This window comes from Neisseria sp. HMSC075C10 (assembly GCF_001815615.1).
Lineage (GTDB): Bacteria > Pseudomonadota > Gammaproteobacteria > Burkholderiales > Neisseriaceae > Neisseria > Neisseria subflava_A.
This window is the reverse complement of record NZ_KV821278.1, coordinates 1-104,409: the sequence shown is the minus strand read 5'-3', so window position 1 is coordinate 104,409 and position 104,409 is coordinate 1. Positions and strand designations below refer to the sequence as shown.

General features: G+C 48.4%; 96 protein-coding genes and 1 pseudogene. 35 read left to right on the top strand and 62 right to left on the bottom strand.

What is annotated here, in order from left to right; all coding sequences use genetic code 11:
- Positions 1–54: 54 nt before the first annotated feature.
- Together glyA and HMPREF3047_RS10505 are read right to left on the bottom strand one after the other, a co-directional pair.
- Positions 55–1,305 (bottom strand): serine hydroxymethyltransferase, encoded by a 1,251-nt coding sequence (glyA, locus tag HMPREF3047_RS10510; RefSeq protein WP_070714100.1) that lies wholly within the window; start codon positions 1,303–1,305, stop codon positions 55–57.
- 133 nt (positions 1,306–1,438) lie between these two features.
- On the bottom strand, positions 1,439–1,813 hold the full coding sequence (locus HMPREF3047_RS10505; RefSeq protein WP_070714097.1) for a hypothetical protein: 375 nt from the start codon (positions 1,811–1,813) through the stop codon (positions 1,439–1,441).
- Between the two features lie 222 nt (positions 1,814–2,035).
- Between HMPREF3047_RS10505 and HMPREF3047_RS10500 the strand changes: the two genes are divergently transcribed.
- Both HMPREF3047_RS10500 and HMPREF3047_RS10495 read left to right on the top strand, forming a co-directional pair.
- Entirely contained in the window at positions 2,036–2,254 is a 219-nt protein-coding gene (locus HMPREF3047_RS10500; RefSeq protein ID WP_003685475.1) for an HP1242/YdcH family protein, read from the top strand.
- Positions 2,255–2,484: 230 nt separating this feature from the next.
- The gene (locus tag HMPREF3047_RS10495; RefSeq protein ID WP_070714094.1) at positions 2,485–4,716 is read left to right on the top strand and encodes a FepA family TonB-dependent siderophore receptor; all 2,232 of its coding nucleotides are present in this window, start codon (positions 2,485–2,487) and stop codon (positions 4,714–4,716) included.
- 180 nt (positions 4,717–4,896) lie between these two features.
- On the opposite strand, the gene HMPREF3047_RS10490 is transcribed toward HMPREF3047_RS10495, so the two are convergent.
- From HMPREF3047_RS10490 to HMPREF3047_RS11455, 4 genes are all read right to left on the bottom strand, one after another.
- Positions 4,897–5,559, bottom strand: coding sequence for an NAD(P)H-dependent oxidoreductase (locus HMPREF3047_RS10490; RefSeq protein WP_070714091.1), 663 nt, complete (start codon positions 5,557–5,559; stop codon positions 4,897–4,899).
- Between the two features lie 245 nt (positions 5,560–5,804).
- Entirely contained in the window at positions 5,805–7,202 is a 1,398-nt protein-coding gene (aspA, locus tag HMPREF3047_RS10485) for an aspartate ammonia-lyase (protein WP_070646134.1), read from the bottom strand.
- Positions 7,203–7,291: 89 nt separating this feature from the next.
- Positions 7,292–7,492, bottom strand: coding sequence for a hypothetical protein (locus tag HMPREF3047_RS10480; RefSeq protein ID WP_070714088.1), 201 nt, complete (start codon positions 7,490–7,492; stop codon positions 7,292–7,294).
- A 192-nt stretch (positions 7,493–7,684) separates the two neighbouring features.
- Positions 7,685–7,831, bottom strand: coding sequence for a hypothetical protein (locus HMPREF3047_RS11455; protein ID WP_168163629.1), 147 nt, complete (start codon positions 7,829–7,831; stop codon positions 7,685–7,687).
- A 298-nt stretch (positions 7,832–8,129) separates the two neighbouring features.
- Here HMPREF3047_RS11455 and HMPREF3047_RS10475 point away from each other — a divergent pair, with 298 nt between their 5' ends.
- From HMPREF3047_RS10475 to HMPREF3047_RS10460, 4 genes are all read left to right on the top strand, one after another.
- Entirely contained in the window at positions 8,130–8,822 is a 693-nt protein-coding gene (locus HMPREF3047_RS10475; RefSeq protein WP_070714080.1) for a VIT1/CCC1 transporter family protein, read from the top strand.
- Between the two features lie 132 nt (positions 8,823–8,954).
- Positions 8,955–12,359 (top strand): transcription-repair coupling factor, encoded by a 3,405-nt coding sequence (gene mfd, locus HMPREF3047_RS10470; protein WP_070714224.1) that lies wholly within the window; start codon positions 8,955–8,957, stop codon positions 12,357–12,359.
- A gap of 130 nt (positions 12,360–12,489) precedes the next feature.
- Positions 12,490–13,470, top strand: coding sequence for a hypothetical protein (locus tag HMPREF3047_RS11640; protein ID WP_249967798.1), 981 nt, complete (start codon positions 12,490–12,492; stop codon positions 13,468–13,470).
- A 218-nt stretch (positions 13,471–13,688) separates the two neighbouring features.
- Positions 13,689–14,030: a hypothetical protein gene (locus HMPREF3047_RS10460; RefSeq protein ID WP_070714076.1), complete on the top strand. Its 342-nt coding sequence runs from the start codon at positions 13,689–13,691 to the stop codon at positions 14,028–14,030.
- A 90-nt stretch (positions 14,031–14,120) separates the two neighbouring features.
- On the opposite strand, the gene HMPREF3047_RS10455 is transcribed toward HMPREF3047_RS10460, so the two are convergent.
- The 6 genes from HMPREF3047_RS10455 to HMPREF3047_RS11685 all read right to left on the bottom strand — a co-directional run bounded on the left by HMPREF3047_RS10455 (position 14,121) and on the right by HMPREF3047_RS11685 (position 20,020).
- Positions 14,121–14,423: an ArsR/SmtB family transcription factor gene (locus HMPREF3047_RS10455; RefSeq protein ID WP_070714072.1), complete on the bottom strand. Its 303-nt coding sequence runs from the start codon at positions 14,421–14,423 to the stop codon at positions 14,121–14,123.
- Between the two features lie 79 nt (positions 14,424–14,502).
- Complete coding sequence (locus HMPREF3047_RS10450) at positions 14,503–15,024, bottom strand: rhodanese-like domain-containing protein (RefSeq protein ID WP_070714070.1); 522 nt, start codon at positions 15,022–15,024, stop codon at positions 14,503–14,505.
- A 12-nt stretch (positions 15,025–15,036) separates the two neighbouring features.
- On the bottom strand, positions 15,037–15,231 hold the full coding sequence (locus tag HMPREF3047_RS10445; protein WP_003685761.1) for a YgaP family membrane protein: 195 nt from the start codon (positions 15,229–15,231) through the stop codon (positions 15,037–15,039).
- 464 nt (positions 15,232–15,695) lie between these two features.
- A complete protein-coding gene (locus HMPREF3047_RS10440) occupies positions 15,696–17,792 on the bottom strand; it encodes a TonB-dependent receptor plug domain-containing protein (RefSeq protein WP_070714065.1) in 2,097 nt (698 codons plus the stop codon).
- 317 nt (positions 17,793–18,109) lie between these two features.
- Positions 18,110–19,603, bottom strand: coding sequence for a cardiolipin synthase (gene cls, locus HMPREF3047_RS10435; protein ID WP_070714063.1), 1,494 nt, complete (start codon positions 19,601–19,603; stop codon positions 18,110–18,112).
- Positions 19,604–19,870: 267 nt separating this feature from the next.
- The gene (locus HMPREF3047_RS11685; protein WP_349267146.1) at positions 19,871–20,020 is read right to left on the bottom strand and encodes a hypothetical protein; all 150 of its coding nucleotides are present in this window, start codon (positions 20,018–20,020) and stop codon (positions 19,871–19,873) included.
- 69 nt (positions 20,021–20,089) lie between these two features.
- Here HMPREF3047_RS11685 and HMPREF3047_RS10430 point away from each other — a divergent pair, with 69 nt between their 5' ends.
- Both HMPREF3047_RS10430 and HMPREF3047_RS10425 read left to right on the top strand, forming a co-directional pair.
- Positions 20,090–20,584, top strand: coding sequence for a hypothetical protein (locus HMPREF3047_RS10430; RefSeq protein WP_070714059.1), 495 nt, complete (start codon positions 20,090–20,092; stop codon positions 20,582–20,584).
- 397 nt (positions 20,585–20,981) lie between these two features.
- A complete protein-coding gene (locus HMPREF3047_RS10425) occupies positions 20,982–21,500 on the top strand; it encodes a hypothetical protein (RefSeq protein WP_070714052.1) in 519 nt (172 codons plus the stop codon).
- 272 nt (positions 21,501–21,772) lie between these two features.
- Here the strand turns inward: HMPREF3047_RS10425 and hemE are convergent, their stop codons facing one another.
- The 8 genes and pseudogenes from hemE to HMPREF3047_RS10390 all read right to left on the bottom strand — a co-directional run bounded on the left by hemE (position 21,773) and on the right by HMPREF3047_RS10390 (position 31,173).
- A complete protein-coding gene (hemE, locus tag HMPREF3047_RS10420; protein WP_070585626.1) occupies positions 21,773–22,834 on the bottom strand; it encodes a uroporphyrinogen decarboxylase in 1,062 nt (353 codons plus the stop codon).
- Between the two features lie 135 nt (positions 22,835–22,969).
- Positions 22,970–24,193, bottom strand: a complete 1,224-nt coding sequence (locus HMPREF3047_RS10415) for a heme biosynthesis protein HemY (protein WP_070714050.1) — start codon at positions 24,191–24,193, stop codon at positions 22,970–22,972.
- A complete protein-coding gene (locus tag HMPREF3047_RS11635; RefSeq protein WP_283127048.1) occupies positions 24,190–25,461 on the bottom strand; it encodes a uroporphyrinogen-III C-methyltransferase in 1,272 nt (423 codons plus the stop codon). Before HMPREF3047_RS11635 ends, HMPREF3047_RS10415 begins: the two co-directional genes overlap by 4 nt.
- Positions 25,462–25,611: 150 nt before the next feature.
- Positions 25,612–26,313, bottom strand: a pseudogene (locus tag HMPREF3047_RS11630) (uroporphyrinogen-III synthase); the annotation flags it as partial.
- A 71-nt stretch (positions 26,314–26,384) separates the two neighbouring features.
- Positions 26,385–27,161 (bottom strand): ferredoxin--NADP reductase, encoded by a 777-nt coding sequence (locus HMPREF3047_RS10405; protein WP_070714043.1) that lies wholly within the window; start codon positions 27,159–27,161, stop codon positions 26,385–26,387.
- An 85-nt stretch (positions 27,162–27,246) separates the two neighbouring features.
- The gene (gene msbA / locus HMPREF3047_RS10400) at positions 27,247–29,013 is read right to left on the bottom strand and encodes a lipid A export permease/ATP-binding protein MsbA (protein ID WP_070714041.1); all 1,767 of its coding nucleotides are present in this window, start codon (positions 29,011–29,013) and stop codon (positions 27,247–27,249) included.
- A 229-nt stretch (positions 29,014–29,242) separates the two neighbouring features.
- Positions 29,243–30,652 carry a threonine synthase gene (gene thrC, locus HMPREF3047_RS10395; RefSeq protein ID WP_070585634.1) on the bottom strand — a complete coding sequence of 470 codons (1,410 nt, stop codon included), beginning with the start codon at positions 30,650–30,652 and terminating at the stop codon, positions 29,243–29,245.
- Between the two features lie 143 nt (positions 30,653–30,795).
- Positions 30,796–31,173, bottom strand: coding sequence for a hypothetical protein (locus tag HMPREF3047_RS10390; protein WP_070585636.1), 378 nt, complete (start codon positions 31,171–31,173; stop codon positions 30,796–30,798).
- A gap of 141 nt (positions 31,174–31,314) precedes the next feature.
- Between HMPREF3047_RS10390 and HMPREF3047_RS10385 the strand changes: the two genes are divergently transcribed.
- The 8 genes from HMPREF3047_RS10385 to HMPREF3047_RS10355 all read left to right on the top strand — a co-directional run bounded on the left by HMPREF3047_RS10385 (position 31,315) and on the right by HMPREF3047_RS10355 (position 38,517).
- On the top strand, positions 31,315–32,670 hold the full coding sequence (locus tag HMPREF3047_RS10385; RefSeq protein WP_070714036.1) for a hypothetical protein: 1,356 nt from the start codon (positions 31,315–31,317) through the stop codon (positions 32,668–32,670).
- A gap of 14 nt (positions 32,671–32,684) precedes the next feature.
- Positions 32,685–32,858, top strand: a complete 174-nt coding sequence (locus tag HMPREF3047_RS11450; protein WP_168165910.1) for a hypothetical protein — start codon at positions 32,685–32,687, stop codon at positions 32,856–32,858.
- Between the two features lie 38 nt (positions 32,859–32,896).
- Positions 32,897–34,204: a replication-associated recombination protein A gene (locus HMPREF3047_RS10380; protein ID WP_070714033.1), complete on the top strand. Its 1,308-nt coding sequence runs from the start codon at positions 32,897–32,899 to the stop codon at positions 34,202–34,204.
- A gap of 187 nt (positions 34,205–34,391) precedes the next feature.
- Positions 34,392–34,607 carry a hypothetical protein gene (locus HMPREF3047_RS10375; protein WP_003679777.1) on the top strand — a complete coding sequence of 72 codons (216 nt, stop codon included), beginning with the start codon at positions 34,392–34,394 and terminating at the stop codon, positions 34,605–34,607.
- Entirely contained in the window at positions 34,588–35,004 is a 417-nt protein-coding gene (locus HMPREF3047_RS10370) for a low molecular weight protein tyrosine phosphatase family protein (protein WP_283127046.1), read from the top strand. Before HMPREF3047_RS10375 ends, HMPREF3047_RS10370 begins: the two co-directional genes overlap by 20 nt.
- A 182-nt stretch (positions 35,005–35,186) precedes the next feature.
- The gene (locus HMPREF3047_RS10365) at positions 35,187–36,488 is read left to right on the top strand and encodes a polyamine export protein PaeA (protein WP_070646004.1); all 1,302 of its coding nucleotides are present in this window, start codon (positions 35,187–35,189) and stop codon (positions 36,486–36,488) included.
- A 59-nt stretch (positions 36,489–36,547) separates the two neighbouring features.
- On the top strand, positions 36,548–37,351 hold the full coding sequence (locus tag HMPREF3047_RS10360) for an RNA ligase family protein (RefSeq protein ID WP_070714031.1): 804 nt from the start codon (positions 36,548–36,550) through the stop codon (positions 37,349–37,351).
- 113 nt (positions 37,352–37,464) lie between these two features.
- A complete protein-coding gene (locus tag HMPREF3047_RS10355; RefSeq protein ID WP_283122331.1) occupies positions 37,465–38,517 on the top strand; it encodes an AAA family ATPase in 1,053 nt (350 codons plus the stop codon).
- A gap of 100 nt (positions 38,518–38,617) precedes the next feature.
- Here the strand turns inward: HMPREF3047_RS10355 and HMPREF3047_RS10350 are convergent, their stop codons facing one another.
- The 13 genes from HMPREF3047_RS10350 to HMPREF3047_RS10290 form a co-directional block, all read right to left on the bottom strand.
- Positions 38,618–41,062 (bottom strand): TonB-dependent receptor, encoded by a 2,445-nt coding sequence (locus tag HMPREF3047_RS10350; RefSeq protein ID WP_070714220.1) that lies wholly within the window; start codon positions 41,060–41,062, stop codon positions 38,618–38,620.
- Positions 41,063–41,346: 284 nt separating this feature from the next.
- Positions 41,347–41,652, bottom strand: a complete 306-nt coding sequence (locus tag HMPREF3047_RS10345) for a hypothetical protein (protein WP_036491162.1) — start codon at positions 41,650–41,652, stop codon at positions 41,347–41,349.
- A 26-nt stretch (positions 41,653–41,678) separates the two neighbouring features.
- Positions 41,679–42,569 (bottom strand): NAD(+) kinase, encoded by an 891-nt coding sequence (locus HMPREF3047_RS10340; RefSeq protein ID WP_003746351.1) that lies wholly within the window; start codon positions 42,567–42,569, stop codon positions 41,679–41,681.
- Positions 42,570–42,596: 27 nt separating this feature from the next.
- The gene (locus HMPREF3047_RS10335; protein ID WP_004519967.1) at positions 42,597–43,169 is read right to left on the bottom strand and encodes a ubiquinone biosynthesis accessory factor UbiJ; all 573 of its coding nucleotides are present in this window, start codon (positions 43,167–43,169) and stop codon (positions 42,597–42,599) included.
- Between the two features lie 50 nt (positions 43,170–43,219).
- Positions 43,220–43,993, bottom strand: a complete 774-nt coding sequence (locus HMPREF3047_RS10330; protein WP_070714024.1) for a Rossmann-fold NAD(P)-binding domain-containing protein — start codon at positions 43,991–43,993, stop codon at positions 43,220–43,222.
- 89 nt (positions 43,994–44,082) lie between these two features.
- Positions 44,083–44,724, bottom strand: a complete 642-nt coding sequence (locus HMPREF3047_RS10325) for a TetR/AcrR family transcriptional regulator (protein WP_004519965.1) — start codon at positions 44,722–44,724, stop codon at positions 44,083–44,085.
- Positions 44,725–44,742: 18 nt separating this feature from the next.
- Positions 44,743–45,783 carry a UDP-N-acetylmuramate dehydrogenase gene (gene murB, locus HMPREF3047_RS10320; protein WP_070714021.1) on the bottom strand — a complete coding sequence of 347 codons (1,041 nt, stop codon included), beginning with the start codon at positions 45,781–45,783 and terminating at the stop codon, positions 44,743–44,745.
- Between the two features lie 46 nt (positions 45,784–45,829).
- Entirely contained in the window at positions 45,830–46,603 is a 774-nt protein-coding gene (locus HMPREF3047_RS10315) for an LEM-3-like GIY-YIG domain-containing protein (protein ID WP_070714017.1), read from the bottom strand.
- 63 nt (positions 46,604–46,666) lie between these two features.
- On the bottom strand, positions 46,667–48,046 hold the full coding sequence (locus tag HMPREF3047_RS10310; protein ID WP_070714014.1) for an MATE family efflux transporter: 1,380 nt from the start codon (positions 48,044–48,046) through the stop codon (positions 46,667–46,669).
- A gap of 103 nt (positions 48,047–48,149) precedes the next feature.
- Complete coding sequence (locus HMPREF3047_RS10305; RefSeq protein WP_004519960.1) at positions 48,150–48,587, bottom strand: acyl-CoA thioesterase; 438 nt, start codon at positions 48,585–48,587, stop codon at positions 48,150–48,152.
- Positions 48,588–48,613: 26 nt separating this feature from the next.
- Positions 48,614–49,543 (bottom strand): LpxL/LpxP family acyltransferase, encoded by a 930-nt coding sequence (locus HMPREF3047_RS10300; RefSeq protein WP_070714012.1) that lies wholly within the window; start codon positions 49,541–49,543, stop codon positions 48,614–48,616.
- A gap of 4 nt (positions 49,544–49,547) precedes the next feature.
- Positions 49,548–50,273: a glycosyltransferase family 2 protein gene (locus HMPREF3047_RS10295; protein ID WP_070714009.1), complete on the bottom strand. Its 726-nt coding sequence runs from the start codon at positions 50,271–50,273 to the stop codon at positions 49,548–49,550.
- A gap of 146 nt (positions 50,274–50,419) precedes the next feature.
- Positions 50,420–52,186, bottom strand: a complete 1,767-nt coding sequence (locus tag HMPREF3047_RS10290; protein ID WP_070714004.1) for an ABC transporter ATP-binding protein/permease — start codon at positions 52,184–52,186, stop codon at positions 50,420–50,422.
- 233 nt (positions 52,187–52,419) lie between these two features.
- Here HMPREF3047_RS10290 and HMPREF3047_RS10285 point away from each other — a divergent pair, with 233 nt between their 5' ends.
- From HMPREF3047_RS10285 to HMPREF3047_RS10275, 3 genes are all read left to right on the top strand, one after another.
- Positions 52,420–54,678, top strand: a complete 2,259-nt coding sequence (locus HMPREF3047_RS10285) for a TonB-dependent siderophore receptor (RefSeq protein ID WP_070714001.1) — start codon at positions 52,420–52,422, stop codon at positions 54,676–54,678.
- Positions 54,679–54,876: 198 nt separating this feature from the next.
- On the top strand, positions 54,877–55,440 hold the full coding sequence (locus HMPREF3047_RS10280; protein ID WP_004519955.1) for a peptidylprolyl isomerase: 564 nt from the start codon (positions 54,877–54,879) through the stop codon (positions 55,438–55,440).
- A 122-nt stretch (positions 55,441–55,562) separates the two neighbouring features.
- Positions 55,563–56,420: a CAF17-like 4Fe-4S cluster assembly/insertion protein YgfZ gene (locus tag HMPREF3047_RS10275; protein ID WP_070713998.1), complete on the top strand. Its 858-nt coding sequence runs from the start codon at positions 55,563–55,565 to the stop codon at positions 56,418–56,420.
- A gap of 240 nt (positions 56,421–56,660) precedes the next feature.
- Here the strand turns inward: HMPREF3047_RS10275 and HMPREF3047_RS10270 are convergent, their stop codons facing one another.
- Entirely contained in the window at positions 56,661–58,127 is a 1,467-nt protein-coding gene (locus tag HMPREF3047_RS10270) for a PIN-like domain-containing protein (protein WP_070713995.1), read from the bottom strand.
- 120 nt (positions 58,128–58,247) lie between these two features.
- On the bottom strand, positions 58,248–61,142 hold the full coding sequence (gene alaS / locus HMPREF3047_RS10265) for an alanine--tRNA ligase (protein WP_070713992.1): 2,895 nt from the start codon (positions 61,140–61,142) through the stop codon (positions 58,248–58,250).
- Between the two features lie 251 nt (positions 61,143–61,393).
- On the opposite strand from alaS, the gene HMPREF3047_RS10260 reads away from it, so the two are divergent.
- A complete protein-coding gene (locus tag HMPREF3047_RS10260) occupies positions 61,394–62,524 on the top strand; it encodes a polyamine ABC transporter substrate-binding protein (RefSeq protein ID WP_049322171.1) in 1,131 nt (376 codons plus the stop codon).
- Between the two features lie 170 nt (positions 62,525–62,694).
- Here HMPREF3047_RS10260 and ubiE read toward each other — a convergent pair whose 3' ends face one another.
- The 7 genes from ubiE to ilvD form a co-directional block, all read right to left on the bottom strand.
- Positions 62,695–63,432 carry a bifunctional demethylmenaquinone methyltransferase/2-methoxy-6-polyprenyl-1,4-benzoquinol methylase UbiE gene (gene ubiE, locus HMPREF3047_RS10255; protein ID WP_003746386.1) on the bottom strand — a complete coding sequence of 246 codons (738 nt, stop codon included), beginning with the start codon at positions 63,430–63,432 and terminating at the stop codon, positions 62,695–62,697.
- Positions 63,433–63,461: 29 nt separating this feature from the next.
- Positions 63,462–63,725 (bottom strand): MBL fold metallo-hydrolase, encoded by a 264-nt coding sequence (locus tag HMPREF3047_RS10250; RefSeq protein ID WP_234395979.1) that lies wholly within the window; start codon positions 63,723–63,725, stop codon positions 63,462–63,464.
- 117 nt (positions 63,726–63,842) lie between these two features.
- On the bottom strand, positions 63,843–64,274 hold the full coding sequence (locus HMPREF3047_RS10245) for a gamma-butyrobetaine hydroxylase family protein (protein WP_070615267.1): 432 nt from the start codon (positions 64,272–64,274) through the stop codon (positions 63,843–63,845).
- A 1-nt stretch (position 64,275) separates the two neighbouring features.
- Positions 64,276–64,509, bottom strand: a complete 234-nt coding sequence (locus HMPREF3047_RS10240; RefSeq protein WP_003746394.1) for a hypothetical protein — start codon at positions 64,507–64,509, stop codon at positions 64,276–64,278.
- Between the two features lie 76 nt (positions 64,510–64,585).
- Positions 64,586–65,875, bottom strand: coding sequence for a CAP domain-containing protein (locus HMPREF3047_RS10235; protein WP_070713987.1), 1,290 nt, complete (start codon positions 65,873–65,875; stop codon positions 64,586–64,588).
- 67 nt (positions 65,876–65,942) lie between these two features.
- The gene (locus HMPREF3047_RS11625; protein ID WP_256388404.1) at positions 65,943–66,074 is read right to left on the bottom strand and encodes a hypothetical protein; all 132 of its coding nucleotides are present in this window, start codon (positions 66,072–66,074) and stop codon (positions 65,943–65,945) included.
- Positions 66,075–66,142: 68 nt separating this feature from the next.
- On the bottom strand, positions 66,143–68,002 hold the full coding sequence (gene ilvD / locus HMPREF3047_RS10230) for a dihydroxy-acid dehydratase (protein WP_070713985.1): 1,860 nt from the start codon (positions 68,000–68,002) through the stop codon (positions 66,143–66,145).
- A 278-nt stretch (positions 68,003–68,280) separates the two neighbouring features.
- On the opposite strand from ilvD, the gene HMPREF3047_RS10225 reads away from it, so the two are divergent.
- Entirely contained in the window at positions 68,281–68,844 is a 564-nt protein-coding gene (locus HMPREF3047_RS10225; RefSeq protein WP_070713981.1) for a YceI family protein, read from the top strand.
- Positions 68,845–68,941: 97 nt separating this feature from the next.
- Here HMPREF3047_RS10225 and HMPREF3047_RS10220 read toward each other — a convergent pair whose 3' ends face one another.
- The gene (locus HMPREF3047_RS10220; RefSeq protein ID WP_070713977.1) at positions 68,942–69,889 is read right to left on the bottom strand and encodes a bile acid:sodium symporter family protein; all 948 of its coding nucleotides are present in this window, start codon (positions 69,887–69,889) and stop codon (positions 68,942–68,944) included.
- Positions 69,890–70,038: 149 nt separating this feature from the next.
- The gene (locus tag HMPREF3047_RS10215) at positions 70,039–70,920 is read right to left on the bottom strand and encodes an NAD(P)H-hydrate dehydratase (protein WP_070713974.1); all 882 of its coding nucleotides are present in this window, start codon (positions 70,918–70,920) and stop codon (positions 70,039–70,041) included.
- A gap of 53 nt (positions 70,921–70,973) precedes the next feature.
- Here HMPREF3047_RS10215 and HMPREF3047_RS10210 point away from each other — a divergent pair, with 53 nt between their 5' ends.
- Positions 70,974–71,630, top strand: a complete 657-nt coding sequence (locus HMPREF3047_RS10210) for a cytochrome b/b6 domain-containing protein (RefSeq protein WP_070713971.1) — start codon at positions 70,974–70,976, stop codon at positions 71,628–71,630.
- Between the two features lie 90 nt (positions 71,631–71,720).
- Here the strand turns inward: HMPREF3047_RS10210 and HMPREF3047_RS10205 are convergent, their stop codons facing one another.
- The 8 genes from HMPREF3047_RS10205 to HMPREF3047_RS10170 form a co-directional block, all read right to left on the bottom strand.
- On the bottom strand, positions 71,721–72,809 hold the full coding sequence (locus HMPREF3047_RS10205) for a FlxJ family methyltransferase (protein ID WP_070713970.1): 1,089 nt from the start codon (positions 72,807–72,809) through the stop codon (positions 71,721–71,723).
- 36 nt (positions 72,810–72,845) lie between these two features.
- The gene (locus HMPREF3047_RS10200; RefSeq protein ID WP_070713967.1) at positions 72,846–74,549 is read right to left on the bottom strand and encodes an ApeI family dehydratase; all 1,704 of its coding nucleotides are present in this window, start codon (positions 74,547–74,549) and stop codon (positions 72,846–72,848) included.
- Positions 74,506–75,243, bottom strand: coding sequence for an SLATT domain-containing protein (locus HMPREF3047_RS11135; RefSeq protein WP_083315971.1), 738 nt, complete (start codon positions 75,241–75,243; stop codon positions 74,506–74,508). The genes HMPREF3047_RS10200 and HMPREF3047_RS11135 overlap by 44 nt, the downstream gene beginning before the upstream one ends.
- 254 nt (positions 75,244–75,497) lie before the next feature.
- The gene (locus HMPREF3047_RS10190; RefSeq protein ID WP_070713958.1) at positions 75,498–76,037 is read right to left on the bottom strand and encodes a COG4648 family protein; all 540 of its coding nucleotides are present in this window, start codon (positions 76,035–76,037) and stop codon (positions 75,498–75,500) included.
- Positions 76,038–76,108: 71 nt separating this feature from the next.
- Positions 76,109–76,357, bottom strand: coding sequence for an acyl carrier protein (locus HMPREF3047_RS10185; RefSeq protein ID WP_003680823.1), 249 nt, complete (start codon positions 76,355–76,357; stop codon positions 76,109–76,111).
- Between the two features lie 12 nt (positions 76,358–76,369).
- The gene (locus HMPREF3047_RS10180) at positions 76,370–76,630 is read right to left on the bottom strand and encodes a phosphopantetheine-binding protein (RefSeq protein WP_003680822.1); all 261 of its coding nucleotides are present in this window, start codon (positions 76,628–76,630) and stop codon (positions 76,370–76,372) included.
- The gene (locus HMPREF3047_RS10175) at positions 76,627–77,385 is read right to left on the bottom strand and encodes a lysophospholipid acyltransferase family protein (protein WP_049344240.1); all 759 of its coding nucleotides are present in this window, start codon (positions 77,383–77,385) and stop codon (positions 76,627–76,629) included. The genes HMPREF3047_RS10180 and HMPREF3047_RS10175 overlap by 4 nt, the downstream gene beginning before the upstream one ends.
- Complete coding sequence (locus tag HMPREF3047_RS10170) at positions 77,382–78,143, bottom strand: beta-ketoacyl synthase chain length factor (RefSeq protein WP_070713955.1); 762 nt, start codon at positions 78,141–78,143, stop codon at positions 77,382–77,384. Before HMPREF3047_RS10170 ends, HMPREF3047_RS10175 begins: the two co-directional genes overlap by 4 nt.
- 110 nt (positions 78,144–78,253) lie before the next feature.
- Here HMPREF3047_RS10170 and HMPREF3047_RS10165 point away from each other — a divergent pair, with 110 nt between their 5' ends.
- From HMPREF3047_RS10165 to HMPREF3047_RS10155, 3 genes are all read left to right on the top strand, one after another.
- A complete protein-coding gene (locus HMPREF3047_RS10165) occupies positions 78,254–78,742 on the top strand; it encodes a hotdog family protein (protein WP_049348188.1) in 489 nt (162 codons plus the stop codon).
- Between the two features lie 65 nt (positions 78,743–78,807).
- Positions 78,808–79,536, top strand: coding sequence for a 3-oxoacyl-ACP reductase FabG (fabG, locus tag HMPREF3047_RS10160; RefSeq protein ID WP_070713952.1), 729 nt, complete (start codon positions 78,808–78,810; stop codon positions 79,534–79,536).
- Entirely contained in the window at positions 79,530–80,765 is a 1,236-nt protein-coding gene (locus HMPREF3047_RS10155) for a beta-ketoacyl-ACP synthase (RefSeq protein ID WP_070713947.1), read from the top strand. Before fabG ends, HMPREF3047_RS10155 begins: the two co-directional genes overlap by 7 nt.
- A 94-nt stretch (positions 80,766–80,859) precedes the next feature.
- Here the strand turns inward: HMPREF3047_RS10155 and HMPREF3047_RS10150 are convergent, their stop codons facing one another.
- From HMPREF3047_RS10150 to rluD, 6 genes are all read right to left on the bottom strand, one after another.
- On the bottom strand, positions 80,860–81,384 hold the full coding sequence (locus HMPREF3047_RS10150) for an RDD family protein (protein ID WP_070713944.1): 525 nt from the start codon (positions 81,382–81,384) through the stop codon (positions 80,860–80,862).
- Between the two features lie 91 nt (positions 81,385–81,475).
- Positions 81,476–81,895: a hypothetical protein gene (locus HMPREF3047_RS10145; protein WP_070585693.1), complete on the bottom strand. Its 420-nt coding sequence runs from the start codon at positions 81,893–81,895 to the stop codon at positions 81,476–81,478.
- Between the two features lie 146 nt (positions 81,896–82,041).
- Complete coding sequence (holA, locus tag HMPREF3047_RS10140) at positions 82,042–83,043, bottom strand: DNA polymerase III subunit delta (protein WP_070585694.1); 1,002 nt, start codon at positions 83,041–83,043, stop codon at positions 82,042–82,044.
- Positions 83,043–83,522, bottom strand: coding sequence for an LPS-assembly lipoprotein LptE (gene lptE, locus HMPREF3047_RS10135; protein WP_003680809.1), 480 nt, complete (start codon positions 83,520–83,522; stop codon positions 83,043–83,045). Before lptE ends, holA begins: the two co-directional genes overlap by 1 nt.
- Before the next feature lie 120 nt (positions 83,523–83,642).
- Positions 83,643–84,413: a peptidoglycan editing factor PgeF gene (pgeF, locus tag HMPREF3047_RS10130; RefSeq protein WP_070713941.1), complete on the bottom strand. Its 771-nt coding sequence runs from the start codon at positions 84,411–84,413 to the stop codon at positions 83,643–83,645.
- 80 nt (positions 84,414–84,493) lie between these two features.
- Positions 84,494–85,618 (bottom strand): 23S rRNA pseudouridine(1911/1915/1917) synthase RluD, encoded by a 1,125-nt coding sequence (gene rluD / locus HMPREF3047_RS10125; RefSeq protein WP_070713938.1) that lies wholly within the window; start codon positions 85,616–85,618, stop codon positions 84,494–84,496.
- Between rluD and HMPREF3047_RS10120 the strand changes: the two genes are divergently transcribed.
- From HMPREF3047_RS10120 to pflA, 5 genes are all read left to right on the top strand, one after another.
- Positions 85,617–86,420: an outer membrane protein assembly factor BamD gene (locus HMPREF3047_RS10120; protein ID WP_004519923.1), complete on the top strand. Its 804-nt coding sequence runs from the start codon at positions 85,617–85,619 to the stop codon at positions 86,418–86,420. The two genes, rluD and HMPREF3047_RS10120, sit on opposite strands and share 2 nt — an antisense overlap.
- Positions 86,421–86,741: 321 nt before the next feature.
- Complete coding sequence (locus HMPREF3047_RS10115) at positions 86,742–87,899, top strand: ATP phosphoribosyltransferase regulatory subunit (protein WP_070713935.1); 1,158 nt, start codon at positions 86,742–86,744, stop codon at positions 87,897–87,899.
- Between the two features lie 43 nt (positions 87,900–87,942).
- Positions 87,943–89,241 carry an adenylosuccinate synthase gene (locus tag HMPREF3047_RS10110; RefSeq protein WP_070585699.1) on the top strand — a complete coding sequence of 433 codons (1,299 nt, stop codon included), beginning with the start codon at positions 87,943–87,945 and terminating at the stop codon, positions 89,239–89,241.
- A gap of 303 nt (positions 89,242–89,544) precedes the next feature.
- Positions 89,545–91,830: a formate C-acetyltransferase gene (gene pflB, locus HMPREF3047_RS10105; protein ID WP_070713929.1), complete on the top strand. Its 2,286-nt coding sequence runs from the start codon at positions 89,545–89,547 to the stop codon at positions 91,828–91,830.
- Positions 91,831–91,969: 139 nt separating this feature from the next.
- Positions 91,970–92,776, top strand: a complete 807-nt coding sequence (pflA, locus tag HMPREF3047_RS10100) for a pyruvate formate lyase 1-activating protein (protein ID WP_070713925.1) — start codon at positions 91,970–91,972, stop codon at positions 92,774–92,776.
- Positions 92,777–92,842: 66 nt separating this feature from the next.
- Here pflA and HMPREF3047_RS10095 read toward each other — a convergent pair whose 3' ends face one another.
- A complete protein-coding gene (locus tag HMPREF3047_RS10095; RefSeq protein ID WP_070714217.1) occupies positions 92,843–94,555 on the bottom strand; it encodes a proline--tRNA ligase in 1,713 nt (570 codons plus the stop codon).
- 496 nt (positions 94,556–95,051) lie between these two features.
- Between HMPREF3047_RS10095 and fghA the strand changes: the two genes are divergently transcribed.
- Positions 95,052–95,900: an S-formylglutathione hydrolase gene (gene fghA, locus HMPREF3047_RS10090; protein ID WP_070585700.1), complete on the top strand. Its 849-nt coding sequence runs from the start codon at positions 95,052–95,054 to the stop codon at positions 95,898–95,900.
- 96 nt (positions 95,901–95,996) lie between these two features.
- Here fghA and recA read toward each other — a convergent pair whose 3' ends face one another.
- Together recA and aroA are read right to left on the bottom strand one after the other, a co-directional pair.
- Positions 95,997–97,043 carry a recombinase RecA gene (gene recA, locus HMPREF3047_RS10085; RefSeq protein WP_070713923.1) on the bottom strand — a complete coding sequence of 349 codons (1,047 nt, stop codon included), beginning with the start codon at positions 97,041–97,043 and terminating at the stop codon, positions 95,997–95,999.
- A gap of 147 nt (positions 97,044–97,190) precedes the next feature.
- Positions 97,191–98,483 carry a 3-phosphoshikimate 1-carboxyvinyltransferase gene (aroA, locus tag HMPREF3047_RS10080; protein ID WP_070713920.1) on the bottom strand — a complete coding sequence of 431 codons (1,293 nt, stop codon included), beginning with the start codon at positions 98,481–98,483 and terminating at the stop codon, positions 97,191–97,193.
- A 300-nt stretch (positions 98,484–98,783) separates the two neighbouring features.
- On the opposite strand from aroA, the gene cysG reads away from it, so the two are divergent.
- Entirely contained in the window at positions 98,784–100,181 is a 1,398-nt protein-coding gene (cysG, locus tag HMPREF3047_RS10075) for a siroheme synthase CysG (RefSeq protein WP_070713917.1), read from the top strand.
- Between the two features lie 74 nt (positions 100,182–100,255).
- Here cysG and HMPREF3047_RS10070 read toward each other — a convergent pair whose 3' ends face one another.
- Positions 100,256–100,840: a CoA pyrophosphatase gene (locus HMPREF3047_RS10070; RefSeq protein ID WP_070713915.1), complete on the bottom strand. Its 585-nt coding sequence runs from the start codon at positions 100,838–100,840 to the stop codon at positions 100,256–100,258.
- A 175-nt stretch (positions 100,841–101,015) separates the two neighbouring features.
- Between HMPREF3047_RS10070 and HMPREF3047_RS10065 the strand changes: the two genes are divergently transcribed.
- From HMPREF3047_RS10065 to ispE, 3 genes are read left to right on the top strand one after another with little or no spacing between them, the layout of a single operon-like run.
- Positions 101,016–102,878: a tetratricopeptide repeat protein gene (locus HMPREF3047_RS10065; RefSeq protein ID WP_070713911.1), complete on the top strand. Its 1,863-nt coding sequence runs from the start codon at positions 101,016–101,018 to the stop codon at positions 102,876–102,878.
- A gap of 56 nt (positions 102,879–102,934) precedes the next feature.
- Complete coding sequence (locus HMPREF3047_RS10060; RefSeq protein ID WP_070713910.1) at positions 102,935–103,519, top strand: outer membrane lipoprotein LolB; 585 nt, start codon at positions 102,935–102,937, stop codon at positions 103,517–103,519.
- An 8-nt stretch (positions 103,520–103,527) separates the two neighbouring features.
- A complete protein-coding gene (ispE, locus tag HMPREF3047_RS10055) occupies positions 103,528–104,376 on the top strand; it encodes a 4-(cytidine 5'-diphospho)-2-C-methyl-D-erythritol kinase (protein ID WP_070585735.1) in 849 nt (282 codons plus the stop codon).
- The last annotated feature ends 33 nt before the right edge of the window (positions 104,377–104,409 follow it).

Here is a 104,409-nt window from a genome sequence, read left to right as displayed (position 1 = left end):
AAAAAGGCCGTCTGAAGTTTCAGACGGCCTGTTATTTTATCCAAGGTGAAATGCTTATGCGCCGTAAACAGGATATTTATTGCACAAAGCAGTCACTTGTTCGCGGACTTTGGCGAGGTTGGCTTCGTCTTCAGGATTGGCTAATACGTCGGCAACCAAGTTTGCCAATACGCGCGCGTCGGCTTCGTTAAAGCCGCGTGTAGTCATGGCAGCGGAGCCGATGCGGATGCCGGAGGTAACGAATGGTTTTTCCGGATCATTCGGGATGGCATTTTTGTTGACGGTGATGTGAGCTTTGCCCAAAGCGGCTTCGGCGGCTTTACCGGTGATTTTCATCGGTTGCAGGTCAACGAGGAAAACGTGGCTTTCAGTACGGCCGGAAACGATACGCAAACCGCGTTTAACCAACTCTTCTGCCATAGCGGCAGCATTGATTTTCACTTGTTTTGCGTATTGTTTGAACTCAGGTTGCAGCGCTTCTTTAAACGCTACGGCTTTGGCAGCAATAACGTGCATCAACGGGCCGCCTTGCAGGCTTGGGAAGATGGCGGAATTCAGCGCTTTTTCGTGGGTATTGTCACGGCACAAAATCACACCGCCGCGAGGGCCGCGCAGGGTTTTGTGGGTAGTGGTGGTTACGAAGTCGCAGAATGGCACCGGGTTAGGATATTCGCCGCCGGCAATCAGGCCGGCATAGTGCGCCATATCGACAAAGAGGTATGCGCCGACTTTATCGGCGATTTCGCGGAATTTTGCCCAGTCGATTTGCAACGCGTAGGCAGATGCACCGGCCACAATCATTTTAGGTTTGTGTTCAAGAGCCAAGCGTTCTACTTCGGCATAATCGAGAACTTCGTTTTCATCCAAACCATAAGTAATGGCGTTGTAGAGTTTGCCGGAGATGTTAACGCTTGCGCCGTGGGTCAAGTGGCCGCCGTGTGCCAGAGACATGCCCAAAATGGTGTCGCCCGGTTTCAAAACAGAAGCGTACACGGCTTGGTTGGCTTGGGAGCCGGAGTGTGGTTGGACGTTGACATATTCTGCGCCAAACAATTCTTTAGCGCGGTCAATCGCCAATTGTTCGACAATATCAACATATTCACAGCCGCCGTAGTAGCGTTTGCCCGGATAGCCTTCGGCGTATTTGTTGGTCAATTGCGAACCTTGAGCTTCCATTACGGCGCAGCTGACGTAGTTTTCAGAGGCGATCAGCTCGACGTGGTCTTGCTGGCGCTTGTCTTCTTGGGCGATGGCTGCTGCCAAATCGGGGTCATATTGTGCGAGGGTAACGCTTTTTGAAAACATGTTCTCGATTCCTTTGTGATGGGCTGAAAATATAGGATGGAGTGCTGCGAATTGGTTCAAGATGAACTATTTTTCTTGCATTGTCAACAATTGTGTCGGGTGTTTGGTTTCAGACGGCCTGAGATTGAAGGGTTTATTTGAAAATATCATCTTGTTTTAAATGAAAATCCATTTTTCCCAGAAGCGCGGCTAAATCGGCTTCGGCTTGGGCGGCTTTAAGATTTTTTGCCAGTTCTACTAAGGCTACTGCATTTAATCGTTCTTTCTCCAGCCGTAGAGCTTCTTCGCTGAAGATTTTGATATTGTCTGCCGATTCGGCGGTATTTATTTTTTCAAATGGATAAAACGATTCTTCGTGTACGGCCAAACCGTCGGGCAGGGGTGCGGCATGGTTGAAATCGGCATCATTGACTGGCATCCATGAAGGATGGTTCTCAAGCAGGATAAATTGTCCGTCCATGCCGTTGATATGACGGAATAGGGTGGTTCGGCCATTGTGTAAACGCATAAGCCCGATTGTATGCCCAAGTCGGCAAGCCGTCTATAAAGCCGTTTCTTTCTATTTTTAGCGCTAACTTATGTTGATATTATTAATTTTGATGTAAAACAGTTTCGACTTAAAAAAGACTGGATAAAACGCCCGTGTTTGTTATAATTAAGCTAAAGATTGATTCGTCCTAGTTTTTGACAGCAGTACTTTTTTATTTAATTAACAAGAGAGGAAAACAAAATGTTTCCAGAATATCGCGATTTGATTTCTAAACTGAAACAAGAAGATGCACACTTTGCCCGTTTGTTTGACGAGCACAATGAGCTGGACGATAAAATCACCGGTTTGGTTAACAACCCTGTTACCAGCGGTGCCGAAGAGATTGAAGAGCTGAAAAAAGCCAAACTCAAACTCAAAGACGAATTGTATGCTCTTCTGCAAAAAGCAGCAGGCAAATAATTAAAAATTGAATAAGGCCGTCTGAACGGTATGATAGAAATCTTGGATTTCGTTTCATGCCGGTTCAGACGGCCTTTTTAGTTGTTTGGTATTTGTTATTTTTATTAGCACAATTTAACTTTTAATTGTAAATCACTCTTAATTGCGTTGAAAACTCTGTTAAGGTTATTTAAAATCTCGAATAATTTTTATTTTGATTTTAAACAAACAAAACCAAGAGAAACAATGCAATGAAAACATTCACACTCGCTATTTTGCCTTTGGCGTTAATTAGTGCATTCTCACACGCAGCTGAAGAGAAAGCAGTTGAGCAGGCTGAAGTCGATACCGTTTACGTTACTGCCGAGAAGCAGTTGCAACAGTCGCTCGGTGTATCGCGTATTTCTAAAGACGACATCGACAAACGCCCTGCAGCCAATGATATTTCCGAATTTGTCCGCACTATGCCAGGCGTTAACCTGACCGGCAATACGGCGACGGGTCAGCGTGGCAACAAACGCCAAATCGACTTGCGCGGTATGGGCCCTGAAAATACATTGATTTTGATTGACGGCAAGCCGGTTAATTCGCGCCAATCCGAGCGTATTAGTATGCGTGGTGAACGCAATACGCGTGGCGACAGTAACTGGGTGCCGGTTGAAGAAATCGAATCGATTACTGTTTTGCGCGGTCCGGCGGCGACCCGTTACGGCTCTGGCGCGATGGGTGGCGTGGTCAATATTGTTACCAAAAAAGTGTCTAAAGAATTTAAAGGCCAAGTCAATCTGTATGCCAATCAGCCGCAAGACAGCAATGAGGGCGCAACCCGCCGTATCGGCTTTAATTTGAGCGGCCCGATTATCCAAGATACTTTGGGCTTCCGCGTTTACGGCAATTTGAATAAAACGGATACAGATGCTGCCGATATTAATGCCGGACACGGCAATGACAGCGCGGCCGGTGTCGAAGGCGTACGCAATAAAGACATTGCAGGCCGTCTGCAATGGAAAATCAGCCCAGCGCAAACGCTGATTTTGGACAGCAGTTACAGCCGTCAGGGCAATATCTACAACGGCGATACGCAAAACAGCAATCCGCGTTCTGCTTTGGTTAATTCTTTGGCCGACAGCAAAGCCGAAACTGCCCGCTTATACCGTTCCGCTTATTCTTTAACGCATGATGGCGCATGGGAATGGGGCGATACCAAAAACGTGATCAGTTATGAGCGTACAATCAACAGTCACTTGCCTGAAGGTTTGGCCGGTGGTCCGGAAGGCAGCTATACAGGCTTGGATTTTGTTCAAAGCCGTCTGAAAAACCTGCGCTTCAGCAGCGAAGCAAATATTCCATTCAAACTTGGTGTTGAGAATGTATTGACGGTTGGTGCAGAATTTACTGACAGCAAATTGGATGATCCTACATCTAACTCGCAAAGTCTGACAGATACTATTCCCGGTGGCCCTGGGCGGCCACCACGCAAGGTTGTGAACATCTTCTCGGGCGTGTCGGAACATCGTAGCGGTAAAACTTCACAACGCAACTGGGCGGCCTACGTTGAAGACAATATTTCGTTGACCGACAAAACCCATCTGATTCCGGCCATCCGCTTCGACCATAACAGTGCCAGTGGCAGCAACTGGAGTCCGGCTTTGAACTTCTCGCATCAAATCGGCGAAAACTGGTTGGTTAAAGGTGGTGTTGCCCGCGCGTACAAAGCGCCAAATCTGTATCAAGCTAGTTCTGACTTTATCCTGTACACACGCGGTCAGGGCTGTCCGCTCAATGCGCCGGGTAGTGTCAGCTGTTTCTACATGGGCAATGGCAATTTGAAACCTGAAACCAGCATCAATAAAGAGATTGGCCTTGAGTTCAACAAAAACGGCTGGCAGGCTTCGGCGACTTATTTCCATAATGCGTACCGCAATAAAATCGTGATCGGCGACCAGCTTATTGCCACCAGCAATATCCGCAACTGGCTCCTGCAATGGGAAAATACGCCAAAAGCGACGATTTCTGGTATCGAAGGCAACTTGGTAATTCCGTTGCATGACACACTCAAGTGGAGCAACAATTTCACTTACATGCACAAATCCGAAGATTATCAAGGCAATCCATTGTCTTTGGTGCCGAAATACACCATCAACAGTACACTGTCTTGGACGCCGAACGAACGCTTTGATGCCAATCTGACCTTTACCCACTACGGCCGTACTAAACCGCGCGGTGTGGCAGTCAACCGTTTGGAACAAAACGGCAATCCTCGTGCAGGCGTAGCAGCGTTGTCTTCCGAACGCAACCAAACCCAAGTCGGCTCTTATGGCATTTGGGGCATCAATGCAGGCTACAACTGGAACAAACGCGTGGCCGTCCGTGGCGGTATCAGTAATCTGTTTGACAAAAAACTGTACCGCACAACTGCCGGCGCACAAACTTACAACGAGCATGGCCGTGCCTTCTACGGCAGTTTGAAAGTATCGTTTTAAGTAGAAGCGTATTAAATCAGGCCGTCTGAAACGGTGTGAAATGAAATCTAAGATTTCTGACACATGGTTTCAGACGGCCTTTTGATTTTTAAATTTAGAAGCATTTGTTGTTACGGAATTTACTTCACTATTTTAAAAAAGTAAAAGGGCGACATTCGCCGCCCTGAGAATGCAAACTGCTTATTCGACCCAAGTCATCATTTCATCAATCGGTTTGCGTGATTTTTTAGTGATTTCTTTGGCGCGATAGCCGAATGTTGCCGCTACGGATACGCCCCATTCGTTGGCATCAAACAGGCCTTCTGCCGCTAATACTTCGTTCATTTTATCGTAGTTGAAGCCTTCGATTGGGCAGGAATCAATGCCGATGGCCGCTGCGCCTGTGAGCATATTGGCCAAAGCAATATAGGTCTGCTTGCCGCTCCAGTCGAAGAGTGCGCGTTGGTCGTCGGCAATTTTAATGTCGGTTTCTTGGAAGCTTTTGTATCTTGCCAACGCTTTTTCCAGCTGCTCTCCTTGCAGGCCCCTGCGTTCGGCAACACTGCGGAAGAACGGGGTATCGTAACGGGCATTTTTCTTGGCAAGGATAATCACTAGATGGCTGCAGTCGTCCAGTTGCGATTGCATACCCCAGCTGAAAGGTTTGAGCTTTTCTCTCAAGGCTTTGTTTTGGATAACTAAAAATTTCCATGGCTCGGAGCCGACAGAGCTGGGCGAGAGGCGGGCAAATTCTAAAATCGCTGCAAAATCTTCTTGGCTGATTTTTTTGTCGGGATCGTAATAACGGGTGGAGCAGCGATTTTCGAATACTTGCAGCATTTGTTCGCGTGTAATTTGATTCATCTGGTTTTCCTAATAAATGAAGATGTTATTCCAATATCCGGTTCCTTTTGAGGTATCATTACCGGCATAACCTTAAGGAAGAAACAGGCTGGGGCAACACCATGTTAAATCAAACCTAACGGCTAGGCTATCTTTTAATTCTGAATTTCGCAAAAAAATTCGATAAAAATCAATATAAATACGAAAAGGCCGTCTGAAACTTTAAACGTTTAAAGTTTCAGACGGCCTTTGATTTCAAATCTTAATTACAGATGAGGATTAATCAGGTTTTCCGGGGAGAGGATACGGTTGAGCTCTTCTTCGCTCAACAGACCGTGCTCCAGTACGACTTCGCGCACGCCTTTGCCGGTTTGGGCGCAGATTTTGCCGACCAAGTCGCCATTGCGGTGGCCGATGTATGGGTTCAGATAAGTGACCAAACCGATGGAGTTGAAGACGTAGTGTTCGCAGATTTCGCGGTTGACCGTAATGCCTTTGACGCATTTGTCGGACAGGTTGACCGCGGCGTTGCCTAAGAGGGAAATGGTTTCAAACATACATTGGGCGATGACCGGCTCCATAACGTTCAGCTGCAACTGACCTGCTTCGGCTGCAAAAGTGATGGTCGTGTCGTTGCCGATGACTTTGAAGCAGACTTGGTTGACGACTTCGGGAATCACGGGATTGACTTTGGCAGGCATGATGGAAGAACCGGCTTGCAATTCAGGCAGATTGATTTCTTTCAAACCGGCGCGCGGACCAGAAGAGAGCAGGCGCAAGTCGTTACAGATTTTGGACAGTTTGACGGCTGTGCGTTTCAATGCGCCGTGTACCATCACATATGCGCCGCAGTCGGAGGTCGCTTCGATCAGGTTTTCAGTCAGTTTGCAAGGCAGGCCGCTGACTTCGGAAAGTTTCTCAACGACTAAAGCCGCATAGCCTTTAGGTGTATTCACACCTGTACCGATGGCGGTAGCACCGAGGTTGACTTCAAGCAGTAGGGAGCGGGTACGGTCGAGGTTGAGGATTTCTTCTTCCAGCAACACTTGGAAAGATTGAAACTCTTGGCCGGCAGTCATCGGCACGGCATCTTGAAGCTGGGTGCGGCCCATTTTCAAAACGTCTTTAAATTCTTCGGCTTTGGCGGCAAAGGCATTTTTCAGGATGGCCAGTTTGTCGAGCAATTCGCCGATGCTGTAATACACGGCAAGGCGGAAGCCGGTAGGGTAGGCGTCGTTGGTGGATTGGCTGGCGTTGACATGGTCCATCGGATTGACGATGTCGTAGTGGCCTTTTTCGTGACCCAAGACTTCCAATGCGAGGTTGGCAATGACTTCGTTGGTATTCATGTTGACCGAAGTACCGGCGCCGCCTTGATAAACGTCGGATGGGAATTGGTCGAGGCAGCGGCCTTTGACCAATACTTCATCGCAGGCTTTTTCGATGGCGGCCGCGATTTCCGGCTTGATGGCACCCAATGCGCCGTTGGCTTGCGCGGTGGCTTTTTTAACCATGACCATGCTGCGGACAAATTGCGGTACGTCGGAAATTTTTTGTGTGGAAATTTTAAAGTTTTCAATGGCGCGCAAAGTATGGATGCCCCAATATACTTCAGCAGGGATCTCGCGGTCGCCCAATAAATCGTGTTCGATTCGTACAGTCATTTCTCTTACCTTCTCGTATAGTTGTGTTGGTGTGCATTATGCGTTTGGAACATTAGCCCAGTTCGGCAAGATTGTCCAGTTAATAAGGCTTAATCGTCAGGATGAAAGCGCGTTGCTTCACGCTCTTTTGCGGCTGTCTCTTTATCTTTCAATTTCGCACCCAAGCCCAACATTTTTTCATATTCGGATTGCGGCGTGCCATCCTCTTCCATGCCGAATGCGCTGGCATTGACCCAAAGGGAAAGCAGGGAAACGATGAAGGCGAAAAAACCAACGATATACCAAAACATTTTTTTCTTCCTTGTGTGTCTGCGTGTGCAGATTGTTGTGGTTTGTAAAGATGTGAATGTAGCACAAACGCGGTTGGGTTTAAATTCTTCTCCCACATCCTTTCATTGATTTACCTGTAAGTGTTTAGAAAAGAAAAGGCCGTCTGAAAAGTAAGACTTTTCAGACGGCCTCGGAGGCTTTGTCGGGAAGATTTAGCCGCCGCATGCGCCGCAGCAACCGCCTTCGCCATGACCGCCGCGTTTTTCTTCGTTGTTGATAACGGGCAGTTCAGTTTCTTCGGTTTGCTCTTTTTTCTCTTCAGGCAAATCGTTTACTTTGATTTTGTTTTCTTCGGACATGATACATCCTTTCAATGGATTGAGGAGTGGAAAGATTCATAAAGATAGCATCTTTAAGCCAATAAACCAAGCAGCACAAAACTGTCTTGTGATAATGCCATGACTTGGAACAATAAATTTGCTTATAAAAGCGTTAAGGCCGTCTGAAAAAATCCAAAGAGGAGTGTTGGTTTTTATAGGTTGAAATGGCAGTAGAAAGATTTAAGAATGCTTGATTTGAAGGGATAAACTGACATTGATTTCAAAAAACAATACAATGTTATCATCATCTGGAAACAGCCAATTTATCGGAGCATATATGTATTCACACCACAGCGAACGCCATTTCAGCGACCGCAACAACTGGCTTCGGGCAAGCGTATTGGGTGCCAATGACGGCCTGATTTCTACTGCCTCGCTGTTGACGGGCGTAGCCGCTGCCGCGCCAGATTTCCAAACCCTGCTTTTGACGGGCGTTTCGGCGCTTATCGGGGGTGCGGTGTCAATGGCGGCGGGGGAGTATGTTTCCGTGTCCAGCCAATCGGATACGGAAAAAGCCGATTTGCACAAAGAACGCTACGAATTGGCAAATAATCCTGATGCCGAACTTGAAGAGCTGATGGAAATTTACCGCCGCCGCGGTTTGTCCGATGCGCTTGCCGCAGAGGTGGCCAAAGCCTTGATGGAACACGATGCACTCGCCGCCCACGCGCGCGACGAAATCGGCATTACCGAAACCTCTTCCGCCCAACCCATGCAGGCTGCGCTGGCTTCTGCTGCTTCATTTTGTGCCGGCGCGATTTTGCCTTTACTGGTCGCATTGACAGCTTCTACCGCCATTGTTCCGGCCTTGGCAGTTTCCACTTTGTGCGGACTGGCAGGACTGGGCTATGCCTCCGCCAAACTCGGAGGGGCACCTGTCGTGCCTGCTGTTTTGCGCGTGTGCCTGTGGGGCGTTGCGGCATTGGTGATAACCGGATTTATTGGAAAACTGGCGGGTGTGGCCGTCTGATTGTAAGACCTTATATTCTTTTAAACCTGTATCCAGTAAAATTGAAAATTGATTTGATCGCTAAAGGCCGTCTGAAAATTTTTCAGACGGCCTATGGTGCTTGTATTTACTTATTACAAACTGTTTTTTGTCATGACCTATCCGATTCCCAAACCCCATGAAAAATCCCGTTGGCTCAATCTGTCTCAAGGCTCGCTGCCCTTGGCTTTGGCGCGTTATCTGCCGCATAAGCAGCTTAAGGTTGTCTTGACCCAAGATGCGGAACAGGCACTACGCCTTCAGACGGCCTGGCTGTTTTTCCGTCCGCACGATACGGCGGTGTTCCTGCCGGACTGGGAAACGCTGCCTTACGAGCGTTTTTCACCGCATCAGGATTTGGTATCGGAGCGCTTGTCGGCGTTGTGGCAGATTAAGAGCGGCGCGGCGGACGTGTTGTTCGTGCCGGTTGCGACGGCGATGCAGAAGTTGCCGCCTGTGCCGTTTCTGGCAGGGCGCACGTTTTGGCTGAAAACAGGGCAGACTTTGGATATAGGCCGTCTGAAAAGTGATTTGGTGGATGCAGGTTATAACCATGTTTCCCACGTTGTTGCGGCAGGCGAGTTTGCCGTGCGCGGCGGTATTGTCGATTTGTTCCCGATGGGCAGCGAAATGCCGTACCGCATCGATTTGTTCGACGATGAAATCGACAGTATTAAAACCTTTGACACCGAAACGCAGCGCACCATCTCCCCCGTTTCCGAAATCCGCCTGCTACCGGCGCACGAGTTCCCCACCGACAGCGAGGCGCAAAAGATTTTCCGCATCCGCTTCCGCGAGGAAGTTGATGGCAATCCGAACGATGCGGCTGTGTACAAAGCCGTCAGCAACGGCCATTTCGGCGCGGGTGTGGAATATTACCTGCCGCTGTTTTTTGAAAACGAGTTGGAAACGCTGTTTGACTATATCGGCGAAGACGCGCTGTTTGTCTCTTTGGGCGACGTTCACGCCGAGGCAAACCGTTTTTGGAGTGACGTTAAATCGCGTTACGCCATGGCGCAGGGCGACGAAACCTATCCGCCTTTGCTTCCACAGCATTTGTATCTCTCTGCAGATGTTTTTGCAGGCCGTCTGAAAAATTATGGTCAGGTATTGCCGGATATTTTTGGTGATGAACATACGTTGCCAAACGTGGCCGTCAACCGCCAAGCAGATGAACCGTTGCAGGCACTGAAGGATTTTCAGACGGCCTTTGACGGACGGATTTTGTTGTGCGCCGAAAGTTTGGGACGGCGCGAAACCATGCTCGGTTTCTTGCAGCAAAACGGCTTAAAAGCCAAAAGCGTGTCCGACTGGCAGGGCTTTTTGTCGGCGCATGAGCCGCTGATGATTACAGTGGCGCCGTTGGCTTACGGGTTTAAATTAGAAGATCAAAACATCGCGGTCATTACCGAATCCGATCTTTATCAATATGTTGCCCGCTCGCGCAAACATCATCGTAAGAAACACGCCGCCGTTTCAGATGGCCTGTTGCGCGACCTTGCAGAAATCAATATCGGCGACCCTGTCGTGCATGAAGAACACGGTATCGGCCGATATATGGGCTTGGTCGCAATGGACTTAGGCGATGAAACCAACGAAATGATGTTGCTCGAATACGCGGGCGAAGCGCAGCTTTATGTGCCTGTTTCGCAACTGCATTTAATCAGCCGCTACTCCGGCCAGGCGCATGAAAACGTAGCTTTGCACAAGCTCGGTAGCGGCGCGTGGAACAAGGCAAAACGCAAAGCCGCCGAAAAGGCGCGCGATACCGCCGCCGAGTTGCTCAACCTCTACGCCCAACGCGCCGCTCAATCGGGACACAAGTTTGAAATCAACGAGATGGACTATCAGTCGTTTGCCGATGGTTTCGGCTATGAAGAAACCGAAGACCAAGCCGCCGCCATCGCCGCTGTGATTAAAGATTTGACGCAGGCGAAGCCAATGGATCGCCTCGTGTGCGGCGATGTCGGCTTCGGCAAAACCGAAGTCGCCCTGCGCGCCGCGTTTGTGGCGGTGATGGGTGGCAAGCAAGTTGCCGTACTCGCACCGACCACGCTTCTGGTCGAGCAGCACGCACAAAATTTCGCCGATCGCTTTGCCGATTTCCCCGTGAAAGTCGCCAGCCTTTCGCGTTTCAACAACAGTAAAGCCACCAAAGCCGCTCTGGAAGGCATGGCAGACGGCACGGTCGATATTGTTATCGGTACGCACAAACTGGTTCAGGACGACATCAAATTCAAAAACTTAGGTTTAGTCATTATCGACGAAGAACATCGCTTCGGTGTGCGTCAGAAAGAGCAGCTCAAACGCCTGCGCGCCAATGTTGACATCCTCACCATGACCGCCACACCGATTCCGCGTACCCTCAGCATGGCGCTCGAAGGCCTGCGCGACTTCTCACTGATTACCACAGCCCCCAGCCGCCGCCTCGCCGTCAAAACCTTTGTCAAACCCTTCAGCGAAGGCAGCGTGCGCGAAGCCGTGTTGCGCGAACTCAAACGCGGCGGACAAGTGTTTTTCCTGCACAATGAAGTGGATACGATTGAGAATATGCGTGAGCGGTTGGAAACCCTGCTGCCCGAAGCCCGCATCGGTGTGGCGCACGGACAACTGCGCGAGCGCGAGCTGGAACAAGTCATGCGCGACTTTTTGCAGCAAAGATTTAACGTGTTGCTCTGTTCCACCATCATCGAAACCGGCATCGACATTCCCAACGCCAACACCATCATCATCAACCGTGCCGACAAATTCGGGCTGGCTCAGCTTCATCAGTTGCGTGGGCGCGTCGGACGCAGCCACCATCAAGCCTACGCCTACCTGCTCACGCCCGAATACATCACCAAAGACGCAGAAAAACGCCTCGACGCTATTGCAGCAGCGGACGAACTCGGCGCAGGTTTCACCCTCGCCATGCAGGATTTGGAAATCCGCGGCGCAGGCGAAATCCTCGGCGAAGGTCAGTCCGGCGAAATGATACAGGTCGGCTTCACGCTTTATACCGAAATGCTCAAACAAGCCGTGCGCGACCTCAAAAAAGGCCGCCAACCCGACCTCGACGCACCATTGGGCATTACCACCGAAATCAAACTGCACAGCCCGGCATTACTGCCTGAAGACTACTGCCCCGACATTCACGAGCGCCTCGTCCTCTACAAACGCCTTGCTGTCTGCGAAACCGTGCAGCAAATCAACGCCATACACGAAGAACTCGTCGACCGCTTCGGCCTGCCCGAACAACCTGTCAAAACCCTCATCGAAAGCCACCACTTACGGCTTGCGGCAAAAGAATTGGGTATAGACGCCATCGATGCGACCAGCGAAGCGGTAACGGTAACCTTTGGCAAAAACAACAATGTCGATCCAACCGAAATCATCCTGCTGATTCAGAACGACAAAAAATATCGCCTTGCTGGAGCAGATAAGTTGAGGTTTACAGCCGAGATGGAAAATATTGAAGTGCGGATTAATACGGTGAAGAACGTATTGAAGACTTTGAAAGAAAGGGTGATGGCTAAGTAAGGATGGAGGAAAAAAGGCCGTCTGAAAAAGGTGCAGGCTGCTTTTTAAGGTGTTGAAACAGCAAAAAAGTAGTCTGCACAAGGCTATATTATTAATTATTTTATTATAATTTATGCATATGGGGCGTAACATGGATAATTTGCTACTGAATTTATTATTTTCTTTTTTATTATTCTTTATATCAAATTGGTTTGGTAAGAGATCAATAAAATTTGGATATCACCAATTGTCATTTGACAGTAGTGAAGAACAACCTATATTTAATATATTATATCGATCTTTTACTCCTGTTGTTTTCATATTAGTAGTATCAGTTTTTTTAGATAAAATAAATCTTTTTTATTTGACAAAAAATATTTATATAACAACAATATTTTATTTCTTAATCAGATTTATTTTTATCTTAATCATAGGCAGATTAAAAATTACAAACTGGGTAAAATATATTCTAACAGCTTTTATTTCTATATTTATCTCATACATTGTTTATAAAAATTTTATTGAAAAAAGATACTTCCCTTTGCCAACGGAACAAGAAATTACAACAGCATTGTGGTTTGCGATTATTGGTTATATATATAAAGTTATTAAAGATATTTCAATATCATCTTTGGATAATAATAGGAAATTAAATTATGTAAAGCATAAGCACGATCGTTTTTCTCATAAATATGGTTCTATTATTGAAGAAGCAATTGGGACTGATATAGATAATAGCATTATTGAAAAACAAAAAGCATTAATATATTCGATTTTAATTTATGAAGACTTTAATAGACATATATTATGTAGGTTTATGGAAAGATTACTTTTTGGGACTGGTAGAATTAAAACATCTGGCATTATGCAGGTAACTTCAGACGTATATTTATCTAATCAAGATAGCGTAAAAAAAGGGGCATGTATCTTAATTGAAAAATATAACGAAGTGTACAAAGATAAATATAATGATACTCAAGATAAAAATCACAGCCTATATGCAGCCAGAAGAGAGAGTATTAAACATTATAATTCTGATATATCATATATTAATGAGGTTGAGTCGATTTATAATTTATTAGAAGTTATATATCCGAAATCTTCAGATATATATGAATGTGATGGTGAGTAATTAGTAAGTCATATAATGTAAATTAATTACTTCAGTAGCGTCAAACAAAGAATGCGGTAGCATGCATAAAACCTTTAGGTAGTGTGTGTACGGTATGCACGCATGTGGATTTTAAGTGAAAATACAGAAACAGTATGAAATAAAGGCCGTCTGAAAATACTGAAACTATCAGTTTTGAAAATCAAACCTAAGGTTACTAAATCGATCAGGGAATTATTATGAAAATGAGGGCAATGATGCTGGGTGTGACAGGCTTGATATTATCCGGTTGCTTTTTCTCTAATGATGAAATTAAGTTGGAAGATATTTGGAATTTCAAAGTTGCTGTCAATGAAGCTAAGGGGAATAGGCAGGTGCATTTGACAGGCTTATTAGGCAATAGTGCAATGGGTATTTCAGATATCAAAACAACTAGTCGCAACGATGAGCTGAATATTACTTTATTTCAAAAATTAGCAGGTTCGGAATACTCAGGAACATTAGATAAAGAAATTGCTCTTGAAAACAATATCAAGAAGATTACTTATGGTTCTAAACACGAGATTATATGGCAAGACTAAAAATACAATAAAGGCCGTCTGAAAAAGATTCGGACGGCCTTTAAAATTATAAATGGATAGATTTTTTGGCTATCCTATTTCGATAATATTTCAAGATTTTTTTGCGCAGAAAAAGGAATACAGCAACTGTATCATCTCGGTTACCCTCGGATCGGCAATGTAATATTGCCGTTCCCGATGGTTCACTTCAAACGATACTAAACCGGCTTCACGTAATAGGGCTAATTGGCTGGACATTGCCGCTTGCGGCAGTCCGGATGATTCAGCCAACTCGGTTACATTGTGCGGCTTTTCATGTAGTTTGCACAATACGGCGAGACGGTTGGGATTTGCCAGAAGTTTGAGAAAAGCGCTGGCTTCTTCGTAGGGCGGTTGATTGTCGGCAGTGGTCATTTTTCACGCTTGTCGGCAAATGAGGAGGTCGAATTATCAGTCATAATGGCCTCAGCAGCAACTTTCAGACGGCCTTTGCTTAATGGTTCCATGGCATTTTGGCCAGTAGGCGTGCCATGCCGCAGAATCCGGTTAGTCCGGCCGTTAATAGGCCTGCGCCGACCATCACGTCTATCAGATAAAACCAAGGCGATACCAGCCAACCTGCCAGCACACCCAACAGAATCAAACTGCCCGCTATGGTTTGCACCTGCCGCATGATATCCGGTGCGGCACGGTCGGCAACAATTGAAAGCCCTGCAGCTTTCCATGCCTGTAAGCCGCCTTCTAGAATATAGCATTCTCGACCTTGGCCAAGCGCTGGCAATATTGTTTCTGCCCGTGTTGTACGTTTACCGCTCAGGCAATAAAAAATCAGGCATGGGGCTGCATCATCGGGCAGTTTGTCTCGCTGCTGTTCAGGCGGAAGGGATAATGCACCGACAATATGCCCGCCCTGATATTCGGCTTGGCTTCGGATGTCCACTGCCAACGCGCCCTCACAGATTTTTGCCATTGCTTCGGAAGGCGTGATTCGCGGGAGTTGACCGACCGTGCTCATGTTTTGCCTTCGTTATTTTTTGTTGATGCGGCAGGTGTTGATGCCCAATAAGCTGTACAGCGCGCAGTTGCCAATCAGTGCTGTACCCAGGGGGATGATGCCCAGCCAACCCCACCAGCCAATTTGTCCGGTAGCGGCTGCAGCAATCAGCGCAACACCGATAACAATACGGATTACGCGATCTAAAGTACCCAAGTTTCGTTTCATTTTATTGCTCCTTGTTTCAGAATGGATTGTCTATAAATAAACATATATAACAAAAATCATATATGAGAAATATTATAGCTTTAAAGATGACTTTGTCAAATGGTTTACAGTAAAAGTGTAATGAATATTTGCATTGTATTTTTTAAACGCACAAATAGAATCAATCTCCAACGGCATGGTTAAATGTAAAAATACAGCCTGATATTTTCAGACGGCACTGGAGATGATCTATATAATATTTTATTTATATTGGAAGAATTGGTAGTCAGTTTTCAGAAGGAATCAAATCATGGCCGATTCGGAAAAGAAGTCCAATGGAGACGATTTGAAGACTGGATAATCCGTTGTGTAACTAGCAAGGGAGAGGAAATACTTTTAAATCAAATTGTCTACGAATTATAAAAGGCCGTCTGAAAATTGAATTTCAGATGGCCTTTGGTTTCTTTATAACGTCGTTCGTATCATCAGAAACGATAGTTCACGCCCAAGGCAAACTCGCGGCCGCGTTCGTAGAAGGGCACGCGTCCGTTGCCGTCGGGGAAGCGTTGGCTGTGCGAACGGTATTGCTTGTTGCCGATGTTGTTGACGGCGAAGTTGACGTTCAGGTTGTCTTTTTTCAGCGGCTGCCAGTTGGCGTAGATGTCGTGTACGCCGTAACCGGCTTTCTTGCCGTGTATCGTGCCTTGTCCGCGGGCGACGTCGGTGTATTTCACGCTTTGGGCGTAGCGGCCGCGCCAGCCGATTTCGAGTTTGGGATTTTCAAACTGGTAAGACAGTCCGGTCAGCCATTGGCGGCCGGTGTTCCAGAAGGTGAACGAGCTTTCGTGGTCTTCTGCTTGAATCGGGCTTTCGCCGTAGTACATTTCGCCGTTCAGACGGGGTTTGACGTAGGACACGCCGGCGCGCGCGGTCAGGCCGCCCCAGCGATAGGATGCGTCAAGTTCGTAGCCGTAGGTTTTGAGCGTGCCGCCGTTGTAAATCTTGCCGCGTTCGGTGATGGAGGCGGTGTTGTTGTTGATTTTTGCCCAACGATAGACGATGAGGTCTTTGATGCGTTGGTGGAACACGCTGCCGCTGACGTTGAAGTTGTCGTTGCGCCATTTGAAGCCCAATTCGGCACGGCGGGCGGTTTCAGCTTTGAGGTTGCTGTCCAAATCGGCGGCAGCGCCTGCACGTTCGTTAGCCAACAGGGCTTCGTTCAGGCGGGGCGCACGGCTTGCCTGATTGAGGTTTGCCAAGAGGGAGAAATTGTCGTTGATGTCCCAAATCGCGCTGATACTGGGGTTGAGCTGACCGTGCGACGCGCTTTGTTTGCTGGCGGCGTTGTATTTGAAATGGTCGTAACGCAGGCCGGTGGTCAGGGTAACGGGGTGCAGGTTCCAAATGCCTTCCGCGTACACGCCATATTCAGCCTTTTTCTCTTTGTCGCGGTCATACAGGCCGAGAATTTTCAGCCATGCTCCTTTGTCAGAAGGCTCGGAGGTTTCGTGGCGGTAGTTGACGCCGTATTTCACCATGTGTCCGTCGCCGAAGGAGCTGGCGAGGTTCAGATTCGCGCCGGTCGCTTTGATTTTGCTTAGTTCAAGCTGACCGATGGGAACGCCGCCTTGCGCCGTGCCGGAAGCTTGGGCTTTTGGAGAAGGAGCGCCTTTAGGCGGTTTGGTGTCGTCGGTATTGATTTGGAAGACGTTGGCGTCGATTTTGTCGATAAAGCCGACGTTGCGGCCACGGTATTCCAGATTGTAGGTCTGCTCTTTTTGATAAGTGCCGTCCACGCCGATGTAGCTGTCAACGTTTTGGAATTCGGCTTTGTCGGTGCGGTTCCCTTTTTGGTATTCCTGACGGTAGGTCAGGCGGATGCCGTGGTCGTCGTTGAAGTCGTAGCCGAGTTTGGCGAGGTAGCTGTGCTGTTTCAGACGACTGCCGAGGTTGACATTGCCGTTGCCGTCCTTGTAGTCACGGTTGTTGAGGAAGTTGCCTGCAAACAGGGCATCGAAGCCGTTTTGATAGCCGTAAACCGCTGCGCTGCCGGTTGAGTCTTTATTGCTGCTCAAGCCCGCGCCGAGTTTGAAACCGAAAGGTTTGCCGTCTGTCAGCAGGTCTTTTGCGTCAACCGTTATTACGCGGATGGTACCGCCGACCGCACCCAAACCCGCGCTCGCCGCGCCTGTGCCTTTTTCGACGTTAATGCTTTTCACCAAAGCAGGATCAAGCTGGAAGCGGCTTTGGTGGTGGAAGATTTTTGTGGATTGGCTGGTGTTGTCGACTTCTAGGTTAATTTTGTCTTCACCAACGCCGCGGATGCTGTAAAACTGTGCTACGCCGTTGCCGCCACCGACATCCATACCGATTTGGTCTTTCATGACTTGTTTTAAATCGGTCGAAATTTCACGGTCGAGCTGGTTGCGGGTTACACGAGTCGGTACGGCAGTACCGGTGACCTTAATTTCATTCAGCTCGGCAGTTTCTGCGGGTTGCAAATTTTCGGCATGAGCGAAGCTTGTTGATAATGCGAGTGTAATGATACTAAGGCGGAATACAGGAGAGGAGACCTTATTCATGATTTTTCCTAAGTAAAAAATTGACTGTTTATTCTAATTGTTATAATAATGATTATCAAATTCTTAATAGATATTAATAAATATATTCTGTTTTATTCCAGTCTCAAATTAATAGGATTTTTATAGAAATCAATTAGTTTATATTTTAGTTAAATTTAGTAAAGATTCTTTGGTTGGGAAATGGGTTGAGTCTTACTTTTTCCGAGAGGGAGAGAAGGGATAGCTTGAATATCTGTCAATAAAGAATTTTATCTATCAGTGTTTTATTTAAAAGGCCGTCTGAAAAGTACTTTTCAGACGGCCTAAATATTTATTTTTTACAGCAAAGGGCTCATTAGACGGACGGCATTTTCCACGAAGCCGCGGAGTTTGGAGCGTTGTTGCCATGATTTGATGGCAATGTAGCTGCTGTTTTTAAGGTAGCTGCGCTGTAGGTGGCAGATTTGTTTAGTGGTATCGCGATCGTAGATAGCAAGGCTGATTTCTAGGTTGAGGAAGAAGCTGCGCATGTCCATATTGACCGTGCCGAAGAGGGAGTAGTCTTCGTCAATGGTCATGGTTTTGGCATGCAGAAGACCGCCTTCAAACATGGCGATTTTGACACCGGCTTCCAGCAACATAGGGTAGTAGGCGCGTGAGGCATAGCGCACCATCAGTGAATCGACTTTGGCAGGCAGTATCAGGGTCACTTTGACGCCGCGTTTGGCGGCAACGGTTAACGCCATGAGAAGCGGCTCGTCAGGGACAAAGTAGGGGGTGGTAATCGTGATTTGTTTGGTGGCGGCATAGATGGCGCTGATGATGGTTTCGTAAATAACGAAGCTGCCTTGCTCGGGGGCGGATGGAATGATTTGGGCAACAATATCGCCTTGTTGCATTTTTTCAGGAAGGATTTGGGGCAGCAGACTCTGGGCTTGATTGAGGTATGTTTGTACGTTTTGGAGGTTTTCATCGGTTTCGACGGCGAGGTCTGCGAAGAAGACGGCAGATAGTTCCAAAACCATAGGCCCTGTACAGCGCATCATGACATCTACCCATTCTCCGACGCCGGAGTTTTGTTTGAAATAGCGGGGGTCGACAAGGTTGAAGCTGCCTGTGTAACCGATTTTGCTGTCGATAACGAGGATTTTGCGGTGGTTGCGCAGATCGGTGCGCGTGAATAGTGTACGCCAGATGCCGACAGGTAATGAGGTATGTACTTCAACGCCTGCTTGGCGCAGTATCTCTACCCAGTCACTTTCAAAAAAGCTCCTGCTGCCGACGGCATCGGCCAGAATGGCACAGTCAACGCCTCGATCTGCGGCAGCAAGAATTTCATTTAAAATTTCTTCGATGCGGCCTTTGGGTTCGATAATGTAAAAAGCCAGCAGGCAGGAATGGGTTGCGGCGCGTATGTCTGCAAGTATGCTGTCGATGATGGCATCTGTGGTAGAGAGCAGGCTCATGGCGTTGCCTTTGGTTGCACCCAGCCCCGTTCCTTTTTCGGCAACTTTACTGATGCCGTGGTATCGTGATTTGACTTGGTCGGCAATGTCGAGATAGATATCGGCTAGATGGGTGGCGGCAAAGTTGCGGTAGAAGCGGTTCATTTCGCCGGTACGTTTGGCGCGGGCCGTGCCGAGACGAGGCTCGCCGATAAGGATGTAGGCGATGGTTCCGAATACGGGGAAAAGGAATAGGATAATCAGCCAGGCAAAGGTTGAGCCGATGTTTTTTTGTTTGTACAACACGCGCAGCATACAGACGAGTGCGGCGCAGGTGTGGGCGAAGATGAAAATTTCGGTCCAGGTGATGTCTTTTAAAAAATTCATATTCGGTAGTAGGAGTGGATGTGTTTTTAAGTTTGAAGGTGTCAGCTGATAAGCTTCAGATATTAAGTATATAGAAAAACCGTCTGAAAACAAATTTACACGATTATCGTGTTTTTGTTTTCAGACGGCCTTTAGGTCTTGTTTTTCGTCGGTTTTGGGGTGTTAAACCACTAAACAATACAGTCAATGCTGCACCTGTGGGCAGGTCGATCAGTACGAGGGGAAAGAATGCTGTAGAGTCCAAAGTTGTCAGCTCGTGCAACACGGTTAACATAGCAACGGAAACGTGTATACTGAATAAGCAGTTGCTGCCTTGGTCAACTGCCAATCAATGACCTGCTCTAATTTCAATAGTGGGAAACGGTCGATGTGTTTGGCAATCATGGCCTGTGCGATTTGTTGGAAGAAGGTACTCATGAGAAATCCCCTAAATGTCTTGGGTCGGAATTTAGGGGATTTTTGGGAATTTTGTAAAGGTCTCAAATAATGAAATTAACGAAATATCCTTATAATTCCATAAGAGAGTTAGAGGACTATTTACTAAATACTTATCAAAAATATATTATTCTAAGAGAGGAAGGAAAGGAAATTTATCGATGTTTTATTCTTTCTTTTCATAAAGAATTCAATATAGGTATTGGGTTGGCTATTTCCTGTATAAGCATTCTCCCAAAAGTATTAATATTTGGTGATAAAAATATTTTTATTGGATTTGATTCAGTTGTTTTTTGTATTTCTATACAAAATTTAAGAGTTAATATGCTAAATATAGATGGCATATTTTTTGATATTTATTTATTAGAGAATCAAAAAATTTGTATTATTCATGAGTTGGGTGCAATTATTACAGATAAAAAATTAACAAGAGAAAATTCAGTATCTACCGATATAATATCAGATTGGGAAATAGATAAAGTTAATAAGTTAATTATATTAACAGAGTTAGACTCTGAAAAAATAATTTCTCTAAATTATGATTGAGGATACTTGGTTATTTAAGATATTCTCCTCATTATGCAATGTAGGTTGGCTGAAAACTAGAAAATTGTTTCAGACAACCTTTACTTATCGGCTTGAGCGGCGGCGACACTACCTATGCTAACTCTAATAGACGGCCATTTTATAGGTCAGTTGAAAATAGCCGTTCTATTTTTTCAATAACTCCAAATGAATTAAAAGTTATTTTACAAAGTAGAAATACGATATCCTCTCCAGTAACAGCCATCCCTGGCGGTCAGTTTGTCCGCGTAGTCGATACTGGTAAGAATATTGGTATAACTAGTTTGAAGGAAGGAGGAACACCAACTAGATATATTAAGATATTTACTGACGAAATGGGAAATTTAATCACAACATATCCAGTGAAAGGGCAGTAATTATGCAAAAAAAAATAATACTTTCTTTAAAAGAAAAAATAGAGGGTATAGGTAATAATGTAGATCATATCTTACTCGCAACTTTAATTCTTAAATGGTTACATGATTATCCTAGTTTAGAGAAAGAATTTTTAGATCACCGTTCAAATATTTCTAAATTTATGAATATAGAAATTTTAGATATCCCTAATTATCCAATAAAAAAATCACTAATTAGTTTTTACGATTTAAAAGCTCTTAAACGGCAAATAGATATTTCCATGCAAAGAAATAAATCATATATTTATCAATCGCTACAAAATTTTTTAGAGAATTTATTTATTATTCAAGAACCAGATATGGAATGTAATATTTGCCATGGCACTTATGGTTTTGATTTATGGAAGGAAATAGAGACTAATAGATTAGTTTATTGCTGCAAAACATGTGCATTCTCAGAATATGTTAATGGGGAATTTAGAAATAATGAAAATCACCTTACCATTCCAACAAATGATGATTTGAGTTTATTGAATACATAATTAATAGAATAAGTTATAGAAAACCATGTTTACATTTTTCATCATGAGAAGCTTATGACTGAATTAAATCTTGTTTTAGATAACCTCAACTTGTTGCAAACTAGAAAAGGAGAATAACCATGAATCATGAGCAAGCCGTAGCCCATATGAAATCTAAACTCAACAAGTAGGATGTGTGCGGAACGCACGCATGCGGTTCTCAAGGTTTGAGCTAAGAGGCCGTCTGAAACAATAACTACGGTTTCAGACGGCCTTTTACGTTACGCGCTCAATCAAGCGTGATACTGACGGGACAATTCGTGTACGGTATCGACCAAGATTTTGGCGTGTTCCGGATTGGCGTGTTGGTTGATGCCGTGTCCGAGGTTGAATACATGGCCGCTGCCGTTGCCGTAGTCGGCAAGGATGCGTGCGACTTCGGTGCGGATAGATTCCGGTGTGCCAAAGAGGGCGAACGGATCAAAATTGCCTTGCAGGGCAACTTGTTCGCCGACGCGACGGCGGGCTTCGCCGATGTTACAGGTCCAGTCCAAGCCTAATGCGTCTGCGCCGATTTCTGCCATGCTTTCCAGCCATAAGCCGCCGCCTTTCGCAAATACGATAACAGGCACGCGGCGGCCTTCGCTTTCGCGTTTGAGTCCGGCAACGATTTGTCGGATGTACTTCAGGCTGAACTCTTTAAACGCTGCATCGCTCAACACGCCGCCCCAAGTGTCGAAAATTTGTACGGCTTGTGCGCCGGCATCGATTTGGGCGTTGAGATAAGCGGTAACGGCTTGAGCATTGGTGTCGAGGATTTTATGCAGCAAATCAGGGCGCGAATACATCATGGTTTTGATGGTGCGGAATTCTTTGCTGCTGCCGCCTTCAACCATGTAGCAGGCGAGTGTGAACGGGCTGCCGGAGAAGCCGATCAGCGGAACTCGGCCGTCCAGTGCTTTACGGATGGAAGTCACGGCATCAAAGACGTATTGCAGTTTTTCCATGTCGGGAACTTGCAGTTTTGCAATGTCGGCTTCGTGTTGCAAAGCGCGTTCAAATTTTGGGCCTTCACCTTCGGCAAAATACAGGCCTAAACCCATGGCATCTGGAACGGTCAGAATATCGGAAAACAGAATTGCCGCATCCAGATCAAAACGTTCTAAAGGCTGGATGGTGACTTCGGTCGCCAGCTCGGTGTTTTTGCACAAATCGAGAAAGCTACCTGCGCGTGCGCGCGTGGCTTTGTATTCAGGCAGATAGCGTCCGGCTTGGCGCATCATCCAGATAGGTGTGTATTCGACAGGCTGTTTAAGCAGGGCGCGGAGGAAAGTGTCGTTTTTCAGAGCAGTCATGATAAATAGGCTTTCTGATTTGGTGTGTTGGACAAAGTTCAGACGGCCTTAGATATGTATTGAGGCCGTCTGAAATGATTAAATGGTTGGTTCTGTTGTAGATTTCATACTGTCGCTTAATACAAAATCAGCACATCAATTTGGTTGAGGAAGGGCTGCCGGATGTTCTTCTTCGGCCACGCTTTCCAAAACCAGATTGCGTTGTTCTTGCGCTTTTTGCGGTTGGTCGGTTTCATCAAACACGCGCGCTAGGACTAAATGTGCGGATACGCTTGGTTGCAGGGCGATGCTGGCTTCGAGGTAGCCTTGGGCTTTGCCCCAAAGTTTACGGCCGTAGGCCAGTTGGCCAAGATACATTAACAGCGGTGCATTGTCGGGTTGTTCCTGCAACCAAGAATCTGCCAAGTCGATGGCTTTTTGTTGCTCGCGCTCGCTTAGGAAACGCACGGATTCGACAAATGCCTCCAAAAGCTCGGGCTGGCGGGTTTGCGGATAATAGGTTTTAACCCATTTGACTGCATCGGCATACAAACCCAAACGCTCGTATTTTTCGGCAATCGCGACACACAATTCGCCTGATTTCAAGCTTTCAGGAATGTGTTTCAAACAAGCTTTCAGGCTGCCTGCATCGGTTGCTTCGCTTAAGAGGCGGCGATATGCCCAATTTTGATACTGTTCGGCTTCATAATCGTTGATGGCGCCGGCTTTGACCAGTTTTTCCGCTTTTGCCAAGACATCTGGAGCATCGCCATGATCAAAGGCATAACGTAATTGCAGGCGGACTAGGCGGCTTAAGTTGCTATTGATTTTTGCTGCGGCTTCAAGGTTTTGTGCGGCAGTCGGATAATCGCGGCGGCTCAGTGCAGATTCGGCCAGCAAAAGATGACGGGAAAGCTGCTGTTTTTGTGGCAGCTGTTCGATTTCGTGCAGATAGCGGTCGCGCAATTCGAAGTTTTCCATTTGGTCGGCCGCGTGCGCGCCCAACATCAAAGCCAGGGTACGGTTGTCGCCTGCTTCTTTATTTTGCAAGACTTTGGCGGCTTCTTGCTCAGCTTTTTCAAAACGGCCTTCAAAATATGCCAAACCTGCGCTGTTCAAAGAGGCAGAAGCCTGACGACCTTTGCGGGCAATACCGAAGCGTTGCATACGCGCCGGAATGTTCAAGAGGCCGAACACGAATTTAATCAGGAAATACAAGACGAATACGCTCAACAGCAGGCCTAAAACAAAGGCATGCAGATTGATACGCAGCATGGTTTGCTCAACCACGACGTACACGTTGCCGGTATAAATGCCGGAAGCCAACGCTAAACCAACGGCGGCGGCAAACAGAATGACAATCCAAACGACGGTTTTCATGCTTGCTCTCCTTTAATTTTGGCAGCAGGCTTGGTTTGGTTTTGTGGTTTGGCAGCTTCGGCGGCCGGTTCTTTTTTGTTTTCAGACGGCAATGCAGGTGCTTCCAAAGACTGAGGAGCGGAAGCGGCAGCCGGTGCGGCAGTTGTGGCTTGCTCGGTGGTTGCAGCCGGAGCGGAAACGGTTTTCTCGGTAGCTTGGGTTTGTGCAGCTTCTTCGGTCGTCATTTGTGTACGCGAACCTTCTTGATAAGCGCGAACGGCGCTCAAGCTGGCTTTCAGGCTGTCATCTGAAATCATGCGGACATCAAGGGCTTTGAGTTCGGCCAACTCTTTCAGCCATGACTGGGTAGCAGGGGATTTGCTGTCGAAGTATTGCTTCACAGTTGCTTCAACGTTGTTCAAATCGCTTTGATACACTTCGCCGTTGTGTTGCAACAGGGCAATGCGCGCATCCAAAAGGCGCAGGCGCAGGTTTTCACGGATGAAGTAGGTTTGATCGGGTGAAATCAACATGGCGTCGTTGCTGTCCAGATGACGGACTTCAACCAAGCCTTTGAGGGCATTGAGGGATTTTTCCCATGTGTTTTCCCACCAAGTGCCTGAATTAGCGGCTTCGACAGGTGCGGCACCCGGTTTTAATACGCCGTCCAAGACTAAAGGCAGTCCGGAAATACCGGTTTCCAAACGGTCGATACGCAAGGCAGTAACGGAAATATCGACATAAGGACGGTTTTTCAGCGCGGCCAAATCATTGCTGATGGCTTGCTTGATGGGGATAAGCTCAGGCTGTTCAAAACGGCTTAAGCGGCTGTCGATGTGTTCCAATACGCTGACCGCGCCTTGAAGGTTGCCTGACAGCATCAATTGTTGCGAAGCAGTGTTCAACATCGATTCGGCTTCGTCGACCAGCCAGTTGATACGGCCTTTGAGCAGCTCTTGATAAGCTTTCTGAGTTTGTAGAATTTGATCGCTATTGTTTTTTTGACCGTTGTTCAGGCTGTCTAACTCGGCCTGAATAGCGGTTTGGCGGTTGAGGTTGTCTTTTAAAAGGCTGGCGTTTTCAGATTCGCCTAACGCAGCTTTGTCGATTTTTTGGTTGAATTCGAGCTCTTGGTTTTTTAAAACATTTTGACCCTGTACAAACAGGAATCCGCTCGCGCCTAGGCCAAGCAGTGCCAAGACGATCGCACCTGCGGCCAAGGCTTTGCCGCCAGATTGTTTGATGATAACAGGGGCGTTGTTTTGTGGGAGATTGTTGGACTCGGGCATGCTCGCCTCCACTTGCTGAGGTTGGGTAGGTTTGATTTGTTCAGACGGCCTGGTGTTTTCAGAACGTTCAGGCGCCGTAGTTGCCGTATTGGCAACTTGTTGGGTATCTTTATTGTCTTCGACTGGGTTCACTGCTTGGCTCCTTTGTGGTATGGATGAAAGTGCAGCGGATAAAGAAGTGACGGTTTCAACATGTTTGGCACCGACGATGCGAAGCGCATCGGCAATGCGCGGATGGTGGGTAAAGTATAGCAAGGATTCGAAGAATCGGGAAAATTGCGGCGGAATCTGATGGAAAAATTCGCGCGCGAGCTCGCCAGATGTAACGTAGGCGGCGGCGATGTCTTCAGTTTTAAAGTCCTGCCAATCGATGACGTGTGGCCGTCTGAAATAGATTTCGGCGATGTCGATTTGGAAACACAGTTCGGTCAGTTTGTCTGCTAGAAAATCACGGCCGCCATGACCCCGAATGATTAAAACTCGGGCATTGGGTGGCAGGTTTTTCCAAATAGGCATTCTCAAGACGGCTTCGCTGTCGTTGCCATCTTCGGGAGAGAATACGGGATAGGGGGAGAATTGCGCCAAAGTATGTTGGCTGGTTTGGCCGACGGTAATGTGTACTTTAGGGCCGTCTGAAAAGGTCAGATACGGTACTGCAGTTTCAATAGTGGTCGGGCTGACCCAAAACACCACATCGGCTTGCTTGAATTGTTCGGGAAGTTTGTTTAGTGCCGAACGGTCTGCCTCTATTTCAATCGGACTCAATACCTGAGCCTGCCAACCGGCTGCATGGCAGGTTTGGATATCTTGCTGTGGACGGTTGGACGGACGGATGATGAGTAGAGTAGGCATAATGTAGGATAAATTATTAAGGTTTAGGCCGTCTGAAAGAAGGGTTTCAGACGGCCTGTTGCTGACGTACGTTATTGATCGACGAATGCGCGCTCAATCAGGTAGTCACCGCGAACGCCGGTTTTCGGAGAAACGGTCAGGCCGAATTCGTCCAAGACGCTGCAGGTGTCTTTCAACATGGCAGGGCTGCCGCACAGCATGGCGCGGTCGTCTTGCGGATTGATTTTAGGCAGGCCGATGTCTTCGAAGAGTTTGCCGCTGCGCATCAAATCGGTCAGACGGCCTTGATGTACATATTCTTCGCGTGAAACGATTGGGTAGTAAATCAGTTTTTCTTTAACCAAGTCGCCCAAGTATTCGTGTTCGGGCAATTCTTTGGTGAAGCGGTCGTAGTATGCCAAGTCTTTTTTGTAGCGTACGCCGTGAATCAAGATGATTTTTTCGAATTGCTCGTAAATTTCAGGGTCTTTGGTAATGCTCAAGAAAGGGGCGATGCCGGTACCGGTGCTCAAGAGGTAGAGGTGTTTGCCCGGATTCAGGTCGCCGGCAACCAATGTACCGGTCGGTTTTTTACTGATAAGGACATCGTCGCCGACTTTAAGGTGTTGTAGGCGGCTGGTCAATGGGCCGTCTTGTACTTTGATACTGAAAAATTCCAGATGCTCTTCCCAGTTGGCGGAAGCCACGCTGTATGCGCGCATCAGTGGTTTGCCGTCTACCATCAGGCCGACCATGACGAATTGGCCGTTTTCAAAGCGCAAAGATTCGTCACGGGTGCAGGTGAAAGTGAAGTAAGCGTCGGTCCAGTGGTGTACGGACAAGACTTTCTGGGTGTTGAATGCTGCCATTGATATTTCCTGTCGGATAAGGCCGTCTGAAAAGGATAGGTCGGGGCGGCCAAGGTTAATAAAAAGAATGGAATATGGTGTTCAGCTACTTGCTTGCCGGTTTGGCTGATTTTTCGCTGAGGCTGTGCAGGTCGGAATAGCGTCCACCTGCGTTGATCAATTCATGATGAGTGCCTTGTTCGACGACATTGCCTTCGTGCATGACAACGATGTTGTCGGCTTTTTCGATGGTCGAAAGTCGGTGGGCAATCACCAATGTGGTACGGTTTTGCATCAGGTTTTCCAATGCAGTTTGTACCAAACGTTCGGATTCATTATCCAATGCACTGGTGGCTTCGTCCAAAATCAAAATCGGCGCATTTTTCAAAAGCGCACGCGCAATGGCGAGGCGTTGACGTTGGCCGCCGGACAGTTTTAAACCGTTTTCGCCAACTTCAGTGTGCAAGCCTTGTGGCATTTTTTGGATAAATTCCCAAGCATTCGCGGCTTTTGCAGCATTGATAATTTCTTCTTCACTGAATTTGTCAGCTTGAGCATAGGCAATGTTTTCAGCAATCGTACCATTAAACAGGACAACGTTTTGGCCGACGAATGCCATACGGCTGCGCAAGCTTTCGAGTGTATATTCATTGATGTTGACGCCGCCAATCAAAACCTTACCTTCATCCGGATTAAGGAAGCGCGGCAACATATTGGCCAAGGTGGTTTTGCCGCAGCCTGATGCGCCAACCAATGCGGTAACTTTGCCTTGCGGTACAAGCAGGTTGATGTGGTTTAAGCTGTTGCGTTCGGCTTCAGGATAGCGGTGTACAACATCGCAAAATTCGATATCGCCAGGGTTTCGGCTGAGGATCTGTTTGCCTTCGTTGCTTTCTTCGGGTTGATCCAAAAAGGTAAAGACACTTTCTGCCGCCGCCAAACCGCGTTGCAGTGACTGCATCACGCCGGTCATGCGTTTGATGGGGTCAAACATCATGATCATGCTGGACAAAAACGACATAAAATCGCCTGCGCTAAAGCCGGAAAGTCCGGCTTGGCGTGCGGCTGCGTAAATAATCGCAGCCAGTGCAACCGAAGCCATTAATTGCGTAATGCCGGTACCGGCAGAGCTGGCGGAAACCTGTTTGAGCAGGTTGCGGCGCACATCGTCGGCAATACGGTTGAAGCGGCGGTTTTCATAATCTTGACCGCCGTAGATTTTTACAACGCGTTCACCGTTGATGCTTTCGCCCAAGACCTGCATCAGCTGGCCAAGATAAATTTGGTTGTTGGCAGACAGTTTGCGCAGGCGTTTGCTGACTGTTTGGATACATACAGCAACAACCGGCAAGATGATAAAAGTAATCAGGGTCAAACGCCAGTTCAGATAAGTCAGCAAGCCCAATAGGCCGACTACGCTCACGCCGTCTTTGGCAATCACGGTAATGACGTTAAACCCTGCATCGGTAATTTGATTGACGTCGTTCAAGATACGAGACATCAAACGGCCGCCGGTATTGCTGCTGAAATACGAAGTCGGCAGGTGCATCATTTTGTTGAACATTTCACCGCGCAAGCGCTGCACCAAGTGGCTGGACAGATACGTCGTGCAATATTCGTTGATGAAGTTGAACAGGCCGCGAATGAAAAACAGCGCCACAATTGCCAGCGGCAACCATGACATGCTTTTCATGTTTTTATCGACAAAACCTTCATTAATCAAAGGTTTGAGCAAGTAACCGAAAGCCGGCATCGTACCGGCGACAATCAGCATGGCCACTACGGAGACGATAAACATCTTCCAATAGCTTTTTAAATATCCAAGCAAACGCTTGTACAGCTCCCAGTTGGATGTGGCTTGTGTTGTCTGCATATCAATCCAGATTTAGAGCAAACATGCAATTCTAAACGAAAATATCTGTCATTACAATGTTTGCAATTGAAAGTCAAAAGGAGTTGGTATTGTTTTAACGCCTTGATTTTATAATGAGAACGACAGTGATGCGGTTGGATTGGCAATAACGTTGTCCACTTCTCAAGCATCAGTCACGGCCGTCTGAAAAAAGTTTCAGACGGCCTCTTCAGTCGTCAAAGACAACCTGTTAAGCCAAAGCTTCCTTAATGATGTCTTTTACTGTCGTTGCGTTATTAGGGACAACACGGACCCGTTGCGGCAGGTTTTCCAAGCCTTCCAATGCGGCAGGGCGGGGAATGGAAACTTCGCCGACAGCCTCATGGATGGTGGCTTCAAATTTGGCAGCCAGTGCGGTTTCGAGGCAGACGATGGTTTCGCCGGCTTCGCGAACTTCACGCGCTACTTTGACGCCATCAGCAGTATGAGGATCAATCAATTCACGGTCTTGTTCGTAAACCTGTTTGATGGTGGCAAGGCGATTGGCATGGGTTGATTTGCCGGAAACAAAGCCATATTGTTGATGTACTTTGTTTAACACAAATTCCAAATTGAAACCTTTGCCGGAGCCTACTTCAGCCCATAAGGTTTTGATTTCATCTGCATCGCGGTCCATCAGGTCAAACACAAAACGCTCGAAGTTGGAGGCTTTGGAAATATCCATGGACGGGCTGGATGTGACGTGGGTGTGTTCGCTGTTGCGCGGGCGGTATGCGCCGGTTTTGAAAAATTCGTCCAATACATCGTTTTCATTGGTGGCAACAATCAAGCGATGGATAGGCAGGCCCATTTGACGGGCGATATGGCCGGCGCAGACATTGCCAAAGTTGCCGCTTGGTACACAGAAGCTGACTTTTTCGTCATTGCTCGAAGTGGCATTGAAATAACCGGCAAAGTAGTACACGACTTGGGCGACGATACGGCCCCAGTTAATAGAGTTGACTGTGCCGATGTGGTATTTGGCTTTGAATTCGGCATCGTTTTGTACGGCTTTGACGATGTCTTGGCAGTCGTCAAACATACCTTCAACAGCGATGTTGTGGATGTTGGCATCTTGCAGGCTGAACATTTGCGCGCGTTGGAATGCGCTCATTTTGCCTTCCGGCGACAGCATGAAGACGTTGACCCCTTTTTTACCGCGCAGGGCATATTCGGCGGCAGAGCCGGTGTCGCCGCTGGTGGCACCTAAGATATTGAGTTCTTTGCCTTCTTTGTTCAATACATATTCAAACGCATTGCCCAAGAATTGCATGGCCATGTCTTTGAATGCCAAAGTCGGGCCGTTGGAGAGGGCTTGGATTTTGATGCCGTCTGAAAGTGTACGCACCGGAGTAATGGCTTTGGTACCGAATACTTCTTCGGTGTAGGTGCGGTTGATGATGTCGCGTAAATCATCAGCAGGGATGTCGGTGGCAAACAGGCTCATGACTTCAAACGCCAGCTCAGGATAGCTGAGTGTGCGCCATTGGTCTAAGGTAGCACGGTCGATCTGAGGGTATTGCTCAGGCAGCATCAAACCGCCGTCAGGAGCCAAACCCATCAATAAAACTTCGCTGAATTGCTTGCGTGCGGTTGCACCGCGGGTGCTGATATATTTCATGATTTCTTCTCTATAAAAACAAAAATATTGCCGGTCAAAACAGAAAATCCGCCTGCGAACCATCCTGCAAGCTGCCCTATCTCGACCTTAATCCACTATAAACTTTCAGACAACCCCGATACACAGAGGTCGTCTGAAAAACATTATCTATACAGACGCTTGAAACAAGCATTGACGGTTTTCACCGTTACCGACGCAATCGCCCGATCGCGCGAAGAAGGATTCAAAACATCCATCAACTCTTGCGCGGACACCTGATTCGGCGCCTCCTCGCTCGCGCAGCCGCAGATTTTATCTTCCCACTCGCGCTGTTTGTCCGCACTCATCGTCAGCGCGACCAAACGCCACTCATTGCGCTTGTTCAACTCCGAACGGCATTGATGATCGACCGCCATTTTCACCACGCTGCCGCCAATCCCCGTACCGCCGCCCAAACCGCCGAACGCCGAATCAGAATCATAAGCGCAACCGCCTAACAACACCGCCACAGAAGCAACGGCAACAATCTTTTTTATATTCATAGCCATCTCTTGCCGCAAGGTCGTCTGAAACGCCCCGCAAAGTCTTTAAACAAACGCGTATTATACCGTAAGCAGTGTGAGATGGGGGATTGGGGAAAGTCGGGTATAATCCGTTTTTTTGGGAAAATAGAGGATTGATCAATGGCTAACTCAAACGAAAACACGCAAAACCCTAAAGAGAATCAAGAGAAAACGGCTGACAAAGGCATTCAAGAGCACTCAGAGCATACCGCTGAAAATAAACAGCCTGAATCAGAAGAAAATGCCGCAAAAAACGATGAGGCTGCAAAACAGGCAGAAATGAAACAAGCTGATACGGTTGTGCAACCAAAAGAGCAAATAAAACTGACTGACGTTTTGGAAGTCACCAGCAAAATATTAGGTATTTCGGCAATATTTGGAATATTTATTGGTGGAATTACTATATATTCTTATCTTCTTAATATAGGTCAATTAAGCATTTTCCCTGATGTAATAGCGAGTGCAGCAAATTTATTAACAATATCTATTTCTTTTGGAATAATTTTCCTTATATTTTATGTATTGCTTTACTTTATATTTTGTTTAGCAAATTCGGAAGGTATTAAAAATATTCCATTATTTAAACTAGATGGAATTTTTATTATCATTTTACTTTATGTAATAATATATCTAATTTCAATATTCTTAGATATAATATCTTTTTCATTTTCGAACTTCGTAGTTTTCTGTTTTGTTGCGTTTGTATTTAGTCTTATAGCTTATTTATCTAGTAAAATATTTAAAAAAAATTTTTTTATTGTATATCTCCCTATTAACGCATTTATCATTCTTATCCTTATGTTTCATAGCGAAAAAGCAAAAGTTTTATACCCTATACATTATGTTGAGTTTCACTCAGATTCCTCATGGTATTTACTGCACAACAACTTCCAACAAAACAACGGCTCTCAAGAAGCCAACGGCATTGATAAAAATGACTTACTCAAATTAAAACAAAAATTCAAATGTTCTATTCTTTCAGAAAAAGAAAAAGCAGAAAAAGGAATTACCTGTTCTCCAGAAACACGCAATAATGCCCTATTCGGCTATATGGCTTGGAATTTAGGCGATACTAAAGTTTTCTGTCCGCCAACTGTTTACAACATCATAAGAAACGAAGAAGAAAAGGAAAAATTAGGTAAGGAATGTATCGTCATCAGCGGAAAAGCCTTGCAAATCATGCCGGAAAGTTATATCAGTACCAATACTGATGGCATTGACGACGGTAATCCTGAGAATACCGCTCATGACGATCCTGCAATTGATATTAATACGGACGTTAGATTTAAAAATGACCTTAATGCTCAATCCAATGCCGGCTTGAATAATTACAATATCCGACCTGTCCTGCCGATACAATCCAATGCAAAAAATATGTCAATCCAGATTAATTACGGCAGCTGTAATCATGATTCGCCAAAAAACAAGGATGGTCATCCTGATATAGGATACACAGACAAAAAAATCTGCCAGTAAGTTATGGAAAATCCATGCCGTCATTCCTGCGCAGGCGGGAATCCATCTTTGACGAAAAGCAAAGCCATAAAAATCAATCAACTGAAATTCACAAACGGATTCCCGCCTACGCGGGAATGACGGTTGTGATGTATCCTGTCTTTATTGTTCCCTTTGCCATCCGTCTGTTTTCAGACGACCTGCTATAATCCACGTCGTCTGAAAATCCTCTTTCACGGAAACCGCCATGTCCGACCTCTTTACCCGCCAACCCGATGCGCCGCTTGCCGAACGCCTGCGCCCGCATACGCTTGATGATGTTATCGGGCAGCAGCATTTAATCGGCGAAGGCAAGCCGCTGCGCGTGGCGGTGGAAGGTGGGAAGCCGCATTCTATGTTGCTGTGGGGGCCGCCGGGCGTGGGCAAGACGACGTTGGCGCGGATTTTGGCGCAGAGTTTCAATGCCCAGTTTCTGCCTGTTTCCGCCGTGTTTTCCGGCGTGAAGGACATACGCGAAGCAATCGATAAAGCCGAAATTGCTTTGCAGCAGGGACGCGCGACGATTTTGTTTGTCGATGAGGTCCACCGCTTCAACAAGGCGCAGCAGGACGCGTTTTTGCCGCATGTCGAAAGCGGTTTGCTGACCTTTATCGGCGCGACGACGGAAAATCCGTCGTTTGAAGTCAATCCCGCGCTGTTGAGCCGCGCGCAGGTGTATGTTTTACAATCCTTGTCTTCAGACGACCTCAAGAAACTGATTGCCAAAGTGTTGGCGTTGCCCGAATACCGGGATTTTACGATTGAAGCCGATGCGCAAGAGCTGCTCGTCAATACCGCCGACGGCGATGCGCGCAGATTGTTGAACTTATTGGAACAACTTTTACGCGCCGCCGATACACGTCGTCTGAAAAACTTAACCGCCGAATTCCTTGCTGATAGTTTGGGTGCGCAAATCCGCCGTTTTGATAAGGGTGGCGAGAGTTTCTACAATCAGATTTCCGCGCTGCACAAATCCGTGCGCGGTTCGCATCCCAATGCGGCATTGTATTGGTTTTGCCGTATGCTCGACGGCGGCACCGACCCGCGCTATCTCGCCCGCCGCATTGTCCGCATGGCATGGGAAGACATCGGCTTGGCCGATCCGCGTGCTTTAACGATTGCCAATGATGCCGCCACTACTTATGAGCGCTTAGGCTCGCCGGAAGGGGAGCTTGCTTTGGCGCAAGCCGTGCTTTACCTTGCCGCCGCCGCAAAATCCAACGCGGGCTACAAGGCATACAACCAAATGCGCCGCTTCGTCAAAGAAAACGCCAGCGACGAAGTGCCTGTCCACCTGCGCAACGCCCCGACCAAGTTGATGAAAGAATTGGGTTACGGACGCGAATACCGCTACGCCCATGATGAGCCTAACGCCTACGCCGCCGGCGAAAGCTATATGCCCGACGGCTTGGACGAACCAGACTTCTACCAACCCGTTCCACGCGGATTGGAAATCAAAATCGGCGAAAAGCTGAAATGGTTGAAATCCTTGGATGAAGAAGCGTTGGATGATTAAAACAATAAATGTGTCTCAAGTTTCAGACGGCCTTTGGTTATTTTGAGCCTAATAGATGGTTTAATATTGGCATTATATCTTTAATTTCGCTATAATTTTGTCATCCTATTTTCTTGCCGAATAATCGAATACATAAAAAATCGCGGCTGCTGAACCCGATTTCCGAAACAAAATTAGAAAGCAGATAATGGACAATTTAGATCAAAGTCGTAGCCGTGCATGGCGACGACATCAAGAGCAACGCCCCAGTCATCGTGTACATGGCAAAAATCCTTTGAAATATAAACCTGAAAAAAAGTGGGATTTGATATATCTCCGCAGCAATAAAATCAAACGTGCACAAAAACTGGGTTTTATTTATCCGTTCAGACAGCATGAATTTGATGCTGAATGGTTTGACTAACTCAAAAGATACATTTTCGATTCAATCGAGATGGTTTTCACAAGGCGGATACTTTCCGCCTTTTTTAATTTTTATGAATGCACTTTTTATTTGTAGTCGTAACCAATGGCGCAGTCCTACCGCTGAAACCGTATTTCGACGTTATCCAAATGTACAGGCACGTTCTGCAGGGACCAGCCCCAATGCGCGGCATACTGTTTCCATAGATGATATTGCATGGGCGGATAAGATTTTCGTAATGGAACAAAAACATAAGAGCCGTCTGCTGGCACAGTTTCCCCGTGCTTTGCAATATAAGGAAATGATTGTTTTAGATATTCCTGATGATTACAGATACATGGATGAAGAGTTGATAGAAATATTGAAGGAAAGTGTCGTGCCTTATCTGTCTAGATAATGAGGTTTTCCTCAAGATTATCTGAAAAAAATATGACTTACTTCTAAGTAAAATTTATTCCAAAACATCATTTACTTCACGCATCACTGACAAATAAAACGCAAATCTAAAATCAAATTGAATTTTTCAGATGGCCTTTGCTGTTTGAATATTTTTAACCTATACCATACACACACTTTTTCATGAATATTTTTGAAGCCTTACTATTATTGTGCCTGCTGATTGTCATTAGCGCGTTTGTGTCCTGTTCCGAACTAGCGCTTGCTTCGGCACGCAAAATCAAATTGCAGGTCATGGCGAAAGACGGCGGCGATACGCGCGCGCTTGACGTAATCAATATGCAGCAGCAGCCAGGCAGTTTTATTACTGTCGTCCAAATCGGTTTGAACGCCGTCGCCATTCTTGCCGGTATCGTTGGCGAGGCGGCAATACGTCCTTATTTTGGCAAACTATTGGAGAATGCAGGCAGTTGGGGCAGCACAGTTGCCTCTTTGCTGACTTTCTCGCTGGTTACAGGCAGCTTTATTTTAATTGCCGACCTGATGCCCAAGCGTATGGCAATGACCCATCCCGAAGCGGTGGCGGTACGCATTGTCCGTCCGATGATGTTTTTGATTTTTATCTTAAAGCCCCTTGTCTGGGTTTTTGACGGATTGGCAAACGCAATATTCAAACTCTTCAAAATCTCAACCGTCCGTCAGGAGCAGCTGACTTCGGAAGATATTTATGCCGTTGTTGATGCAGGCGCGCAGGCTGGTGTATTGAAAGAACAAGAACACTATCTGATTGAAAACATTTTCGATATGCAGGAGCGCACGGTCACTTCCACCATGAGCACGCGTGAATACATCGCCTATTTCGATAAACACGATGATAGCGATACCGTGTTGGAAATGATGTCGGACAAACCGCACAATAAATTCCTCGTATGTGACGGCGATTTGGAACGCGTTATCGGCTATATCGAATCGCATACGCTGCTGACCTTGTTTTTAAAAGAAAAAGATGTCCGTCTGACCGACAAGCGCGTGTTGCGCAAAGCCTTGTTTATCCCCGACACGCTGTCGCTTTATGATGTATTGGAGACCTTCAAGACTTCCGGTGAAGACTTTGCTGTAGTGGTGAACGAATACGCGCTGGTGGTCGGCGTGGTAACGCTGAAAGATGTGATGAGCATTGTGATGGGCGAGCTGGTCAATACCGAAGAAGAGCCGCAAATCATCCGCCGTACCGAAGATACATGGTTGGTGGACGGTGCCACGCCGCTTACCGATGTTATGCGCGCATTGGATATTGAAGAGTTTCCCAATTCGGAAAACTACGAAACTATCGCCGGCTTTATGATGTATTCCCTGCGCAAAATCCCGAAGCGTACGGATTTTCTGGTTTATGCCGGTTATAAGTTTGAAATCATCGATACCGAAAATTTGAAAATCGACCAACTTTTGGTTTCCAAACAAGGAAATATAGTGGGGAAAATATAACAAGTCGCTGGGAATACTTGAAAAGAAAATTAAAAAATGAATAAAAAGGAAAAAATATTATGACGACAACCGAACCCCAAAAATACGCCCGCAGCCTGCACGCGCCCATCAGCCTCGGCACGACTTCAGACGACCGCTTTATGCCGCGCGGCTTTCTTTCATATTTTGCCGAGCTGCCGAAATTGGTTTTAACCGAAAAATTAGATGGGCAAAACAACTGCTTTGCCGCGCACGGCCTCTATGCCCGTAGTCATGCTGCACCTACCCAGCATCCGTGGGACAAGCCTTTGCTGCAACGATGGCAGCAAATTAAAGATGATTTAGGCGATCTTGAACTTTTTGGCGAGAATATGTATGGCATTCATTCGATTGCCTATTCACAACTGGAAAGCTATTTTTACCTGTTTGCAGTCCGACGTGGCGGATATTGGCTTTCATGGGAAGAGGTTAAATTTTATGCGCAGCTGTTTGATTTTCCGACTGTGCCAGAAATCCCCATTGTCCAGCCGCTTGCAGATTTCACTCAAAAATACGCCAATGAAGATATTGCTTTAGCGCAATGGCTTGCCGCTAATTTGGGAGAGCCGTGGACAGACAGCGTACAAACTGCCGGAAAGATCGGCGGCTACGATCCGAAAACAGGAAAGGCATGCAGTGAAGGTTTTGTTATCCGGAACGCCGCTGATTTTGCCACCAACAACGGCAACCTGCCTGTTCAATCCAATGAATTCGACAATCTTTTCAAATTGGTGCGAGCCAAACATGTTAAAACCGACGTTCATTGGACGAAAACTTGGAAGCCTGCCCACCTTATCGATTACGACAAATACCATTGGCAAAGCTGGCAGTTTCAGACGGCCTGAAGTCCAATGATCCAATAATAAGAAAGACAATTATGTGGACATTCCCATATTATATATCCGGTCAACTTCCTGACTGGCAAGCATTAGAACGTCGTTTCAGCTGGTTTGCCGATATGAAGGACGTTCCCCAGGACCCTGAGTGGCATGCCGAAGGCGATGTATTTACGCATACCAAAATGGTGTGCGAAGCCCTTTTGAAACTGCCCGAGTTTCAAGCGCTTGATGAACAGGAGCAGCATATTTTGTTTGCTGCCGCCATGCTGCATGATGTGGAAAAACGCAGTACGACCAAGTGTGAAATAGAAAACGGCAAAGAGCGTATCGTTTCGCCGCATCACGCAAAAAAAGGCGAGCATACCGCCCGTACTTTACTGTATACCGAACTTGCCGCTCCGTTTGCTGTAAGAGAAGCCATTGCCAAACTCGTGCGCTTGCACGGATTGCCCTTATGGGCGATTAACAAGCCTAATCCTGAGCGAGCCGTCATAGCGGCCAGTTTGCAGGTCAATACTGAGCATCTTGCCATGCTGGCTAAAGCCGATGTACTGGGTCGTATATGTTGCGACCAACAGGATATTTTGCTGCGCATTGATTTGTTTCGTGAACTCTGTGAAGAAAATGCTTGTTGGGGTAAAGCGCGTACTTTTGCCAGCGACTACGGACGCTATCTCTATCTTAACGGCCGTAGCGAAATGCCGGATTATCAGCCATTTGATGATCAAACCTTTGATGTGTACGCCATGTGCGCCATAGCAGGTAGCGGCAAAGACAGTTACATCAGGCAACATCTTGCCCATCTGCCTATGCTGTCGCTGGATGAGATTCGCCGTGAGCGCAAACTCAATCCCGCAGATTCCAAACATACCGCCGAAGCCGTGCGTTTGGGTAAAGAGCAGGCAAAGGAATATCTGCGAGCCCGTACGTCATTTGTCTTTAATGCGACCAATCTTAACCGCGACCTGCGCAGCAAATGGCTGCCGATGTTTGCCGATTACGGCGCACGCGTGCATCTCATTTATTTGGAAGTGCCTTACACGCAATTACTATCGCAAAACCGTAACCGCGAACATTCTGTGCCGAATGATGTGTTGCACCGCATGATAGAAAAGCTAGAAATCCCTGATTACAGTGAAGCGCATACAGTGGATTCTGTGGTTTCTTCTTAAAAAGGTAAGAACCTTGTAATTAGGCCGTCTGAAAATCAAATAATCAAAAAAGAAAACCGGATTTCCATCAGCTGGGGATCCGGTTTGTTTTATTTTCAACTTAGAACGTCAGCCTTACACCGGCGCGGACAGAGCGGCCCGGCAATGGTGCGATATATTTGAGCATGGAGTTTTGCGGTCTTGCGGTACGGTTGGCAAGGTTGCGTGCATCGAGGAACCATTCGGCTGTCGATTTTCCATGTTTGGTGGTATGGCTCATGTACATATCCCACATGGTATAGCCGCCTAAAACAGGCTCTTTGTAGTTGGCAGCCATGTTTCCTGTATGTTTGGCTGGGCGGTAGCGTGTCAGGCTGGTGCCCAGTTGCCAGTTGCCTTTATTCCATGTCAGGCCCGCGCCGTAGCGGGATACGGGCATATTGGGCATGTAATAGCCGTTGTTGCGGACACGGTTGCCATTGCCTAATGTGCTGTTGCGTTCGTCGTCCAAATCGGCGCGGTTGTGTACGAAATCGCCAAATAGGCGTGCTTCCAATGTGCCGTATTTATTCAGGTCAAACCATTGGTTTACCTCCAATTCTACGCCGTGAAGCTGGGTATCGCCAGAGCGCCAGTATTTGGTTGGCAGACGTTGGCCGCCGTCATGTGCGGCATCTACGAGGAAGGTATAGTCTTTAAATTGGGTTTTATACCAGCTTGCACGGAAGCGGCCGTCTTTCCAACCGATTTCGCCGTTTACTTCCCAAGTACCTGCTGTTTCCGGACGTAGGACATCGACTCCCCAGTGTGATTCTGAAGCCATCAGTGCATAGTGATCGCCACCTGCATACAACTCGTTGACTTCAGGGGCGCGTTGTGAACGGCTGTATCGTGCGCCCAGTTTTAAGAAGTCAAACAAATCTACGCCTAAGCCTGCATGATAGTGGTTTAAGCTGTATTTCAGACGGCCTCTCTCTTCCAATCCTTTAACGGTCGAACTGTTGCGTCCAGGTTTGTAATCGCCGATGTCGACCGAGTGACGGACTTCGCCATGTCGCCAACCCAAAGACGCATTCCAGTTTTTCCACTTGAAGTTTTCCAAAGCGAAAATGCCGTATTCTTTGCTGTCGGTATCGGGCAGGTAGGCATAGTTTCCGGTGCGTTTGCCGTTGATGCCTGAAGATTCTGTACTGCGCTGTTTCCAATCTGCGCCCAATGTACCTTTCAGCCAAGAACTTGCTTTGTGGTTGAACTCCAAACGGCTTTGGAAAGTTTTGCTGTCCAAAGTTTGCATTTTGGTGTCGCCCAAGTATTCGGATGTTGGGTTTTGTGTATAGGCGGCTTGGAATTTGATGTTTTCAATCCATGGCGTCAATGGACGGTACATGGCTTCTGCCTGCCAACGGGTTTGTTGGGCACGTACGGAAGCGTATTCGCGTACCGGTGCTTTGTGGGTTCCGCCGTGGTGGTGGCCTGATTCGGCAAAATTGTAATAGCCGAAGCCTGCAATACCGGATTTGCTCAAGAAGCGGCTGACGGATAAGCCTGCATAGCTGCGTTCACCGATATGGCTCAAGCCGAAAGCAAAGTTTTGATTACTCAGATGGCTGTTTTTCAGACGGCCTTTTTCAACAGGCATATCGTCTTTCATGGCATTGATGACTTTATTTCTAAAGTTTGGACTGCCGTCATAAAGCGGATTTTCTACCCAATCGCCCCAAAACGGTTTGTTTAATTTGTACAATTCAGATTCGTCAGGTTCCGAGCCGTCGTTATAGCGTTTCCATTGTTCAATGAAAGCCGGAATGTCTTTTGCGACATAACGGTAATAGCCTTTGTTTAAGGTTTCGGTAATGTCGGGCGTAACCTGACACGCCCACATCAGGCGAGAGCTATAAATATTGGCATGATCGTAACAGGCGGCCGGTTTGGAATCGCCCGGAATACGGTAATCATTGGCATGAGTGTCTGCCCCCGACAAATGCCAAGCCACATTGCCGACTTTGCCGTTTAATTTGAACGCTTCGACACGCGGCGTATTGTAGCCGCCGCTGACTTCGACTTTGCCGTTTAAATCTTTTTCAGGCAGTTCTGTGGCAATCACGCCGGTATCAACATCAACTGCGCCGCCAATCGCATTGCCGCCATACAAGACTGCTGCCGATGATTTTAAAACGGTAATCTTTTCCGCCATGAACGGATTGACCATCAGCGGTAAGTCAGGGCTGACAGAAGCGGCATCCGAAATACCCAAACCATTTTCACTGACATATACGCGCGAGCCGCTCAAGCTGCGGATTTGCGGTACGCCGGTATTAGGGCCGTAAGCATTGTTTTGAACGCCGGAGACTTGTTCCACAGTCTGTCCGAGCGATACGGCGCGTTTTGTTTTTAAATCGTTTGTAGTTAAAACTTCTCCATCTCTTAGATAGTCTTTTGCGCCAGGCTGCAAACGCCAGTTACTTGAAGGCGCATTACCGACAACTTTGACTTCAGGTATATCTACTTGAGGAAGTTCTTCCGCAAATGACTGGCCTGAGAAAACAGCCAAAATGGCGCATAACATTTTATTTTTGTTACATAAAAATTGTTGTTTCACCGCTTATCCTTTATTGATATCACATTACGAAAGGCATCATGATATATCTTTTCTATGGTAATTATCATAAATAAACATGTCTATTTTAATTAGTTTTGATTATTATCAATAATTATAAATATTTGTAAAATTTAGTATAGACTAGCTATTAATAATTAGTTATAAAATATTAAAAGGCCGTCTGAAACAATCCAATGTTTCAGACGGCCTTTTTATGGAATCAAAAATTGCTAGAGTTAAGACAAAGGTCTTTATTCGCAGCTCAAGTTTTTTGTTTTTTCGGCAAATGTATCCATGGCAATTTGGCACATACGTTCGCGTTGGCCTACGTCGGCGGCGGGCAGGATTTGGCGCAGGTATTTTGTGTTGTCGCGTTGGAACGATGCTTTATCGCCTGCTTTTTGGTAACACGCATCTGCACGGGTAAAGTATTGCTGGCAGATTTTCGGCAATTCTTCAAAGGACAAGGGTTTGCTTTTGTGCATGCCGTGTGCAGAGACGGATAGGGAGGAAAGGGCGCACAGCGCGATGATTAAGGTTTGGGGAATGGTTTTCATGGTAAGCCTATTTATTGAAGTGGTGTTTAAATCAATTGTTCGCCCCAATGCAGCTTTTGGCGCAGGGTTTTGAAGTATTGGTAATCGGTGGGATGGAGGACGCGCAAGGGGTTGTGATAGCGGCGGATGATGATGCGGTCGAAGTTTTGCACGTCGATATGGGATTGTCCGTCAAAATGTGCGCGTGCGTCGCCGCTTTTGGTAATGAGGATTTCAATCACGCTGGTGTCAGGGATGGCAATCGGACGGTTGGTCATGGATTGCGGGCAGATAGGCACAAGCGTGAAGGCGTGCAGACCGGCCTGCATGATGGGGCCTCCGGCGGCAAGCGCGTAGGCGGTCGAACCTGTCGGCGTGGAAATAATCAGACCGTCCGAACGTTGGGTATAGACAAATTCTTGATTGATAAATACTTCAAATTCGATCATTTGGCCTGCGCCGCCACGAGAAAGTACGGTGTCGTTGAGGGCGAGGGCGCGTTCGATGGTTTCGCCGTCACGAATGATGCTGGCTTCGATGAGGATGCGCTCTTCGGGCAGATATTTGCCTTCCAGGACGGGGCGGATGCCCTCAACCATGGTGTCGCGTGAGATTTGGGTGAGGAAGCCCAAGTGGCCTTGATTGATGCCGATGATGGGTACGGCGCGCGGGGCGACTTCACGGGCGGCGGAGAGGAAGGTGCCGTCGCCGCCGAGTACAACGACGAGGTCGCAGTATTTGCCCAGCTGGGCTTTGTTTACGGTTTCGCAGTAGGCGGAATCTTGGATATAGACGCAGTGTTCTTCTACGCTCAATTCATCCAGATAGATGGTGAAGCCGTTTTCGCGCAGAAAAGAAACCAATGTGTGGACGGTATCTTGAATCTCGGGCGTATTGGGACGTGTAACGATACCGATGTTTTTAAATGGGCTTTTCATGGTAGTAGGCCGTCTGAAATTAAGTGTCTAATCTATCCAGATATCGCGCTCGAGCCGGTCGAGGCGTTCGTTTAGGCGGGCAACGTCGTCACGCAGTTTGTCCACTTCTTCCAGCCATGCGGCAAGCGTGGCTTGGTCGATAACAGGGGATTCGGGTTCGCGTGAAAAGTCGCTAATTTGTTCGGCAATGCTTTTGCCGATTTTTTTCATGGTGCGGCCGATGTCGCCGGCGCGCGAGCTGATGCTTTCTGCGGCCACATGACCGAATACACGCGCCAAATCTTCGCTCGGATAATAGCGCAGTCCACCCAAAATAGGAAGGACGGACATGCCCAATACCAAGTCGCCTTCGAGGCTGATATCGCCCACGCCGGGCTGGCCGCCTTGGAGGATTTTTTGGATGGCGCTGTTGTGAAATGTGATGTTGGTGTCGGCGGTTTCATTTGCGGTTTCAAGAAAACCTTGTTCGCTGATGCGTCCGGTCAGTCTGAAACCGGTCAGGCTGATGCAGATGATGCTGCCTGCAAATTCAGACAGCTCGCGCTGTTGCTCTGGATTTTGCTGTATCAGGTGGTTGATAAGGGGAAATAGGGCGGACATGGTTTACTCTAAATGCCGTCTGAAACGGATTAATGGGTTGAGTCGCAATTTTACAGGCTTAGCCCGTCTGCGCAAACGGTATTTACAATTTTGCCGTTGCTTTTGTCATCAACGATGAAATCAGGAGCCGGCAGGCCGAGTTTGGCCGCTTCGGCAGTATAAAATTCGGCCCGGCTTGGGTGGAGGGGTTCGACAATATTGCGGATGCGTTTGCCGTCTGCTTGGCAGGCCGTCTGAAAAAGGACTTGGACGGCAAGATCCTTATGAAGAATATTGATGGGTCGATTGCCGCCTTGAATGCGTGTTTTTTGAACCAGCTTGGTAACGGGATGACGGTCGGCAGAATAAAGTCCGCCCAGTCGCAGTATGTCGATATGGGGGACGGCGCTTTTCAGCAAGGCTTGCTCGATTGTGAGGATTTGACGGGCGGATTCGGTTTGCGGATCGGGCGGCGTGGTTTCATCGCATATGCGTGCTTGGTCGCCATACACGCTGGTGCTGCTGGTAAAGATGATGTGTTGTACCTTAGATTGCTCGGCAAGTTGAATCCATTTTTTCAGGGTATCGGCGTAATGGTTTAATGATGAAGGCGGAAGCAGGCAGAACCATGTCGGCTTGTTGATATGATTTTGCCACAATGCCGAACTGTGAAAAATATCATCTTGATTTAAATCGAGGATGTCGAGTTCAATCGGCAGATTGATGTCGTCGGAGGTCAGGTTGCGTTTGATGGCGGCTACCTGACTGCCTTGCTCATAACATTTTTGCGCCAGCGGCAGGCCGAGATAGCCTAAGCCGAGAATGGAAATATCGGGAAGGTGCATAAATAAAGCATCCGAAAATTAACAGGCCGTCTGAAAATAGCTTTAACTTGGTTAAAGCCACGTTTTCAGACGGCCTTTGTATGGAAAAATTAATGGTTGCTGCCGATTTTTTGGTCGAATTCAGCGCGGTGTTCCGGCAGGAGGTAAGGGCGCAACAGGCTGAGTGTGCGGCTGATGCCCCGTACTTTGGAGTCTTCGGTCAACTTGGCGCGGCCGCGCAGGGAGCTGTCAAAGTCGAACCAGTATTTCGTTACCATCCACATATTGACGGCAAGGTCGTTCATGGCGGTTTGGTCTGCGCTGATGATGTTCAGACCGTTGAGCTGGGTCAGCAGGTTGACCAACAGCGGTGAAACTTTGGCTTGGGTAAAGGTATTGTGTTCGCCCAATAATTCGGCACTGCGGGCAAGCAGGGTATTCACATCGCTGAAAAGGAAACGATATTCCCACATCACATCATAAATACCGGCCATGTAGTTGATGGAGTCTTCCACATTAGACGGCAATACGGCTTCGTTAAGGTAGACAAGCAGGGCTTCGCTGTAACGCTTGAACAATTGGACAATGATTTCGTCTTTATTGCGGAAATGGTAGTAGAGGTTGCCCGGGCTGATGCCCAAGTGGGCGGCAATGTGGTTGGTGCTGATATTGCGCTCGCCTTCTTCGTTGAACAAGGCGAGGCTGGCATTGATGATTCGTGTGTAAGTGTTGACTTTGGCAATGCGCGGCATGGGATACACTCCTTTGTTTTATAGGCTGTATGAAGTAGGCAGCCAGTTGGGTTCTGCGTGTAATTCTACCTGAAATTGAGTAAATACTGTATTACAAACATATTGTGCCAGCTGGTGGACATCTTGCGCGGACGCATTGTTTTTATTCACCAAAACCAAAGCCTGTCTGTCATGCACAGCCGCACCGCCGATCTGATGGCCTTTCAGATGACATTGGTCAATCAGCCAGCCGGCCGCGAGTTTGACCGAACCGTCAGGCTGCGGATAGCGTGGCATATTGGGGTATTGTTGCAACAAATCGGCCGCTTTTTCAGCGCTGACAACTGGGTTTTTAAAGAAACTTCCGACATTACCAAGTACGTTAGGATTAGGCAGTTTACTGTTGCGGATTGCACACACTGCATCGGAAACATCTTTGGCCGTTGCCTCTCGGCCTTGGCTCAGTTCGGCAACCGCGGTCGCTAAATCGCCATAGCCCAAGTTCGGCACAAAATGCTCTTTCAACGCAAAGACAACCGAAACAATCACATAACGCCCTTTGCCTTCCTGTTTGAACAGGCTTTCACGATAGGCAAAGTCACAGTCGGCATTGGAAAGCTCGACAAAGGTTTCCGTATCCAAATCAAAGCAGCGTACGCTATGGATAACATCTTTCGCTTCAACACCATATGCACCGATATTTTGTACCGGAGACGCGCCGACCGTGCCCGGAATCAGACTGAGGTTTTCCAGCCCGCTTAAACCCAGCCCAACCGTGTGCAAAACAAAATCATGCCAAATTTCCCCAGCCTGAGCCTCAATATAAACCAGGCCGTCTGAACGCTCAATTTCGCGTATCCCCTTGTTTTCCATATGCACAACCAGACCGGCATAGTCCTCCATCAGAAGGATATTGCTGCCGCCGCCGAGCCATAAAACAGTATCTCGGTTGAACTCGGACAGCCGGACGATGTCGCGCAACTCGTCGGCATGTTTGAGTGCAACAAATGCTTGGGCTTGGGCGCGAAGGCCGAAAGTGTTGTAGGGGGTGAGGTCGGTTTGGTATTGGATGGGTTGCATGATGATTTGTGATTTTGTGGATTCAGGTCGTCTGAAAACTTACTATTTAACAATTACGATAGGTAATGGGGTTTTGGGGCGCTTTATAATTTTCTTGGGAAGAATAGGTCAGCTTATTCACGATTTCTTCATAAATGTCGGAGCCTTCTGGTAACGGCTTGCCTTCAAACATCCAACGACCTTGAATAATATCGTCGGCAGAAATCCATCTTTCGATTTCATACACTGCCAATGTCCAGCCGCGATAGACTGCAACTGCATATTTTGCTTTTTCACGTCGGCTTCCGATTTTCCAATATTTCCGTGTGCGTTCGTAAATTTCCTTATCCCTATTGGCTTCAGGAATATTCCCAGATCTAATGTCTTTTTTCAGTTTCTCGTATTCGTTATTAATCGTAATTAAAACAATAGGTTTATCAGTTTTCAATTCTTGCGCATCATATTTTCGTTTTAATTCGGATAAGCTCATCAATCCTACTTCAGAAGAATGTGTGCCGCCTTGAATATTAGTCAGCGGCTGCTGGCTCGGTTTGACTAAGGAGAGTAGGTCTATTGCCATCGCTTCATATTCAAAAGCCTGTTTGTCTGTTTGGATGTTGTGCCGCAGAATGTAATACACGGGTTGGTTTCCACTTTGATGTATTTCCCTAATCAAGGCAATTTTATCACTTGGCGTTTCTGTTTCTTGTAATGAACCTAGGGCATGATGGAAAACGCGATTGCCCACGCCTTTACCTACATAGAAAATATTGCCATCTCTAGGGTCAATCAAGCAATAAACATAGTAAGCAAGTTTTTCTATAATAGAGGTTGAAAACATTTTTTTCCTTAAAAGTGAATAAGCCGTAAATAAAATATAAATGGAGGTCGTCTGAAAGAAATTTCAGACGACCTTATGCGATCTGACCATCTCCCTGCTGCACAATTCCAAGCACCATACCAATGCTATGGCGGCAATCGTCAGTGAAACGGTCAGCGCAGTCCAGAAGCCGTAAATGCCCATATCGGCATGATAGGCAAGCAGGTAGCCGGGCAACAGGCCGCACCCCCAGAAAGCCACGGCATGGATGAACATCGGCATTTTGGTTACTTTATAGCCGCGCAGCGCATATGAAGCGATACATTGGGTGGCATCTGCCAATTGGAATAGGGAGGCGAAAAATAAAACAGTCGCAGCAATGCCTAATACTGCCGCATCGTTGGTGTACATACCGGCCAACTGAAAGCGAAAGATGACCAAGAGCAGCGCGGTGCAGGCAGCAAGCATCCAGCCCAACACCAGTGAAACGCCTGAAATATAACGCGCCCGCAAAAAATCGCGCCGCCCGAGCGAAAAGCCAACGCGTACCGTGCTTGCCGAGCCAACGCTTTGCGGAACCATATACAAAATACCCGACAGGCTGATGACGACTTGTTGCGCGGCGACATAATCCTCGCCGAATGGCGCCACCAAAAAGACGATAAACGAAAACGCGCTGGCTTCTAAAAAATAAGACAAGCCGATGGGGGCGCCGATTTTCCAAATCTGTTTGAAAGCTGTCAAATCGGGTTTGCCGATTTTTGCCGTCAAGCCAAACGGACGGAAGAATTTTTCTTTGGCGATATACAGCCACAAAGCCAATGCGCTGAACCAAAATACCGCCGCCGTTGCCACGCCGCAACCTGCGCCGCCCAAAGCAGGCATACCGAATTTGCCATAAACGAACACATAGTTCAGCGGCACATTCAACACAAATGCCGCGAAGCTGACCAACATAATCACGCGCGGACGGTTCAAGCTGGAGGCATAAGCGTGCAGGGCGCGGTGTATCATGGCGGCAGGCATTGCCAAGCTGGTGAAGAACATATATTGCGCCATCGTGTCTTCGACATAATCGTTCAATGTCAGCCAATGACGGAACGGCGTAATCATCGCCCACATCAACAGCATACCGAATACGCCCAAACACAAACCAAACCAAATGCCCTGCATTCCTGTTTTGCCGACTTCTTCGGTTTTACCTGCACCGTACAATTGGGCAATCATCGGGTTCAACGCCGCCATCACGCCCATAAAAGTAATGTAAATCGTAGAAAACGCGCTGCTACCCAAAGCCACCGCAGCCAAATCTTCCTTGCCTGCGCCGCCGGCCATCACCGTATCGACAAAACCAATGCCCACTTGCGCCACTTGCGCCAACAGCATAGGCAGGGCGAGGGCGGTAAGCAGGCGGGTTTCTTTTAAGAAAACAGGAAAGGCAAAGCGGTTGAGGTTCAGTAGCATAATGTGTGCGGTTTGAGGACAAAGGCCGTCTGAAAACGGAAATTTAAAATTATAAAGGGTAATGTTTGTACATAGACAAAGATTGGTTTAATCGTTAAATTTTTCAGACGGCCTTAAATGTCGGATGTCTTTTGACGGCTTCCAACCAGCTGTCCGGCGTTTGAAACTGCATCAGGCCGTCTGAAAGCGAAACCGCGGCTTGGGTAGTCGAAGCGCGGGTCAGCTTTTCATTGGTTTCGGCATCGTAAATGGTGTAATCGATACGCAGGCAGCTTTCGATTTCGACAATGTCCATATCAACGCGGATTTTTTGGCCGAAACGGGCAGGGCGGATGTATTTGAGGTTCATCTGCACAATCGGCCAGCTGTACCCCTGCCGCCCCATTTCGTTGTAGTCATAACCGATGGAAGACAGAAAAGCGCAACGTGCGGTTTCAAGGTATTTGACATAGTTGCCGTGCCACACGATGTGCATGGCATCTACATCAAAAAAAGGAACTTCGGTTTCAAAGCTGTGTTGGCAGTAGATGTGTTTTTTCATGGCTTAAAAAAGTGAGTGTGTTGGTTTCAGACGGCGTCTTCGCCCCAAAAATCATAAAAATTGAACCATTGTAACGGATTTTGCGCACATTCTTGCGCCAAAATGTCGGCAAAACCCTGCATCGCGTCTTTGACGGCGGCTTCGCGGTTACCGCGTTTCCAGCTGGAAGTATCGGTAAAGCGGCGCAGTTTCAAATGATGGCGGCCGTTTTGTTTGACGCAAAACAGCATGTTTACTTGCGTTTTTAAAAGCGAAGCCAAAAGCCATGCGCCTTGCGGCATAGGGGCGGTGTGGCCTAAGAAATTAATATCGGCGGTTTTCTCGCCGCGGACAGGTACGCGGTCGGCCGCGATGGCAATCCATTCGCCGTCTTCGATACGGCGGTTCAATTCCATCATCAGGGTGGTGTCCAAATCGGTTACCTGAATCAGGCGGATATGTTCTGCGCCGGCTTTTTGCAATGCCTCGTTAAATGCCTGCGCGTGTTTGCTGTGCACCAATACATTGAGTCTGAAATCTTTGTGGTGTGACACCAGCGCACGGCAAACTTCGGTATTGCCCAAGTGCGAACAGGCAAAAATCTGGCCGCGTTCGTTGCGTTTGACTTGCGAATAGATGTCGTCAGGATCTTCAATCACCAAATCTTCATAACGGATTTTGCGTTGCCACACGGCAAAACGGTCGCAAACCGCTTCGCCAAATGCAACGAATTGTTTGAATACGCTGTGTTTCGGTAGGACGATATGGGGAAAGGCCGTCTGAAGACGGGTTTGATAGCGTAAGACATGACGGCGCGGTTTGGGCGCGGTTGCATAAAAATACAGCACCACAAACCAAATGCACGGCTTCATCAAAAAGGCCGGCAGATAGCGCACCATCAATGTGGTCAGGGCGAGAAACAGGCGGCTGCCGCGTTCGGGCTGCGCTGCCCAATGGGTTTGTTTATGGTCGGTCATGGTTTCAGACGGCCTTTCCGAAAACTTTACCCAATCGGTGTTTCAACATACCGAAAAACAGCCGTGTGTGCATTTTGCTGATGCGGACATTGTCGGCAAAGGCATCGAAGTGGGACACGCCGTCGGCGGCGTATTGGACGGGTGTTTTAACCCAAACCGGTTTGACGTTGCGCCAGTACAGGCGGATAAGGATTTCCGTATCGAAGTCCATGCGGTCACCTACGGTTTCTTCGCGGACGACGGACAGCGCGGGTGCAAGCGGATAGAGGCGGAAGCCGCACATGCCATCTTTGATGTCGCATGACCAAGTGTGCAGCATATTCCAGAAATCGGTAATTTTGCGTCCGTAAAGCCGTGCTTTGGGCGCGTCATCGCCGTATTGCGGCCAGCCGCAAACAACGGCTTCGGGGTTTTGCTCTGCTGCGGCGAGGAGTTTGGGTGTGTCGCTCAAGCAATGCTGGCCGTCTGCATCAACCTGCAAGACGTGGGTATAGCCATGTTCTTGAGCGTATTCCAAGCCGGTTTTGACCGCTGCGCCTTTGCCGCCGTTGATGGGGCGGTAAAGGACATCAATGCCGTCTGAAACCAAAGCCTGCAATACAGGTTTGCATTCTTCGCGTGAACCGTCGTCCACAATTAAAACGTTTAAACCGAAGCCGCGCATGGTTTGGGCAACGTGGCTGATGGTGGTCGGGTGGTTGTAATGTGGAATGAGGGCCAGGGTTTTCATAAATATTTTTTAGACGACGTTAACACAATGCAGAGTATAGCAAATAAACATGCCATGGCGTTTGAAAAGGCCGTCTGAAACGGCGAGGACAAAATCGTTTGATTTCGTTTTTCACTGTTTCAGACGGCCTTTTATATGCCATTAATTCAGCATTGTACATGACCGACATCGAGGCATAAATCATGGAACTCGTTGAGTGTGCTGCGGTGTCCGATGCTGATGATGATGCTGTCGGGCAGTTTTTGCTTTAAGGCGCGGTAGAGCATGGCTTCGGTCGGTTCGTCCAAAGCGGCGGTAGCTTCGTCAAGCAGGATGACTTTGGGCTGCGAGAGCAGGGCGCGGACGAAGGCGACGCGTTGGAGTTCGCCGGGGGAGAGTTTGTGTTGCCAGTCGTCGGGTTTATCCAATTTATCAACGAGATAACCTAAGCGGCAGGTATTCATGGCGTTGATTAGTTCCGGATGCTGCTTGTCGATGTCGGGGTAACAAATCGCATTGCGCAGGCTGCCTTGTGCCGTGTACGGGCGTTGGGGCAGGAAGAGGATGTCTTGATGTGGCGGATGGCTGACTTTGCCGCTGCTGCCGAAAGGCCAAAGCCCCGCCAGCGCGCGCAGCAGCGAGGTTTTGCCGCAACCGCTCGGGCCGCGTATCAGCAGGGAGTTGCCGTTTTTGAGGTTGATGTTGATACCGTCTAATAAAACTTCGCCGTTGTGGCGGTATAGGGCAACGTTTTCCAAGATCAGGCCGTCTGAAACTTCGGTAAGCTCGGGTTGTTGTGCGGCGTGTTTTTCTTCCGTGCTCAGCAAAAAGCCGTACAGACGCTCCAATCGGGCGCGGTAGGCGGTGAATTTGTTGTAGAACATCCGGAAGAAAGACAGCGCGTTTTGCAGTCGTGCGAAGGCTTGGACGGTCTGCTGAATGTCGCCGATTTTGATTTGTCCGGCAAACAGGCGCGGAGCTTGCAAAATAATGGGGAAGAGTTTGATGCCGTTGGTGAACATATCGTTAAAGCCGCTCAGGCAGACGCTTTGTCGAGCAATGCGCCAACGGTTGCGAATAATGGCTTTGAAGCGGTCAGAAAGCTGGTCGTGTTCGTGTTTTTCGCCGTTGTAAAACGCGACGCTTTCCGCATGGTCACGCACGCGGACAAGGGAATAACGGTAGTCGCCGTTGAGTTTTTCGTTTTCATAATTAAAACGAATCAAAGGGTTGCCTATCCACATGGCGATAAAGGTCGCCAAAATCACAAACATATAGACAAACCAAACGATGCCGTGCGGAATATCGAAGCCGAACACGGTCAGGATGCCTGCCAAGCCCCACAAAACAACGGCAAATTCCAGCGAGGTAACGACCGAATTGACCATGCCGCGCACAAATTCAATGGTCGAAGCAATGAATTCCTGCGCGTCCTGTTGGATACGCTGGTCAATATTGTCCGGCGCATGGCGGCGCATTTGCAGGCGGTAGTAGTTTTTGTCGGCAAGCCAGCGCGAAGTTAAAACTTCATTGAGCCGCTCCGACCATTTAATCGCCAAGCCTTGATCGAGAAAGTCGTTGACGACGTTGTTAAACGCCCGTATCAGCACCACGCCTGCGTTCATCGCTGCAAACATCCAAAACGCGGAGGCGTTCAAATCCTGCATCGAGTCGTAAAGCCCTTTGGACATAAATGTACTCAACACATTCAGCCGCACTTCGGTTAACAGCAACGTAATCATCGCCGTAATCAGCAGCAATACTTTAACTGCACTTTTCGGCGTCAGGCAAAGGCGCAGGATATAGCTAAACTCGCGCCCGAAGCGTGTGTTGCGTGCAAAAAACAGAATTACCGCCGAAGCTGCGGCGACCATCAACAAGGTCTGCACCAACCAAGACGGTGAGGAATAAAGCTCGGTTTGCCATTTTTGCATGGGTGTATTCTCTAAAAGGGTCGTAAAGGCCGTCTGAAAAGGACGGCAAATTTATTAAATTATGATCACTATGAAAATAGTTTTTCAAACTGTTGTATTTTTGTATTTACAAACAGTTCTTATTTGTTTTTGTGGAAAGTAGGAATCTTATCAAATATAATCACAAAGCTAAATTACTTTGTAATTTTTTACCCGATATAAGAATTATTAATATTTCAACTCAGAAGGAATTTATGAAAAGCAAATTAGCCTTAATGCCGCTTGTGGTTGCAAGCGCATTCACCTACGCCGCCGATGAAGCCACTCCTGCTCCCGAAGCCCATGCAGAAGTGCAGGAAGTCAAAGTCCACGCCAACGCCAAACGCGTGAAGGCCGCACGCTCGTATTCTATTGCCAGTGACGGCGATATGCGCGACCGTGTGAATTTGGGTGTATTGGGTAAAGCCAATGCCTTTACCGCACCGATTACCGTGGTCAATTACGACGAAAAAGCCCTCAATAATACCGAAGCGCGTACTTTGGTAGATGCCGTAGCGAAAAAAGACGCTTCCGTTTGGCAGTTTGGCGGCGAAAGTAATACCTTGACCGGCCTGTATTTCCGCGGTTATCAGCTTGACTCGCGCCAATTCAGCGTCAACGGCTTGGCCGGTATGTATGGCACACAAGGTACGGCCAGCGTGCAAGTCGGCTCCGCACAACTGATTAAAGGCGCGTCCACCGCCGTAAACGGCATGGACCCTGAAGGCGCGGTATCCGGTTCCGTCAATATCGAAACCAAAAAAGCCGCCGACGAAGGCAACCGCAAAATCGGTTTGGGCTGGTTCAGCAACAACCGCGCCCAAGGCACGTTTGACTTGGGCCAACGCTTCGGCGAAAACAAAGAATTCGGCGTGCGCGCCAACGGCAAACTGCGCCACGGCGACACCCCGCGCCACGGTTACAGCGAAGACAACAAAGAATTTGCTTTAAATGCCGACTATCGCGGCGAAAAAGTGCGCGTGGCGTTCGACTCCATCTACGCGAAACGCAAAACCAACGGTGGCCGCGCACGTATGCAGGACATCCAAAACGCTGATGGTCGTTTGTTCGATGCACCGGATGGCAAAACAAATCTGTTGCCAAGCTGGAACTGGCAAAATACCGTCGGTCAAACCAATATGCTGACTTTCGAATGGGATGCGTTTGAAAATGCGCAAATTACCGGCGGTATCGGTTACAACAAGGCGCGTTATTACGGCACGCTGATTTCTCCGACCATCTGCGGTAAAAAAGGCGCAAGCAGCCAAACCGCAACCTGCTCAAGTGCCAACCAATACCACACAGGTACGGCACGCCTGACCGACCAATATTTCCGTACTTTGAGTATGAATTTATCCGCGCGCGGCGAATTTGAAACCGGCCCGGTAACGCATAACTGGAGTACTGCTTTTGACCGTATCATTCGTCAGCGTGCGACTGTCCGTGGTTCGGCTGCGGGCAAAAGCCGCGTTGAGGTTGATGCAAACGGCAATATTGACAATCAACTGGCTTCTTTTGTCCCTAATTACGCGACAGACTGGGAAAGCTCAGCAAACCTGGATGCCAATATCAAAGTCAACAGCTTGGCCTTGTCTGACACACTGGGCTTTGCCGACAACAAATACCGTCTGACTTTGGGCGGTCGTTTCCAAGCGGTTGAATACACCAATAAAAAAGAAGGTAAAAGCGGGGACTCCAAACGCTTCAGCCCGATGCTGATGGCCGCTTGGGTACCGCAACCTGACTTGGTCGTTTACGGCAACTACATGGAAGACTTGGAGCCTGCGGATATCAAAACCGACGATGACGGCAATACCACCATGTCCAAACCGCGTGTCAGCCGTCAGTTTGAAGTGGGCGTGCGTAAAAACTGGGGCAATTTCGTGACCACGTTAAACGCGTTCCAAATCAAACGTCCGGGCTACTGGCGCGGTTCTACCACCAGCAAAACAGACTTCGCAGCGTATAAAGCCCAAGGAGGCGCAGCCGGAGACGAGCAAGGCATGGAACGCAGCCGCGGTATTGAGTTCAACACCTACGCGAATTTGCTCAACAATACTTTGCGTCCGTCTTTGGGCCTGATGTATCTGCAATCGACCGTGAAGAATTATCCGAATTCGCGCGATATGCTGGTTAACGGCGTGCAAGTCGCCAATCCGCGCGTGATTGCCAAAGCAGGTGTTGAGTGGGATACACCGTTTGTCAAAGGTCTGACCTTGAACGGCAATGTTTCGTATTTCGGCAAGTCTTACCAAGACACGCAAAAACAATATGCCTTCCCATCTTACACTTTGGTTGACGTAGGCGCGCGCTACAAAACCAAACTGGGCAAAAATACTTTGACCGTCAGCAGCTCGGTAGAAAACCTGTTTAACAAAAACTACTGGCAAGTACAGCGCGGCCAATACGACCGCAGCTTCGCCGTCGTCGGTATGCCGCGTACTTACTGGCTGAAAGCGGAATTGGATTTCTAATCTGATTTCGGTTTGACCGTAATAGCAGGCCGTCTGAAAGGGAATATAAAAAGCAAGAATTTGTTTTTTATCCCTTTTTAGACGGCCTGATTTGATTGCCTTATGTTTTTTGCTTGAAAAATCTTACATGTTTTTTATGGATTTCACGCGAAACAAGGTTAATATTCCATTTTCACAATACATTATTCGAGAAGACATATGAAAAAATCCATCAAACTGACCCTGTGCGCCCTCGCACTCTCACTTTCCGTGCAAGCGCAAGCGGTTACCCATGCCGTGATTGAAACCAATATGGGCAACATCCAACTGGAGCTGGATGAAGTTAAAGCGCCGAAAACTGTGGCAAACTTTGTCAATTACGCCAAAAAAGGTTTTTACGACAACACGATTTTCCACCGCGTTATCGACAATTTTATGATTCAAGGCGGCGGATTTACCGAGAAAATGGTTCAAAAATCCACCGATAAAGCCATCAACAACGAAGCGGACAACGGCTTGAAAAATAATGTCGGTACCATCGCCATGGCGCGCACCGGCGATCCGAATTCAGCAACCAGCCAGTTCTTTATCAATACAGCCGACAATGACTTTTTGAATTTCAAAAGCAAAACCCCTCAAGGCTACGGCTATGCCGTTTTCGGTAAAGTTACTTCCGGTATGGACGTCGTCCGTAAAATCAGCAAAGTGAAAACTGCGACACGCGGCTTTCATCAAGATGTTCCAACCGAAGCCGTGATTATCCGCAAAGTCAGCATCAAATAATTTTGATTGTTTGAACCCAAACAACAGGCCGTCTGAAACATTCAGACGGCCTGAATTTATTTATTTGATAATAAGCGGTAATTTGGGCGATAATTCAGCATCCACAATTTAAGGAGTCGATTATGCAAACCCGCCTGCCTTTTTTCGGCGTTGTCCGCGTCAGCGGTGAAGACAGAGCTTCATTTCTTCATGGCCAATTATCCAACGATATTAATAATTTAGCTTCCGGTCAAGCATGTTATGCTACATACAATACGCCTAAAGGCCGTGTGTTGGCGAATATGTTGGTCGTCAATCGCGGAGAAAATTTACTGTTGGTCATGGCGCAAGATTTGACCGAAGCCATCGTCAAACGCCTGAGAATGTTTGTCTTGCGTGCAAAAGTCGTCTTCGAGCTGATGCCTGATTTAGCAGTTAGCGGCGAGTTGGCAGACAATGCAGAACCTTATCCTGCTGCCGAACCGCAATTGTCTTTCCCAGCCCAAATTCAAGAAAACGCCGTAGAAATTGCCTTGCCGCACACAGGCCGTCTGAAAATTTCAGCAGCCGAAAACGCAACCGAATATCAAGCAGGAGCCGAAAACGCATGGAACCTGCACGAAATCCGCAGCGGCTATCCGTGGATTTGCGCCGCAACCAAAGAAGCGGCCGTTGCCCAAATGCTCAACCAACACGTCATCGGCGCAGTCCATTTCCGTAAAGGTTGCTACCCAGGCCAAGAAATCATCGCCCGCGCCCAATACCGGGGCCAAGTCAAACGCGGTCTGGCCGTATTAAGCGGCGATTCTTTAGAAGCCGCCGGTATTGCCGTCAAAGTCGGCGAAGAAGAAGCAGGCGTCATCCTCAATACAGCACTGACTGAACAAGGCAGCCTCAGCCTCGCCGTTATCAAGTTTTCCGCAGCAGAAGCAGCATTGACCGATGCAGATGGCAGTGCTTTGAAACAGGAAGCACTGTTTTTTACAGTTGAGAAAGATTGATGTTAGATGATTGAATAAAAAGCTTAAATTTAAGGATTAATCAGCTTAAAATCAAAACAGAAAGGCCGTCTGAAAATTATTTTTCAGACGGCCTTTGATATTGAGTTTTGTTGGTACATGACCCAAGCAGCGTTTGCTGCCGACTGAATTACGGCATGGTTTGAAATCATTCGGTAGCAACAAAAACTGCGTACGTACCGCACACGGTTGACAGGGGTGCGGGCTACGGCTTGCTTTGTGTCATTCTTCATTTAGCTTTTCTATCATGTAAGCACAATGTCCACAAAATGGGGCGCAATCTAATTCTTGCGGGAGAATTTCAGCACCACATGCTTGACATTCTCTTAAGGCATGATAATCGCATTCTGTGCAAACATTGGCATCGACTAAATAAGGAGAAAAACACTCAGGGCAGTTTACAATTTTTTCATAACTATCAAAGTAATTAATTGAGTCATTAAATGCGAAATATTTAAAAACATACTCTCCTTCAGGTAATGCATTGCCACGTTCTGCATGTAAGTGGATATTAAAATCGTAGGTTGTACCTGTTGCGGCATGTGGATCGCTGTATACGCCACTTGGACTATCGATCAATCGTACTGAAACTTTAGGAACAATTTTAAATCTTGGATTAAATCTTCCTGTTACAGTAAAACGAGAAGTTGGCCTGCTAATAGTACAAATCAAATATCCAACGTTACTATTATCGTCAATATATTCAATTTCTTGTTGTACATCTTTTACAGTGTGAATTTTTGAGTGCAGAAGAGATTTATTTTGTTTGTGTGTTTCTTGATTAATTTTTTCTTTATCTAATTGTTTTACCTCATCTATGGCATCTTTATTATCAATGTCCTGATCATCTGTTTTATATTTTTCCGCCAATGCAAGAAAACTCTTCGTTTGCAATACAAGAATTTTACATTCTCTATCTTGAGCTTCTTTTTTTAACTCAAGCCGGAGACCAATTGTCTTGCCTGAACGTCTTTCCCACCAATCTTCTTTTTGTTCAGAGGTAACTAAAATAATGGGTTTTTTAATTTCATTGCCATACCTGAGTATTTGTTCCCATAAGAAGAAATCGCCATATTTTCTATCTTTTCCATCCTTTCCTGCATCCGCATATCCTGGAGGAATTTTATTTTCAAATCTTTTATTGGCCAGTTCAATTAATTCTTTTTTATCAGATTCTGAAAAAGGCTCACCTAAGCAATTATTATCTCCAAATAATTCTAAAATATTCTCAAGAACATTATCTGATTCTGTATTATTTATATATGCATCATCCCATTCAACTTTATCAAGCTTCTCTAAAATATCAGTTTTGTATTTATCAAGCTCCAACGCATCAATTAATTTCTTAGATATAGCTCGATTCCCCTTTATATCACTGGCAATGTTATCTATCTTATTCTTAATGTTTTGGATTGTAGAGGTTTGTGCAGCTTCAAATTGTTCTTTTGCAGAGTAAATTACTTCATTCTTATTTTTAAAGAATTCATTGGCAGCTTGGTCTGAGAGCCAAATCCTCCCCTTGAATAGCTTTAAACTATTCAAAATACTTTCTCTAGTGTCTTTATGGTAACGATATAAATCCAATAAAACATTTGTATCAACTGTTAATACTGCATTTTCCCAAATTTCTTTTTTTTCTTTTTCGGTTAATGGTAGTGCCCATTTAAATACATCTTTTATAGAAGGCATTTTTGTTTCCTTGACTTTTAAAATTATAAAAATCTAATAGCAAGGTTGGATCATGACCCAACATTTTTATATTTTTCTGCACAAAAGGCAGCCTGAAACTTTCAGGCTGCCTTTCTTACATCAAGCCAGCTTCGCGCCGACCCAGTCTTTCACGCTGTCAATCATCGCGGGCAGTTTCTCCACATCGCTGCCACCGGCCTGTGCTAAATCCGGTCTTCCGCCGCCTTTGCCGCCGACTTGTTCGGCTGCGAATTTGACCAAGTCGCCGGCTTTCACTTTATTTGTCAGCGGTTTGGATACGCCGGCGCACAGGGAGACTTTGCCTTCGTTGACAGCGGCAAGTAATACGATGGCTTGTTCTGATTTGCCGGTCAAGTCGGTCACGATTTCACGCAGGGCTGCGGCATCGGCTTCGATTTGTGCGGCAACGAGTTTGGCTGCTCCTAAGTCTTTTGCATCATCCAAGAGTTTGGCGCCAGCATGGACAGCGAGTTCGGCTTTGGCGCGTGCCAATTCTTTTTCCAATGCTTTAGCGTGTGCTGCGCCTGCTTGGATTTTAGCCAGTACGTCTTTTTCGGTTTGGGCTTTGGTTTCGGCAATAATGTCTTTCACCAAACGCTCTTGCTCTTGCGCCCATTTGAGTGCGTTCAGGCCGGTGATGGCTTCGATACGGCGCACGCCTGCGGCAATACCGCCTTCGCTAATGATTTTGAAGAGGCCGATGTCACCAGTGCGTGAAACGTGTGTACCGCCGCACAATTCGGTAGAGAAACCGCCCATTTGCAGTACGCGTACTTCGTCGCCATATTTTTCGCCGAAGAGCATCATGGCGCCGGTTTTTTGGGCATCTTCCATGCTCATAATGGCTGCGTTGACGGCAACGTTGGCCAAAATGGCTTCGTTGACGCGGCGTTCTACTTCGGCGATTTCTTCGGCAGTGACCGCTTGAGGATGGGAAATGTCGAAACGGGTGGATTCGGCGGTAACCAAAGAGCCTTTTTGTTCAACGTGTTCGCCCAATACGTCGCGCAGGGCTTTGTGCATCAAGTGGGTCGCGCTGTGGTTGCGCATATTGGCATTGCGGATTTCGTCATCCACTTTGGCGGTAACGCTGTCGCCGACTTTCAGACGGCCTGAAGTCTGTACGCCGAATTGGCCGAATACGGCCGCTTTGATTTTTTGGGTATCGCGTACTTCAAAGCGGTTTTCGCCTGCGAAGATATAGCCGACGTCGCCGACTTGGCCGCCGGATTCTGCATAGAACGGGGTAAAGTCGATAACGACGGCACCTTCGTCGCCTTCGTTCAATTCGTTGACTTGCTCGCCGTTTTTGTAGAGGGCGAGGACTTTGGATTCGGTTTGGCGTTCGCTATAACCTTTAAACTCGGTGTCCTGACCTTCGTAAGGCAGTTGAGCGTTGGCTTTGAAGCTTTGTGCGGCGCGTGCGCGTGTGCGTTGGGCTTCCATCTCACGCTCGAAGCCTGCTTCGTCCAGTTCGATGCCCAGTTCGCGCGCCATGTCGGCGGTTAGGTCGTAGGGGAAACCGTAGGTGTCGTAGAGTTTGAAGATGTGTTCGCCGCCGATAACGAGTTTGCTGTTGGCGATGTTGTCCATCAAGTAGGTATTCAAGGCTTCGGCAAACGGTTTTTTCGCGTCGGGAATATGGGCGGTTTCCAAAGCAGCCTGCAAATCGATATACATGCCTTCGTTCAGGCTGCCTGAAACTCGAGGACGGATAACGATTTGCTTTTTGCTCGGAGCAACACGGGAAGCGGCGGTAAATTCCACACCATCTGCGGTTTTCAATGTCAGAGGTTTGCCTACACCGTCTTGCGGCAACAAGCTTTCCAGTTTCAGGAATTTCATGCCGTTGAGCACTTGGTTGAACAAGCCCATGCCTTTTTCCAGCGTTTCGCCGAAGCGGCTTTCTTCCGCGCGCAAGGCTTCCATAATCTGTGTCTGTTTCTCTTTCAACTCAGGATACGCGGCGCCCATTTCTTTCACCAAATCGGGCACGAGTTTGTAGAAAAACGCCTGTTTCTGGCCTAGTTTGTAACCGTGGCGCACGGCGCGGCGGATGATGCGGCGCAATACGTAGCCGCGGCCTTCGTTGGAAGGCAAGACACCGTCTGCAATCAGGAAGGAGCAGGATCGGATGTGGTCGGCGATGACTTTCAGGCTGGGTTCTTCCATGCTGAAAGCTGCGCCGGTTTCGCGGGCAACGGCTTTGAGCAGGTCTTGGAACAAGTCGATTTCGTAGTTGCTGTGAACATGCTGCATGACGGCGGCCATGCGCTCCAAGCCCATGCCGGTATCGACGGAAGGCTTAGGCAGTGGATTCATATTGCCTTGTTCGTCGCGGTTGAACTGCATAAATACGCAGTTCCAAATTTCAATCCAGCGGTCGCCGTCTTCTTCAGGGCTGCCCGGAATGCCGCCCCAGATTTCTTCGCCGTGGTCGTAGAAAATTTCGGAGCAAGGGCCGCAAGGGCCGGTGTCGCCCATTTGCCAGAAGTTGTCGGATGCGTATTTCGCACCTTTGTTGTCGCCGATGCGGACGATGCGTTCGGCAGGCATACCGATTTCGTTCAACCAGATGTTGTAGGCTTCGTCGTCTTCTGCGTAAACGGTTGCCAACAGTTTGTCTTTAGGGATGTTCAACCATTCGGGGGAAGTCAGGAATTCCCAAGCGAAGTGGATGGCATCGCGTTTGAAGTAGTCGCCGAAGGAGAAGTTGCCCATCATTTCAAAGAAGGTGTGGTGACGGGCGGTGTAGCCTACGTTTTCCAAGTCGTTGTGTTTGCCGCCTGCACGTACGCATTTTTGCGCGGTAGTGGCGCGGTTGTAGGGGCGTTTGTCAAAGCCGAGGAATACGTCTTTAAATTGGTTCATACCTGCGTTGGTAAACAGCAGGGTTGGGTCGTCGTGTGGCACGAGCGAGGAGGAGCGGACGATGGTGTGGCCTTTAGATTCGAAAAATTTCAGGAATTTTTGGCGTAGTTCGGTGGTTTTCATAATGTCTCGATAAAATTTTGTACAAAGATTTCAGACGGCCCGGACGGCACGTTGAGATTAAAAACGAATGGGCGTTATCTTACCGCAAAACCATATTTCAAGCTATCGGCAGAAAGGTTTTAAGTTGGCGGCAAGCTGTCTTTCAGACGGCTTCAAGCGGGTCGATATCTTTTAGCAATGAAGCCTATCCGCCCCGGCTTGCCTGCTTTATAATGCCTTTCTCTTTTCAACCGGATACGCAAGGAATGATAATGGCCAAACATCTGCCCCTCATCGTACTGACTGCGCTGGCATTGGCCGGCTGCGGCGGCTCGGACAAAACTTCTGCCGACAAGGCGGCGCAAACCGATAATCAAAAGGTATTGAGCATTTACAACTGGTCGGAATATGTCGATCCCGAGACGGTTGCCGCGTTTGAGAAAAAACACGGTATCTCAGTAACTTATGATGTATATGACAGCGATGAAACGCTGGAGAGCAAGGTGTTGACCGGCAAGTCGGGTTACGACATCGTGGGTCCATCCAATGCGTTTGTCGGTAGGCAGATTAAGGCAGGTGCGTATCAGAAAATCGACAAATCCCTGATTCCCAACTATAAAAACTTGAATCCTCAGTTGATGAAGCTGATGGAAGGCGTTGATCCGAACCACGAATATGCCGTTCCGTTTTATTGGGGGACTAACACTTTTGCCATCAATACCGAGCGTGTGAAAAAGGCTTTGGGTACGGACAAACTGCCGGACAATCAATGGGATTTGGTGTTTAACCCCGAATACACGTCCAAACTCAAGCAATGCGGCATCAGCTATTTGGACAGCGCGGCAGAGATTTATCCTATGGTATTGAATTATATGGGTAAAAATCCAAACAGCAGTGAAACGGTGGATATTAAGGCGGCTACGGAAGTCTTGAAGAAAAACCGTCCGTACATCAAGCGTTTTACCTCGTCCGGTTTTATCGATGATTTGGCGCGCGGCGATACTTGCGTAACAATTGGTTTTGGCGGCGATTTGAACATTGCCAAACGTCGTGCCGAAGAAGCGGGCGGCAAGGAAAAAATCCGTGTGATGATGCCGAAAGAAGGCGTGGGAATTTGGGTGGATTCGTTTGTGATTCCGAAAGATGCCAAACACGTGGCCAATGCCCATGCGTATATCAATGATTTCTTAGATCCTGAAGTTGCGGCGAAAAACGGCAATTTTGTTACTTATGCGCCGTCCAGCAAACCAGCTCAGGAGCTGATGGATGAAGAGTTTAGAAACGACAATACGATTTTCCCGACTGATGAAGATTTGAAAAACAGCTTTATCATGGTGCCTATTCAACCTGCGGCGTTGAAATTTATGGTCCGCCAATGGCAAAGCGTGAAAGCAGGAAAATAAGCTGATTTGAATCATATTCAGGCCGTCTGAATGGTGTAACCGAAATCCTTGATTTCGTTTTACGGCTGTTCAGGCGGCCTTTGGTTTGTGTCAGACTGGCTTGAATAAGGTTTGAAAAAAACAAAGGGCGTGTCTATCAATCACGCCCTTTGTGTTTGTTTCAGACGGCCTTAGAATTTCACGCCTTTATGCAGGGCAACGATGCCTGCGCTCATGTTGTGGTAATCCACGCTGTCGAAGCCTGCATCCAGCATCATTTGTTTTAAGGTTTCTTGGTCGGGGTGCATACGGATGGACTCGGCGAGGTATTGGTAGCTGTCGGCATCTTTGGCAATCAGTTTGCCCATAATCGGCAACAGTTTGAAAGAGTAGAGGTCGTACACGCCTTCCAAAGGTTTGTACACTTTGGAGAATTCCAACACCAGCAGGGTGCCGCCCGGTTTTAATACGCGGTACATTTCTTTCAGCGCGGCATCTTTGTGCGTCATGTTGCGCAGGCCGAATGCGACGGAAACCAGATTGAAATAGTTGTCGGGGAACGGCAATTTTTCAGCATCTGCCAATGATACGGGCAGAATCATGCCTTCGTTGAGCAGGCGGTCGCGGCCGACGGTCAGCATGGAGGAGTTGATGTCTGTCAGCCAAACTTCGCCTTCTTTGCCCACACGTTTTGCCCAGCCTCGGGACAAATCACCTGTACCGCCGGCGATGTCCAATACTTTGTCGCCTTTTTTCAGACGGGCGGTATTGATTGTGAAATGTTTCCAAACGCGGTGCAGACCGCCGGACATTACGTCATTCATAATGTCGTAGTTTTTTGCCACGGAGTGGAAGACTTCGGCAACTTTGCCTGCTTTTTCGTCTTCGTCAACGGTAGTGAAGCCGAAATGGGTTTTGTGGTCGCTCATAGTGTCTGCCTTCTTAAAATAATACGGATTCAGGTATCGAATACGTCGAAATCGCCAACCACTTTCGACGCGGGAAATATAGTTTGTGCCTGCCGCTCCAGCATCAGGCGTTGTTCTTCTTCGGTATAACGTGCGCTGATGTGGGTCAGGTAAAGTTGTTTCACATTGGCCTGTAAAGCCAGCTTGGCTGTATCGGCTACGGTCGAATGGAATACTCGTTCCACTGTCTCTTCATCGCCTGCGGAAAAGGTTATACACCAAAACGTCTGCGTTTTGTACGGAGCATGCTGCACGCGGACAGGCTTTGGTATCGCCGAAGATAGCCACTACCCGTCTTTTTTTGGGCGGGGAGAGGAACGCTTTGCCGTCAATGGTCCTTCCGTCATTCAAGCTTACGGTCTTGCCTTTTTTCAGACGGCCTTTCCGCCGCAACCGCCGCTACCGCAGGAATGTGTGTGTTTGTGTTTTAAATCTTCTGCACTTGGCATTCTGGACGCGCCGGCTTTTTCGAGGCGGTCGAGATAGTCTTGCCAAAGCGCGTCTTGATTGTGCGCCAGTCGGTAGAGATAGTCCCAATCGTAAAGGCCGCTGTCGTGGCCGTCTGAAAAAGTAATTTTCAATGCGTATTGACCGACGGGGTCTAAATCGGTAATGCTGACTTCGGCTTTGCCTGTTTGCAAAACATCCTGACCGGGGCCGTGTCCGCGCACTTCCGCGCTGGGCGAGTACACGCGCAGGTATTCGGCAGGAAGGCTCTTGGCACCGTCAACATAGACCAAAGTCAGTACGCGCCGTTCTTTTTGGAGGCGGATTTCTTGTGGAATTTTATCGGCTTGGGTCATGTCATGCTCCGTTCTTTTTACGCAAATAGGCAACGCGTACAGAAAAAATACCGCCAAGTACAGCAAACAGCACGATTGCGTAGAGTGAAAACCGTATCAGGCCCACTTGTGTGTCCGCCGTCAGCCCTAAGGGCAGCAACATCACGGCAACGAACAGTAAAAATGCGGCCAACATGGCGGCAATGCTGGCAAAGGCATAGCGGGTATTGGCTGCTGTTTGCGGATGTTTGGTCATATTGGATAGCTTGCCGTAGGGTGGTGAGGCGGTATTTTATCAGTTTTTTGGTGCTTCATGCCGTCTGAAAACGGCTTTATTTCCATAAATAAAGTGTAATGGCGCGCCTGTCTTCGCCTTCGGGCATTAAGCGGATGCTGCTGCCTTTGCTTCCGTTGACACGGATAATGATGCCGCCGGCCTGCCGCTCGATGATGTCGAGTTGGGTGTCGCGGTTCATGCGGTAGTTGTAGCGTTCGCATTGCTTCAAGCACCAAAAATCCTGCCAATGGATAAAATATTTTTGTCCGGATTCGATGGCCAGCGTTTCGCCGCCTTTGACGATGAAATAAGGATAATCGGGTTTTTGCGTGCTGAATGTCCATTCGGCCGTTCTGTTTTTTCCGTTTTGACGGTATTCGAACACGGCACGGTATTCGGTGTCGTATTCCAAGGGCTGTAAAGGAAACAGCGCAAATTGGCGGTCGGTCAGGAGGTGGTTTGGGTCATTATCTTTATCTAAGATTTTGACGTCTCTGATTTCTTTTGTGTCCTGATACAGTTTGAACGAACGCATTTTGACCGGGGGCGATTGTTCTGAGAACGCGATGCTGACCGGATTGCCGGTCATTTCATAATGCGGCATAGGATCAGGACGCTCGCCATGGAAAACCGGCGAAGCGAAATTGCCTTGCGGATAGGTGATGTAAGGCCGGGTTTTGCGGTTGGAGATTTCATCTGCATAAACAATGGCATGGCCATGACAGGCATCTTGATAAAACGAGCGGCTGAGGTCGGAGAGAGGGCGGTTTTTTTGGCAGAGGCTGTTGAATCTGCTGTCGCCCTGATTAATGCTCAGCGCGATTTGTTTGCCTTGCGATTCAAATGCCGCTCCGGCTTCGTCGATATTTTGATCGAGTAAGGAGAGACGGTGGTAAATCGCCGTCATCAGATTATCCAGCTGATGTTGGGCAGATAGATGGTCGTTGATTTTTTCGTTTGGCGGATGCTGGCCGGTGCTGACGTTTTCGTGCACGCCTTTATAGGCATAACCGGCTTTGCGCGTGCGGTCTGATGGGCGTGGACCCGTATAAAAGGGATTGCGTGTATTGTGTTCGTCATGGCCGTCATCAGGGTTTTGCAGCAGATAGCGGGCATGATTGCGCGCAGCGCGTTCGAGTGTAGCTGAGTGCGCCAGTGCGGGTAGATTGGCTGAGGAGCGGAGGAAGTTTAAATACGCCAAGGCGTCAAAATTGGCAACGGCAGAACGATTTTGCGGCGGTTGGGCATAGATGAGCTTGTCTTCGGAATAGCGATGTGTTTCGTAGTATTGGAATATGCCGAGGGCGATGGCAAAACCACCCAGCCAGTAAAGAATGTGTTTCATTATATGTACTGCGTTCAGACGGCCTTGAGCTACGGCTTTTCCCCTTGAAACTCATGCCGTTAAATGATTATTTTGATAGCGGCTTGACTTGGAATGCTTCAGGATGGGATTTGAAATATTCGACAGCAATAAATCCGCCGCCAATAATAATCAAGAGGGCAATGGCCATGCCGATCATCGCTAAAATGAATTTGTCCATATTTGTCCGTTTGAATGAAGGCCGTCTGAAACACTTAAAAGCGTTCAGACGGCCTTAAGTCAGGTTAATTAACGTTCGATTTGCGATACGTCGCGTACTGCGCCTTTGTCGGCGGAAGTCGCCATTGCGCCGTAGGCACGCAGGGCTGCGGAGACGTAGCGGTCGCGGTTTTCCGGTTTCCACGCTTTGCTGCCGCGCGCTTCCATTTCGGCACGGCGTGCGGCAAGCTCTTCATCGGAAATGACAAGGTGGATGCTGCGGTTTGGAATATCGATTTCGATGGTGTCGCCTTCGCGTACCAAACCGATTGCGCCGCCTTCTGCCGCTTCAGGCGAAGCGTGACCGATGGACAGGCCGGAAGTACCGCCGGAGAAGCGACCGTCGGTCAGCAGGGCGCAGGCTTTGCCCAAACCTTTGGATTTCAGGTAGGAAGTCGGGTACAGCATTTCTTGCATGCCCGGGCCGCCTTTAGGGCCTTCATAGCGGATGATGACGATATCGCCAGCCACGATTTGGTTGCCCAAAATACCTTCTACTGCGTCTTCTTGGCTTTCAAACACGCGGGCGCGGCCGGTAAATTTGAGGATACTCTCGTCCACGCCTGCGGTTTTCACTACGCAACCGCGTTCTGCGATATTACCGAACAATACTGCCAAGCCGCCGTCTTGCGAGTAGGCATGCTCAACATCGCGGATACAGCCTTTTTCGCGGTCGAGGTCGAGGGTTTTCCACATACGGTTTTGCGAGAACGCCTGAGTAGTGCGCACGCCGCCTGGAGCCGCTTTGAAACGCTCGATGGCATGGGTGTTTTCAGGGTTGGTCACGTCCCATTTTTCAATCGCGTCTTTCAGTGTCGGCGCGTGGATGGTGTACACGTCGGTGTGCAGTTTGCCTGCTTTGTCCAATTCTTTCAGGATGGCGAAAATGCCGCCGGCGCGATGCACGTCTTCCATGTAGTAGTCGTGGTTGTTTGGCGCGGTTTTGCAGATACAAGGTACAACGCGGCTCAGGCGGTCGATGTCAGCCATTTTGAAATCGACACCGGCTTCGTTGGCAACGGCCAACAGGTGCAAAATGGTATTGGTAGAGCCGCCCATGGCGATGTCCATGGTCATGGCGTTTTCAAATGCTTTTTTGTTGGCAATGCTGCGCGGCAAAACGGTTTCGTCGTCTTGCTCGTAATAGCGTTTGGTGATTTCGACAATCATGCGGCCTGCTTCTAGGAATAATTCTTTGCGGCCTACGTGGGTAGCCAGATAAGAACCATTGCCCGGCAGGGAAAGGCCGAGTGCCTCGGTCAGGCAGTTCATGGAGTTGGCGGTAAACATGCCGGAGCAGGAGCCGCAAGTCGGGCAGGCGTTTTGTTCGACTTCTTCGACTTGTTTGTCGCTGATATTGTCGTCTGCCGATTCGATCATGGCATCAATCAAGTCCAAACGGCGTTCGGGTTGAATGTTGGCTACACCGATAACTTTACCGGCTTCCATCGGGCCGCCGGAAACGAAGATGGTCGGAATATTCAGGCGCATGGCGGCAATCAGCATGCCCGGAGTGATTTTGTCGCAGTTGGAAATGCACACCAGCGCATCGGCGCAGTGGGCGTTGACCATGTATTCGATGGAGTCGGCAATCAGGTCGCGGCTAGGCAGGGAGTAGAGCATACCGCTGTGGCCCATGGCGATACCGTCGTCAATGGCAATGGTGTTGAATTCTTTGGCAATGCCGCCAGCTTTTTCGATTTCACGGGCAACCAGTTGGCCCATGTTGTGCAGGTGCACATGGCCTGGGACGAATTGGGTGAAGGAGTTGGCAATGGCGATAATCGGTTTGCCGAAGTCGGTTTCCATGACGCCGGTCGCACGCCACAATGCGCGCGCGCCTGCCATATTGCGGCCGTGGGTAGAGGTTTTGGAGCGGTATTCAGGCATTTTTGTTCCTTTGTTTTATGCTGAGGCCGTCTGAAATAGGCTGGTTAATTGGCGGCCCGTTGTAGAAATAACTCGGTATTTTATACCAATTACGAGCGATGAAGCACGCTATTTTGTAATAAAACTAAACTGTATTTGCTTCACCTGAATTTGCTGCTCATTATTTCAGACGGCCTGAAGTTTTCTTAAGATGAAACGCTGTCTTTCTCAGTTGCAAAAGATGTTGGCATCAAAAAGTGATATGATAGGGAACTTCTCACATTTCTAAGGATAAGACGATGAAAAAAATCATGTTTGCATTGTGTTCGGCCATGTTGGCTTCTGCTGCGTCTGCCGCTGTTTATAAAGTGGACGAATTTCATACCAATGCCCGCTTTGCCATCGACCATTTCAACACCAGCACCAACGTCGGCGGTATTTATGGTTTGACCGGCAATTTGGAATTTGACCGTGCCAAACGCCAAGGCTCTATCGATATCGTATTGCCTTTGTCTAAACTGCAAACCGGTTCGGACCACTTTACCCAACACTTGAAATCTGCCGATATTTTCAATGCAGACAAATACCCTGAAATCCGTTTTGTCTCCACCAAATTCAATTTCAACGGCAAAAAACTGTTGTCTGTTGACGGCAACCTGACCATGAACGGCAAAACTGCGCCGGTGAAACTCAAAGCCGATAAATTCAACTGCTACCAAAGCCCGATGGCAAAAGCAGAAGTGTGCGGCGGCGACTTCAGCACCACCATCGACCGTACCAAATGGGGCTTGGATTATTTGGTAAGCGCCGGTATGAGCAAAAAAGTGAACATCAATATCCAAATCGAAGCAGTGAAACAATAATCCTGCTTGATTTCAAAATAAAGGCCGTCTGAACAGGTAAGGCAGAAATCGTTGATTTCGTTTATCCCTGTTCAGACGGCCTTATGATTAAAGATGTTTAGGATTCTTTATTTTTATCGGCTTTGGCTGCCCAATAAGTTGCCAGAAGCGAGCCGGAGATATTGTGCCACACGCTGAACAATGCGCTGGGAACGGCAACAATCGGTGCGGCGGCAAAGTGCGCGGCGGCAAGGGCGGCGCCTAAGCCTGAGTTTTGCATACCGACTTCGATGGCCAGCGTTTTTTGTGCATCATAAGGCAGGCCGGTCCATTTGGCGGCAAAGAAGCCGAGCAGATAGCCGATGCCGTTGTGGAGTACGACAACTGCGAAAATCAGCAGGCCGCTTTCAATAATCTTGCCTTTGCTGGCGCCGACTACCGCGCCGATAATCAGCACGATGGCGGCAACAGAAACCAGCGGCAGCGCATCGGTCAGTTTTTCAGTTTTGTTGCCCAATACCTTATGGACAATCAAGCCCAAAACGATGGGGAGCAAAACCATTTTGACGATGGACATCAACATGCCACCTGCTTGGATTTCCAGCATTTCACCGGCAAGCATCAGGAAGATGGCAGGGGTCAGCAATGGGGAAATCAGGGTGGAAACCGACGTAACGGCAACCGATAAAGCTACATTGCCGCGCGCCAAATAGGTTATCACATTGGAAGCCGTACCGCCCGGGCAGCAGCCGACCAAAATCACACCGACCGCGATTTCGGCAGGCAGGTTCAACAGTTTTGCCAGCAGATAGGCAGTTGTAGGCATGATGGCGAATTGGGCAATCACGCCGATAATGACGGCTTTGGGATGTTTGAACAAAATGTCAAAGTCGGAGGGTTTGAGGGTCAAGCCCATGCCGAACATGATGACGCCCAGTAGCCAAGGAATGTAAGGGCCGACCCATTTGAAGGTGTCGGGTGCGAAAAAAGCGATGCCGGCAAAGAGTGCGGCCCAGAGGGAAAAGGTCTTTCCGATAAAATTACTGATTTTGTTGAGAGTATTCATGATGATATGTTGTGAAGTTGTTTTTAAGGGAAACTAAGGATACACGCCTTAACCTTAATTTGCAAAATGGATTAAAATAAATAAGGCCGTCTGAAAATAAGGATTGATTTTCAGACGGCCTGTGATTTGTATTTGCTATATAGACGGCATTATTCTTTTGATAAAATATTGCGCAGCCATCGGGCGGCAGGTGCGATTTCTCCGGCAAGCATGCCGGTTTCGATTTTGTCGCTGTGTTTGATGACATCGGCCGCTGCACCATGCAGCCATACGCCGGCGCAGGCGGCTTGGAATACCGGAATGCCTTGTGCCAGCAGGCTGCCGATGATGCCGCTCAAGACATCGCCGCTGCCTGCAGTGGCCAAACCGGCATTGCCGCTGGTGTTGGTATAGACTATGCCGTCTGCCGTGGCTACTAATGTGTGATGGCCTTTCAGCACGACGGTCGCGCCATATTTACGGCTGATTTCGGTTACGGCGTTTTGCCTGTCGGCTTGAACTGATTGGGTATCGGTGCCGAGTAGGCGGGCGGCTTCGGCCGGATGAGGTGTCAGGACGATATGTTTGTACGATTTGAGGCGTTCGGCTAATTTGGAAGAACGGGCAAGCAGTGTCAAAGCATCTGCATCGAGTAATAAAGGCTGGTCATGGTGTGTAGACAGGATATGGTGCAGCAGCTGCTCTGATAATCCGTCTAAACCAAAGCCGCAGCCGATTACGCGTGCGCTGACATCGTTGCGTTCCATCAGTTGGGTTGCAGTGGCGAGCATAATTTCAGGGCGTTCGGGAATGATGGCAAAAGGCAGCGTGGCTTGGTTGAAGCCCGCCCAAACTTTGCCGCACCCTTGATACATCGCGGCTGTGGCTGCCAAAACTACCGCACCGCTCATTCCTGTTGCGCCGCCGATAATGGCAAGCGTGCCGTATGTGCCTTTGTGTGATTCTTGGGCGCGGGGGCGGAATACGTCGGGAAATGCTAAGGCCGTCTGAAAAGCTTGAAGCGATTCGGGAAGCGTGTAGATGGACTGCATGGCGTAACCTTCCAAGATAAGAAATTTAATTTTAAATCAGAAAGTAAAAGGTAATGAAGCAAAAAATAAAAGTTTGGGACGCACCTACACGCCTGTTCCATTGGCTCTTGGTGTTATTGATGGGATTCATGTGGTACAGCGCAACCCAAGGCGGCGATATGCTGGTATGGCACTTGCGCGGCGGCTTGTTGATGCTGGCCTTGGTGGTTTTCCGCTTGTGTTGGGGGATTTGGGGCAGCGATACGGCAAAATTCAGCCGATTTGTGCGTCCGTTTTCCGAAATCCGTCGCTATACGCAAGGCCAAATGTCTGAAGACGAATTGGTCGGCCACAATCCTTTGGGCGCGCTGATGGTCATCGCCTTATTGGTCGCCTTGGTTTTTCAGACGGCCACAGGCTTATTTGCCGCCGATGAAAATACGTTTACCAATTCCGGCTTTTTAAATCATTTGGTCAGCGAACACGCCGGTACGCTGGCGCGAAAAATCCATGTCAATTTCTTTAATATTTTGGCCGTGTTGGCGGCTGTACATATCGCAGCCGTTTTGCTGTATCGCTTTGTGAAAAAACAGGATTTGATTACGCCGATGATTAACGGCTTTAAAACCATTGATGCTAAGCAGCCTAAATTGGCCGGAATGGGACAACTGCTTGCCGCTTTGTCGGTAGCGATTGCGTTAGTGTGTGCAGTATGGATGTTGCGCGGCTGATGTTTTAAAACGGATACCAAAAACAAACCGACCCCGATAGCCGAAATGGCTGTTGGGGTCGGTCTCTTTTTAGGGTTTAAAAGATGATGTTCAGACGGCCTTAACGCAGCGCAAGATGCTGTGGCCGCGGCCGATGCCGTCTGAAATTTCCGCTACTTTCAATCCGGCTTTTTCAACGCAACGGATCAGGTCTTCAGAATGGAAGATTTTGCTGTTGCCATTGGCCATGGCAGTGAAATACAGGCTGGTCATGGTCAGGCAGTAGGCGGCGGTTTCATAGCGTTGTCTGTCCCAGAAAGGCTCCATGATGTAGAGGCTGGTGTTTTCGCTCATAGAAGCAGCGGCGCGTTGAAGAATGCTGGTAGCTTGTTCTTCGGTAAAACAGTCTAGGAATTGGCTCATCCAGATCGCGTCAAAACCGGTTGGGAACGGAATCTCAGGATCAAGCAGGTTGGCCGGATGGGCGTGGATACGGTCCGCGCCGTTTTTGCCTTTGGTCGCTTCGCGCATCAAGCCGATTTGTTGCGGCAGATCCATGATGGTTACTTCGACTTCGGCATTGTGGTTGACGCATTGCTCCGCCCAGCGGCCGGTATTGCCGCCGACATCAAGCAGTTTTTTAACCGGTTTGGCGAACACGGTGTTCAGTGCTTCGGCGAAGGAGTTATCGGAATAATAATGGTCGAATGCAAACCATTTTTCCTGCGCGATGCTTGGCAATGAAGACAAGCCTTCGTAAATGGTCGGCCAGTCGCCGAATACTTTCAGGCCTTCGGGTTTGCCCGTTTGCAGGGTTTTTTCCAAGTCAAACATGCCTTGGTAGCAGATTTCTTGCGTGAAATCCATATTGACGCGGGCCATTTTGTCTTTGAGGACAAACCAACCGGCCTTGCTGATGAAATAGCGGTTGTCGCGAGTCAAGACAGTGCCGATAGACAGTGAAGCTTCCAGCAGGACTTGTGCCGCGTAGTTGCTGATTTTCGCTTTTTCAGCAATTTCGGCTTGAGTGAGGCCGTCTGGATGGTCGTTCAGCAAGTCCAGAATGCCAAATTTCACCATCAGGCGGGAAACTTGGAACACAATCGGTGCAAAAGCGATTTCTTGAGCCAGACGTTGAGCCTCGCCTGCGGACTGGTGTTCGTAAGAATAGCGTTGTTCTAGGGCAGGGAAGAGTTGCATATTGTTGGTTTTCCACTAAAAAGTTAATAAGTATATTCAGACGGCCTCAAACACAATCCGTCCTGATGCACACGGATGCTCTCCGTTGTTGATTTTAAAACTCAGTTTATTTTTACCTTCATCGTATTTCAGCTCCACCGACACTTCATCGTGAGGACGGATAAACTGCTGATATTTTAGATTTTCGATGCGGATAACGCGCTGTTTACTCCATGGCTTGGGCGCGATCAGGTTGCGCACCCACTGCAGCTCGACCACGCCGGGAACCAGCGGGAAGGTGGCAAAATGGCCGCCGAAATAAACCAAATCCAAAGGCACGCGCCCGATAAAGGTTTCGGTATTGGTTTCATCGTCAGATGATGTTTTTGACCAAACGGGCGATGTCTGGGCGACGGTAAAGGCCGTCTGAAAATCCGCCGCAGCGATTTTGGCTTGGGCGTTGCGTGGCAGGCTGTCGGTAAAACGCCAGTAACGCGGCAGGGCGATGGTGTCCTGCGTGGCGGCCAGATGGCGTTTGAGCGTATCGGCAACCGCAGCGCGGCCTTTCTCACGCAAGGCGGCGATACCGTCTGCGTTCAATGCCGCCCATATGGCAATGCGTTGGTGTTGCGGATGACGGCCGCAGTGGGCGTCGGCAATCCAAGGGTGTTGTAAAAGTTCGTGTTCGATTTGGGTCAGCGACACGCGTTTGTCCTCAAATTTAATAATGCGGTCTTGGCGACCGAGTAACAGAAAACCGTCATCTTGCGGCTCGATCAAATCGGCGGTTTGGCGGCGTTCGGGCGACCAAGGCGAAGAAGCCCACAGTGCGCCTTCTTCGTTTTGCCCGATTTCTACTCCATTGAAAGGCTGCCATTCTTGGCGTTCGCAACGTGAGGCAATCACGCCGGTTTCGGTACTGCCATAAACTTCAAACGGGCGGACGGCAGCCTGTTGCAGCAAATCCGCCGTGGCAGAAGGAAGCGCGCCGCCGGCCGAGACAATGCCTGCAATTTTATGGCCGATACTTTGCCAGTTGCGGTTTTCACCCAAGCGGTTGAGTACGGCCGGACTGGCAATCCAAACTACTTTATCGTGTGCGGCCGTGCTGGAAAGCAGGTTTTCCGGATAAACCGCCTGCTGTCGTTCCATAGTCCAACCCATTGTCAGCGCGAGTGCGAAGCGGAATGTGAAGCCGTAAAGATGTTGCGTAATCACGCTGCCGATCACGGTTTCACCGTGTTGTCCAAATGGCAGCGTATTTGCCAAAGTCAGGGCTTCTGCCTGCATTTGTGCGGCGGTTTTCACAATAATTTGCGCTTCACCGCTGGAACCTGATGTTTTCAGCCATGCTTCGGCATGGTCGGGAATCAGATGGTTTTCAGGATAGGTGCTCAGTCCTTCCGATTCTGTTTGAGTCAATACATCAGGCAAGTACCAGACGTTCAGGCCGTCTGAAGACAGCTTTTTATCTGTTGAATCTGTTAAAAACACTTCTGCCGTTTTGCCCCACTCCAAATTGTCTTGCGCCAAATTGGGCAGCAATAAAACCTTCCCGCCAGAATGCCACACTGCCAGCACAGCACAGGCAAACAGTGCGGCATCATCAAACCACAACGCGGCCGTTTGCACGCCTGCCTGTTTCAGACGGCCTGACAGATGAAAAACCGCACGGTTGAAATCAGCACGCGTCCAATTCGGATGGGCGGCGATGAGATCAGTGGGAGCATGGGCAGGGGATAGGATTTGGGTTACATTCATGAGTATAGTTTAAAAAATCCGTAAGAATACAGCTTATATGTAACATATCACTGATAAAAATCACTTCTAAGCTGAGTAATAGTAATGGTATGTAATATGGAAAAGTGCCAGAAATTATTATGACTGATTTCTTTAAGAAGCGAGATAAGCCAGTAATTGTATAATCTCTTTTCATTTCAAGCATTGCCGATAAATAATCTGTTCTTGAATGATTTTCTGTATCTGTTACTATGGCGGAATATCTTTTTTCAAATTCTTCTAAAAGCTTTTTGTTTTCCTCATCAGTATTTTGAGAGTCTGTAATTGATCTATTTAGTTCTCGATTTAACTCTTTTAATTTATCTCCGCACTGAGTTAATCCTTCTGCTCTAACTTCATATTTGGCTGTTCCGATGACCACAGAATAAACAAGAACGGATACTGCTAAAAAAATTGACATCATGTTTAAGACATTTGATTTGAAAGCTAAAGATATTCCAGAATTTTGCATTAGAGGAATAAAAATAAGCCCTAACGATAAAGTAATATTTGTAAAAAATGCAAATTTCCCCTGTCTGGATAGACGAATTGCAGCATTGTATCGACATTTGGCAGTTGCCCTGACGCTCATTTGGAACTTTTCGATTGCATTCTTTTTAGGTCTATTAATTTCTCCTTTGGAGAAGAACCAGTCAATTAAATTTTTGAAGCTCATTTTTAAATTAGGCCTAGGTAGGTAAGATTTGAATTAAAAGGTAATTTTCAAGAAATTTTGTATTTTCAGTCTTTGTACAACAACTTATTTTAGATTGTCGTCATTCCCGCGCAGGCGGGAATCCATTGTCGGGTTTGACTTATTGAATTAAATCAGATGTTTCTTACTATCAATGATGGATTTCCGCCTGCGCGGGAATGACGACAGAAAAGGTAATACGATTTTGTGGATCGGTAGATATATTTTCAGACGACCTACACCTTTAATACGGCTTTCCGATATACCCACTCTCCAGCAAATAAGATTCCCATTAACACATAAGACACGATGCCTGTATAAGCCGCCCACCAATCGTAATATTGTAAGCCTGCCAAAATGGCGGCGGTTGCGCCGTTGAAGACAAAGAAGGCGCACCAGATTTGCGTAACGCGCCGAGTGTGGTGCACACCTTTGGGCGGCAGGTCGGGGTGTTGCAGTCGGGCGAGGCGTTCGATAACGGTTTGTTTGGCAAATAGGCTGCCACCGAAAACGGCAAGCATCAGCGCGTTGACGGCGACGGGATACCAATACATCGAGTCAGGCCGTCTGAAAACCAGTACCGCTGCAAAAAAAGCGGCAAGGATAATCGCCGTAATGCGTTGGGCTGTGGTTTGCGGCATGGCGGCGCGTATCAGCCATAACACACACATAACCGCTGCAAGCCAGAAAAATGCGCCGTTTTCCCTGCCGTAATACCATAGAAGCGGATAGGCGAGGCTGGCGAGGGTAAGCAGGAGTTTTCCTAATATTTTCATGGTGCAATTGATTCTCAGACGGCCTTGCCGATTGACAAGGCCGTCTGAAAATATGCTGATTCAAAGCGGAATCAGGAATCTTGTTGTACTTTCAAAACTGCTTGAACCACGTCTTCTACGGTACGCACATTGCGGAAGTCTTCGGCTTGCAGTTTGCGGCCGGTTTCGCGTTTGATGTGGTCGATAAGGTCGATGGCGTCGATGCTGTCGATTTCCAAATCTTCGTAGAGGTTGGTTTCGGGTTTGATGCGTTCCGGTTCGATTTCAAACAGGTTAACCAGTGCATCGGTCAGCAGGGTGCGTACTTCTTGTTCGGTCATCTTCTCTCTCCCTTATGCTTGGCGGCTCTTGACGAACTCAGCCAGAGTTTTGACGTTGGCGAAGTTTTCGCGCAGGTTGTCGTTTTCGCCGTCGAGCTGGAAGCCAAAGGTTTTTTGTACGGCCAAACCAAGTTCCAATGCATCAACCGAATCCAGACCCAGGCCGTCGTCGCCGAAAAGCGGATCTTCGCTGCCGATGTCGGCAACGGTAATGTCTTCCAAGCCCAAGCTGTCGATGATTAATTGTTTGATTTGGTTTTCTAAATTGCTCATGTGGTTTTCCTTGTGAAATAGTCTTGCAGGTATTCGTTTAAACGGCGTGCGGCGATGGGCAGGGGTTTTTCTGCCAGCCATTCTTCCGGCAGGATGTCGTCGCCGACGGTAATTTCATAATGAATTTTTTGTGGCGGGATTTTGTACCACGGTTGCCCCTTTTTAAAATTAGGCGGCGTCATTTTGATGCACACGGGCGTAATGACTGATGCGCTGCGCAAACCGAGCGATACGGCGCCACGGTGCATTTTAACCTGTCCGTCCCAACCTGTGCGCGTGCCTTCAGGGAAAATCAGCAGACTTTGCCCGCTTTTGAACACGGCGTCGATTTCTTCCAGCATTTCCATGCTTTCATCGTTGGGGATGTAACCTGAAGCGATAATCTGGCTTTTCATGCTGGGGTTGTGCAACAGGTCTTTTTTAACCAGTACGTTCGGCTCTGAATAATGGCTGATCAGCAAGACGACATCCAAAAGCGAGGGATGGTTGGCAAGAATGAGCTGGCCGGGCCTGCCGAGTTTTTCCAAGCCGTTGAAGCGGACGCTCAATACGCCCGACCATTGCAGGTAGCCGACGAAGAAACGCCAAACTTTGCCTATCATGCGTCTTGCTTCAAGTTGACGTTTGATGTCGCCTTTGGTCGATTTGAGCGTATAGGGCAAAAGTGCGATTTTGAACAATACGCCTGCAACGCCGAAAAGGATGAAGCCGAAGAGTGTGGCAAAAAAGCGACGGAAATAGTCTAAAGTCTTCATGCGTTTTTCTGCCAGTGCCAGTTTCTACCGGCATAGTGTTGCGTGTGTTGTCGGCCGTCTGAAAGCAGGAAGCGTATCCACTCTAAGCTGCTCCAATAGGGCTCGACTGTTGTATCGTTAGGGTTTTCAGACGGCCTTGCGGATGTGGTTTCCAAGCTTAGGGTATAGTCTTCGCCCTTTGTGATGACCAGTGCCAATGCATAGGCAAACGGCGCACGTGTAGCCAAGACAGGATAGTCCTCGGACAACGGATCATCGGCGACAATCACTAGAACAGACGGCGCGCCGTCTTGTAAGAGCGCGAATGCCTCGGTCAGCGCGGTTTCAAAGGAATCGGCGGCAACGGCCAACGCGGTATGCTCGCTCATGTCTTTGCGCAACATCGACCATTGCCCAATCGTCGCGTTGTGAACGGACAGGCCGAATGAGGTCGGCGAGACGGTATGCGTGTTCAAAAGCTCTTGCCATAATTCAAAGCTGCGGTTGCTTTCGCCGTCGTGCGAAACGTACACTGGGACGCTTTCAGGATATTGGTCGGCCAGATTCCATGCAGCATCACAAACCAAGCGCGCCGCTTTTCCCAAGCGGCGGCGTTGCATAGGCGGCAAAAAGGAGAGTGCGGGTTTGCATTCCGGCAGGGAAGCGGTATCGAGTTTTCCCTGAGCCCAGTCCTGCCATTGCTCCGGCGTACTGATTTTGCTGGAGGAGGCCTGCCATGCGGCGATATTGAAGCTGAAACGGCAAACGTTTTGAGGCATGATGTCTTTCAATGTTTTACATTTTCATACATTGTAATGAAATGGGTTAGTAAAAGCTAGGCTCTGTTATAATGCATATTGTAACGTAATTTATTCCCGGATGACATTTTATGCCTTCAATACCGAGTGCCCCGATTTATGATGTGGCTTCGCTGCTTCCGCACAGCGGACATATGGTGCTTATCGACTGTGTGAAAGAATTTGGCGATGACTACACGGTTTGCCGTGCGCCGGTTGGCGACAAGCATATTTTGCTGCAGGACGGCGTGTTGCCGTCTATGGCTTATATGGAATTGATGGCGCAGGGCATAGGCGCGTTTGCAGGCATTGAGGCTTTAAAGGCCGGAGAGCCTGTACGCTTGGGTTTTTTATTGGGAACGCGTAAGCTGGATTTGTTTGCCGATTCCGTGCCTGTCGGTACTGAGCTGGAAGTCAGGGCGCATGTGTCCATTCAGGATTTGGGCGGCATGGGCGTATTTGATTGCGAGTTGCGCTGGACGGATGCACCGGAAGATGTGAAGCATCTGTTGCCGCCAGACGGTTTGCTGGCAAAAGCTTCTTTAAATGTGTACAGTCCGAAAGACGGTCAAATCATTTAAACCGTTTACAAGGCCGTCTGAAAAGACAAAGATTCAGACGGCCTGTCAATATAGTGAGAAAACGTATGAGTGAAACTATTTTAATTACAGGGTCTAATCGCGGTATCGGCAAAGCCGTCGCGCTTGGTTTGGCGCAAGACGGCTTTGATATTGTCGTCCACTACCGCAGCCGCCGCGATGAAGCGGAAGCTGCCGCGGAAGAAATCCGTACATTGGGTAGAAATGCGCGCGTGTTGCAGTTCGACGTGTCCGATCGCGAAGCCTGCCGTGAAATTTTGACTGCCGACATTGAGGCAAACGGCACATATTACGGCGTGGTACTGAATGCCGGCCTGACGCGCGACAATGCGTTTCCTGCGTTTACAGATGATGATTGGGACTTGGTGCTGCGTACCAATTTGGACGGTTTTTATAATGTGTTACACCCTTTGACCATGCCGATGATCCGCCGCCGCAAAGCAGGACGGATTGTGTGCATGGCATCGGTGTCCGGTTTGACGGGCAACCGCGGTCAGGTCAATTACAGCGCGTCCAAAGCGGGCTTGATCGGCGCGGCAAAAGCCTTGGCGGTTGAGTTGGCAAAACGCAAAATTACCGTCAACTGTGTGGCGCCGGGCCTTATCGATACCGATATTATCGATGAGAACGTGCCTGTCGAAGAAATCTTAAAGGCCGTCCCTGCTGCGCGTATGGGATTGCCCGAGGAAGTGGCGCATGCGGTGCGCTTTTTAATGGATGAAAAAGCGGCGTACATTACGCGCCAAGTGATTGCTGTGAACGGAGGTTTGTGTTGAATACCAGAAGAGTCGTAGTAACAGGTATCGGCGGTATTACCGCCTTCGGCCGTGATTGGCAAAGTATTCAGACGGCCTTTAAAGCCGAAAAAAACGCAGTCAGACATATGGACTGGAGCGAACGCTTTCCTGAATTGGAAGCGCAACTGGGTGCGCCGATCGAAGGCTATTCTCCTCCTGAACATTGGACGCGCAAGCAGCTCAGAAGCATGGGGCGCGTATCGCATTTGTGTGTTGATGCGGCAGAACAAGCTTTGACGGATGCGGGCTTGCTGGGCGATGAAAGCATTACCGACGGCCGTATGGGTGTGGCGTGCGGTTCGTCTGTCGGCAGTACCAAAGACATCGGCGATATGGGTGAACTTTTGCTCACCGGCACATCGCGCAATTTCAACGCCAATACTTATGTGCGCATGATGCCGCATACGACTGCCGCCAATATCGGCATTTTCTTCGGCTTGAAAGGCCGAATTATTCCGACTTCGAGCGCGTGTTCTTCGGGCAGCCAAGGCATTGGTTATGCTTACGAAGCGATTAAATACGGCCTGATTGATATGATGCTGGCTGGTGGCGGCGAAGAATTTTGTCCGTCTGAAGTGTATGTATTCGACTCGCTTTATGCCGCCAGCCGCCGTAACGGCGAACCTGAGCTGACGCCGCGCCCTTACGACAACGCTCGAGACGGCTTAGTCATCGGCGAAGGCGCAGGCATATTTGTATTGGAAGAGTTGGAACACGCCCGTGCGCGCGGTGCGAAAATCTATGCCGAGCTTGTCGGCTATGGAGCCAACAGCGACGGCAGCCATGTTACCCAGCCGCAAAAAGAAACCATGCAGAAATGTATGGAGCTTGCGCTGAAAGATGCCGGTATTACGCCTGATAAAGTCGGCTATGTCAGCGGCCACGGTACGGCGACCGAAAAAGGCGATATTGCCGAAACATTGGCGACTGAGGCAGTGTTTGGTTTTGTGCCGATGAGTTCGCAAAAAAGCTATCTCGGCCATACACTCGGCGCGTGCGGCGCATTGGAAGCCTGGTTTACCATCGAAATGATGAACAACGGCTGGTTTGCGCCGACCGTCAATTTGGAAAACATCGATCCGCGTTGCGGCAAGGTAGATTACATCCAAACAGGCGGACGTGAGATTCAAACCGATTATGTGGTCAGCAATAACTTTGCCTTTGGCGGCGTCAATACATCGCTGGTGTTCAAACGTTGGCAAGAATAATCATTGCTTGATGTTATGATTAAAGGCCGTCTGAAACTTATCTGGAGTTTCAGACGGCCTTTATTTTATTTAGAGCTTGAGATGCTTGCGAATTTTATTCGTTTGTTTTCTTCTGATTTAAATCCACCAGCCTTGTTCCGGCCAAGAAGTCGTAGAGGAACTGGCGGTCGGGATGGAACAGGGCGAAGCCCCATGGCAGGATGAGCCAAATGAGCGCGGCGCCGAATGCGCCTTTGGGTGGTATATTGAGCAGATGGCGCAATCCGGCGTAGGCAAACAGGGGAATAAAGACAATAAAAATGCTGGCCCAAATAAAGCGTAGGCGCAGCTGCGGCAGGGGCGGCTGGGTATCGTTTTTATCGGCTAAGCCGATTTTCCATGTCTGCATGGCGAGGGTTTGGCCTTTTTTGTGCCAGTTGGTGCGGAAGTAGAGCCACCATGCGTAGAACAGAATCAGACAGGTTGCCAGCATGGACAGGCGCGTGGAAACAGGATTGAGAAAGATGGCGACAATACCGGCTGCAAGGGCGGCAATGCTGGTAACGGCGCCGGTCAGGAGAAGTTCGTAAACCAGTGCGGCGAGGCGGCGTTTGAGTGGGGCGGTAGGAAGACGGGTCATAATGCGATGGAAACGGAAATGGGTTTGATGGAAATAAAAACAGGCCGTCTGAAACGGGATAGGATGTTCAGACGGCCTGTTACTGTCGAGATTAGCGATGTGGACGTTTTTGACCGCGTGCCTGTTGGGCAGCCATTTGGTTCATTTCCTGACGGGTCGGACGTTTTTTGAAGATGGCGTGCGCTTCGTCAACGGAACATTTTTGTGACAGGCAAACCAAGGTAATCGCGTCTTTTTGATGTTGACCGCCGCTGTGGTACATGCGGCGCAGGTTGGCTTCGTTGATACGGCCTTTTTCCGGATCGATGTCGAATTTTTTCAGGCGCTCGAGGAATTGGCGTTGCTGACGGCGTGAAGTCCAAACGAAACCGCCTGCGGCAGCGGCCACGATGATGACGGCCAACAGGATGGCAAGCGGCCATGAATCGACGATCAGAACGATGATGAGGCTTAATACGGCAGTGGTCAGCAGGACCAGACCGCCGATGCGAAGTTTGGTTTTATTATCCATATGGTTGGTGTTTCCTTGTTTTTTGCTGGAAGAGGCCGTCTGAAATGCGAGGTTCAGACGGCCTGAATTTGAGTTTACGCTATTTTACAGTATTTTCTGTTTTTGGGGCGTATTACGTGCAAGTTTCTTGATACGTGGCAACGGTTTCAAGCGGCCAGCGAGGTAACGAGTTGTTTGAACTCAGTCCATGCATCGCCTTCTTCCGCGCCTTTGATGATGCGGTCGATTTTGGCGCAGGTTTTGAGTGCGTCGAGCAGGCGGTTGATGGAAATGCGTTTGGCCGCCATCGGTGCAAGGGTCTGCTTGTCGCCCCATAAGCGCAGGCTGTTGCGCAGGCTTTGGATGTTTTGGCCCTGCTTGAGTGCGGCAGTCAGGTGGATTAGGGTGCGGATGTCTTCGGCAACCGCCCACAACAGCAAAACCGGCTCTTCGCCTTCTTCTTCCAAACCGTCCAGCAAACGGGAAACGCGCAGGGCATCGCCTTTCATCCATGCGCCTGCCAGTTGGAATACGTCGAAGCGGGCGACGGTGGCAACTGCGGCTTCTGCGTCGGTAATATTGATTAAATGGCCTTGTGGATGGAGCAGGGCGAGTTTTTCGATTTCCTGACGGGCGGCCAAAAGATTGCCTTCGACGCGCTCGGCAAAAAGGGCGAGTGCTTCAGGTTCGATATCCAAACCCTGCTGTTTCAGACGGCCCTGTATCCATTGCGGCAAAGCATGTGGCGCAACGGCTTTTGCTTCTAAGACGATGCCTTTGCCCGCCAATGCGGAAAACCATTTGGACTGGATTTGCGTTTTTTCAAGCTTGGGCAGGAGGATGAGCGTAACCGTATCTTCGGGCAGGCGTTCGGCGAAGGCTTGCAGGGCATCGCCTCCGTTTTTACCGGGTTTGCCGTTGGGAATGTGGATTTCCAGTAGTTTCAAATCGGCAAACAAACCTGCGCTGCCGGCACTGTGCAACAGCTCGTTCCAGTCAAAATTGTTTTCGGCGGTATAAACTTCGCGGTTGAGATAACCTTGTTTTTTTGCGGCTGCGCGCAGCGTATCCAAAGCCTCGATGCGCAACAAATCCTCTTCGCCGTGGATGATGTACAACGGTTTGAGCGGCGTATCAGGGCGCAGGCTCTCAATGGGCGCGGCAGCCATTATTGTGCCTTCAGGAAAGTCAGGCGGCGGACGATTTGATCTGCAGCGTCGATGCGCATTTCAGACCAAATGGTTTCTTCCTCTTCCTGTTTACCCAAAACTTCGCTGTCGGCGTAGTCCATGGTGCGGTGAACCTTGACTTCCATCGGTTCGCCAACCGGCTCGCCGTTGCGGAAGGCTTGGGCTTTGACGGTCATGGCCAGCAGGTATTCGTTGATTGCGGCGGCGCGGGTAATGGTGTAGATGTCGCGGCGTTTTTGAAAGTCGACAACGCGCAGGGTGATTTGTGATTCGGCTTCGCTAACCGGATGACCGTCGGCACGGCGTAAGGCATTTTCCAGCGCTTTTTGCATGACGGCTCCGCCTTCTACATGCCAGTTTTGATAAGGCAGCGGCTGCGAAGTCACGCCTGTGCCTTTCAGGTGGAAACCGCAAGAGGCAAGCAATAGGGCGAGTGCAGGCAATAGGATTTTTTTCATTGGATATTCCTTCGTTGAAACCGGTTACGGTATCGTCGGATTATAACGAATAATGTTTAGGCCGTCTGAAACCGTAAACGGAAAGTATTTCAGACGGCCTTGTCTTTGATGGTGCAAATCTTATTTTTCCAACCAAATCAGGCTGACCATGCGGCCGGTTTGTCCGTCGCGGCGGTAGGAGAAGAAAGTATCGCGTTCCAAGACGGTGCAATGGGTGCCGCCATAAATCATGTTCACGCCCTCGCGGTGCAGAACCATGCGCGCCAAAGCGTAAATGTCGGCAAGATATTTGCCGCCGCCAATGTCTTCAAACGCATCGACAGCTTCCGGCATAGGTGTGCAAAACGCATCAAATACATCTTGCCCCACCTCAAACGCATCAGGGCCGATGGCAGGGGCGAGATAGGCCATGATTTCCAGCGGCTCGACATTCATTGCCGCAATGGTATTTTGCAAAACGCCACCGGCCAAACCGCGCCAGCCTGCATGAGCCGCCGCAACGACTATCCCTGCTTTGTCGCAAAACAAGACAGGCAGGCAATCGGCAGTCATCGAAGCGCAGGCGACCGTACCCGTCGTATCAACCGAGGCATCGGCGTTGGGCGTATTGCCTAACGCTTCGGCTGCGTTCACAACAATGGTGCTGTGGATTTGATTAAGGTAGGCAACGGGCAGGCCAACTTGTTCCTGTACGATTTCACGGTTGCGGAGCACGGCTTCCAAATTGTCGCCGACGTGTGAGCCGACATTCAGGCTGTGGTACACACCTTCGCTGACACCGCCGTTGCGCGTGGTAATAAGCGTTTTAACATTGGCAGGGGCAGGCCAGTCGGCAGTCAAAAAATTCTTGCCTTGCGAGGCAAGGTTTAGGGTATCTGTGATGGTTTTCATAATCTTTGAATCGCTGAATATTGGAACGGATTGATTTCAGACGGCCTCAAATAATATTTTAGGCCGTCTGAAAAATGGGTTTAATCCCTTACATAAACGACTTCGACATCGTAGTCGTCTTCATTCCAATCATCGTCATCGTCCATGCCGAATTTCTCTTGCCATTCTTCCTCGTTGCTTAGGGACGAATCCAAACCGGCTTCCAGACGCAGGACGGAAAGCAGGTGGTACATATCGTCAGGCATAGGCGCTTCAAAGGAAACGGTTTCGCCAGTTTTCGGGTGTACAAAGCTCAAGCGGTAGGCATGCAGGGCTTGGCGCGCGCCGAGGGCTTTGATGGCTTCTTTAACCGCGTCGCTGCATGGGTGGCGCAGGTTGCCGTAAACAGGGTCGGCGGCCAGCGGATGGTTGGCTTCGCGCATATGAACGCGGATTTGGTGCGTGCGGCCGGTTTCGAGCGAGCATTCGATGTAGCTGTGCGCCAGATAACGTTCCAACACTTTAACGTGGGTAATGGCAGGTTTGCCGCCGAATTTGACGACTGCCATTTTCAGGCGGTTGTGCGGATCGCGGCCGATTTGGGTTTCGATTTTGCCGTTGAAAGGAACAATGCCGTTGGCGACTGCGCGGTAAATGCGTTTGACTGTGCGCTCTTGAAGCTGCTGAACCAATGAGTTTTGCGCCGGCAGGGTTTTAGCGACCACCATCAGACCGCTGGTTTCTTTGTCCAAACGGTGTACGATGCCCGCACGCGGCACTTGGCTTAATTCGGGACAGTGCGCCAACAGGCCGTTGAGCAGGGTGCCGCTCCAGTTGCCTGCGGCAGGATGGACGACCAATCCGGCCGGTTTGTTGATGACGATGACAGTATCGTCTTCATAAATAATGTCCAAATCCATCGGTTCGGGCGTGAACGCGAGGTTTTCTTCGCTCGGACGTACCGTAACGGCAATCAATTCACCGCCTATCATTTTATCTTTGGGTTGCGCGGGCTTATCGTTTACAATGACTGCACCCTCTTTAATCCACGAACTCAGGCGGCTGCGCGAGTAGTCGGGCATGAGTTTGGCCAATACGGCATCCAGCCTTCCGCCCGCCATTTCGAGCGGAACGGTCAAATTAACACAACTTTCTGTTTCGGGGGATGACGGAAAGTCTAAATCATCGCTATAATCGGCTTCGTTATCAAAGGAAGTATTCTGCATGAAAAAAATTCTTTTAGTAGTTTCTTTAGGTTTGGCACTGAGTGCCTGCGCAAATAAAGGCACAATCGATAAAGACGCCCAAATTACTCAAGATTGGAGTGTGGAAAAGCTTTATGCCGAAGCGCAAGACGAGTTGAACAGCAACAATTATACGCGAGCTGTCAAGTTATACGAAATTTTAGAATCCCGTTTTCCAAACGGCCGCTATGCACAGCAGTCCCAGTTGGATACGGCGTATGCCTATTATAAAGACGATGAGCCGGAAAAAGCCTTGGCTGCCATCGCGCGCTTCCAACGCCATCATCCGCAACATCCGAATATGGACTATGCGCTGTACTTGAAAGGTTTGGTCCTGTTTAACGAAGACCAGTCTTTCTTAAACAAGCTGGCTTCCCAAGACTGGTCCGACCGTGACCCGAAAGCCAACCGCGATGCTTACCAGGCGTTTGCCGAGCTGGTGCAACGTTATCCAAACAGCAAATACGCTGCCGATGCAACCGAACGCATGGCCAAGCTGGTGGACGCTTTGGGCGGTAACGAAATGTCTGTGGCGCGTTATTACATGAAACGCGGTGCTTATGTTGCAGCGGCCAACCGTGCGCAAAAAATCGTCAGCCGTTACCAAAATACCCGTTATGTCGAAGAAGCTTTGGCGATGATGGAATTGGCGTACAAAAAACTGGACAAGCCGCAACTGGCCGCCGATACACGCCGCGTTTTGGAAACCAACTTCCCGCAAAGCCCGTTCTTGCAACACGAATGGCGATCTGACGATATGCCTTGGTGGCGTTACTGGCGTTAAGCGTCGGGTTGTTCAGGCATGAATAAGGCCGTCTGAAAATGATGCATCTATGCATTTGGTTTTCAGACGGCCTTTGTTTTTAATGTTTTTTTACGTTTCCTGCAAACAGGGTGCAAAATTTGTTTTAATATGGTAAAGTCTGATTTTAATAACTCGACGGTTTGAAGCCGTCACTCAGGGGCTGTTTAAATTTAAAATCAGTTTTGTTGAAGCCGCATCGGATGTTCTGTCGATGCATTCAGGAAAATTTCAGTTGTCAGGCTGATTTGGTTTTAAATTTAAGCAGCCCTTTGTGTTTACAAAAAACAGAGGTAGATTCTCATGAAGTCTTGGCAGCTTCCTGAACACGTCGCCGACGTATTGCCGACCAATGCGCGACAATTGGAAAGCGCCCGTGAGCGGCTGTTGGCTTTGTTCCGCGTGCATGGTTACGAATTGGTGCAGCCGCCGTTGATGGAATACAGCCATTCCTTATTGACGCATATCGATGCTGGTTTGTCTTTGAAAACCATTTTGGTCGTCGATCAGCTCAGCGGTCGCCAGCTTGGTATCCGCGCGGATATTACGCCGCAGGTGGCGCGCATTGATGCCCACTTGCTTTCCGCCAATCAAGGCATCAACCGTTTATGCTATGCCGGTTCGGTGCTTCATGCGCGGCCTGACGGATTGCTCAATATGCGCGAGCCTTTGCAGGCCGGTGCGGAAATGTACGGCTTGGAAGGTATTGAAGCGGATATTGAATTGATTGATTTGATGCTGAAAAGCATGAAGATCGCCGACATGGGCGAGGTCTTGCTTTCATTGGGCCATATTGGCGTATTCCGTGCTTTAGCAAATGCCGCGCATTTGGATGAGCAGCAATCGGCAATCCTGCTGTCATCGATGCAGGACAAAGATGCCGAGGCTGTCAGCCAGTTGGTCAAAGAGTGGAAACTCGATGGCATGTGGGCAAAAGCGTTTTCACTGTTGCCCCGACTGTACGGCGGTCGCGAAGTGCTGACTTTGGCCCGTGAGAAATTACCTGAATTATCCGCAGTCAGTGCGGCGCTGGATGAATTGCAGGCAGTATGCGATGCGTTCCCAAATCAAAAAGTGCATATCGATTTGTCGGAACTGCGCGTTGACAATTACCACACCGGCTTGCTTTACGCGGCTTATGGTTCAAATCTTTATGATGCCGTGGCACGTGGTGGCCGTTATGACGGATTGGGCGGATACTTCGGACGCGCGCGTCCTGCTGCTGGATTCAGTTTTGATTTGCGCAGCTTCATCGGCCGCCTTCCTGCTATCGGACGGGAATCCGTGGTGGCTGTCGATGTAAAAGACATGCCTGCGGCTCAAGAAGCGGTAGATGCTTTGCGCGAACAAGGACAATGTGTCGTTATCGATTACGGTATCGGCTATAACGGTTCGGAAGAGGTTACAGGCCGTCTGAAACAGGTAGACGGCGTTTGGAAAGTAATCGCTTTGAACGATTGAGTTTTATTTTGAAATTTTGTATCTGAAATAAGGTTAGATGGCTATGGCTAAAAATGTTGTCGTAATCGGTGCCCAATGGGGTGATGAAGGCAAAGGTAAGATTGTTGACTGGCTGGCGGAAGAAACCAGCGGTGTAGTACGTTTCCAAGGCGGCCACAATGCCGGCCATACTTTGGTTGTCGGTGGCAAAAAAACCATTTTGCGCCTGATTCCAAGCGGCATTTTGCATGAGACTTTGGACTGCTTCATCGGCTCAGGTGTTGTCGTTTCTCCTGAAGCATTGCTGGGTGAAATCGACGAATTGAACGCCGCCGGTGTGAAAAACGTTGAAGGCCGTCTGAAAATTGCGCCGACCTGCCCATTGATCCTGCCTTACCACATTGCGCTTGACCAAGCACGCGAAGCTTCCCGCGGTAAAAGCAAAATTGGTACAACCGGTCGCGGCATCGGCCCAGCCTATGAAGATAAAGTTGCCCGTCGCGCGATTCGCGTGGTGGACTTGTTGCACCCTGAAAAACTGGTTGAAAAATTGGAAGCTGTTTTGGCTTATTACAATGTTCAGTTGCAACACCTGCACAATGCCGAGCCGGTAAAAGTTGAAGACGTGATGGCGGTCATTGAAAAAGTTGCACCGCGCATTACGCCGATGATTACCGATGTTTCCCGTGTTTTGAACGAGAAAAACCGTAAAGGTGAAAGCCTGTTGTTTGAAGGCGCGCAAGGTACGTTGCTGGATATCGACTACGGTACTTATCCGTTTGTCACTTCTTCCAACTGCTTGGCAGGTGCCGCATCTGCCGGTGCAGGCGTAGGTCCGCAAATGCTGGATTACGTCTTGGGTATCGTTAAAGCCTATACCACCCGAGTGGGTTCCGGTCCATTCCCGACTGAATTGTTTGACGAAGTGGGCGCAGGTTTGGCTGAACGCGGCCATGAATTCGGTTCTGTAACCGGTCGTGCGCGTCGTTGTGGCTGGTTTGACGCGGCTGCTCTGAAACGCTCTATTCAAGTTAACGGCATTTCCGGCATGTGCATCACCAAGCTGGACGTGATGGACGGTATTGAAAACATCAATATCTGCGTAGGTTATGAATTGCCTGATGGCAGCAAAACCGACATTCTGCCTTGCGGCTCCGATGCGGTGGAAACCTGCAAACCGATTTACGAAACCATGCCGGGTTGGAGCGAGTCGACTTTTGGCGTGAAAGAGTACGACAAGCTGCCTGAAAACGCTAAAGCTTATCTGAAACGTATTGAAGAAGTTTGCGGTGCGCCTGTGGCTATTGTTTCAACCGGTCCTGATCGTGAAGAAACCATCGTTCTGCACCATCCGTTTGCTTAATTGATGAAGTGAATAAAGGCCGTCTGAATGTTTCAGACGGCCTTTATATATGCAATGCAATAAAAAATCAGCCCTGAAGAACACCTGTCTTCGGGGCTGAATTTTATATTCTACGCCGTTTTTAAGTGCGAATGTTTAGAAACTGCGCTGTAGTACCAAGTAACAATTATTCTCATTGACGTAAATCAAGAAAAACCAAATCTGTAATTTTATTTCACAAAAACCCCTGTAAATAAATGGGTATTGATGTTATCCTTTTAGAAAATTTACAGTCTATATTTTCAATAAAATTAGGAGCTTGATATGTCAAATGATGTTCAGCAACGTCCAGCCGCTTGGGAAGGTTTTGTCGGTGGCAACTGGGAAACCAACGTAGATGTCCGCGATTTTATTCAAAAAAACTACACGCCATATGAAGGCGATGCCTCTTTCTTGGCACCAGCAACCGAAGCCACAACCAAGCTGTGGGCGGAAGTGATGGAAGGCATCAAGGTTGAAAACCGTACGCACGAGCCGTATAAAATCGACGCGCAAATCGTCTCCGGTATTACCAGCCATGCTCCAGGCTATATCGACAAAAATTTGGAAACCATCGTCGGCCTGCAAACAGACGAGCCTTTGAAACGCTCTATCATGCCGTTTGGCGGTTTGAAAATGGTACAAGATGCGTGCAAAGTGTACAACGTTGAATTGAATCCTGAAGTCAGCGAAATTTTCACCAAATATCGCAAAACCCACAACCAAGGCGTATTTGACGTTTATACGCCCGACATCCGCCGCTGCCGTAAATCAGGTGTGATTACCGGCCTGCCGGATGCTTATGGCCGCGGCCGTATTATCGGCGACTACCGCCGCGTGGCATTGTACGGTATCGACTTCTTGATGAAAGACAAACTCAACCAGTTCAACTCACTGCAAGCCGATTTGGAAAACGGTGTGGACTTGGAAGAAGTCATCCGCCGTCGCGAAGAAATCAACGAACAATACAAAGCCTTGGGTCAAATGAAAGAAATGGCGGCTTCTTACGGCTACGACATTTCCGGCCCTGCAAAAAATGCACAAGAAGCCATCCAATGGACTTACTTTGCCTACCTCGCTGCCGTTAAATCTCAAAACGGTGCGGCGATGTCTTTCGGCCGTGTATCTTCATTCTTGGACATCTACATCGAACGCGACCTGAAAAACGGTGTGATTACCGAAACCCAAGCGCAAGAATTCATTGACCACTTGGTGATGAAACTGCGTATGGTTCGTTTCCTGCGTACTCCGGAATACGATCAACTCTTCTCCGGCGACCCGATTTGGGCAACCGAATCCATCGGAGGTATGGGCTTGGACGGCCGTACCTTGGTAACACGCACCAACTTCCGCGTGTTGCACACCCTGTACAACATGGGCCCGTCTCCTGAGCCAAACATCACTGTATTGTGGTCAGAACAACTGCCGCAAGGCTTTAAAGAATTCTGCGCCAAAGTATCCATCGACACTTCGTCTATCCAATACGAAAACGACGACTTGATGCGTCCTGACTTCAATAGCGATGACTATGCTATTGCCTGCTGCGTCAGCCCGATGATTGTCGGCAAACAAATGCAGTTCTTCGGCGCCCGTGCCAACTTGGCAAAAACCCTGCTGTACGCAATCAACGGCGGCGTGGATGAAAAATCTAAAGAGCAAGTTGGTCCGAAAACCGAGCCGATTATGGACGAAGTTTTGGACTACGACACTGTCTTTGAGCGCATGGACAAATTCATGGATTGGTTGGCAACCCAATACGTTACCGCGTTGAACATCATTCACTACATGCATGACAAATACAGCTACGAAGCCGCGTTGATGGCGCTGCATGACCGTGATGTGATCCGTACGATGGCTTGCGGTATTGCCGGTCTGTCTGTGGCTGCCGACTCCCTGTCTGCCATTAAATACGCCAAAGTGAAACCGATTCGTGACGAAAACGGCATTGCCGTTGACTTTGAAATCGAAGGCGAATACCCACAATTTGGTAACAACGATGACCGCGTTGACGATATCGCCTGCGATTTGGTTGAACGTTTCATGAAAAAAGTGGCAACCCACAAAACTTACCGCAACGCCACTCCGACTCAGTCCGTACTGACCATTACTTCCAACGTTGTTTACGGTAAGAAAACCGGTAATACTCCAGACGGCCGCCGTGCAGGCGCTCCGTTTGGTCCGGGTGCAAACCCAATGCACGGCCGTGACGTCAACGGTGCGGTCGCTTCATTGACTTCCGTAGCCAAACTGCCATTTGAGTTTGCCAAAGATGGTATTTCCTATACCTTCTCCATTATTCCTGGCGCATTGGGTAAAGACGAGCATTCTCGCGAACGCAACCTTGCCGGTTTGATGGACGGTTATTTCCACCATGAAGACGGTATTTTGGAAGGCGGTCAACACTTGAACGTCAACGTATTGAATCGTGAGACTTTGGAAGATGCAATGCACAATCCGGAGAAATATCCGCAGTTGACTATTCGAGTGTCCGGTTATGCGGTTCGCTTTAACTCGCTGACCCGCGAACAACAGCTTGACGTGATTACCCGTACGTTCACAGAAACCATGTAATCCGGGTTGAGAAACAAACCAGAAGCTAAATTTGCGTTTGGTTTGTTTTGAAACAAAGCTCCGAGGCCGTCTGAAATGTTCAGACGGCCTTTATTATCGTACAATCCATATAAGCAAAAACATTTTTGAGCCGAACACTATGTCCACGACTTTTGCCATTACCCCCGAGCCGGAACTGAAAGACCTTGGCCACCGTCACTATAACGGCAAAGGCATTATTCATTCGATTGAATCTTGCGGTGCTGTCGATGGTCCGGGTTTGCGCTACGTGCTCTTTTTGCAAGGTTGCCTGATGCGTTGCCTTTATTGCCATAATCGCGATACTTGGGATTTGCATACCGAGCAGGCGCAGGAATTGGATGTGGCAACCGTGATGAAGCAAGTCATGACCTATCGTCATTATCTGCGTGCGACAGGCGGAGGCGTAACGGCAACAGGCGGCGAGCCATTATTGCAATATGAGTTTGTGCGCGACTGGTTTACGGCCTGTCGGGAACACGATATCCATACTTGTCTCGACAGCAATGGCTATGCCTTGCACTATGATTCGATTTTGGATGATTTGCTTGATCATACCAATTTGGTCATGCTCGACTTAAAACAAATCGATCCTGAAATTCATAAAGTACTTGTCGGTATTCCCAATACCAAAACGCTGAAATTCGCGCGCTATCTTGCCGAACGCAATCAGCCGACGCGTGTGCGCTATGTGGTTGTTCCCGGTTATACCGATGATGAGCGTTCAGCGCATTTATTGGGCGAGTTTATTGGGAATATGGATAATGTAGAAATGGTCGAGCTTTTGCCGTATCACGAATTGGGCGCACACAAATGGGCTTTGTGCGGCGACGAATACAAATTAAAAGGCGTACATCCGCCGCCTAAAGAAACCATTTTGAAAATCAAAGAAATATTAGAGAGCTACGGAAAAAATATTATTTATTAAAACAGAAAAAGGCCGTCTGAAACGAAATAATCAGTTTCAGACGGCCTTTTCATTATTGAAAAAAACCTAAGCGTTCAATGCGGCCAAAACCTTGGCGACAACTTCTGATACCGCAACGGCTTGAGCCTGATTATCACGGCGCTCGGCATATTCGACATTGCCTTCTTTTAAGGCGCGATCGCCGATCACGATGCGGTGAGGAATACCCAACAGCTCGGAGTCATTCAGCAATACGCCCGCACGTTCGTCGCGGTCATCCAACAATACATCTGCACCGGCAGCCAAAAGCTCGGCATAGATTTTGTCGGCGGCTTCGCGTACAGCTTCTGATTTTTTGTAGTTCATCGGCACGATAACGACTTCAAACGGCGCCATTGCTTTGGTCCAAACAATGCCTTTTTCGTCGTTGTTTTGCTCGATGGCGGCGGCAACAACGCGGGTAATACCGATACCGTAGCAGCCCATTTCCATGATTTGGGATTTGCCGTTATTATCCAAGAAGCTGACATTCATGGCTTGGGTATATTTGTCGCGCAATTGGAAGACATGGCCGACTTCAATACCGCGCGCCAGTTTCAGACGGCCTTGTTCGTCAGGGCTGATATCGCCTTCGATGACATTGCGCAAATCGACAAATTCAGGCTCAGCAGCATCTCGGCCGAAGTTGAAGCCGGTATAGTGGTAGTCGTCTTCGTTCGCGCCGATAACCCAGTCTGCGCCTTTTTCGGTGGCGAAATCGGCATAGACTTTACCTTTGAAGCCGACAGGGCCGAGAGAGCCGCCGTTTGCACCGAACTGTTCAACAATCGCGGCAGGGCTTGCCATGGTCAGCGGTGATTTCACGCCGGCCAGTTTTTCTGCCTTGATGTCGTTAAATTCATGGTCGCCACGCAACAGCAGCAGGATGAGTTCGCCTTCGTTTTCGCCTTCAACCACGATGGATTTGAGGGTTTGTTCAACCGGAATATTGAGGAATTCAACCAAAGACTCAATGGTTTTGACGTTTGGTGTATGTACTTTGGTCAACTCGGCATGAGCAGCGGCGCGTTCGCCTTTAAGTGGCAAGGTAGGTGCCAATTCGATATTGGCGGCGTAATCAGAAGTGTCGCTATATGCAATAACGTCTTCGCCGCTCTCTGCCAATACTTGGAATTCGTGAGAGCCGGTACCACCGATGCTGCCGGTGTCTGCGGCGACGGGGCGGAATTCCAAGCCCAGACGGGTAAAGATACGACAGTAAGCGTCGTACATATCTTGATAGGTCGTCTGAAGCGAGGCATAGTCGGCATGGAAGGAATAAGCATCTTTCATGACGAACTCGCGCGCACGCATCACGCCGAAGCGCGGACGCACTTCATCGCGGAATTTGGTTTGGATGTGGTAAAAGTTTTTCGGCAGTTGTTTGTAGCTGTTGACTTCTTTGCGCACGATGTCGGCAATGACTTCTTCGCAAGTCGGACCCATGCAGAAATCGCGGTCATGACGGTCTTTCAGACGCAGCAGTTCTTTACCGTAAAACTCCCAGCGGCCGGATTCCTGCCACAGTTCGGCAGGTTGTACCACCGGCATCAGCAGCTCCACGCTACCTGCGCGGGCCATTTCTTCACGCACAATATTTTCAACTTTGCGCAATACACGCAGGCCCATCGGCATCCAAGTATAAAGACCGGATGCGTTGGCTTTGATCAAGCCGGCACGAATCATCAGCTTGTGGCTGGCAAGTGCGGCTTCGGCAGGAGCTTCTTTAAGGGTAGAAATGAAGAACTGGGAGGCTTTCATGGCGTATTTTTCTTTCTTAAAAATAAGTGCGTATTGTAACGCAAAATGTATGGCCGCGCGTCTTTTGAATGGCATCTGATGAAATCGGCCGTTATTTTACGCAGCTTTTGATTCGGGGCGATTTTTAGGGATGTCAACCCTAATTTATGCACAAAGCCGCATAACCTTGTTTTACCTATAAATTTTCACTGTATGATTATAGTAAAATCTTATAAATATAACTATTTGATTTTATTATATTTTATTTGATTAAATTTTAGTCAATTTAAGACTTAGTTTGTTCCTAAAGAAAATTTTACGATTACCCAAAGCTTATCAACAGATTTATCCACAGAGATTGTGTATAGATTTTAAATGCTGTCGGCGTAATGATTTCGCATGATTGGCAAGCCTTGTTTAAAGCAGATTGGGGCACCTTAAAAAGATGGTGCAACAACACGATGGGCAGGTTTTGCGCTAACATTCTGCTTATTGTTGTTTCCTTACAAGGAATAAAATGAAAAATTCAGAATTGCATTTGCTGGAACGCAGAAAGATGTTTAACGGGCATCAGGAACGTTACCGCCATTTTTCTCAAACTTGCCGGACGGATATGGTATTTGATGTCTATCTACCGCCACAAGTCTTAAAAGGCTATCCCGCACCTGTTTTATATTTTCTTTCCGGCTTAAATAGTGATGGTTCTGAATTGGTTCGGCAAAGCGGAATCCAACGTTTTGCGGCACAATGGAATATTATTGTGGTTTTTCCGGATACCTCGCCACGCGGTCAGCATGTTGCCGACAGTGAAGAGCATTATCTTGGACAGGGCGCCGGATTTTATGTCAATGCAACTGAAGCACCTTGGGCGCAGCATTATCAAATGGAAAGCTATATCAGCCAAGAATTGCCTGATTTGATCGAGCATCATTTTCCGGTAACGAAAGAGCGCAGCATTGCAGGTTTCAGCATGGGCGGGCATGGCGCGCTGCATTTGGCTTTGAAGCATCCCGGCCGATATGCTGCGGTTTCTGCCTTTGCGCCTTTATGTCATCCAATCGATACGGAAGGCGGCAGGCAGGCATTTTCAGCTTATTTGGGTCAAAACATGGAAACATGGAAATACTATGACAGTACAGAGCTGCTTCAGATGGCCTCGCATAAATTGCCTGTTTTGATCGATGTCGGCAGTGAAGATACTTTATATCCTGAAGTCCTGCAACCAGAAGGGTTTGTCCGCTCAACGCGTGAAAAAGGTTTCAATATCCAATATAAAGTACGTCCGGGCTATGGGCATGACTATTTCTTTATTGCCAGTTTTATCGATTCGCATATTGAGTTTCACGCTCAGGCATTAGGGCTTTAAACTATATTAAATAAAAGGCCGTCTGAAATCCGATTAATGGTCGGATTTCAGACGGCCTTTATTTGGTCTTTTTGTAACCTTTAATTTCAAACAGGCTTATTCCTCAGGACGTTCGCCGTCGGTATCGTCTAATTTACCTTCGGTAATATCGACATTGATACCGACTGCTGCACGGATTTTGGCATCGATTTCGTTGGCGATATCAGGATTTTCTTTCAGCCAAACGCGTACATTGTCTTTACCTTGGCCGATTTTTGCACCGTTGTAGCTGTACCATGCACCGGATTTCTCAACGATGTTATGTTTGACCCCCAAGTCGATCAATTCACCTTCCCAGCTGATGCCTTCGCCGTAAAGAATATCGAATTCGGCTTGACGGAATGGAGGCGCAACTTTGTTTTTGATGACTTTGACTTTGGTTTCGTTACCAATGACGTCATCACCTTTTTTAATCTGACCGGTACGGCGGATGTCGAGGCGGACGGAGGCGTAGAATTTGAGCGCGTTACCGCCGGTTGTGGTTTCAGGGCTGCCAAACATCACGCCGATTTTCATACGGATTTGGTTGATGAAAACAACCAATGTATTGGTGCGTTTGATGTGGCCGGTCAGTTTGCGTAAGGCTTGGCTCATCAGGCGGGCTTGCAGGCCGACGTGGCTGTCACCCATTTCGCCTTCGATCTCGGCTTTAGGCACAAGTGCGGCTACGGAGTCGACAACAACCATATCGATACCGCCAGAGCGTACCAATGTATCGCAGATTTCCAATGCCTGTTCGCCGGTATCCGGTTGGGAGAGATAGAGTTCTTCGACTTTTACACCGAGTTTGCGGGCGTAAATGGGGTCAAAAGCATGCTCGGCATCGATGAATGCGCAGATACCGCCATTTTTTTGGCATTGGGCAATGGCTTCGAGACAGAGTGTGGTTTTACCGGAGGATTCCGGGCCGAAAATTTCAACCACGCGGCCGCGGGGCAGACCGCCGACGCCGAGTGCCAAGTCCACGCCGAGGGAGCCGGTGGAAATAACATCAAGGTTTTCTTCCTGTTGGCTGCCGTCCATTTTCATGATGGAGCCTTTGCCGAAGTTTTTTTCGATTTGGGCAAGGGCGGCGGCTAAGGCTTTGCTTTTTTCGTCTGACATGTTTTCTCTCCGAAAGGAAATATGAATCGCTAAGAATTTATTTAGCTATTATCGCATAAATTAAGAAAAAGTATAGTTTTATTTTTATTTTTCAGACGGCCTGTGTTTTTTGTATGCAACAGGCCGTCTGAAACGTTGAATAATCAATCAGTTGGTCAATGATGCAAAAACTTGGAAATAGTCGGGGAAAGTTTTATGCGTACATTTCGGGTCGTTGATGATGACGGGGACGCCCAAAAGCGAAGCCAGAGAGAAACACATGGCCATACGGTGGTCGTCGTAAGTATCGATGACGGCATCGGGGGTAAGTGTTTCGGGCGGCGTAATATGAATGGCCTCGGCTTCTTCAACGACTTCTGCACCCAGTTTGCGCAGTTCGGTTGCCATGGCGGCGATGCGGTCGGTTTCTTTGACGCGCCATGAGCCGATATTGCGCAGGGCGCAGGGCTGTTTGGTGGCCAGTGCGACGATAGCCAGAGTCATGGCCGCGTCAGGGATATGGTTGGCATCCAAATCAAAAGCCTGAATCTTGCGCTCGGCAGGACGGGAAATTTCTACAAAATTTTCGCCCCAAATGACATCCGCACCGATTTTCTCCAGTTCGCGGGCGAAGGCAACGTCGCCTTGAATGCTGTGTGCGCCGATACCGGTTACGCGGATGGGTGTACCCGCAATCAGGCCTGCGCCCAAGAAATAAGACGCGCTGGAGGCATCGCCTTCTACATATAAATGTTCGGGCGCATGATATTTGGCACCGGCCGGGATTTTAAATACACGGTAGTCTTCATTGATGATGTTCACACCGAACTGCGCCATCAGCTTGAGCGTGATGTCGATATAAGGTTTGGAAATCAACTCGCCTACCATGTGGATTTCAAATGCTTGTCCGGTCAGGGGCAAAGCCATCAGCAGGGCGGTCAGGAATTGGCTGGAAACATTGCCTTTAATCGGAATAACGCGCTCGTCGTTGTCTTGGCGTTTGCCGATCTGAAGTGGCGGATAGTTTTCATTGCCCAGATATTGTACGTCCGCGCCTGCAATGCGCAATGCGTCGACCAAATCGCCGATAGGGCGTTCGTGCATACGCGGCACACCATGCAGATGATAGTCGCCACCCAAAACGGCAAGTGCGGCAGTCAAAGGGCGGAATGCCGTACCGGCATTGCCTAAAAACAAATCGGCGGTTGGATTGGGAAAGCGGCCGCCGGTGCCATGAACTTTCAGACGGCCTTCAGGTAAAGATTCAATTTGCACGCCGAGTTTGTCGAGTGCTTCAAGCATTCGGTCGGTATCGTCGGATTTGAGCAAAGAATGGATTTCGCAAACGTTGTCGGAGAGTGCTGCCAAGAGCAACGTGCGGTTGCTGATGCTTTTGGAGCCGGGCAGGGCAACGGTGGAAGGCTTGAGTGTAGAAGCGGGCAGGCGGATGGATTCGGTCATGGCTGGACTAAGCTCGTTTGAATTGTAAATTAGACCGATATTATACGCAGGCAGAGGCCGTCTGAAAAATGAAGAGGGTGCAATTTATTTGTGAAAAAATGAATTTTTATATCGTTACACTATTTCCCAATCGTTTATTTTGAAATTTTCTGCTTCTGTTTTGTGTTTGCCGCTATAACTTATTTTGTTGTGGCAAGTATATAACCAAACACCATAAGAAAATCAGAAACCATTCTTTCCTATTTTTTCAGACGGCCTTTAATATCGGCGGACAATCATTGATAAAGTAAGAGCACGACCATGAGCCATTATCCGTTGTTTGCCGATTTGAAAAACCGCCCTGTTTTACTGGCAGGTGCGGGTAAGGTTGCCGAGCGCAAGGCGGAAAGCCTGTTATCTGCTGGAGCGCGCGTGCGCGTTGTTGCGGAAACTTTGAATATGCAGTTTCAGCAATGGGCGGACGAAGGGAAAATAGTTTGGCTGGGCGGCTTGTTTGAAGAAGCCATGTTGGACGAGGTATATTTCGTTATTGCGGCGACGGATGATGATGGGTTTAACCGCCGTGTTTTTGAAGCGGCGGAACAACGGGCGAAATTGTGCAATACGGTGGATACGGCGGATTTGTGTTCGTTTATCGTGCCTGCCGTGGTAGATAGGGGGCCGTTGAAGATAGCCATATCTAGCGGCGGTACTGCGCCTGTATTGGCGCGGAAATGGCGGCAGATTATTGAAACATTGATTCCGCTGCATACGGGCACGATGGCGCGTATTGCCGGAAAATGGCGAGAAAAGGTTAAACAGACGATTCATCATGTCGAACGCCGCCGTTATTTTTGGGAAAAGTTGTTCGACAGCCGTTTTAGTATTTTTGCGGCTCAAAACAATATCGAAGCGGCAGAGCGTGAATTGATCACGCAGTTGAATCGGGAAACGCCGTTTGGCGGCGAGGTGGTTTTGGTGGGGGCAGGGCCGGGAGATCCGGGCTTGCTGACCATACATGCTTTGCAGGCAATTCAGGCTGCGGATACCGTGTTTTACGATGCTTTGGTGTCGGATGAGATTTTAGCGATGGTGCGTAAAGATGCGGTGAAAATCAGCGTGGGCAAACGCGCCGGTGCGCACCATGTTCAGCAGGAAGAAACCAATCGTCTCTTGGTTGAACACGCTCAAAAAGGCGAGCGCGTGGTAAGGTTGAAAGGCGGCGATCCTTTTGTATTCGGGCGCGGCGGGGAGGAAGTGCAAACCCTGCATCAGGCCGGAATCGCCTATCGCATTGTGCCGGGCATTACTGCTGCACTTGGAGCTACTGCTTATGCCGGTATTCCGTTAACCCATCGCGATTGCGCCCAAAGTGCTTTATTTGTAACTGGCCACAGCAAACACGAGGGCAATCAGCCTGATTGGCAGACTTTGGCTTTAAGCCGTCAAACGCTGGTAATCTATATGGGCACGCTTAAAGCGGCTGAGATTGCGGAAAAACTGATGGCTTATGGCAGGCAGCCTTCTACACCTGTTGCCGTGATTTCCAATGGGACTTTACCGAATCAAACCGTGCGGACAGGCCGTCTGAAAGATTTGGGCTTGCTGGCTGCCGAAGCAGAGCGTCCGGCTTTAATGGTGATTGGCGAAGTGGTTGCCCTGCGTGATGAGATGAAATGGTTTGGGGAATTTGTCGAATGCTATGAAGAAGCTGCGTAAAGAGGATTGATCAAACAAGGCCGTCTGAATATTGGTTTTCAGACGGCCTTGCCTTATTTAAAAGCTTGGCAATATTACTGATAACGTTCTGCCAGTCCATATAGGATGATTGCGGTCAGCCCCCAGATGTCGTAGCGTCGGAAAGGCAGGGCGGGGAGGGCGAGGGTTTGATTGTTGTGATGAAGTTGACGGAATGTATAGTTTTGCAGGTTTAAGGCGAAATCCAAAGGCAGATAAAAAATTTCAGCTACTTCGTCGGGATTGGCTTTGGGGTTGACGGGTTGGGTGCAAATTGCCGGAACAGGCGTAACACGGTAGCCGGAGGGCGTGTCATAAAAGGGTAGCGGCGCAAAAGTCTGCCATGCGGCAATCGGAATGGCGGTTTCTTCATAAGCTTCTCTTAACGCCGTTGCCGTTAGGTTATCGTTTTGAACATCTTTGCGGCCGCCGGCAAAGGCGATTTGTCCGGTGTGCTGCCTTAAGGTCTCGGCCCTTTTGGTCAGTAAGATTTGCCACGCTCCTTCATGCAAGACAATGCCGACCAAAACGGCTGCTTCTTTGACTGTGTGGGCGGTAACTAATTGATTGCGCTCTGCTTGCATACGGCTGCTGAAGTGTGAAGCTTGAGTGAGGAAATGGATAAGTTGGTCGGTATTCATTTCTGGCGCTGATCATTTTATGCAGATGAGGATTACACAAGGTTTACGGTTACCGTGTCAACAAAATAGGGTGCGTGTGTTACAGTTATGCCTGAATGATAAATAAAGCTTTGCGTCTGTTCTGCAAGTGCTTAGGCCGTCTGAAAATGCCGGCAGGTTCTCAAAAAGGATAGTTATGTTGTTTTCCCCATCCCGTATTCAAGTAGCAGCTGCGGCTGTCATGATGTTGTTTGCTACACAAACTTTCGCCGCGCCCGGCGATTCAAATGCAGTTTTTGAATCGGCTAAGATTATAAAAAAGAAAAGCCGTGCCGACCGTTTTTCTCCCGAAGAGCGTGAGCAGGAGCGGATACGTCTGTTGGGTATACAAAACCGCACATCGCAGGTTTTTACTTTGTTAAATTCAGAACTGGCTCTGCAAAAGGGTGATGCCGCCTCTGCACTGTTTACTTATATTTTGACGTTGCATCGCACCAAATCTCCCGAAGTGGCCGAACGCGCTTTGGAGATGGCGGTTTCTTTAAATGCCTTTGAACAGGCTGAAGCCATTTACCAAAAATGGCGCGAAATCGAGCCTGAGCCTGGTGAAACACAAAAGCGTATGACTTGGTTGCGCAATTTGCTGCTGGGTAAAGCCGATAAGAATTTGAGCGGATTGGACGAGGTGATTGCCGGCGGTAGTGAAGACGAGCAAAAGCGCGTGTTCTTGCTTTTGGCGCAAACCGCAGCCCAACAGCCGAATCTGACCAGCGATGCGGTCAAACAGGTGCATAAAACGGCCTTGAATTATAAAGATTTTCCAGAAGCGGCGATTGCGGATGCAATTTTTAGTGCAAAAGACGGTCAAAAGAAACACGCCATTGCCGCATTGCAACGCTTGGCCAAGTTGGACAACGAAATTCTGCCGCCGACTTTTGTTACCCTGCGTCTGATGGCGCAACGGCATCCTGATATTCTGGACGGCTTTTTCAAAGAGACAGACACCAAAACCTTATCTCCGATTTGGCAGGAATTGGATATCGCCAATTTGATCGCCCATGGCCAAAATGATAAGGCTTTTAAGCGTTTGCAGACTTTGTTGGAAGAAAATCCAAACCCTGATTTGTATATTCAGGCCGCCTTATTGTCCGCCAGCAAGACGGAAAATATTTCTGCGGTAAACAGTTATCTGGAAAAGGCTTATAAAGCCGGCACGGAAGAGCAGCGCAGCCGTGCAGCGTTAATTGGTGCGGTTTCATATAATGATGTAGAAGAATTGGCCAAAGCCAAACAATGGCTGGATAAGGTAACGGCTACGGCTTATACGTTTGATAAAACCATTTTGGCTGCTTCCATCGAAGCTAAACAGGGTAACCATAAAGAGGCTTGGGCATTGGTGCAACGCGCACAAAAAATGCCCGAGCAAAGAGGACGTTATTTTGAAGCCAGGGATTTGCTGAATACGGCTTTGTTCGTATTGTCTAAAAATACCAATCTGCAAGAATCGTTGAACGCTTTGAACAGCTTGGTAAATTCCACCGAAAAATCCTTGAAAACCCAAGCTTCTCCAGAGTTGCTTGCCAATGTGCTGTATCAGCGTTCGATGGTGTATGAGAAGCTGAATCAGCCAAGCAAGGCGATTGCCGATTTACGCCGTGTGGTAGAGCTGTATCCGGATAATCCGCATGGTTGGAATGCTTTGGGCTATACCTTGTTGTCAAACGGCAAGGATTTGGACGAGGCTTTCAAAATGGTTCAGACGGCCTATCAAATGGATCCGGAAAGCGCAGCAATTAATGATAGTGTAGGCTGGGCTTATTATCTTAAAGGCGATGCCCAAATGGCTTTGCCGTATATCCAATATGCCTATGAAAAAGAACCTGAAGCCGAAGTCGCCGCGCATTTGGGCGAAGTCCTATGGACGCTTGGAGACCAAGACAAGGCCAAAGAAATCTGGAATGACGGCTTGAAACGCGGAAACAATCTCCGAGTATTAAAAGAGACAATGTCCAAATTTGGTATAACGTCCAGCAAACCGCATACTCAAAAACACAAATAAAACCAAAAGGCCGTCTGAAAAGCGTTTGATTTCAGACGGCCTATGAAGGGATATCCATGAATGTAAAACAATTATCATCGGTTGCAGCCTTATTGCTTTTAGCTGCCTGTGCACAGCCAAACTTACCCCAGCAAAACAGTTGGCAAGCAGCAGAGCAGGTGCAGGATTTTAGTGCAGACGGTCGATTGGCTGTCAAAGTGGAAGGCAAAGGCTCTTATGCAAATTTCGACTGGACTTATCAGAATGCGGTTCAAACCATTGATGTCAATACACCGCTGGGTAATACCGTAGGCCAGCTGTGTCAAGACAGTGAAGGTGTATTGGCAGTAGACAGTAAGGGTAAGGTTTATCAGGCGGAAACGGCTGAGGAATTAAGCAGACAGCTTTTGGGCTTTGCTTTGCCGGTTCAATATCTGCATATTTGGGCTGATGGTAAACGCGTTGCCAATGCGCCATACAAAATCCTGCCTTATGGCCGTCTGGAGCAGTTTGACTGGACAATATCGCGTACTTTAAATGGTTCAGGACAGCCCAAAACACTTCAACTTGAGAATGCCAAGTTTAATATCCGCTTGGTGTTCGATACGGTAAACCACTCTTTGGATAAGAATGGACAAACCCGATGCGCAGCACGCAAATAGAGGATACCATGTCTGTTTCAGAGGAAATCCAAGCCTTTCCTGCACCGGCTAAATTAAATTTGGATTTGAGGATTACCGGCCGCAGGAGCGATGGTTATCATAATTTGGAAAGTATTTTCTGTTTGATCGGCTTATATGATACCGTTCATCTGAAAATGCGTACTGATGGGCAGATTATTCTGCATACGCCGGTAGAAGGGCTTGAGCCTGAGCAAGACTTGACTCATCGGGCGGCTAAATTATTACTGCCATATGCAAGCGTGGCGCATGGTGTCGAAATCTGGTTGGATAAGGTGATTCCGACCGGAGGCGGATTGGGCGGCGGCAGCTCTGATGCAGCCACGGTTTTAATGGTTTTAAACCAATGGTGGCAATGCGGCTTGAGCAGGCAGCAACTGATTGATTTAGGCGTAAGTCTTGGTGCAGATGTTCCTTTTTTTATTTTTGGAAGAAGTGCTTTTGCCAAAGGCGTAGGCGAGAAGCTGGCTGAAATAGATGTCCCTAAACAATGGTATGTTATCGTTAAGCCCCCCGTCCATGTGGCAACCGCTAAAATTTTTGCACATGAAGGCTTGACACGGGATTCCAAACCCAGCATAATGCCGACTTTCCAATCGTTACAGCCGTTTCAAAATGATATGCAGGCGGTTGTGTTTCAGGAATATCCTGAAGTTTGGAAGGCTTATGTTGAGTTATCCCAATATGGTTATACATTAATGACCGGTTCAGGGGCTTGTTTATTTATAGCAAGTGCATCTCATCAGGAAGCAAATACAATTTACCAACAGGTTTCTCAATCATATGAAGTTTATTGTGTGGAAGGATTAGATATTCATCCGCTGTTTCATATGATTTAGTAAGTTGGGGAGTCGTCAAGCGGTTAAGACACT

Bases quoted from the DNA above. Each gene is read 5' to 3' on its own strand.
- glyA (WP_070714100.1), bottom strand. From the start codon at position 1,305: ATGTTTTCAAAAAGCGTTACCCTCGCACAATATGACCCCGATTTGGCA.
- HMPREF3047_RS10505 (WP_070714097.1), bottom strand. From the start codon at position 1,813: ATGCGTTTACACAATGGCCGAACCACCCTATTCCGTCATATCAACGGC.
- HMPREF3047_RS10500 (WP_003685475.1), top strand. From the start codon at position 2,036: ATGTTTCCAGAATATCGCGATTTGATTTCTAAACTGAAACAAGAAGAT.
- HMPREF3047_RS10495 (WP_070714094.1), top strand. From the start codon at position 2,485: ATGAAAACATTCACACTCGCTATTTTGCCTTTGGCGTTAATTAGTGCA.
- HMPREF3047_RS10490 (WP_070714091.1), bottom strand. From the start codon at position 5,559: ATGAATCAAATTACACGCGAACAAATGCTGCAAGTATTCGAAAATCGC.
- aspA (WP_070646134.1), bottom strand. From the start codon at position 7,202: ATGACTGTACGAATCGAACACGATTTATTGGGCGACCGCGAGATCCCT.
- HMPREF3047_RS10480 (WP_070714088.1), bottom strand. From the start codon at position 7,492: ATGTTTTGGTATATCGTTGGTTTTTTCGCCTTCATCGTTTCCCTGCTT.
- HMPREF3047_RS11455 (WP_168163629.1), bottom strand. From the start codon at position 7,831: ATGTCCGAAGAAAACAAAATCAAAGTAAACGATTTGCCTGAAGAGAAA.
- HMPREF3047_RS10475 (WP_070714080.1), top strand. From the start codon at position 8,130: ATGTATTCACACCACAGCGAACGCCATTTCAGCGACCGCAACAACTGG.
- mfd (WP_070714224.1), top strand. From the start codon at position 8,955: ATGACCTATCCGATTCCCAAACCCCATGAAAAATCCCGTTGGCTCAAT.
- HMPREF3047_RS11640 (WP_249967798.1), top strand. From the start codon at position 12,490: ATGGATAATTTGCTACTGAATTTATTATTTTCTTTTTTATTATTCTTT.
- HMPREF3047_RS10460 (WP_070714076.1), top strand. From the start codon at position 13,689: ATGAAAATGAGGGCAATGATGCTGGGTGTGACAGGCTTGATATTATCC.
- HMPREF3047_RS10455 (WP_070714072.1), bottom strand. From the start codon at position 14,423: ATGACCACTGCCGACAATCAACCGCCCTACGAAGAAGCCAGCGCTTTT.
- HMPREF3047_RS10450 (WP_070714070.1), bottom strand. From the start codon at position 15,024: ATGAGCACGGTCGGTCAACTCCCGCGAATCACGCCTTCCGAAGCAATG.
- HMPREF3047_RS10445 (WP_003685761.1), bottom strand. From the start codon at position 15,231: ATGAAACGAAACTTGGGTACTTTAGATCGCGTAATCCGTATTGTTATC.
- HMPREF3047_RS10440 (WP_070714065.1), bottom strand. From the start codon at position 17,792: ATGAATAAGGTCTCCTCTCCTGTATTCCGCCTTAGTATCATTACACTC.
- cls (WP_070714063.1), bottom strand. From the start codon at position 19,603: ATGAATTTTTTAAAAGACATCACCTGGACCGAAATTTTCATCTTCGCC.
- HMPREF3047_RS11685 (WP_349267146.1), bottom strand. From the start codon at position 20,020: ATGAGTACCTTCTTCCAACAAATCGCACAGGCCATGATTGCCAAACAC.
- HMPREF3047_RS10430 (WP_070714059.1), top strand. From the start codon at position 20,090: ATGAAATTAACGAAATATCCTTATAATTCCATAAGAGAGTTAGAGGAC.
- HMPREF3047_RS10425 (WP_070714052.1), top strand. From the start codon at position 20,982: ATGCAAAAAAAAATAATACTTTCTTTAAAAGAAAAAATAGAGGGTATA.
- hemE (WP_070585626.1), bottom strand. From the start codon at position 22,834: ATGACTGCTCTGAAAAACGACACTTTCCTCCGCGCCCTGCTTAAACAG.
- HMPREF3047_RS10415 (WP_070714050.1), bottom strand. From the start codon at position 24,193: ATGAAAACCGTCGTTTGGATTGTCATTCTGTTTGCCGCCGCCGTTGGT.
- HMPREF3047_RS11635 (WP_283127048.1), bottom strand. From the start codon at position 25,461: ATGCCCGAGTCCAACAATCTCCCACAAAACAACGCCCCTGTTATCATC.
- HMPREF3047_RS10405 (WP_070714043.1), bottom strand. From the start codon at position 27,161: ATGGCAGCATTCAACACCCAGAAAGTCTTGTCCGTACACCACTGGACC.
- msbA (WP_070714041.1), bottom strand. From the start codon at position 29,013: ATGCAGACAACACAAGCCACATCCAACTGGGAGCTGTACAAGCGTTTG.
- thrC (WP_070585634.1), bottom strand. From the start codon at position 30,652: ATGAAATATATCAGCACCCGCGGTGCAACCGCACGCAAGCAATTCAGC.
- HMPREF3047_RS10390 (WP_070585636.1), bottom strand. From the start codon at position 31,173: ATGAATATAAAAAAGATTGTTGCCGTTGCTTCTGTGGCGGTGTTGTTA.
- HMPREF3047_RS10385 (WP_070714036.1), top strand. From the start codon at position 31,315: ATGGCTAACTCAAACGAAAACACGCAAAACCCTAAAGAGAATCAAGAG.
- HMPREF3047_RS11450 (WP_168165910.1), top strand. From the start codon at position 32,685: ATGCCGTCATTCCTGCGCAGGCGGGAATCCATCTTTGACGAAAAGCAA.
- HMPREF3047_RS10380 (WP_070714033.1), top strand. From the start codon at position 32,897: ATGTCCGACCTCTTTACCCGCCAACCCGATGCGCCGCTTGCCGAACGC.
- HMPREF3047_RS10375 (WP_003679777.1), top strand. From the start codon at position 34,392: ATGGACAATTTAGATCAAAGTCGTAGCCGTGCATGGCGACGACATCAA.
- HMPREF3047_RS10370 (WP_283127046.1), top strand. From the start codon at position 34,588: ATGCTGAATGGTTTGACTAACTCAAAAGATACATTTTCGATTCAATCG.
- HMPREF3047_RS10365 (WP_070646004.1), top strand. From the start codon at position 35,187: ATGAATATTTTTGAAGCCTTACTATTATTGTGCCTGCTGATTGTCATT.
- HMPREF3047_RS10360 (WP_070714031.1), top strand. From the start codon at position 36,548: ATGACGACAACCGAACCCCAAAAATACGCCCGCAGCCTGCACGCGCCC.
- HMPREF3047_RS10355 (WP_283122331.1), top strand. From the start codon at position 37,465: ATGAAGGACGTTCCCCAGGACCCTGAGTGGCATGCCGAAGGCGATGTA.
- HMPREF3047_RS10350 (WP_070714220.1), bottom strand. From the start codon at position 41,062: ATGTTATGCGCCATTTTGGCTGTTTTCTCAGGCCAGTCATTTGCGGAA.
- HMPREF3047_RS10345 (WP_036491162.1), bottom strand. From the start codon at position 41,652: ATGAAAACCATTCCCCAAACCTTAATCATCGCGCTGTGCGCCCTTTCC.
- HMPREF3047_RS10340 (WP_003746351.1), bottom strand. From the start codon at position 42,569: ATGAAAAGCCCATTTAAAAACATCGGTATCGTTACACGTCCCAATACG.
- HMPREF3047_RS10335 (WP_004519967.1), bottom strand. From the start codon at position 43,169: ATGTCCGCCCTATTTCCCCTTATCAACCACCTGATACAGCAAAATCCA.
- HMPREF3047_RS10330 (WP_070714024.1), bottom strand. From the start codon at position 43,993: ATGCACCTTCCCGATATTTCCATTCTCGGCTTAGGCTATCTCGGCCTG.
- HMPREF3047_RS10325 (WP_004519965.1), bottom strand. From the start codon at position 44,724: ATGCCGCGCATTGCCAAAGTCAACACTTACACACGAATCATCAATGCC.
- murB (WP_070714021.1), bottom strand. From the start codon at position 45,783: ATGCAACCCATCCAATACCAAACCGACCTCACCCCCTACAACACTTTC.
- HMPREF3047_RS10315 (WP_070714017.1), bottom strand. From the start codon at position 46,603: ATGTTTTCAACCTCTATTATAGAAAAACTTGCTTACTATGTTTATTGC.
- HMPREF3047_RS10310 (WP_070714014.1), bottom strand. From the start codon at position 48,046: ATGCTACTGAACCTCAACCGCTTTGCCTTTCCTGTTTTCTTAAAAGAA.
- HMPREF3047_RS10305 (WP_004519960.1), bottom strand. From the start codon at position 48,587: ATGAAAAAACACATCTACTGCCAACACAGCTTTGAAACCGAAGTTCCT.
- HMPREF3047_RS10300 (WP_070714012.1), bottom strand. From the start codon at position 49,543: ATGACCGACCATAAACAAACCCATTGGGCAGCGCAGCCCGAACGCGGC.
- HMPREF3047_RS10295 (WP_070714009.1), bottom strand. From the start codon at position 50,273: ATGAAAACCCTGGCCCTCATTCCACATTACAACCACCCGACCACCATC.
- HMPREF3047_RS10290 (WP_070714004.1), bottom strand. From the start codon at position 52,186: ATGCAAAAATGGCAAACCGAGCTTTATTCCTCACCGTCTTGGTTGGTG.
- HMPREF3047_RS10285 (WP_070714001.1), top strand. From the start codon at position 52,420: ATGAAAAGCAAATTAGCCTTAATGCCGCTTGTGGTTGCAAGCGCATTC.
- HMPREF3047_RS10280 (WP_004519955.1), top strand. From the start codon at position 54,877: ATGAAAAAATCCATCAAACTGACCCTGTGCGCCCTCGCACTCTCACTT.
- HMPREF3047_RS10275 (WP_070713998.1), top strand. From the start codon at position 55,563: ATGCAAACCCGCCTGCCTTTTTTCGGCGTTGTCCGCGTCAGCGGTGAA.
- HMPREF3047_RS10270 (WP_070713995.1), bottom strand. From the start codon at position 58,127: ATGCCTTCTATAAAAGATGTATTTAAATGGGCACTACCATTAACCGAA.
- alaS (WP_070713992.1), bottom strand. From the start codon at position 61,142: ATGAAAACCACCGAACTACGCCAAAAATTCCTGAAATTTTTCGAATCT.
- HMPREF3047_RS10260 (WP_049322171.1), top strand. From the start codon at position 61,394: ATGGCCAAACATCTGCCCCTCATCGTACTGACTGCGCTGGCATTGGCC.
- ubiE (WP_003746386.1), bottom strand. From the start codon at position 63,432: ATGAGCGACCACAAAACCCATTTCGGCTTCACTACCGTTGACGAAGAC.
- HMPREF3047_RS10245 (WP_070615267.1), bottom strand. From the start codon at position 64,274: ATGACCCAAGCCGATAAAATTCCACAAGAAATCCGCCTCCAAAAAGAA.
- HMPREF3047_RS10240 (WP_003746394.1), bottom strand. From the start codon at position 64,509: ATGACCAAACATCCGCAAACAGCAGCCAATACCCGCTATGCCTTTGCC.
- HMPREF3047_RS10235 (WP_070713987.1), bottom strand. From the start codon at position 65,875: ATGAAACACATTCTTTACTGGCTGGGTGGTTTTGCCATCGCCCTCGGC.
- HMPREF3047_RS11625 (WP_256388404.1), bottom strand. From the start codon at position 66,074: ATGGACAAATTCATTTTAGCGATGATCGGCATGGCCATTGCCCTCTTG.
- ilvD (WP_070713985.1), bottom strand. From the start codon at position 68,002: ATGCCTGAATACCGCTCCAAAACCTCTACCCACGGCCGCAATATGGCA.
- HMPREF3047_RS10225 (WP_070713981.1), top strand. From the start codon at position 68,281: ATGAAAAAAATCATGTTTGCATTGTGTTCGGCCATGTTGGCTTCTGCT.
- HMPREF3047_RS10220 (WP_070713977.1), bottom strand. From the start codon at position 69,889: ATGAATACTCTCAACAAAATCAGTAATTTTATCGGAAAGACCTTTTCC.
- HMPREF3047_RS10215 (WP_070713974.1), bottom strand. From the start codon at position 70,920: ATGCAGTCCATCTACACGCTTCCCGAATCGCTTCAAGCTTTTCAGACG.
- HMPREF3047_RS10210 (WP_070713971.1), top strand. From the start codon at position 70,974: ATGAAGCAAAAAATAAAAGTTTGGGACGCACCTACACGCCTGTTCCAT.
- HMPREF3047_RS10205 (WP_070713970.1), bottom strand. From the start codon at position 72,809: ATGCAACTCTTCCCTGCCCTAGAACAACGCTATTCTTACGAACACCAG.
- HMPREF3047_RS10200 (WP_070713967.1), bottom strand. From the start codon at position 74,549: ATGAATGTAACCCAAATCCTATCCCCTGCCCATGCTCCCACTGATCTC.
- HMPREF3047_RS11135 (WP_083315971.1), bottom strand. From the start codon at position 75,243: ATGAGCTTCAAAAATTTAATTGACTGGTTCTTCTCCAAAGGAGAAATT.
- HMPREF3047_RS10190 (WP_070713958.1), bottom strand. From the start codon at position 76,037: ATGAAAATATTAGGAAAACTCCTGCTTACCCTCGCCAGCCTCGCCTAT.
- HMPREF3047_RS10185 (WP_003680823.1), bottom strand. From the start codon at position 76,357: ATGACCGAACAAGAAGTACGCACCCTGCTGACCGATGCACTGGTTAAC.
- HMPREF3047_RS10180 (WP_003680822.1), bottom strand. From the start codon at position 76,630: ATGAGCAATTTAGAAAACCAAATCAAACAATTAATCATCGACAGCTTG.
- HMPREF3047_RS10175 (WP_049344240.1), bottom strand. From the start codon at position 77,385: ATGAAGACTTTAGACTATTTCCGTCGCTTTTTTGCCACACTCTTCGGC.
- HMPREF3047_RS10170 (WP_070713955.1), bottom strand. From the start codon at position 78,143: ATGCCTCAAAACGTTTGCCGTTTCAGCTTCAATATCGCCGCATGGCAG.
- HMPREF3047_RS10165 (WP_049348188.1), top strand. From the start codon at position 78,254: ATGCCTTCAATACCGAGTGCCCCGATTTATGATGTGGCTTCGCTGCTT.
- fabG (WP_070713952.1), top strand. From the start codon at position 78,808: ATGAGTGAAACTATTTTAATTACAGGGTCTAATCGCGGTATCGGCAAA.
- HMPREF3047_RS10150 (WP_070713944.1), bottom strand. From the start codon at position 81,384: ATGACCCGTCTTCCTACCGCCCCACTCAAACGCCGCCTCGCCGCACTG.
- HMPREF3047_RS10145 (WP_070585693.1), bottom strand. From the start codon at position 81,895: ATGGATAATAAAACCAAACTTCGCATCGGCGGTCTGGTCCTGCTGACC.
- holA (WP_070585694.1), bottom strand. From the start codon at position 83,043: ATGGCTGCCGCGCCCATTGAGAGCCTGCGCCCTGATACGCCGCTCAAA.
- lptE (WP_003680809.1), bottom strand. From the start codon at position 83,522: ATGAAAAAAATCCTATTGCCTGCACTCGCCCTATTGCTTGCCTCTTGC.
- pgeF (WP_070713941.1), bottom strand. From the start codon at position 84,413: ATGAAAACCATCACAGATACCCTAAACCTTGCCTCGCAAGGCAAGAAT.
- HMPREF3047_RS10120 (WP_004519923.1), top strand. From the start codon at position 85,617: ATGAAAAAAATTCTTTTAGTAGTTTCTTTAGGTTTGGCACTGAGTGCC.
- rluD (WP_070713938.1), bottom strand. From the start codon at position 85,618: ATGCAGAATACTTCCTTTGATAACGAAGCCGATTATAGCGATGATTTA.
- HMPREF3047_RS10115 (WP_070713935.1), top strand. From the start codon at position 86,742: ATGAAGTCTTGGCAGCTTCCTGAACACGTCGCCGACGTATTGCCGACC.
- HMPREF3047_RS10110 (WP_070585699.1), top strand. From the start codon at position 87,943: ATGGCTAAAAATGTTGTCGTAATCGGTGCCCAATGGGGTGATGAAGGC.
- pflB (WP_070713929.1), top strand. From the start codon at position 89,545: ATGTCAAATGATGTTCAGCAACGTCCAGCCGCTTGGGAAGGTTTTGTC.
- pflA (WP_070713925.1), top strand. From the start codon at position 91,970: ATGTCCACGACTTTTGCCATTACCCCCGAGCCGGAACTGAAAGACCTT.
- HMPREF3047_RS10095 (WP_070714217.1), bottom strand. From the start codon at position 94,555: ATGAAAGCCTCCCAGTTCTTCATTTCTACCCTTAAAGAAGCTCCTGCC.
- fghA (WP_070585700.1), top strand. From the start codon at position 95,052: ATGAAAAATTCAGAATTGCATTTGCTGGAACGCAGAAAGATGTTTAAC.
- recA (WP_070713923.1), bottom strand. From the start codon at position 97,043: ATGTCAGACGAAAAAAGCAAAGCCTTAGCCGCCGCCCTTGCCCAAATC.
- aroA (WP_070713920.1), bottom strand. From the start codon at position 98,483: ATGACCGAATCCATCCGCCTGCCCGCTTCTACACTCAAGCCTTCCACC.
- cysG (WP_070713917.1), top strand. From the start codon at position 98,784: ATGAGCCATTATCCGTTGTTTGCCGATTTGAAAAACCGCCCTGTTTTA.
- HMPREF3047_RS10070 (WP_070713915.1), bottom strand. From the start codon at position 100,840: ATGAATACCGACCAACTTATCCATTTCCTCACTCAAGCTTCACACTTC.
- HMPREF3047_RS10065 (WP_070713911.1), top strand. From the start codon at position 101,016: ATGTTGTTTTCCCCATCCCGTATTCAAGTAGCAGCTGCGGCTGTCATG.
- HMPREF3047_RS10060 (WP_070713910.1), top strand. From the start codon at position 102,935: ATGAATGTAAAACAATTATCATCGGTTGCAGCCTTATTGCTTTTAGCT.
- ispE (WP_070585735.1), top strand. From the start codon at position 103,528: ATGTCTGTTTCAGAGGAAATCCAAGCCTTTCCTGCACCGGCTAAATTA.